This is a genomic window from Pseudoalteromonas sp. A601, from assembly GCF_002165575.1.
Lineage (GTDB): Bacteria > Pseudomonadota > Gammaproteobacteria > Enterobacterales > Alteromonadaceae > Pseudoalteromonas.
The window spans coordinates 115,344-200,572 of the sequence record NZ_MXQF01000009.1; the positions used below are offsets into that span (position 1 = coordinate 115,344).

The 85,229-nt window shown below is 39.1% G+C and carries 73 protein-coding genes and 1 tRNA gene (1 of these 74 only partly in view); 31 read left to right on the top strand and 43 right to left on the bottom strand.

The window, feature by feature from the left end; all coding sequences use genetic code 11:
• The 4 genes in view from B5G52_RS09415 to B5G52_RS09430 are tightly spaced (at most 16 nt apart) and all read right to left on the bottom strand, a layout consistent with a single transcriptional unit that may run on beyond the window.
• On the bottom strand, window positions 1-248 hold the start of the coding sequence (locus B5G52_RS09415) for a hypothetical protein (protein WP_254911180.1). 937 nt of this gene lie to the left of the window's left edge; the window shows 248 of its 1,185 coding nt (coding positions 1-248); its start codon is at window positions 246-248; the stop codon falls past the left edge of the window.
• Window positions 249-264: 16 nt separating this feature from the next.
• Entirely contained in the window at window positions 265-1,071 is an 807-nt protein-coding gene (locus B5G52_RS09420; RefSeq protein WP_087532409.1) for an outer membrane lipoprotein-sorting protein, read from the bottom strand.
• A 2-nt stretch (window positions 1,072-1,073) separates the two neighbouring features.
• Window positions 1,074-3,416 carry an RND family transporter gene (locus B5G52_RS09425; RefSeq protein WP_087532410.1) on the bottom strand — a complete coding sequence of 781 codons (2,343 nt, stop codon included), beginning with the start codon at window positions 3,414-3,416 and terminating at the stop codon, window positions 1,074-1,076.
• 1 nt (window position 3,417) lies between these two features.
• Window positions 3,418-4,821 carry an MATE family efflux transporter gene (locus B5G52_RS09430; RefSeq protein WP_087532411.1) on the bottom strand — a complete coding sequence of 468 codons (1,404 nt, stop codon included), beginning with the start codon at window positions 4,819-4,821 and terminating at the stop codon, window positions 3,418-3,420.
• Window positions 4,822-5,479: 658 nt separating this feature from the next.
• Between B5G52_RS09430 and B5G52_RS09435 the strand changes: the two genes are divergently transcribed.
• The 4 genes from B5G52_RS09435 to B5G52_RS09450 are packed head-to-tail and all read left to right on the top strand — an operon-like array spanning window position 5,480 to window position 11,466.
• On the top strand, window positions 5,480-6,631 hold the full coding sequence (locus tag B5G52_RS09435; protein WP_087532412.1) for a site-specific integrase: 1,152 nt from the start codon (window positions 5,480-5,482) through the stop codon (window positions 6,629-6,631).
• Window positions 6,624-8,867, top strand: a complete 2,244-nt coding sequence (locus B5G52_RS09440) for a hypothetical protein (RefSeq protein WP_087532413.1) — start codon at window positions 6,624-6,626, stop codon at window positions 8,865-8,867. Before B5G52_RS09435 ends, B5G52_RS09440 begins: the two co-directional genes overlap by 8 nt.
• Window positions 8,868-8,875: 8 nt before the next feature.
• The gene (locus B5G52_RS09445) at window positions 8,876-10,876 is read left to right on the top strand and encodes a hypothetical protein (protein WP_087532414.1); all 2,001 of its coding nucleotides are present in this window, start codon (window positions 8,876-8,878) and stop codon (window positions 10,874-10,876) included.
• Between the two features lie 2 nt (window positions 10,877-10,878).
• Window positions 10,879-11,466: a hypothetical protein gene (locus tag B5G52_RS09450; RefSeq protein ID WP_087532415.1), complete on the top strand. Its 588-nt coding sequence runs from the start codon at window positions 10,879-10,881 to the stop codon at window positions 11,464-11,466.
• A 12-nt stretch (window positions 11,467-11,478) separates the two neighbouring features.
• Here the strand turns inward: B5G52_RS09450 and dinB are convergent, their stop codons facing one another.
• The 3 genes from dinB to B5G52_RS09465 form a co-directional block, all read right to left on the bottom strand.
• Window positions 11,479-12,537 carry a DNA polymerase IV gene (gene dinB, locus B5G52_RS09455; RefSeq protein WP_087532416.1) on the bottom strand — a complete coding sequence of 353 codons (1,059 nt, stop codon included), beginning with the start codon at window positions 12,535-12,537 and terminating at the stop codon, window positions 11,479-11,481.
• Between the two features lie 83 nt (window positions 12,538-12,620).
• Entirely contained in the window at window positions 12,621-12,953 is a 333-nt protein-coding gene (locus B5G52_RS09460) for a hypothetical protein (protein ID WP_087532417.1), read from the bottom strand.
• Between the two features lie 13 nt (window positions 12,954-12,966).
• Complete coding sequence (locus B5G52_RS09465) at window positions 12,967-13,221, bottom strand: antitoxin Xre/MbcA/ParS toxin-binding domain-containing protein (RefSeq protein WP_087532418.1); 255 nt, start codon at window positions 13,219-13,221, stop codon at window positions 12,967-12,969.
• Window positions 13,222-13,350: 129 nt separating this feature from the next.
• On the opposite strand from B5G52_RS09465, the gene B5G52_RS09470 reads away from it, so the two are divergent.
• The 5 genes from B5G52_RS09470 to B5G52_RS09490 all read left to right on the top strand — a co-directional run bounded on the left by B5G52_RS09470 (window position 13,351) and on the right by B5G52_RS09490 (window position 21,369).
• A complete protein-coding gene (locus B5G52_RS09470; protein ID WP_087532419.1) occupies window positions 13,351-14,235 on the top strand; it encodes a WYL domain-containing protein in 885 nt (294 codons plus the stop codon).
• 15 nt (window positions 14,236-14,250) lie between these two features.
• Window positions 14,251-16,188, top strand: a complete 1,938-nt coding sequence (locus tag B5G52_RS09475) for an ATP-binding protein (RefSeq protein WP_087532420.1) — start codon at window positions 14,251-14,253, stop codon at window positions 16,186-16,188.
• Between the two features lie 40 nt (window positions 16,189-16,228).
• Window positions 16,229-20,044, top strand: a complete 3,816-nt coding sequence (locus B5G52_RS09480; RefSeq protein WP_087532421.1) for an RNA-directed DNA polymerase — start codon at window positions 16,229-16,231, stop codon at window positions 20,042-20,044.
• Between the two features lie 151 nt (window positions 20,045-20,195).
• Window positions 20,196-20,558, top strand: a complete 363-nt coding sequence (locus B5G52_RS09485; protein WP_087532422.1) for a hypothetical protein — start codon at window positions 20,196-20,198, stop codon at window positions 20,556-20,558.
• Between the two features lie 43 nt (window positions 20,559-20,601).
• Window positions 20,602-21,369 carry a hypothetical protein gene (locus B5G52_RS09490; RefSeq protein ID WP_087532423.1) on the top strand — a complete coding sequence of 256 codons (768 nt, stop codon included), beginning with the start codon at window positions 20,602-20,604 and terminating at the stop codon, window positions 21,367-21,369.
• 254 nt (window positions 21,370-21,623) lie between these two features.
• Here the strand turns inward: B5G52_RS09490 and B5G52_RS09495 are convergent, their stop codons facing one another.
• Window positions 21,624-21,830, bottom strand: coding sequence for a hypothetical protein (locus B5G52_RS09495; protein ID WP_087532424.1), 207 nt, complete (start codon window positions 21,828-21,830; stop codon window positions 21,624-21,626).
• A gap of 159 nt (window positions 21,831-21,989) precedes the next feature.
• Between B5G52_RS09495 and B5G52_RS09500 the strand changes: the two genes are divergently transcribed.
• The 3 genes from B5G52_RS09500 to B5G52_RS09510 all read left to right on the top strand — a co-directional run bounded on the left by B5G52_RS09500 (window position 21,990) and on the right by B5G52_RS09510 (window position 24,534).
• Window positions 21,990-22,418 carry a thioesterase family protein gene (locus tag B5G52_RS09500; protein WP_087532425.1) on the top strand — a complete coding sequence of 143 codons (429 nt, stop codon included), beginning with the start codon at window positions 21,990-21,992 and terminating at the stop codon, window positions 22,416-22,418.
• Window positions 22,419-22,429: 11 nt separating this feature from the next.
• Window positions 22,430-23,482 carry an aldo/keto reductase gene (locus B5G52_RS09505; protein WP_087532426.1) on the top strand — a complete coding sequence of 351 codons (1,053 nt, stop codon included), beginning with the start codon at window positions 22,430-22,432 and terminating at the stop codon, window positions 23,480-23,482.
• A gap of 107 nt (window positions 23,483-23,589) precedes the next feature.
• Entirely contained in the window at window positions 23,590-24,534 is a 945-nt protein-coding gene (locus tag B5G52_RS09510; protein ID WP_087532427.1) for an ABC transporter substrate-binding protein, read from the top strand.
• On the opposite strand, the gene B5G52_RS09515 is transcribed toward B5G52_RS09510, so the two are convergent.
• Complete coding sequence (locus tag B5G52_RS09515; protein WP_087532428.1) at window positions 24,473-25,087, bottom strand: fumarylacetoacetate hydrolase family protein; 615 nt, start codon at window positions 25,085-25,087, stop codon at window positions 24,473-24,475. The genes B5G52_RS09510 and B5G52_RS09515 overlap by 62 nt on opposite strands.
• A 419-nt stretch (window positions 25,088-25,506) precedes the next feature.
• Here B5G52_RS09515 and B5G52_RS09520 point away from each other — a divergent pair, with 419 nt between their 5' ends.
• The 4 genes from B5G52_RS09520 (at window position 25,507) to B5G52_RS09535 (ending at window position 31,851) form a co-directional block, all read left to right on the top strand.
• Window positions 25,507-28,455: a TonB-dependent receptor gene (locus B5G52_RS09520; protein ID WP_254911181.1), complete on the top strand. Its 2,949-nt coding sequence runs from the start codon at window positions 25,507-25,509 to the stop codon at window positions 28,453-28,455.
• A 76-nt stretch (window positions 28,456-28,531) separates the two neighbouring features.
• Window positions 28,532-30,085: a tryptophan halogenase family protein gene (locus tag B5G52_RS09525; RefSeq protein ID WP_087532429.1), complete on the top strand. Its 1,554-nt coding sequence runs from the start codon at window positions 28,532-28,534 to the stop codon at window positions 30,083-30,085.
• Window positions 30,086-30,100: 15 nt separating this feature from the next.
• Window positions 30,101-30,826 carry a SapC family protein gene (locus B5G52_RS09530; RefSeq protein ID WP_087532430.1) on the top strand — a complete coding sequence of 242 codons (726 nt, stop codon included), beginning with the start codon at window positions 30,101-30,103 and terminating at the stop codon, window positions 30,824-30,826.
• The gene (locus tag B5G52_RS09535; protein ID WP_176372533.1) at window positions 30,826-31,851 is read left to right on the top strand and encodes a cupin-like domain-containing protein; all 1,026 of its coding nucleotides are present in this window, start codon (window positions 30,826-30,828) and stop codon (window positions 31,849-31,851) included. Before B5G52_RS09530 ends, B5G52_RS09535 begins: the two co-directional genes overlap by 1 nt.
• 89 nt (window positions 31,852-31,940) lie before the next feature.
• On the opposite strand, the gene B5G52_RS09540 is transcribed toward B5G52_RS09535, so the two are convergent.
• The 3 genes from B5G52_RS09540 to B5G52_RS09550 are packed head-to-tail and all read right to left on the bottom strand — an operon-like array spanning window position 31,941 to window position 36,755.
• On the bottom strand, window positions 31,941-32,972 hold the full coding sequence (locus B5G52_RS09540; protein ID WP_087532432.1) for a family 16 glycosylhydrolase: 1,032 nt from the start codon (window positions 32,970-32,972) through the stop codon (window positions 31,941-31,943).
• Window positions 32,963-35,482, bottom strand: coding sequence for an exo 1,3/1,4-beta-D-glucan glucohydrolase (locus tag B5G52_RS09545; RefSeq protein WP_087532433.1), 2,520 nt, complete (start codon window positions 35,480-35,482; stop codon window positions 32,963-32,965). The genes B5G52_RS09540 and B5G52_RS09545 overlap by 10 nt, the downstream gene beginning before the upstream one ends.
• A gap of 13 nt (window positions 35,483-35,495) precedes the next feature.
• A complete protein-coding gene (locus B5G52_RS09550; protein ID WP_087532434.1) occupies window positions 35,496-36,755 on the bottom strand; it encodes a sugar MFS transporter in 1,260 nt (419 codons plus the stop codon).
• Window positions 36,756-37,025: 270 nt separating this feature from the next.
• Between B5G52_RS09550 and B5G52_RS09555 the strand changes: the two genes are divergently transcribed.
• The 3 genes from B5G52_RS09555 to B5G52_RS09565 are packed head-to-tail and all read left to right on the top strand — an operon-like array spanning window position 37,026 to window position 40,689.
• On the top strand, window positions 37,026-38,318 hold the full coding sequence (locus B5G52_RS09555; RefSeq protein WP_176372535.1) for a GH1 family beta-glucosidase: 1,293 nt from the start codon (window positions 37,026-37,028) through the stop codon (window positions 38,316-38,318).
• Window positions 38,319-38,333: 15 nt separating this feature from the next.
• Window positions 38,334-39,686: a glycoside-pentoside-hexuronide (GPH):cation symporter gene (locus tag B5G52_RS09560; RefSeq protein ID WP_087532436.1), complete on the top strand. Its 1,353-nt coding sequence runs from the start codon at window positions 38,334-38,336 to the stop codon at window positions 39,684-39,686.
• A 1-nt stretch (window position 39,687) separates the two neighbouring features.
• The gene (locus tag B5G52_RS09565) at window positions 39,688-40,689 is read left to right on the top strand and encodes a LacI family DNA-binding transcriptional regulator (RefSeq protein ID WP_087532437.1); all 1,002 of its coding nucleotides are present in this window, start codon (window positions 39,688-39,690) and stop codon (window positions 40,687-40,689) included.
• On the opposite strand, the gene B5G52_RS09570 is transcribed toward B5G52_RS09565, so the two are convergent.
• From B5G52_RS09570 to B5G52_RS09590, 5 genes are read right to left on the bottom strand one after another with little or no spacing between them, the layout of a single operon-like run.
• A complete protein-coding gene (locus tag B5G52_RS09570) occupies window positions 40,676-42,649 on the bottom strand; it encodes a response regulator (RefSeq protein ID WP_087532438.1) in 1,974 nt (657 codons plus the stop codon). The two genes, B5G52_RS09565 and B5G52_RS09570, sit on opposite strands and share 14 nt — an antisense overlap.
• Before the next feature lie 12 nt (window positions 42,650-42,661).
• Entirely contained in the window at window positions 42,662-43,123 is a 462-nt protein-coding gene (locus B5G52_RS09575) for a response regulator (RefSeq protein WP_087532439.1), read from the bottom strand.
• Complete coding sequence (locus tag B5G52_RS09580) at window positions 43,124-44,608, bottom strand: ATP-binding protein (protein WP_087532440.1); 1,485 nt, start codon at window positions 44,606-44,608, stop codon at window positions 43,124-43,126.
• 22 nt (window positions 44,609-44,630) lie between these two features.
• A complete protein-coding gene (locus tag B5G52_RS09585) occupies window positions 44,631-44,840 on the bottom strand; it encodes a histidine kinase dimerization/phospho-acceptor domain-containing protein (protein ID WP_087532441.1) in 210 nt (69 codons plus the stop codon).
• A gap of 17 nt (window positions 44,841-44,857) precedes the next feature.
• Window positions 44,858-46,198: a sigma-54 dependent transcriptional regulator gene (locus tag B5G52_RS09590; protein ID WP_087532442.1), complete on the bottom strand. Its 1,341-nt coding sequence runs from the start codon at window positions 46,196-46,198 to the stop codon at window positions 44,858-44,860.
• A gap of 156 nt (window positions 46,199-46,354) precedes the next feature.
• Here B5G52_RS09590 and B5G52_RS09595 point away from each other — a divergent pair, with 156 nt between their 5' ends.
• Window positions 46,355-46,867, top strand: coding sequence for an NUDIX hydrolase (locus tag B5G52_RS09595; RefSeq protein ID WP_087532443.1), 513 nt, complete (start codon window positions 46,355-46,357; stop codon window positions 46,865-46,867).
• Here the strand turns inward: B5G52_RS09595 and B5G52_RS09600 are convergent.
• From B5G52_RS09600 to B5G52_RS09610, 3 genes are read right to left on the bottom strand one after another with little or no spacing between them, the layout of a single operon-like run.
• Window positions 46,854-47,360, bottom strand: coding sequence for a YgjV family protein (locus B5G52_RS09600; RefSeq protein WP_087532444.1), 507 nt, complete (start codon window positions 47,358-47,360; stop codon window positions 46,854-46,856). The two genes, B5G52_RS09595 and B5G52_RS09600, sit on opposite strands and share 14 nt — an antisense overlap.
• 48 nt (window positions 47,361-47,408) lie before the next feature.
• Window positions 47,409-47,975 (bottom strand): Crp/Fnr family transcriptional regulator, encoded by a 567-nt coding sequence (locus B5G52_RS09605; protein WP_087532445.1) that lies wholly within the window; start codon window positions 47,973-47,975, stop codon window positions 47,409-47,411.
• Entirely contained in the window at window positions 47,968-49,002 is a 1,035-nt protein-coding gene (locus tag B5G52_RS09610; protein WP_087532446.1) for a nitronate monooxygenase family protein, read from the bottom strand. Before B5G52_RS09610 ends, B5G52_RS09605 begins: the two co-directional genes overlap by 8 nt.
• A gap of 195 nt (window positions 49,003-49,197) precedes the next feature.
• Between B5G52_RS09610 and B5G52_RS09615 the strand changes: the two genes are divergently transcribed.
• A complete protein-coding gene (locus tag B5G52_RS09615; protein ID WP_087532447.1) occupies window positions 49,198-50,574 on the top strand; it encodes an NAD-dependent succinate-semialdehyde dehydrogenase in 1,377 nt (458 codons plus the stop codon).
• A gap of 42 nt (window positions 50,575-50,616) precedes the next feature.
• Here B5G52_RS09615 and B5G52_RS09620 read toward each other — a convergent pair whose 3' ends face one another.
• Complete coding sequence (locus tag B5G52_RS09620) at window positions 50,617-51,708, bottom strand: endonuclease/exonuclease/phosphatase family protein (protein WP_087532448.1); 1,092 nt, start codon at window positions 51,706-51,708, stop codon at window positions 50,617-50,619.
• Window positions 51,709-51,801: 93 nt separating this feature from the next.
• Window positions 51,802-52,203, bottom strand: a complete 402-nt coding sequence (locus B5G52_RS09625) for a hypothetical protein (RefSeq protein ID WP_087532449.1) — start codon at window positions 52,201-52,203, stop codon at window positions 51,802-51,804.
• Window positions 52,204-52,382: 179 nt separating this feature from the next.
• Here B5G52_RS09625 and B5G52_RS09630 point away from each other — a divergent pair, with 179 nt between their 5' ends.
• The 3 genes from B5G52_RS09630 to B5G52_RS09640 all read left to right on the top strand — a co-directional run bounded on the left by B5G52_RS09630 (window position 52,383) and on the right by B5G52_RS09640 (window position 56,939).
• Window positions 52,383-53,033, top strand: a complete 651-nt coding sequence (locus tag B5G52_RS09630) for a hypothetical protein (protein ID WP_087532450.1) — start codon at window positions 52,383-52,385, stop codon at window positions 53,031-53,033.
• Window positions 53,034-53,238: 205 nt separating this feature from the next.
• Window positions 53,239-54,822 carry an ATP-binding cassette domain-containing protein gene (locus tag B5G52_RS09635; protein WP_087532451.1) on the top strand — a complete coding sequence of 528 codons (1,584 nt, stop codon included), beginning with the start codon at window positions 53,239-53,241 and terminating at the stop codon, window positions 54,820-54,822.
• A 65-nt stretch (window positions 54,823-54,887) separates the two neighbouring features.
• Window positions 54,888-56,939, top strand: a complete 2,052-nt coding sequence (locus B5G52_RS09640) for a TonB-dependent receptor (RefSeq protein ID WP_087532452.1) — start codon at window positions 54,888-54,890, stop codon at window positions 56,937-56,939.
• A gap of 48 nt (window positions 56,940-56,987) precedes the next feature.
• On the opposite strand, the gene B5G52_RS09645 is transcribed toward B5G52_RS09640, so the two are convergent.
• From B5G52_RS09645 to B5G52_RS09665, 5 genes are all read right to left on the bottom strand, one after another.
• Complete coding sequence (locus B5G52_RS09645; RefSeq protein ID WP_087532453.1) at window positions 56,988-57,425, bottom strand: hypothetical protein; 438 nt, start codon at window positions 57,423-57,425, stop codon at window positions 56,988-56,990.
• A complete protein-coding gene (locus B5G52_RS22060; RefSeq protein WP_087532454.1) occupies window positions 57,398-57,610 on the bottom strand; it encodes a hypothetical protein in 213 nt (70 codons plus the stop codon). The genes B5G52_RS09645 and B5G52_RS22060 overlap by 28 nt, the downstream gene beginning before the upstream one ends.
• A gap of 131 nt (window positions 57,611-57,741) precedes the next feature.
• The gene (locus tag B5G52_RS09655) at window positions 57,742-58,368 is read right to left on the bottom strand and encodes a hypothetical protein (protein ID WP_087532455.1); all 627 of its coding nucleotides are present in this window, start codon (window positions 58,366-58,368) and stop codon (window positions 57,742-57,744) included.
• The gene (locus B5G52_RS09660; RefSeq protein WP_087532456.1) at window positions 58,358-58,939 is read right to left on the bottom strand and encodes a sigma-70 family RNA polymerase sigma factor; all 582 of its coding nucleotides are present in this window, start codon (window positions 58,937-58,939) and stop codon (window positions 58,358-58,360) included. Before B5G52_RS09660 ends, B5G52_RS09655 begins: the two co-directional genes overlap by 11 nt.
• A gap of 37 nt (window positions 58,940-58,976) precedes the next feature.
• Window positions 58,977-60,701 (bottom strand): VWA domain-containing protein, encoded by a 1,725-nt coding sequence (locus B5G52_RS09665; RefSeq protein WP_254911182.1) that lies wholly within the window; start codon window positions 60,699-60,701, stop codon window positions 58,977-58,979.
• Between the two features lie 205 nt (window positions 60,702-60,906).
• On the opposite strand from B5G52_RS09665, the gene B5G52_RS09670 reads away from it, so the two are divergent.
• Complete coding sequence (locus B5G52_RS09670) at window positions 60,907-62,103, top strand: MFS transporter (RefSeq protein ID WP_087532457.1); 1,197 nt, start codon at window positions 60,907-60,909, stop codon at window positions 62,101-62,103.
• Here B5G52_RS09670 and B5G52_RS09675 read toward each other — a convergent pair.
• From B5G52_RS09675 to B5G52_RS09700, 6 genes are all read right to left on the bottom strand, one after another.
• Window positions 62,081-62,308, bottom strand: coding sequence for a hypothetical protein (locus B5G52_RS09675; RefSeq protein ID WP_087532458.1), 228 nt, complete (start codon window positions 62,306-62,308; stop codon window positions 62,081-62,083). The two genes, B5G52_RS09670 and B5G52_RS09675, sit on opposite strands and share 23 nt — an antisense overlap.
• Before the next feature lie 59 nt (window positions 62,309-62,367).
• Entirely contained in the window at window positions 62,368-62,784 is a 417-nt protein-coding gene (locus B5G52_RS09680) for a GFA family protein (protein WP_087532459.1), read from the bottom strand.
• Between the two features lie 104 nt (window positions 62,785-62,888).
• Window positions 62,889-63,140: a TIGR03643 family protein gene (locus B5G52_RS09685; RefSeq protein WP_087532460.1), complete on the bottom strand. Its 252-nt coding sequence runs from the start codon at window positions 63,138-63,140 to the stop codon at window positions 62,889-62,891.
• Between the two features lie 96 nt (window positions 63,141-63,236).
• Window positions 63,237-63,620: a VOC family protein gene (locus tag B5G52_RS09690; protein ID WP_087532461.1), complete on the bottom strand. Its 384-nt coding sequence runs from the start codon at window positions 63,618-63,620 to the stop codon at window positions 63,237-63,239.
• Between the two features lie 83 nt (window positions 63,621-63,703).
• Window positions 63,704-64,699, bottom strand: coding sequence for a fatty acid desaturase (locus tag B5G52_RS09695; RefSeq protein ID WP_087532462.1), 996 nt, complete (start codon window positions 64,697-64,699; stop codon window positions 63,704-63,706).
• Between the two features lie 309 nt (window positions 64,700-65,008).
• Window positions 65,009-65,299 carry a hypothetical protein gene (locus tag B5G52_RS09700; RefSeq protein ID WP_087532463.1) on the bottom strand — a complete coding sequence of 97 codons (291 nt, stop codon included), beginning with the start codon at window positions 65,297-65,299 and terminating at the stop codon, window positions 65,009-65,011.
• A gap of 738 nt (window positions 65,300-66,037) precedes the next feature.
• Here B5G52_RS09700 and B5G52_RS09715 point away from each other — a divergent pair.
• Entirely contained in the window at window positions 66,038-68,719 is a 2,682-nt protein-coding gene (locus B5G52_RS09715; RefSeq protein WP_087532464.1) for a hybrid sensor histidine kinase/response regulator, read from the top strand.
• Here the strand turns inward: B5G52_RS09715 and rimI are convergent.
• From rimI to B5G52_RS09730, 3 genes are all read right to left on the bottom strand, one after another.
• Window positions 68,708-69,169 (bottom strand): ribosomal protein S18-alanine N-acetyltransferase, encoded by a 462-nt coding sequence (gene rimI / locus B5G52_RS09720; protein ID WP_176372534.1) that lies wholly within the window; start codon window positions 69,167-69,169, stop codon window positions 68,708-68,710. The two genes, B5G52_RS09715 and rimI, sit on opposite strands and share 12 nt — an antisense overlap.
• Window positions 69,156-69,494: a hypothetical protein gene (locus tag B5G52_RS09725; RefSeq protein ID WP_087532465.1), complete on the bottom strand. Its 339-nt coding sequence runs from the start codon at window positions 69,492-69,494 to the stop codon at window positions 69,156-69,158. The genes rimI and B5G52_RS09725 overlap by 14 nt, the downstream gene beginning before the upstream one ends.
• A gap of 65 nt (window positions 69,495-69,559) precedes the next feature.
• Window positions 69,560-69,636, bottom strand: a tRNA-Trp gene (locus tag B5G52_RS09730).
• Window positions 69,637-70,029: 393 nt separating this feature from the next.
• On the opposite strand from B5G52_RS09730, the gene B5G52_RS09735 reads away from it, so the two are divergent.
• From B5G52_RS09735 to B5G52_RS09745, 3 genes are all read left to right on the top strand, one after another.
• Window positions 70,030-70,476 (top strand): MarR family winged helix-turn-helix transcriptional regulator, encoded by a 447-nt coding sequence (locus B5G52_RS09735; protein WP_087532466.1) that lies wholly within the window; start codon window positions 70,030-70,032, stop codon window positions 70,474-70,476.
• A gap of 53 nt (window positions 70,477-70,529) precedes the next feature.
• Window positions 70,530-71,783 (top strand): NAD(P)-binding domain-containing protein, encoded by a 1,254-nt coding sequence (locus B5G52_RS09740; RefSeq protein ID WP_087532467.1) that lies wholly within the window; start codon window positions 70,530-70,532, stop codon window positions 71,781-71,783.
• Window positions 71,784-71,868: 85 nt separating this feature from the next.
• Window positions 71,869-73,044, top strand: a complete 1,176-nt coding sequence (locus tag B5G52_RS09745; protein WP_087532468.1) for an MFS transporter — start codon at window positions 71,869-71,871, stop codon at window positions 73,042-73,044.
• A 108-nt stretch (window positions 73,045-73,152) separates the two neighbouring features.
• On the opposite strand, the gene guaA is transcribed toward B5G52_RS09745, so the two are convergent.
• Window positions 73,153-74,730 (bottom strand): glutamine-hydrolyzing GMP synthase, encoded by a 1,578-nt coding sequence (gene guaA, locus B5G52_RS09750; protein ID WP_087532469.1) that lies wholly within the window; start codon window positions 74,728-74,730, stop codon window positions 73,153-73,155.
• Window positions 74,731-74,830: 100 nt separating this feature from the next.
• Complete coding sequence (gene guaB, locus B5G52_RS09755; protein ID WP_087532470.1) at window positions 74,831-76,300, bottom strand: IMP dehydrogenase; 1,470 nt, start codon at window positions 76,298-76,300, stop codon at window positions 74,831-74,833.
• Window positions 76,301-76,435: 135 nt separating this feature from the next.
• Between guaB and xseA the strand changes: the two genes are divergently transcribed.
• A complete protein-coding gene (gene xseA, locus B5G52_RS09760; RefSeq protein WP_087532471.1) occupies window positions 76,436-77,770 on the top strand; it encodes an exodeoxyribonuclease VII large subunit in 1,335 nt (444 codons plus the stop codon).
• Window positions 77,771-77,773: 3 nt separating this feature from the next.
• On the opposite strand, the gene B5G52_RS09765 is transcribed toward xseA, so the two are convergent.
• The 3 genes from B5G52_RS09765 to B5G52_RS09775 all read right to left on the bottom strand — a co-directional run bounded on the left by B5G52_RS09765 (window position 77,774) and on the right by B5G52_RS09775 (window position 82,348).
• Window positions 77,774-78,430 carry a hypothetical protein gene (locus tag B5G52_RS09765; RefSeq protein WP_087532472.1) on the bottom strand — a complete coding sequence of 219 codons (657 nt, stop codon included), beginning with the start codon at window positions 78,428-78,430 and terminating at the stop codon, window positions 77,774-77,776.
• Between the two features lie 41 nt (window positions 78,431-78,471).
• Window positions 78,472-79,287, bottom strand: a complete 816-nt coding sequence (cysE, locus tag B5G52_RS09770; protein ID WP_087532473.1) for a serine O-acetyltransferase — start codon at window positions 79,285-79,287, stop codon at window positions 78,472-78,474.
• Window positions 79,288-79,462: 175 nt separating this feature from the next.
• A complete protein-coding gene (locus B5G52_RS09775) occupies window positions 79,463-82,348 on the bottom strand; it encodes a pitrilysin family protein (protein WP_087532474.1) in 2,886 nt (961 codons plus the stop codon).
• Window positions 82,349-82,596: 248 nt separating this feature from the next.
• Here B5G52_RS09775 and B5G52_RS09780 point away from each other — a divergent pair, with 248 nt between their 5' ends.
• Window positions 82,597-83,553, top strand: a complete 957-nt coding sequence (locus B5G52_RS09780) for a methylenetetrahydrofolate reductase (RefSeq protein WP_087532475.1) — start codon at window positions 82,597-82,599, stop codon at window positions 83,551-83,553.
• 454 nt (window positions 83,554-84,007) lie between these two features.
• Here B5G52_RS09780 and B5G52_RS09790 read toward each other — a convergent pair whose 3' ends face one another.
• Both B5G52_RS09790 and B5G52_RS09795 read right to left on the bottom strand, forming a co-directional pair.
• Complete coding sequence (locus B5G52_RS09790; protein ID WP_087532476.1) at window positions 84,008-84,559, bottom strand: hypothetical protein; 552 nt, start codon at window positions 84,557-84,559, stop codon at window positions 84,008-84,010.
• 274 nt (window positions 84,560-84,833) lie between these two features.
• The coding region (locus B5G52_RS09795) for a GGDEF domain-containing protein (RefSeq protein ID WP_140394314.1) at window positions 84,834-85,229 on the bottom strand (396 nt) is incomplete at its 5' end.

Genomic DNA, 85,229 nt, shown 5'->3' on the forward strand with positions numbered 1-85,229 from the left:
GACCTTTCATCATCTTGATGGTCATAACGATAGAAAGGTTTGAATATCAGGCTATCTGTTGAGTTATTCCATTCCCAATAAAGTTCAGGTTGAATGCTAAACGAAAACTGTTCTTGATAATCTTGGTGTTTATACATTCCTTCGTTTAGGTAATATCTACCTTGCACGTCTAATTTTCCCGAAATTTGAGTATCAACGTTTTGCGCGAAGATACTCATCGAGAATAAAAGAGGTGCAATCATGGTCATTGCGCCCCTTTTCATATTAACGTACTCTCTTTAATGCATTCTTATTGAAGTCTTTCTCTGCTAGTCCAGTTGAAAACTGGATGTTGGATACATCCATAACAGTAGACTTGCCCGTTTGATGATTAGTCATTGTTTGTTTGTGTGCTCGCCAAAACTTATCTAGATATTTTGTATAGTCACTAAAAACAAGACTTTTAAGTAAAGAATCTTTTCTGTCATAAAAATCTATTTTGCTTATACGATATTCATTTGAATCAATCCACACCAGCCTGCGCTTATAGCCTGATTTAGTATCTACAGGATACTGCGCTACAACGAAACAATTCCCTAGCTCACAGCTTTCTTCTTTTACGAATTCATAAGTATATTTTTCGAGTTCGAAGGAACTTAAATCTTCAAATGCAAATTCTGACCCCATAAATGGGCCTGACTTGTTTCTAGAAGATATTCGCTTTACACGTTTAAGCGAGGGCAAATACAACCATTGTTCATCTGGAGTCAATGCATGAGAAAAACTCAAAAATGCCGTTCCCTTTATATCTCTAGGTTGATCAAAAACGGTAAGACTTTTATCGCCATCTCCAGTTACTTCTAAAGATTTTATGCGTATGTCACGGGTGTTTTCATCTCCTTGTTTGTTTTTTAATAACATTCTCATTGAAGCTTGAGAGTCTCCCCAGCCCATATCCCTTTCTTTTGCTTGCTTAGATATCTCATAGCCTTTGTCTTCATTAGATTTCGCTGAAACGTTAGTTGTACCAAAGGTACTTAAGGTAAAAATACTACCTACTAATATGGTTGAAATTATTTTGTTAATAGTCATAACTATTCTCCTAGCGATACTGACTGAGTTGGCTTAACTTGATTCGAAGTGATAACTACTTTTTGATCTTTACCTTGCTTGTCAAATAGCAGTAATAATGGGGGTAATAAAAAGAAATCGACAATCAATGCTATCGAAATTGTAATCGCTGTTAGAAAGCCTAGATCTGCATTCATTTTGAAGGTTGATTGAGCCATCACGATAAATCCGAATACTAGAACAACGGTAGTAACCCATAATGCCTTTCCAACATTTTCAAACGCATAGTGAACTGCATCATTAGTGTTCAAGCCTTTATCGCGCTTGGCATAAAGGTATTTACTTAAGAAATGTACGGTGTAATCAACAACGATACCGAGAGTCATGCCAGCAACTACTGATAAGCCAATACCAACTTGCCCATCAATTAGGAACCATACTCCGAACCCCATTGCGGCAGGTGCTAAGTTAGGTATTAAACTAATTGCAGCATACTTACTTGAACGGAGTGCAAAGCCAATTAATACCGAAATCAGCACCATAGCGATTGAAGTTCCTGACAACATGCTTTTAATATTGTTTTGTCCAATATGAGCAAACATTAAGTCAGGGCCAGTGATCATTACGGTGTAGTTCGGAGCATTTTCTTTAAACCAAGCACTAACTCGCTTTTCAACATCGAGTAAATCTACACTACTCAAATTCTTTAATGTGCCTACAACACGCGTTGATGATTTACTGATGTTGATTTGGTTGTTCAGATCTAAACCATAAGGCAGAGACATTTCATAAAGCAATAAATACTGAGCTGCAAGCTCTTGACTCTCTGGCAGTCGATAAAAGGATTCGTCATCATTATGCATGTTCTTGTTCAAACGTTTGAACGTGTCTGAAACCGAACTTACATGATCAACTTCCTGCTGATTTTTGAACCATTGGCTAAAAGATTCTACATTCTTTAAATACTCAGGATTACTTACACCGCCTTTATGATTACTGTCTATCGCGACTTCCATCAAAATAATGCCTGATAAATTATTTTGTAAAAAATCAGTAGATTGGCGGATTGTCATCGACTCATCAAAGTATTCAATGAAGTTATCATTAAGCTTATTCGAAGGTAATAGGGCTACTAGTGCCAACACCAATATTGTCATCGTACCTAATAACTTGCCTTTATTGGTAATAACAAATTGAGCCAATACCGACATAATCGATGACTTTCCTTTTGTATCAACTTTTACCTTAAGCGGTAATACAGACAGTAATGCAGGAAATAATGTTAGTGATAATACACAAGCCATCATGACACCAATTGCCACGATATTTCCTAAGTCTCTAAAAGGAGGAGAGTCAGAAAAATTCATGCTTAAGAAACCAATGGCTGTTGTCACACTGGTTAAAATGACAGGGTTTAAATTAATCTTCAGGCTTTCTTTGATAGCAGCTCGTTTGTCCGTACCATTTTTCATTTCGAATAAGGTTGAACTAAGTACGTGGATACAGTCTGCCACAGCTAGAGTTAAGATAATGATAGGTGCACTCGCAGAAGGGCCAGATAAATCAATACCTATCCAGCCAGTGAGTCCCATCGCTGCAACTATGCTAGTAATAACAACCACAACTGTTGAGAAAGCGCCTGTAATACTTTTAAGTAAAAACATTAAAAGTACGATAACTACAAAAAACATTAAAGGCACTAAAACACCATTATCATGAATAGCTGCTTCACTAAAACTGGCGTTTTGCATCACCATCCCCGTTAACATAATGTTTAGTTCAGGATGTTTATTTACAAATTTCTCTCTTAATAATCGAGCTTGTTCAACTACTTCTGCTTCAAGCCCTTGTCCACTTTTCATTTGCACCGTCACATTAACTACGGTTACATGACCTGAAGGAGAAATGATTTTATTAACAATTAGCGGCTCATTCGTTGCTATTTGTTTAACATTAGCAATCATTTCAGGCGTAAATGTCGCGTAGTCAGGAACGAGATCCTCAACCGTTAAATCGTCATTCTCTGACCAACTATGTTGGTAGTTTGTTAACGAATCAACGCGTGAAGAATAAGGTAACTGCCAAGATTGCTCGGTTAAGTCTCGAATTGCTTTTAAATGTTTCTCATTAAAAACATCACCTTTCTTTGGAGCGACAATAAAAGCAACATTGTCACTTTTATTAAAAACAGCTTGCACAGTTTCATAGGCAACTAGGTTTGGATTGTCTTTTGAGAAAAATATTTTATAGTCGTCATTAAAGCCTAAGTGTTGAGCACCAAATCCTGCTGACATGACCATGAGAAGTGTTATTGTAATGGCCCATATAGGGCGACCTACAATAAACGCGAATAGTTTATTTTTCATGTTATACCTCGTGTAATTTATTTGTTGTAGTGTTGGAACAGTTAAAACCTTGCGTCATAGACGTTGAGTTGGGTTTTGACGCAAGTGTTGAGTTGAACTTAAAAAGCAATAAAGTGCTTAAAAAGAAGGTAATGATTTCTGCAAATAAAATGCTTGCCCATATTCCCTTTACAGGGAACAAAATCGGCAGTGTAAAAATACCAATGACGACAAAGATAATACCGCGAGAGAGCGAAATAGCTGTTGCTTGTTTGTCAGACTCAATTGACTGGAACAAAGTCGCAGTCATCATATTGATGCCTATAAATATTGGCGCAATGAAATAAATTAACATTGCATCTGATGTGAGTTCGATTAATGAAGAATCATGTTCAATGAAAGATGTAGCTATTTCTGTTGACCATACAAAAACGATTCCCGTTGTTAATAACCCTGCGCCTATTGAATATTTAAGCCCAAGTACGAAGGTTTGCTGGACACGTTTGTAAAGTCCTGCACCATAGTTGAAGCTAATAATAGGTTGGCACGCCTGACCAATGCCAACCATTAGGAAAATAACAACAACACCTAAATTAGCGATAATACTAAATGCAGCTACATGACTATCGGAATAGGTTGCAAGCAATACAAAGTTAAATATTAATATTGTCACCGCAGTTGCAGATTCAGTGAAAAAGATGGGTAAACCTGAGCGTAAAATACTTGGAACCGCATCAAATCGTAGTGTTTGCCATTTTAATTTCAGCTTTCCTTTCTTGTGCAAAAAATGCAGTAAAAGCACACCAAAAATAACCACCTGTGAAATTCCCGTGGCTAAGGCACCACCCTTTATTCCCCAATGAAATTCAAAAATAAACAGGTAATCCAAAACGATATTAAGTACAGCACCAAACATCATGGCGTACATGGCTAATTTGGGGTTAGTGTCATTTCTAATAAAGCAGGATAAAACCCATGCAGGGCCGAATATGTAGAAGAAAAGTAAAATAATACTCATGTAGTCAACCGACATGCTGAGTAGCTCTCCAGAAGCTCCCATCATTATCAAAAGGTCTTCTAAGAAAACCAACGTAAGAGTTACCAAAGTTAAATTAACTAATGTTATGAAAGCCATCGACTGAAAGAAGAGTGATTGTCCGGATTTAAAGTCTCCTTTCCCAAATTGAATAGACATTTTTGCGGCACCGCCAATACCAACCATCATGGCAATTGCAGTGAATAAGGTGAAAAAAGGAAGTGTGATAGCGAGAGCGGCTAATCCTGTAGATCCTACGCCTCTACCGATGAAAATTGAATCAACAATGATAAAAATTGATTTAACTACAAGACCTGAAATGGCAGGAAGTAGGTAATGAAAAAATGCTTTATCAATACTGTCTTTTTTCAGGTCAATTACGTTACTCATCACGCTACTCCAAAAGGGTTACTCTAATGGAGTTAAATTATGAGTTTTTACAGTTTTTTTAGAAGAGGATAAAAGTGATGTTGAACAGGACTATTTGAACATTTTCGTTTTTTTATTTGAAATTAGTACCTAAAGTTATAGTTTATAGTGGTAGGTTAGGAGGTAAAATATTGACAGTTCTAGATGTCGGCTTTTGGCTAAGATCTGACATTTTTATCTTCTTTTTCTGTGACCGCTTTGATGGAAAGCTGAATTTTTAGGATTGAGTTTTATAAATTCGGTGGCAGCAAGATGCAATTAATATCTTACATTTTTCCACCGAATGAGGCTTTTATTATTATTTGTGCTCTACATTCCCCCTTCTTGTGACATGACAGACCACTTTTTTATAAAAAACCACAAAATAAAACACAAGCCATTGAGTAATAATAAAATTAAATTAATAAGTTTATTTTTCATACAAAACTACTTTATTGAAAATAAAACCGACCTTCAACTTACAACTTTAAACAACACATTGAATTCAATAACAAATCACCGCACTTAAACTCTATTGACATAAACTTAAAAGCGGTATAATAAGTCATTGATTATAAAGCACATTTGATCTTTACGCCTGTTTTATATTAGCATCACTTTATTAACTTATGGTGAGCCTATGATTGAATATAAAAAAGTAACTGACACTAAATACAACGAAAAGACTGTTCACTCTTATGTTTTAGTTAATAATGGAGTTCCCCTTCTTCTCCCTTCTGCTTTTCTGCTTCATACAGCAATAGAATATCCTAGCTCAAACACCTCAAAAACATACATGTTCGCTTTAAAAAGCTTCTATGAGCAAGTAGATAGCAAAACAAACCTAACTGACAGCAACATTGAAAACCTCACAGAAAAAGAAATGTCAGGTTATTTAGTGGGAATACTCAAAAAAGAACGAAATGTGAAGCCAAGCACAATAGAGCACCACATCACAATACTTAAAGAGTTCTTTAAGTACCTGTACAATTCTGGATTGATTTCCAAAGAACTCCACTTTTCGTATTCATATCTAGACAAACCAACTGAAGAAGACTTTCTGCCCGGTATTACTACTGAAATGCATGATGCGTATTTTGATGAGAAAACGTTTAAACAATCAATTTTAGGCTATGTCGAAAGTGACTGTCCTTTTATACAAGAAAGAAACGAATTAATACCCAAGCTCGGATATTATGCTGGTTTCAGAGCCGCCGAAGTAATTGACCCTCGCAATCTAAATATCAATGAGTTACGTGAGTTACTGCCAGAATCAGAGACATTTATACCTAAGTCGAAACACATGAACGTTTTCGGCAAAGGCTTAAAATATAGAAGAGTGCCTTTCCCACCCGAGTTAATCCGCTCTATCTATACCTATATTTGGGGAAACGGCCGACAAATAAAAACTGGAAATATTATCTGTCGAAAAAATGGGAGCCCACTTGTTGACACTTCATTTGCAACAAACCTTTTCAGACAGTGTGCTAATGACTACTGCTTAGATAAAGGGCTATCAGAGCTAGAGCATAAAATTTGGAATAAACGAAGCCACCATAAGCTAAGAAAATGTGCAGCAACAAATTGGGTAACCACTTGTTATGAAAATGGTGATGATCCATGGATATACATCCCTCAATGGCTAGGACACAAATCCTTATGGACAACGTTTAAATATATATATTTTGAAGCTCTATTTCACAAACGAGCTGATGTATTAGAAACTCTTTCTCTAGAAAGCACAAAATACGGTAAAAAATTTAAAAAGAAGTTCGAAAAAAGCAATGGATAAGTCATCTAACGAACAATCTGAACTTTCAAAACTTGCTCCCGCTTCGGTTGCTTCAATTAACAAAAGTGAAAACGAAGTTACTGTTTTAGGATCAGATGGCAACGGAAGCCCGGCTAAAGTTATAGTTAGTTTGCCAATAGGTTTAGAAAATGATCCATTACTAAAGCTCTATGTAGGCTACTTAAAATCACCTTTGTTTTTAGCGCTTGCATCATCAACACGTTACACAAAAGCCATCGCGATTAGAAATTTTACTGATTATGTGGCGTCGTCCCAACAATATATAGAACAAGGCCTTCCGTACGATGTTGTGAATCAATACTTTAATAAAATAAAGTTAAACTCAGCCCGAACTAGTTTTTATAATGATGAGTTAACTCTCAAAGTTCCGATAGGTCTGGCATTATCGAGAGAGTCAAAATTAGATTCAAGTTATTACGATAGTAAACTAAACGACTACCTAATACATTTTCCTAATTTCCCACCACCAAAGTCTAACCCTAAAAACTCCATGGCATCAATATTTGGTGAAACGAACTGTCCTTATACCGACACAGAACTCCTCCAGAGTATGAGGCTCTATTGTTGTACTCTGATACTTAAGTTTTTTGAAATAAGGGATTACTTCTTGGCTATCGATTCCATTAAAGATGAATTAGAAAGGTTAAAAAATGAAAAATACCAATCAAAACCACTGCTATGCCACCATCAAGCAAAAAGCTACACCCTTGATAGCGCTCCAACAAGTCAAATTTCAGAAGAGCGTTGGTTAAAATTAAAAACAATCAACCACGATATATTTAATGCTGTTTTAGACTCCAATGACCCATTTATCATCAGTTGGTACAGTTTTAATAGCTTTCCATCTCCAAAAGCTAATACTAGTGAAGAGAACCTAACAAACACAGAGTGGGTAAAACAGTTTTACTTTAACAATCAAATAAAACAATCTTTAAAAATTAAAAAAAATAAATACCGTCTAAGACGCCTCGACAATATTTCACCTAACTTTCTTCTAATACCTACTGACTTTGAAATATTCCTGATTCAATGCCTACTAGCATCTGAGTCAATTCAACGAACGGGGCTTTTAAAACATAAAATTGCTAACTTTTCTGAAATTATTGATTCAGTTCAAGCGGGGTACTCTAAAGGCAGAAGAGGAAAAACATCAGCTACGGCCATTTATACAAGACAAAGCTTACCTTATAAATGCTATACAAAATTCATAAATATTAGAGAGAAAGAGGGTTCATTTAACATAGAGGGTACAGAGCTTACTTTAAACTTCTCAAATAAAGGGACCAGTAAAGGTCACATTGGCTTTACTAACAAATCACTTCATTTTTTTAAGTTACTAATATCAGACTCGGGAGTGAGTGAGTATTTAAATTCAGAATTAGGTGAAGAAGGAGCCCCATTTCGCTGGCTTATTAAAAAGATTTGGAACTACAATCAGTTGGCCTATAAGGAAACCTTACAAAACAATATTAAGAAAAAAAGAACTGATGCTAAACCAGGATATGCTAAACGTAACAATCGAGTAGTGGGCTTAACACCGGACGCAATATCTATGTCGAGAAAGCGTATAGATGACCCAGTGGTCATTAAACCTGATGACTCTGATGAGTCTAATGCATCTGATGACTCTAATGAATCTGATGACTCTAATGAAACTGATATCAACAAGAAGTCTACTACGGACTTTAATGATGTATGTGTAGATTCTGAGTTGACTGCTCACTCCCCTAACACAAAGCAAAATAAATACAAAAACAGGAGTAACTCGAAAGAATCAATTGAATCAGAAAAAGATTTTGGTGCACAGGTCGGAGATAAAATGGTAAATGAGGCGTCAAAATTAAATGACGCATTAAAAGATGTTGAGTTAGTAACACTAGAGAAAGTTAGAGACATTCTCGGGATAAAAGATAACAAATCTAAAGTAGAAGCGCTTTTACAGCAAGTTGATGCGGATTTATGGGGCGGCTTTAATCACGATGGGAAGGTAATTATCATCACCTCAGAAGTAACTGCAATGCTACTAATTGGTTATATTGAGCATATAAAGTCTGAACTGCCAAAGTTATTACTAGATTCCTCACTAAGAGGCCAAGAAGCTCAAAAGAAAATTGCATATTTAGCCGCAATTTTAGATAAGTTTCCTGCTCATCTTCAACGCAAAGGCGAACAACAGCTCCAAGAATATGACATCCCTTACCCTTCTCTCATTTAGGTTAAATTATGAAAACTAACGAAAAGTTTAAAGTATCGAGTAACGAAACTTCAACACAAACAAACCAAAATAGCCTAAGCTCGAAAAAATTTAATATATTAGACAAAAACAATGGAGAGATCTTTGAAGCTAATGTGAGTTTTCAATGGGCTAATGAAAAGTGGGCTACTTGGGGAAGAGAGTATCTTATTGAATGGTGCGGTGGCTATACTCATCCTCAATCACAATCACTTACAGCTAGAAAAACAACATTTGAAGGTAAGCGTAATCAAATAGCCAAATTAGTAACGTGGGCGACAAGTCACAAACCTGACTCATCAATGGGCTGTTGGGACGACCAGGATATATTAAAGCTCTTAAAGGATATAACATTCAATAAAATAGATCTTCCCGACAGAAATATAGATGAATCTGCCCTGAATGTATTAAGTAAAGATACTATCTTGAAAACAATTTGGCATATCGAAAACTCTGGCTCTTTATACCGTATAGGCAAGCTCTCAGATGGATATTTAGGAAAAGCCAGTTTTGAGTACTTTCTTCCAGAACTGGAAGATGAAATAAGAGCATCTGGGCTCAATTATCCAGATTGGCTAAAAGGAGGTACTCATGACTCTGTTCCTTTAGAAATAGCCACTTTAATGCTGATGGAAGCCATAAATACTATTCAATCAAATCAAACTAAAGCCCTACAAGCATATTTTAATACTCAACGTGGCACCTCAAAATTAAACCCTAGCAATACTATTTTCAACAAAAGAAATACGCTCCTAAAACAAATATTAAGCAATCAAACAACTATTAACCATCATAAAAAGAATGTTGAAAGCGTATCTTTGTTTATTGATGAGCTAAATAATAACTTCAATAAACTTGGTGGAGATACATCCTTTAACCCAGTTGAATATATATTGAATTTTAAAGCGCACAAAGAACTAAATGTTGCAGTAAAAGAGGTTTTTGACGCATGTAAAGTTATCTTCTTCTGCCTGACAGGGATAAGAGTTCACGAAATGACACAAACAAATTCCCAAGATTATTATCTTGATATCGATAATGTTTGGCGCTTTAAAGCTACCGAAGACAAAACTCAGGGAGGTACGAAACAACTAAGAGCTCTTGCTGGTAAAGCAGCAGAGGCAGCCACAATTATGTGTGATCTAAGCTACATAAACAAACGTCAACGTAATGATGGGCAAAACACTTACTTATTTGGGATTTACACCGCCATGAAGCCTTTATTTAATAGTGACGACAATGAAAACGAGGTTTATCACGGTGGAGCTTGTATTTCACGAGAAAACTTTGCTGACCGTCTCAATATTTTCTTCAACAAAGTTTTTAATAAATATGGAGAGCAACTTCTAGAAGACTGTAGTGGAGTATCACCACATGGGTTTAGGCACTCGTTTGTAGACTTTGTATTAAGGCGATTTGATGGCAATATTCACGCGGCTATTAGAAATCATTTTCGACACTGTATAAATGGTGAGTTCACTTCCACATACACTGACTCCAAAGCACAAGATCAAATTGAACGAGCAGCTGAAGAAAAGTATATGCAAGAACTTGTAAGAAAGATGGTTGGAGAATACTCACAAAACTTCACAGGTCCAATTGCTCTGTTTATTCAAAGGGAAGTGGATAAATTCAAATTTGTAAACGAAAAAGATCTTGATGGTTATATTGATGAGTTAACGGAAGATCTTGAGCATATAGTTCCTCATGAGTATGGCTATTGTTTGGTTTTCAAAGGACGTGAAAACTTAGCTAAATGCTTAGATAAAAAAACAGGAATACCTAAAATACTAAATGGTTGTTTTGAACTTTGCTCTGGTTGCCCTAACTCTTTTCATCACGAGCCAAGTAACAAAGAAGCAATAATACGCAACGTTATTTCTCACGAAAGTTTTCTAGATAAATTTCCTATCAAGAACACAGCACAAGCAAAGATAAGTGAAACCGTGGTATCTAATGGGCATAAGATCTTGTCGGCTATGGGAGCTTAACTATGAATCAATCAATGCTTAGCTCTTTAAAAAAAGCCAAACCTACGGCAAATAGTGCTTCCCAATACCCTGATTGGGTCTTAGCTTCTCCTCCCGTTACAAAGAAGCTATTTGATGCGATAAACGCACTGTATGAAGAAATAGAATATAAAATTGAAAAGGGTTTTATCGAAGATATAGATTGGTCTTTAGGTCCTATAATCAAATGCAACATTGCAATAAAGGCTGTGGTTAGTCCTTCAAATATCCGAAAAGACAGACAACCAAAACTTTATGACTTTATCATTCTAAAAAACAATGAATTAAAAGAGTTATTACCAAGTAAAGCCCAAAAAAAACAGTCAAAAAGTAAAACTAAGAAAGATTACAAACACGAGATTAAAAGCTTAAAAAACCAGTTAAAACAAAATGAGAATGAAAAATATAAAGAGTTCTTTAATCAAATAATAGAAAATCACCTGACTACAAAGCAAAAAGACTTGGCACTCAAAAATGAAAAGCTTTTACTCGAAGTTAAAAATCATGAGGAAACGATTAGAAACCTTAGAGAAAAATTAAACCAATACATGAAACAACTTAGTAATATATAGCTGAGTTACTATTTACCACTCAAAAGCAATTTGCTCTGTGTCACTTTTTTCAGCCGCTAAACCTAAATGTAAACCTAACAAGCGAACTGGCTTACCATTCCCCCTTTCTAGAGCGGCGAGTAGTAGTTCAGGTAAAACTTCAGCATCTAATTCCAATGTAGAGAAATCTTTTGTTGTTTGCTGAAAATCTGAAAACTTAACTTTTACACCTATTTTACTAATGCCTCTGTGTTGAAGGTGTTTGGCTGATCTTTTTTGTAACTCTGGGAGCAACTTGTTTTGTAAAATTTCATTTAGAACCGATACATCCTCAATATCTTCAGGGAAAGTTCTTTCTACACCCACAGATTTTCTTTCTCTATGTGTTACTACAGAACGATTATCTATACCGTTGCACCTATCCCACAGTAAGGCTCCTAATTTGCCATACCTTGATGTTAAATAAGCTTGAGAGGAACATTTAATATCCCTTCCTAATTTGAAGTTATCATTTGATAGTTTTTCGTTAGTAACTTTGCCGATCCCTGGTATTTTCTTTAGCGGCATATCATCAATAAATTTATCCACCTCATTAGGAGGGATCACAAAAATTCCATTTGGTTTATTCAGATCTGAGGCAACTTTAGCCAGATACTTTATTGATGAAACCCCAGCAGATGCCGTTAAATTGAGTTCCTTATAAATACTTTCGCAAATATCTTTAGCAATAAGCGTTGCGGAACCGCCAAACAGTTCACAATCAGTCACATCTAAATATGCTTCGTCTAAACTTAAAGGCTCTATGAGATCAGTATACCGCTGGAAAATTTCCCTTAAATGAGCACTAACAGATTTATAAACTTCCATCCGACCTGGCACTAAGACTAAATTAGGACACTTATTTAAGGCAACCGAAGTTGGCATTGCACTACTAACACCGTATTCTCTAGCAATATAATTACACGTAGAAAGAACCCCTCTGGTTCCCCTGCTTCCACCTACGGCAACAGGCTTATCAGCAAGCTCAGGATTATCTCTAATTTCAACAGACACATAAAATGCATCCATATCCACGTGAATTATTTTTTTCAAACCTTAGAAACCTCAAAAAAGAAACTGTATAAATATACAGTAAAAACCCTAGAGCATCAAGTTTTATAAAGTGAACGATTTCTTTAGTGAAAAAGCGAGGTTCCTTCAAATAAAAGCAAAACCAGCTCTCTCTGAAAATATTGATAATTATCTGGAATATTTAAGTTGGTTATTTTAGGTAGATACACATCACCGGTATGCTCTTTTATTCGGTCAATGTGTTGCTGTTCAAACACATAAATTCGATCCGCCCATTTCAGCATTTCTTCATTGCAAAGTGTCGAGTTAGCTTTCTGCACGTATTTGGAACTTAAACCAGCTGATTTGTACTGATGTTTTTTATTAGCAGCACGAAACAACTCTTCAGCTGTTTTGCTGCGTTGTATATTCGCGGTACACAAAAATAGAATATTCACTAGCACTTATCCCTCATGAAAAGTCACCAGTTCTCATGCGAACTAGCATATCCATCACTTCATCAGCATTAATTGTTAGCTGTTCAAACGGTGACTTACCCTGCAAGGGACGCTTGGTTTTAGTGAGCCATTCTTGGCACACCCGATCATCAAATTCAAACTGCTTTATCAGCTCTTGATAAATATCAAAATGCTCGGCTTTTAAATGCTCTAGTTCACTAAAATTAGTATGTTTTTTTACAGAAGATTTGGGGGGTTGATTAGACATAATTTTGAGCTTTTAAATAGTGATTATCTGTATCAACACTAAAGCATAAAATCTATTTGCTGTCTAACTCATAATGATACATACTATTTCAACTCGAATAGAAAATGTCAATAGAATCAGATTTATCGAATGGACGAATTCAGTTTTGCACAGAAGCAGCGCCTAGCTTATATCGACTTTAAGCTCTATTTTACTGGGATGGTAACTCGCAGTGAAATAGTCAGTCATTTCGAATTAGGGCTTGCCGCTGCAACCAGAGATTTAAAGTTCTACAAAGGTAATGCACCAGATAATATGGTGTATGACAATGTAGAAAAAAAGTACTTCATCACAACGCAATTCAAGCCCATATTTAAACATGATGCTCGCCGCACGCTTATTAAATTAGCTAATAACATAAGCGATGGCTTTGATTCTATTGGTGATACTTCATTCCCTATTGAATCACCAAGTCCGTTAAACGTACCTGATATTGATATTATCGCTAAGCTCTCTCAAGCGATCATTAATCATAAGCCTATTAGCGTTATATATACGTCATTAAGCAGCGGTTCGGGTGCAAGAGAACTTGTGCCTCATTCAATAGTAGATAACGGCTTACGTTGGCATTTAAGAGCCTATGACCGCAAGTCAAAGTCATTCAGAGACTTTGTATTAACTCGCATTACTAAAGTTACAATTCTGGCACAGACATCATCCCCTGAAGAAGATAAGTTGGAAGATCATCAATGGATGCGTATGGTGCCATTACAAATTATTCCGCACCTAAATAACGTTAAGCATCCAACCGCTATTAAGCTCGACTTTGGTATGGAAAAAGGCATATTAGAAGTTAATGTGCGTGCGGCAATGGCAGGTTATTTACTGAGACGTTGGAACGTGGATTGTTCTGAAAGTGGTTCACTTTCAGGCCCAGAATATCAGCTTTATTTGCAAAACAGTCAAACATTATACGGTGTCGAAAATTTAGCTATAGCACCTGGTTATATAAAAAATTCAGAAAATCATTATTAGAGAGGACAGTACATTATGGATTATGAAGTCACATACGAAGATGGTTTTTTATTAAACGAAATTAGTACTATTGCAACAAAGGCAGATGTAGCAATAACAGAACTAATTGCTAATGCACATGATGCTGGTGCATCAGAGGTTAAAATAATTTTTCCTGACGAAACTGGTGGATTAATATCGGTTGAAGATAATGGTATTGGAATGACTTCTCAAGAGTTTGAGAAGCGGTGGTTAAGGCTCAGATATGATAGACGAAAACATCAAGGGCCTTTTGTTGAACTCCCTACAGATAATGAGCTTAGCAAAAGACGAATAGCTTTTGGTCGAAATGGCGTTGGTCGTCATGCAGGTCTTTGTTTTTGTGACACATACACAGTTGAAACTTGGAAGAATTCTGTTAAAAACAAATATGTATTAAAACTATCTTCTGGAGCACAACCGATAAAAGTAATTGAACATACTGATACTTCTTTTAAAGGGCACGGAACCAAAGTTAGCGTTGTTGCTGAACGACACTTAATTGATCTTGTTGAATTAAAAGAAATAATTTCAGCTCGATTTTTATTTAATCCAGAGTTTAAGGTATATATAAATGGTAAATTGATTACATTGGCTGAGCATCCAGGGATAATTAAAAAAACAGAAATTAACCCTGTTGGTGACATAAACATTAAACTGACTCTTGTTGATTCTTCTTCTGCTTCAAAAACATCTAATCAACATGGTGTAGCATTTTGGCTTGGAGGGCGACTGTTAAGTACTCCAAGCTGGTCAATTCAAGGGAAACAGGTTTTTGATGGACGAAAGACATTCGCAAAAAGATATACTTTAATAGCAGAGTCTGATGATCTTTTTGATTATATAGAAGCAGATTGGTCTGATTTTAAAAGAGATTTTTCTTCCATCGACCTTATAACAGAACAAATCTCTTCGTTTGTAAAGTCGTGCTATTTAGAACTTTCGAAAACTGAAGTTTATACTGCTAAAAGGTTAGTCCTAAATAACCATAAAACAGATTTAAAAGAGTTACCTAAACTGGCTCAACGAGAGTTATATGATTTTGTTGATGCAATGTTATCTGAAAGCCCCGATATTAAAATAGAGCTATTAGAGCTTGCATTTAAAGCGGCTTTAAATTTAGAAAAGTCTCGTTCGGGAATCTCACTTTTACATAAATTGACAACTATACAAGCTAATGATGCAGATGCATTAAATCAATTTTTAGACGAATGGAATGTGTCAGACGCAATGATTATTCTTGCTGAAATAGATGCTCGGATTAAAGTTACTGAGGCTATTCAAAGATTAAGTAACGACCATAGCGTAGATGAATTACATACACTTCACCCCTTAATAGAAAGAGCTCGATGGGTTTTTGGCCCTGAATTTGATACCCCTGAATATGCTAGTAATCGAGGCTTAAGAAAAACAATGGAAATTGTTTTTAAGAAAAGTTTCAAGAAAGAACAATTTTTAAATTCAGCTAAAAGGCCAGATATTGTTGTTGGTGAAAACTCTTCTGTGAGCTTGGTTGGTCTTGAACACTTTGTAGGTGAATTGAAAAAAACACAAAAAGTACTTCTTATTGAGCTTAAAAAAGGGGGGTTTGAGATTGGCCGGGATGAAACAGACCAAGCTAAACGTTATGTTGAAGACATTTGGCATGCAGGTGTCGACTCATCACATCCTTATATCAAAGCCTATGTAGTTGGAGACTCTATTTGCCCTAAAGCAAGTAAATTTCAGAAAATAGGTGCTTCAGAAACACAACAATATGGAGAAGTACATGCTATTACATTCAATGAGATGGTACGTACAGCAGAAGCTCGTTTATTTTTATTAAAAGAAAATATTGAGAGTAGGTACGATAATATCGATGACAATGAGTTACTTAATGAGCTATTAAATGAGCCTACACAAAATAAATTGAATTTGGCATCAGGACAGAATTAATAGTTCGTTTTGAAACAGTTGACTAACATTTTGAGGTTATATGGGACTATTAGATAAAAAGTACCGAGTATTGAAGCCTACAGACTCGTATTTAAGCGACAAAATTGTTTTGGCGCAGGCATGGAAGAAAGCTCAAAGTTATATTCGTTCTACAAACTGGTATGCAAATAATTTTGAGTTAGATCAATCTACCTTATCACTTTCCTCTAACTTGGAACGCTGGAAAAAGGAACTAGAGTCGATAAGTTATAATTTGACCCCTTTAAGGCTAGTGCCAGCACCAAAATCTACAAAATGGGAGTTTGTTGAATCAATACTTTTTCCACCAGTTAATGAACCTAAAAAAACATTAGGGCAAGCAGAGGCTTTAGAAGGGTTAAATCAAACTTGGCAACCGGTAAAAATTATAGAAGAAGGTACTGAAACTAAAGAGAGAACGGTTCCTCCTTTGAGACCTCTTGCACACGTGCCAATCAAAGAGCAAACATTGTTCACAGCATTAATGATGTGTTTAGCGAATCATGTCGAAACAATGCAAGGCGATACTTCAACGAAATTAGATGATGTTCATGAAAGAAAAATAGTTAATTATGGTAATCGGTTATTTTGTCGTTTTATAAATGAACAAGCGGTGTTTCCATGGGGAAATAGCACCATATATAGTAAGTATTTTACTGATTATCAGAGGTTCTTAGAGCGCCCTTACTACTTCGCAAAGCAGGCTATCGAATCAAAAATAGATAAAGAAAACGTTTTTGAAGTTCATTTAGATCTAAAAAGCTTTTATGACTACATTGATCGTGAAAAGCTGACAGAGAGAATAACTAAACTTATAGAGGATTTCGATAAGGAAAAATCTCCAATACTAAGTTATTTACTTAGCTCTTTTGAAAGTTGGTCATGGGATTCAAACTCTTCAAAGTTATATGAAGATGTTTGCCAAAAAGGTCAAGAGACCATTCCAATGGGTATTCCACAAGGATTAGTGCCCGGTGGGTTCTTTGCCAATGTTTATTTATTAGACTTTGATGAAAAGTTTGCAGACTTAATTGGTAGTACAATTGCCGATAAATACCGATTAGTTGATTACAGTCGCTACGTTGATGATATGCGTTTGGTAATAGTTTCTGAAACCAATGAAAGCCAGCCAATTAAAGACGAACTAGAGTCTTTTATTGATAATGAGCTAAAAGAACTAGGTTTGAAGCTAAATAAAAAGAAAACTAAAGTTGAACCCTTTCAATTAAAAAGAACAGGTATATCCCAAAAGTTAAAAACCATTCAAGGGAAAGTAAGCGGTCCAATTTCTAACAGTGAAGTAGATGAACAGTTAGGTCACTTAGAAGGATTAATTAATTTAGCTGATTATATTCGTGCTGTGCCAACCAACTTATTAAGTACAAACCCTCTCGCTCTTATTGAAGCTCCAAATCATGATGTAAGAGAAGACACATTAGTTAGGTTTGCTGCTAATAAAATTCATAATTTACTGAAGCAGAAACGAAGCTTTTATACTCAAGAGTTAAATGAAAAAAGTGAATTGGTTCCTGGTAGTTGGGATTTTTTACAAGAAAGAATGGCACGAAAGTTCATTGCTTGTTGGACTAAAGATCCATCTTTAGTTCTATTACTCAAAAAAGGTATAGAGCTTTTTCCTGATGTTAAAATCATCAAGGCTTTGATTTCACAGTTTAATTTCGTAAGGAATAGAAAGGATTTTAGGCAGTCTTTTGTCATAGAGTATTGTTTAGGCGAAGTGTTTAGGCATAGTGCTACAGTTATCCATAGTAAATCAAAATGGTCCTTTCCTGCTCACTCAAATCACCAGGACTTTTTCGAATATCTCCAGTGCTTAGCCGTTGATATTCTCCAAGGGGTTGGAAATTATTCTGAAGGAGTAAAGGAACAGGCTCGTTTCTTACTACTAGTCAGAAACGATAGTTTACTATCATATGAAGATAAGGATGACCAGGACTTCAATATTGTATCTAAGATGATCAAAGGTCATAGAACTATTGCGAATGACATGAACCATGAAGAGTTTATTTCGAATGCTCTTATTGCGCATCAACTTTCAAAGAGTAATGAAAATGTTATTAGATCTCTATCAAACTTCTTAGAAAAAATCGGTAAAAAAGGAGCTATTAAAAAAGGTGTTAAACAATTAAATAATCGAAATATTACAGACTTAATGACTGAAATTGCTAGGGAGTCACCATCCTTATTTTCAGACTTAATCGAGTATAGTAATAAAAATGACTTTAGTTGGCATAAGGCTGATAACTCAATCTGCAAGCAAGCAGGCCTATACCAAAAAGAAGTTCTAGTTAGTAACAAAAACCCTGAAAGGCTATACCCAATAATGGGGGTGATTAAGCACAACTCTAACCCATTTAAGCATGAAAACGCTGTTCTGTTACTAATCCATGAATGCCTAAAAGGTTTTGATTTTGAAAAGCCGATAGACTTAATTAACTCTCAGATAAAATGTACAAACTGGTCCTCAATTCAAAGCCTAGCGTCAGAAATACGGCTAGAAGTGAATATTATCAGTGATGAATTTCCACTATTTGAAGCTCCTGATTGGGTCTCAAAAGAGCATAAACCTTTATATCATATCGGTATGTTTATTCGTAATTGTCTAACAGGCTCATTAGATTGGTCACTGGGTAATTCATATAGCCATAAGCAAGGGCAATATAGTGGTATTAGATCAGGGTATTTAAAACGCCAGTTCGGAATGATGCATTCTCCTGAAAGTATTAATGGTGAAGTCGCACCTATGAGCAGCTGGTTATCTGGTTTATTGTTTAACTTACTTCAGTGGCCAGGCTTAGAGGTATTTGACAAAGAGCGTATGTGGCCGACTAATTGGGACTTAACTTCCCTTAAAAAGTTGATTGAAGCTAGAATTGAGCAACAAAAAGGTATGTTCTGCCAACTATCAGGCATCCCAGGTTACGTAGAAAAAATAAACTTAGGATGGGACAAGAACAAACAAGATCTTGATGTTGTGATGGTGCAGTCGCTTTTGCCTAAGAAGTCCGATTTTGTTGAACACGGTTTACAGCTAGATACAGAGGAGTATCGTGTTAAGCATAGACGCCATGTAGCATCGGTCGCAGAGTTAATTTTGCACAAAAAATATAGCCATGAATCTCTAAATAATGATACTTCAGGAAAAATAGACTTAATTGTTTGGCCTGAACTAGCAGTAAATACTGAAGATATTGATATTTTGAAAAGACTCTCTGATAAAACAGGGGCAATAATATTTACAGGATTAAATTTTACTAATATTCCTAATGTAGACGGGCCGAATAACGTAGCTAAATGGATAATTCCTAATAAACTAGCCAGTGGTAGATCTTTTATAGAAAGGCTTCAAGGGAAGTATCATATGATGAAGGACGAGGTAAAACATATAAAACCTTGGAGACCTTATCAGCTATTTATTGAATTACTTCACCCTGCATTTGAAAATGAAGATGGGTTCCGGTTAACAGGCTCTATTTGCTTTGATTCAACTGACATTGCAATGAGTGCTGATTTGAAGAATAAGTCTAACGCTTATTTAATTCCAGCATTAAACATGGATGTTAGTACCTTTGATTCTATGGTAGATGCTCTTTTTTATCATATGTACCAACATGTGGTTTTGGTTAACACAGGTGAATTTGGTGGTTCTGTCGCTAAAGCACCATATAAAGAGAGACATGAAAAGCTAATTACTCATGTCCACGGAGCTCAGCAAGTTTCTATTTCAAGCTTTAAAATGAATATGTTTGATTTTAGAAAGGGGGGAGCTTCGCTTAAAAGTGGGAAGAAAGTTAAAACTAAACCTGCTGGAATATGAAGAAGTATATTAAACTACTTCTTCATATGCTTATAAGGCTGTAATGGCAGCCTGTGACCACAAAAACAAAGCGAAAGCCCATTAAAAAATTAGCTAAGACTTCTTAAGTAACGAATATGCTGTGGATGCTTCGGTACTTATGGAGACTTTAGTGCCTGAAGAAAAATCACAATATGAAAAAATACTTAAACGCCAAGCTCGCCGTTTAGCTAATTTTACTGAATGTAAATTGAATCAGGCACAGAGAACCATTGCGATTGATTTTTATGGGTATAAGTCTTTAAAGGACTTAAAACTGAGCTTGGAGAATGGCGTAACTCAACAAGATACAATTAACCTATTAGAATTCTCCCCATCCCCTGAATGTATAATTAGCCTTCAGCGTCATTGGGAAAAAATTAATGCCGCCTTTGATGAAGTAGAGTACCTTACAAGCTTTGACCGAATAGAGGTCATAGCTTGTATTTTAAATATGTCTAAAGATGAATTTGAAAGAATCATCAATCAACATTAAATATTAAAAAGTATTTTCTTAAGAAAAGTTATAGAATCGAAGCTTGGCTGTCGGGCAGCCTGCGCCTACTTTAAAAAGCGGCAAAGTCGATGCACCCGAACAATTTGTAATATTTAAAACGAGTAAGCGTTTAGTAGGCCTTATTTGTTGGAGAATTATTATGAATTGCCCTGCCTGCAATAGCAGTAAACTATATACATTTATTTTAAAAAACTTTGAAAATACATTTAATTCATATTTTAATTTAGATGATACAGATCTCTGTGATAACACGCTAAATTATCATTCGATAGCAATCAGTATAGGAAGGGTTTTACACCACTTAACTTTTTCCTACCGCAACCAATCCCTTGAAGATATTGCCGAGGAAACAGATACTTGTGTATGCTCTGTGATAGCTGCTTTTTCTGCGTTAGAAAGCAACTCTTATCAACTAAACCAACAACTGATAAATAATAAATCCTTACATCGAAAACCGATTTCTGATACTCCTCTTACCTTTATTCAAAGCGATAAATTAAACCAATTAAAAGCTAATGCCATTTTTGAATCATATGATTTTGCCGGCTGCCTAAATTTAAGAGACTTGCTATCTGAAGCTGAACTTAGTTTTGACGACTTTATAGTACTTCTAAAAACCCACTTCGAAATAGATCTTGATATAATAACTTCTGAAGACGAGGATGACTATTTTAAGGTTTTAATTGAAGAGATGATGAACTCAGAAAGCCGATGTAAATACGAAGAACAAAGGCGCTTTTACTATAGTTACGATGAGTTAATAGATGCTGAAAAAAGGTTTTACCCTTAATAATTATTAGACCATATTTCATTAAAACTATATTAATTTGAAATCGCAAAAACGCTGTCAATATTGACAAGCCGTTTTTGTGATAACTTAAAAATTAATACTTTATAATTTAATACCTTAGAATAAAATAATGAGTATTTGTCAATATTCAAACTCTAGATAATAGATCGATATGAATAAACTTTTTCATGTCTCAAACCAAACAACTGTATATATGAACAGCTATTATTAATTATGTTTGAGTGATTAGCAAGCTAGGAAGTTTGTGATTGAGAACTATCTGATTTTTTACGGCTAAATAATTTGTGACCAAATAACCAAAATGCACCTTCAAATACAAAGCCAAGGATAACTAAAGCGATTGCTCCTGAGGCATTCCCCATTGCATAGCAAGTAAACGCTAAGCATATCACTACAAGCAAGGCTAACCATTTGATGACTTTTGCTGCAACCGGATTCATAATTTTCTCCTTATAATCATTAAAGTATCAGACTAAAGTTGTCATTTACGTAAACAGGAACCTAAAAATATAGCATGTTTTTATGATTACTCTAATTTTCTTGAGCTAACAGCGCCTTATTGCTAACCTGAGTATTCTTTAGATTAACCGAGCTTTGATATGCAATCGTTTATAGAACAACACCCTATCCACACAAAAATAAATGTCGCTTGGGGTGAAATGGATGCCCTTCAACACGTTAATAACGTGGTGTATTTTCGTTACTTTGAAACGGCTCGCATCGACTTTTTTAATCAAATAAATTTACTCGAAGATTTACAAACAACAGGCATCGGTCCGGTGATCAGTGAAAACAACGCACGTTACAAGCGCCCTGTCACCTTTCCTGATACTGTATTGGTTGGTGTGACCATTAGCGATATTCAAGCTGACCGCTTCATGATGCATTACAACGTGTTTAGCCAACAACAAAATGCGCTTACAACAATTGGCTCATCTCAAGTGGTGATGTTTAATTTCAAAACGGGTAAAAAAGCCAACCTAAGCGAGCCTCTTTTAGCAGCCCTTAAAACCTATTCACAAGATTAAAAGGAATAACCATGTTATACAGCCCGTTAGGCAAAAGTGGAATCGATGTTTCCCGCATCTGCTTAGGAAGCATGACTTGGGGTTTGCAAAACACTCAAGCTGATGCTGATGAGCAAATAGCCTATGCCTTAGCAAACGGTGTTAACTTTATTGATACTGCTGAAATGTACGCAGTACCGCCTACAGCAGATACCTACGGCAAAACAGAAGCTATTATTGGTGATTGGCTATCACGCAATAAACAGAAGCGTGATGATATAGTACTGGCTACTAAAATTGCGGGTAACGGATTACCTTGGGTAAGAAATGGTGAAGATATAACTCGCCAAGCTGTGATTGATGCAGTCGAGAGCTCACTAAAACGCTTACAAACTGATGTTATAGATTTATACCAATTACATTGGCCCAATCGTACTACGCCGCATTTTGGCAAGCACTTCCCTGGTAATGTGCGCTTTAGTGAAGCCGATACACAGCAACATACTGCAAGTATGCTCGATATATTAGAAGGCTTAAATGATTGTGTAAAAGCCGGAAAAATCAAACACTGTGGTTTATCAGACGATACCCCTTGGGGCATTAGTCAATTTTTACGTTTAAGTGAAGAACATAATTTACCGCGCATGGTGTCAATTCAGAATGAGTTTAGCCTTATTCATGGTAAAGACTGGCCATACCTTATAGAGCAATGTATTCATGAGAACATTGCCTATCTGCCTTGGTCACCTCTTGCAGGGGGTATGTTAAGTGGTAAATACCAAAATGGAGCCCGCCCTGAAGGCAGCCGCTGGACATTAACACAACGCAATGGCTTATTTCGTAATACACCCGCATCAATGCAAGCTATTAGCCAATATATGGAAATAGCCAACCAATTGAGGATCACGCCAGCGCAACTTGCTTTAGCCTGGTGTAATCAAGTGGATGGTGTTTCATCTACCATTATTGGTGCCACCAATATGGCACAGTTAAAAGAAAACATTGACGCGTTTAATATTCAATTAAGCGAGCAAGCACTTAATGATATCGCTCAGGTGTATCAGCAGTTTCCAGTGCCTTTTTAAATTTAATTTAATAAATGCCCTCGTAGAAGGGCATTATTTTTACAAGAAAATACACGAAAGTTCTCTATACTTTAACTATGTCTTCTCAGGGATATTTCGATAGACGAATGATTAAGTTGCCTAATATTATTAAAATAATACTCTGCTCTACTATCTCTTTAGCTTCTTTTGCATGCTCATCGAACAATATTGATGAAATTACATGGCTATATAGTAACACCGCCCCATTTCATTTAGCTAAGCACGAGCAATCTCCAAATGGAGGACTATGCGATTATTTAACGGAGCAATTGATAAAAGAGTTACCACAAATAAAACACTCTCGCCTGCAATTACCCAACCAACGCATCACAAAATACCTAACGGAAGGCCACGCGGCTTGCCACCCTTGTATGATCTACAGAAAAACAAGTACAGTCAGAGCCATATATTCAATTCCGACAACTGTTTATCCGCCATTCAGCATTATCACGACAAAAAATAACGCTAAGACAATAAGCCGACAACATGGCTCTCCAGTTCGGCTAATCAACTTACTTATAGACAACAGCTTTATTTTTGGTCAAACGGCTGCTCGTCAATTTACAAATGAAATAAATACCATTGCAAAAAATACTGGTGCAAAAGAAAAAGGCTCTTTAAGTTGGGGAAGTGAAAATGAAAGTTATGCGGTGATTTCAAGGTTGAATCATGGCTATATCGACTACTCAATTGATTACCCTTTTGTAGCCGATTACTACAATCGTTTTACTAAGCAAGATAATGTTATAGCCCTGCCAATTGAAGCACCTAAAAACACATTTGTACTCGGTGCGGTTGGCTGCTCTGCTACAGCACCTAATAACTTTGCAGAAAAAGCCCTGAAGATTATTAACGAAAAGCTCAAACAAAGCATCCTACCTTCAGAAAAATACCAAGAGAGTCAACGTAAATGGCTTAAAAACACATTTACAGACTTTGATGAGTATTATCAGCAACTAATATTACAGCCTATTGCGCAACCCAGCTCTGTTGTACAAGAAGCTGATCAGCCAAGTGAAGCTGGGCGTTAAATGTATCTCCTGCATGTATTTGGCCAACCCCTGCGGGTGTACCTGTCATGATAATATCGCCATCATTTAAAGTCATAAATTCATTTATTTGTGCTAAAATCACATCTGGTTTATAGAGCATTAAATCAACATTACCTTGCTGTTGTAACTTATTATTTAGTTGTAAAGAGACTTGTAGTTTTGCGATATCAGCTTGCTTTATAGCAACAAAATCACTAAATAATGCTGCGCCATCAAATGCTTTGGCGCGTTCCCACGGCAGGCCTTTATTTTTTAATTCTGTTTGTAGATCACGTTTGGTTAAATCTAAACCAACTGCAACTTCAGCTAGTTGCCCCCCCTGCACTTTAAAACATATTTCGGTTTCGAAATGCAAATTTTCTGCGCAGTGCTGGCTTAAAAGCACCTCACTAATAGCGCTACTGGGTTTTAAAAACACCACCATTTGCTGCGCAACTTGGTTACCTAACTCTTCAATATGTGCAACATAATTACGCCCAACACAAACAATTTTTGCAGGAGGTATATTTGCTTTAGTTTGCTCACTTGGCATTATCTATTACCCTATAAAACATATGGCTAAATTGAAGTTACAGCATAGCAAATGTGCTTAAGTCTCTGCTAGATTTTATATTCTATTTTAAGATTTGATTGCTCAAACCACTGCAGTTGTTAACTTTAAGCAGGAGAAGTTAACAACATAACTCAGCCTTTTAATCGAGTTTTGCCACATATTTACCATAATACGAAGCATTTAATTAAATCATCCAGATAAATAACTCTCATAAATACAGATAGATAACCTTTAATACCTAATTTAAAAACTGATTTTAATTGACGTGAGTTTTACTTTCTACTAACTTATTGTAAGCGCTTACATTAACAAAGTCGGGTTCGGCGATTTTTTTAAATATAAATGTAAGCGCTTACAAGACAACAACCATAAAAGATAAAACAAATCTGGAGATTTGCATGAACCACACATTCTTTAAGAAAAAACAGCTTGCCGTTAGCCTATCAATGGCGATGGGCTTAAGTGCACTGTCATCTCATAACGCTATCGCCGAAGAAGAACCCGCAACAACAAATGAAATGGAAGTAATACAAGTTTCAGGTATTCGCGGTAGCTTGGTTAAATCAATGGACATCAAGCGCCAGTCAGCTGGTGTTGTAGATGCTATTACTTCTGAAGATATTGGTAAATTCCCTGATACTAACCTTGCTGAGTCGCTGCAACGAATCACTGGTGTATCAATTGATCGCAGTAATGGTGAAGGTAGTAAAATCACGGTGCGTGGTTTTGGCCCTGAGTTTAACCTCGTAACACTCAATGACCGCCAAATGCCAACAACCGGTGGGCGCTCATTTGATTTTGGCAATATCGCAACAGAAAGTGTCAGTGGTGTTGAAGTTTATAAAACAGCACGTGCTGATGCTTCTAGTGGTGGCATTGGTGCAACTGTAAACATCACAACCGCAAAACCACTATCAAATCCAGGTATGCATGCATCAATTGGTGCAAAAGCAGTTATGGATACTTCAAATGAAACTGGTAGTGATGTTACGCCTGAGCTTTCTGGAATTTATAGCAATACATTTAATGATAATAAATTTGGTATTTTAATTTCAGGTTCGGTGCAAGAGCGTGATAACCGCGAGCAATCAATGGCGGTTGATAACTGGATCCCAGATGTAGATTTATCAACATCACCAAACCTTGCCCTAACTGATAACAATCAACGTGCTGATGGTTCAACATGGTATCCGCAAAACGCTGGGTATGCATTTTCAGACAATAGCCGTAAACGTACCAATGGCCAACTAGTTCTACAATATGCACCTACAGATAATATTACCGCGACTGTTGATTACACTTACTCAAAACTTGAGTTTGAAAAAGACGGTCGTAGCTTTGGCGTATGGTTTAATAATGGTGGTAGTGTAAATGCTGCTACCATCAATGAAAATGGTACTTATACACAAGTAACAGAAGTCGGTGGGGATTACTCTACCAACTTAAACCAAGGCCAAACTGAAAACGAAAACAAATCTCTTGGTTTTAATATTGATTGGCAAGTTACTGACACACTTAATATTGAATTTGACGCACACAATTCATCTGCAACAAGTGCAGGTGTTGGTATTGGCCAAGATGCATTCATGATTATCGGTAATACGTCATGTGACTGGTGTGAAAACCCAACGGTTAATATTGATGAGAAAATGGCTTACTTTGGCCAAGGCGAAATCCCACTTATTGATATGACTTTAACTAATGGTCAAGCTGAAATATTACCAAGTGACATGGGTAGCCTATTTGCCGGTGCAAGTAAAGATGAAAACACTAATGACCTAGACCAGTATCAGTTAAAAGGTACTTGGTATAATGAAGACAGCGGCGCATTAGCCAGTATCAACTTTGGTGTTTCACATACTAAAATTGATTTTCGTACAACGTCAGCTTATTCAGGTCAATTAGCTGCTGGTTGGTGGACTAAGTCAGCTGATTGGTATGATGATGGCTTATTCTCTCGTGTAGATAGCACTGGTTTACTTGATGGTTTTTCAGGTGGTGGTAGCGACAAATTATTAAACTACTACTACGATGCTGACTTTGACAAAATTGTCTCAATTGCAGAGAGTATCGACTGTGATCACCCTGATGCTGGCTTAGGTGCATGCACTTGGCCTGCGGATGTTAATGGCCAAGTTCAATCAGGCCCAATTGATGACGATCACCGTGTAAGTGAAAAAACCTTAGCATTTTACATGCAAGCTAACTTTGAAACTGAATTTAACGGCATGCCAGTAAACATTACAACTGGCCTACGTTATGAGCAAACAGATGTGTCATCTAGCAGCCTTGAACGCCCTGCTACAAACATGGAATGGGTAAACGGCAGTGAGTGGTCATATATCTATGCAGATGAACGCACTTTCTCTACAGGTGAAGGCACAAATAAAGAGTTTTTACCTAGTTTTGATATGAACGTTGAAGTAGTTGAAGATGTGATTGCACGTTTTTCTTACAGCAGAAGTTTAGCACGTCCACCTGTAAGTGCACTGCGCTCAACCACCTCATTTTTAGGTAACCCTAAAGTGGGTCAACGTAAAGTGGCTGTAGGTAACCCCGCACTAAAACCTTACACTGCTGACAACGTTGACTTATCACTTGAATATTACTACGGTCAAGGAAGCTATGTATCTGCAGGCTATTACCGTAAGCAAGTTGAAAACTTCTTAGTTAATGTAACAACTGAAGAAACCATCGGCGACATCACTGATGCGTTTATTGGCGAACGTGCTGAGCAAGCGCGCGCTGATTTAGCTGAAGCAGGTATTCAACCTACGGATCAAGCAATCCACGACCAAATAAATACAAACCTAGGTAACGAGTCTGGCACACCTATTTTAGGTGACTCTACAGACCCATTAGCAACCTTCTATGTATCACGTGATACCAATGTTGAAACAGCCAACTTATGGGGTTGGGAACTTGCTTCACAGCACATGTTTGGTGATACAGGGTTTGGTATTGCAGCTAATGCAACATTTGTATTTGGTGATGTTGAGGCTGACCGCGATACTATTGGTTATCAGTTTGCACTGCCTGGCTTAAGTGACTCAGCTAACTTTTCAGCAATTTATGATTTAGATGGTTTATCAGCACGTGTTTCTTATAACTGGCGTGATGAGTTTTTAACAGGTTTTGACCAACATTCTGCTCCTATTTTCACTGAAGCCTATGGCCAGTGGGATGTGAATGTAAACTACGCAGTTAACGAGCAATTTACCGTGTTTATCGAAGGTTTAAATTTAACCGACGAAACACAACGTACATACGTTCGTTACTCTGAGCAGTTACTACGTGCTAACCAGTACGGCGCCCGATACAACATCGGCTTCCGTTACGCTTTCTAGCATTTTGTTGTCAAAAAGCCGCTTTATGCGGCTTTTTTTTGCTACGATGTTTATAGCTCAAACTTGGTAATTACTAATGGCCACATCCACTATAAATCATATTGTTATTATTGGCGGCGGGAGTGCCGGTTGGTTAAGTGCAGGCTTGATAGCTGCTCAACCACACTTAACTCATAACGCGAAAGTCACTTTAATTGAATCTCCCAATGTCCCAACTCTTGGTGTTGGAGAAGGCACATGGCCTACGATGCGCCAAACCTTAAAGACTATTGGTATAAGCGAAACACAGTTTATTCGCCAATGTGACGCGTCGTTTAAACAAGGTTCACGTTTTGATGGTTGGTGCCATGATGCAAAAAATGGCGAAAGTAATGAATATTACTACCACCCATTTAGCTTACCGGTGGCCTATCAAAGCTTGAATATAGCACCTTATTGGTTTGCTCAACATAATGCGGTGAGCTTTAGTCATGCGGTCTCGAGTCAAACTTACTTTTGCGATCAGAACAAAGCCCCAAAAACTCACATGCACGCTGACTATCAAACACATGCAAATTATGGCTATCACTTAGATGCTGGTAAATTTGCACAGTTGTTGCAACAACATTGTGTTGATAAGCTCAGGGTTAATCACATTATTAGTCACGTTGATGAAGTAATTAGCGATGAAGATGATTATATCAGCGCAGTGCAAACCTCTGATCACGGGTTAATAACTGGCGACTTATTTATTGATTGTTCTGGTCATCATGGCCGCTTAATTGATAAATACTACAAAGTGCCACTGCAAACACAAGACCATATTTTGTTTAATGACAGTGCCGTTGCTGTACAAGTGCCATATGCAGATGATGAACAAGAAATACTCTCTTATACCAAAGCCACAGCGCAAGATACTGGCTGGGTTTGGGATATAGGCTTACAAAGTCGCCGTGGCGTCGGTATGGTGTATTCAAGTAAATTTGAGTCAACCCAAGGTGCTAAAGATAAATTAATTAATTATTTAAACACAACGCAAAGTGATTTAGATCTAAGTAAATTAACGATTCGCGAACTTAAATTTACCCCTGGTTATCGTGAGCAGTTTTGGCATAAAAACTGTATTGCAATTGGCATGTCTGCGGGCTTTATTGAACCACTTGAGGCCTCTGCTTTGGTGATGGTTGAACTGAGTTTAAATACCCTATTAGCTAATTTTCCAACTAATAGAAAAGCAATGCCGCAACTTGCAAAACGCTTTGATCAACAAACTCATTATCGCTGGCAACGCATTATTGAATTTTTAAAATTACACTACGTATTATCAACTCGTACAAGTGAATATTGGCAAGCACATAAAGCACCTAGATCAATACCCAGTGCATTGATAGATAACCTAGCTCTGTGGCGATATCAAAGTCCATGGTTAAATGATTTTGACCGGGCGCAGGAGGTGTTTTCAGCAGCCAGTTATCAATACATTTTATATGGTATGAAGCAACTACCGCAGTTTCCTCAAATGAAAATGCCCGCAGCCATTATTGAGCACTTTACTAATAGCCAACAAGATGCAAAACAAGGTTTAGCTAAACTGCCCACTAACCGCCAATTACTTAATCATATTAAAAAATTTGGTCTACAACCGATTTAACAAGCAGGAGGCCACATGGCCAATCACGTTTTACTTGATAACATTAGCCATAAAGACTTAAAAGTAATAACAGAGCGCGGTGCTAAATGGGGTGACACTATTAGCTGCACGGCTATTTTCCCAAATGAATTTACTAAGGTGCAAGCACAGCAACCAATCGTATTTCGTAAACACCCAAACACAGGGCAATTTGAAGCCCTCGCATTATTTGGCTTTGAGAATAATGAAAACTTATTGCTAGATGAGCAAGGTAATTTATCACTTAACTACCTGCCACTGAGTATGCAGCGCCAGCCGTTTTTAATCGGCCAACAAACGCAGTATAACCAAGGTATACCAGAGCAGTCTTTAGTCGTTCATCTAGATTTAGACAGCCCACGTTTAAACCAAGAACAAGGCGAAGCGATATTTTTAGAACATGGCGGAAATAGCGACTATTTAAACCATATTGCACAAGTTCTCAATACGCTGCATATCGAAAACCAAGCCCTACCCGCTTTTTTTGAGCAGCTATTAGCACTTAATTTAATTGAAGCGTTTTCAATTGAATACCAACAAAAAAATGGAGAAAAAGTAACTGTGGGTGGCTTTTATACTATAAACCAACAAGTGTTAAATACACTTAATGGCGAACAACTACAAAAGCTACAACAAGGCGGCTACCTAAATGCTATTTATATGGCCATTGCGTCACTTGAACAAATTCCTACATTACTTAAAAACAAATGGGCTGCGCAGTAATGCAAAGTGCAGCTCAACAAATAAAGCAGCAAGTAAAGCAATGCCATATTAATGATATTAACGACTTGCCTGCGTTTTTAGCCGAGCAAACAGCTCCTATCGTAATCAAGGGAATATGCGCGCATTGGCCTATGGTCCAAAACGCACAACTCGGTGATACTCACGCACTAAAGTATTTAAAAAGCATTGCCAGTAACTCGCCTGTGCGTGCTTTTACAGCAAAAGAAAAAGAGCAAGGTCGTTATTTCTATAATGCAGATATGACCGACCTAAACTTCACGCAATACGCCAGTACCTTAGTTGAGTTAATCACTACACTGGAGCAATCTCTCACAACTGACAATTCAGACTCATACTATATGGGGTCGACTGCATGTGATTATTGCGCACCCGAATTTACAATTAAAAACCCATTAGAGGTAACCACGCATAGCTGCTTAAAAAGCCTCTGGGTAGGTAATCACAGCCGTATTGCAGCCCATTATGATAATGCTGATAATTTGGCTTGTGTTGGTGCAGGTAGCCGTGAGTTTATTTTATTCTCACCTGAGCAGGTCAATAACTTGTACATTGGCCCATTAGAGTTTACGCCTGCAGGGCAAGCTGTCAGCCTAGTTGACTTTACCGCTCCCGATCTTAATCGCTTTCCACGATTTCAAAATGCACTTAACAGCGCTCAAATAGCCAAATTAGAACCAGGCGATGGGATATTCATTCCTGCGCTTTGGTGGCACCACGTAAGCGCTCACAGCCAATTTAACGTGCTCGTTAATTACTGGTGGCGTCAAGCGCCCGATTACCTAGCCAACCCGTTTGATGCCATGCTACACAGCATGTTAGCAATAAAAGACTTACCACAGTCACAGCAAACTCATTGGCAGCAATTTTTTGATCATTATGTATTTAGTAATAACAAAGATATAGGCGATCAAATAGCACCGCATGCTAAGGGTATTTTGGGGGATATTGATGAGCAAACTGCTCGTAGAATTCGTCAACTATTGCTGCAAAAACTAAATCGTTAAACCACTGTTTAGTCTATAGAGAGTGAGTCAAAAGCCTATCAATGTAACGAGTTCGGCGATACAAAAACGGGCTTAAGACTCAAAGTTTGTTACTTGCGATTACCTGGAATCAACTTTGCGCTTGGTTGAATCGTGGCGCAACCTTCACCCGTTTGAGGATTGACAGAGCATTGAAAAACGCGGACATAATCCACCAGCATTTGTTTCTCAAAACCGCTTTTATCAACCCCTTTGTCATTAACATTTGCAGGCCAATTACCGCCAATAGCAAAATTAATTAACAGGTGAAAACGCTTATCAAAGGGGGCAAAGCCCGTATTCTCTACGAATGTTCCATCTGCTTGTTTTGACTTTGAATACCACTGCTTATTGTTAAAAGTGGCAAAGTGGAGATCATCAACATACCAACGAATTTCATCTTGCTGCCACTCAATAGCATAAGTATGAAATACATCAGCAGGATTTTGATCAGCTGTAAATGTGTAAGGCAAGCCACTATAAACATTTTCAGGCGCTGGGCCACCATAATGCAAAGTGCCATGTATTCGGCTTTCAAGGGTACCTACAGGGGCTGTTTTATCATCTGTTAGGGTCTTTAAGTTTACCGCTTCCATGATGTCTATTTCGCCCGATGATGCCCATGTGCCATATTCCCAATCGGTGGGTAACATCCAAATTGCAGGCCATGTCCCTTGCCCAGCTGGTAGTTTTGCACGAACCTCAATACGGCCATAACGCCAATCGCCTTGCCCTTTAGTGCGCAGACGTGCTGAGGTAAATGGCTGTGTGCCTTGTAATTTAGCTTTTGCGGCACTGGTTACTTCATCTGCGTTATATAAAGGTCCGGTGTAATCTTCTTTTATCGCGACAATATGCAATAAACCGTCTTGCAGGTAACTATTTTGCTCGCGTGCTGTATAGCACTGCTGCTCATCGTTACCACCACCTCGGCAGTTAACTTCGTGCTGCCACTTATTTAAATCAAGAGTGGCCGCATTAAATTCATCTTGCCAGACAAGCTGCCAACCCTGACCAATACTGGCCTGAGTTGGCGGCTGTGAGGTTTGGCAGGCGCTAAGCGCACCTGCCAAAACTATGAGAAATAGCGATTTTACTGACATGAAATAACGTTCTCGTTAGCTTGCTTACTGGTAATACTAAGCTTAGCAATAGAAACCTGCCATGGTGCTGAAGTACTTAACTGCCAAGGTGAGAACACCTGCGATAAATTGACACCTTGCTCAGTAAAGCAAGCCAAGTCTATATTGACTGTTTGCCACTGATTTGTACTTTGCAGTTGTTTAGCAATATCAAATTTACCTTGGCAATCTTCACCACACTGCATACCAAGCCAAAGTGGCGCATCAGCACTTTGCTCTACTTTAACTTGCATTTGTAGCTGGCCTGATTTTTCAACGTATGAGCGTAAATCTGACGGAAACGAAGCCATTAAACGTACAGCAGCAAGCTCATTACCAGTAAAGGTTATGGCACGCGCATCTTCTTGCACATCTTTATCAAAGGTTTTAACACTGACAGCACCCACAGATTCACGGCTACTCGCCATTGTTTTTTGTTGTTCGCCACTTTGTAGTACTAAGCCCCACGGCGCTTTCACTGCTCGGTCAAATAACACTAAATCTTCAAGCTGTTGTGTTACATTACTTGTCTCAGCTAAATCATCAGCAAGAGTGTTTTTATCTGCATACGTTAAGCCAAAGCCATAAGGTAATAACGGCGCGTAGTTAGCATCGCCTCTATTTTCGTTATCAATTGGATTATTAGGCCACGAAAATGATAACTTCCCCTTAAAGTCATGGTTAACTGAACCATCGGCATCAGCAAATAGTACATCACTTATTGCATCTCCTTCGCTGCCTGGTAACCAAGTCGCAACAAAGGCATCGCTGGCATTAAGTTCAGCGTTTACCCACATTGGACGACCACTAATAAACAGCGATACAACGGGGATCCCTGCTGCTTTAAACTTACGCAGCAATGCCAAATCTGCTTTATTACCACGTTGATACTCAAGGTTATCTAAGTCACCATTACCTTCAGCGTATGGTTGCTCGCCAAAAACGACAATTGCAACATCTGGACGAGTATTGAACTCACCGTTTAAGTCATACTGAACTTGCCCGCCTGCTTGCTTAACAGTGGATTCAATACCATCCAAAATCGATGTGCCACCAGGGAAATCGCTATTTTCGTTACCAGTACCTTGCCATGTAATACTCCAACCACCCGATTGCATACCAATGTTATCGGCACCTAAACCAGCGACCAATACGTTTGCTTTAGGTGAAAGAGGTAACAACTGTGCTTTATTTTTAAGTAATACTAATGACTCACGTACAGCCTGCTTAGCAATTTCGCGATGTTCAGCACTGCCTATTACCTCTGTTTTTCCTGATAATGGCCGTTGTGCTGGGCTTGGCTTATCAAATAACCCTGCGCGCATTTTCACTCGTAGAATACGTGTTACCGCATCATCAATGCGTGACTGCGCAATCGCACCGTCCTTAACCTGGGTTATTAAGTTTTCATATAATGGCTTCCACGCATCAGTCGGCACCATGTATACGTCAAGGCCTGCATTTGCAGCTTGTGCACAATTACCATTTGTACAGCCTGGGATTTGTCCGTGGCCGTTCCAATCACCAACAACAAAACCATCAAATCCCATTTTGCCTTTTAGCACATCAGTAAGCAGGTACTTACTGCCATGTATTTTCTCGCCATTCCAACTGTTAAAAGACGCCATCACAGTTTGCGCCCCTGCGCCTAAACCGCCTACATAGCCTTGAGCATGAATATTAAATAAATCAGCTTCGCTATCAACGTTATTTCCTTGATCGTCACCACCTTGCGTACCGCCATCACCTAAGAAGTGTTTTACTGTGCTGATCACACGCTTATCAGATAAGAAGTCTTGCTCCACAGCGCCCTGTAAGCCTTTTACTATGGCAGCAGAATACTCTTTTACTATTTCAGGGTCTTCTGAGTAACCTTCGTAAGTGCGACCCCAACGGTCATCACGCACAACAGCAACGGTAGGTGCGAATACCCAATCAATCCCCGTCACCATAACTTCTTGTGCTGTAGCAGCTGCAATTTTTTCAATTAAGGCAGGATTATTGGTCGCACCTAGACCGATATTATGCGGGAATAAGGTTGCGCCAATAACGTTATTATGACCATGTACGGCATCTGTGCCCCACATAGTCGGAATACGACTGCCATCTAATGAATCATCGATTGATGCTTGGTACATTTTTTCAGCTAGATCTATCCAATCAGCAGCACTGGCATGTTTGTTATTATTTGGAAAAGCGCCACCACCATTTAGGTAAGAGCCAAACCCATATTTACGCATATCTTCTACTGTAATATCGCGTATTTCTGGCTGTATCATTTGCGCTATTTTTTGCTCAAGTGTCATGCTTGATAACAACTCTGCTATTTTAGCTTCCATCGCAGCATCATCTTGAATACCTGTAGTGATCATTGGCCAAATTTCTTGCTCAACCGTATCTTTAGTTTGCACCTGATCAGATCCAGTACAGCCGTTCATCGCTATTGTCGCAATCATCAGCGCCGAAAGTGTGAATGGTTTTTTTAATGTCATGTTTTGCACCTAATTATAAATGACGAGTTGAAGATACTTTTGAGCCAAAAAGCGCAAAGTAAGTGATATAAATATAACAACCAATTGGTAATAACAGCGCTAACTGCACGCCAATACTATCGGCTAGCATGCCCTGTAATAGTGGTATGATTGCACCACCAACAATGGCTAAACATAAAATGCCTGACCCTTGCGAGGTGTATTTCCCCAAACCCTGTAGTGCTAGGCTAAAAATAGTTGGGAACATAATTGAATTACATAAACCCACTAATAAAATGGCCCACATTGCTAGTGTGCCTTGCCCTGTCATAGCAACTAAAATGAGCACTACGGCTAAAACAGCATGGCAAGCTAGTACTGTATGAGCGTTAATTTTTTGCATAATGACGGCACCAGCAAAACGACCTATCATTGCGCCTGCAAAGTAATAACTAATATAATGAGCTGCTTGTTGTTCGCTCAACGCTGCAATGTGGTCAAGTGTTAAGAAGCCCACTAAAAAACTACCAATTGCGACTTCAGCACCTACATAAACAAAAATACCTAAAGCACCAAAAATAAGATGGCGATATTGCCAAACACTGCCTAAATCAACAAAATTCTCATCTACTTGAACGGCCTCATTTGACTCGGCTTTACCAAGTTTAGGTAGCTTTAAAAATATAAAGATTACTGCCAACATCAATAAGCTTGCAGATAAAATTAAATAAGGAAGTTTAACTTGTTCAGCCGTTGCTTGGCTTACTTCGCTGAGGATTAACCAACCACCAAAAATTGGGGCTACAGCTGTACCTAGCGAATTGAATGCTTGGGTCATTGTTAATCGCGAAGATGCTGTTTTTGCAGAGCCTAAAACACTAACATAAGGATTCGCAGAGACTTGTAAAATTGTGATACCACTTGCTAATACGAATAAAGCAAACAAAAATAGTTCATACACGTGTGCATCTGCTGCTGGGTAAAATAGTGCACAACCTATTGCTGCAACAACTAAACCAACGACAATACCGTACTGATAACCTATTTTGCTTACCAACTTCCCTGCAGGGATTGACATCACAAAGTAGGCTCCAAAAAAGCAAAATTGAACTAGCATTGCTTGGGTATAATTGAGCGAGAACATTCCTTTTAAATAAGGAATTAAAATATCGTTTAAACAGGTAATAAAGCCCCACATAAAAAACAATGTGGTCAGTGACGCTAAAGCAAATGTTTGCTTAGGCATCCCCTGTACTTGGCTGTGGTGATTTGTTGTCAAAGGCGCTTGTGCCATAATATATCTCTAATTAATTATTAATTATCAGTTCATTACACCTATTAGGATACTTTAAGTATAATTTTTAAAAGCAAATAATAGTTGCAACATAAAATGTAAGCGCTTACATTTATATCATATAAATCGAATTTAGCAATTTATTTACAACAATATTGTAAGCGCTTACATAAACCAGCTATATTGTATTCAACCTTATACAAATTGCTATTATAAGTTACAGGACACCCAATCGTGTTTAAAACAATTTCTTTACCCAGCCATTCGCCAATGCTAAAACCATCATTTACATTTGGAGTGGCTACAGCGTCTTTTCAAATAGAGGGGGCGAGAGACACACGCCTAGCATGCATTTGGGACACATTCTGTAAACAGCCTAATGCAATTGCAGATAAAAGTGACGGCGACACTGCATGTGATCACGTTAATTTATGGCAACAAGATGTAGAGATGATTGCTGATTTAGCTGTTGATGCCTATCGACTTTCTATTTCATGGCCTCGTGCAATGAACCAAGATGGTACTGCTAATCAACAAGGTATGGGCTTTTACCGCGATTTACTAGCGGCATTAAAAGCACGAAATATTAAAACCTATGTCACTTTGTATCACTGGGATTTGCCTCAGTATTTAGAAGATGATGGTGGCTGGGTAAACCGCGATACCGCTTATGCTTTTGCAGCCTATGCCGATATTGTCAGTAAAGAGCTTGCTGGGTTGGTTGACTCCTATGCAACATTAAACGAACCATTTTGTAGCGCTTACTTAGGCTATGAAATTGGCGTACATGCACCAGGCATAAAAAGCCAAAAAGCAGGACGTCAAGCTGCACATCACTTGTTACTTGGACATGGTCTTGCCATGCAAGTATTGCGCAAGAATAGCCCTGAAACAGAAGCCGGCATTGTTCTTAATTTTAGCCCAACCTACCCACTTACAACTAATGACAAATTAGCTGCATTTCAAGCTGATCAATATCATAACCAGTGGTATATAAAAGCGATAATAGAAGGCGAGTACCCGTCACTACTCAATGAACTACCAGAGCAAGTACAGCCAGACATTCAACCACAAGATATGGCAATAATAAGCCAACCTATCGATTATTTAGGGGTCAATTATTACACCCGCATCCATTATAAATGTACTGCTGATAACTGGTTCGAAGAAGCCAACCTAACTAATGTGCCGATTACAGATATGGGTTGGGAAGTATACCCACAAGGCTTAACTGAACTGCTGGTATCATTAAATGAGCTTTATACTTTACCAAAAATTTATATTACGGAAAACGGTGCCGCAATGGCCGACAGCGTTCATGACAATCAAGTACTCGATTATGAGCGTGTAAGCTATTATCATACCCACTTAAATGCTGTTAACGATGCCATAAACCAAGGTGTAAACGTACAAGGGTATTTTGCCTGGAGTTTAATGGATAATTTTGAATGGGCCTACGGCTATGAAAAGCGTTTTGGCCTCGTTTATATTAATTACCAAACTCAGCAACGTATACTTAAAGAAAGCGCTAAACAATATTGTGCACTATTAAAACAACGCTAATAATGAGTACCTACCATGCTAACTAAAAAAGAAAAAATAGCCTACGGTTTAGGTGATACTGCAAGCAACATTATCTTTCAAACGGTAATGCTATTTTTAACTTTTTTCTACACTGATATTTTTGGTATATCACCGGCGGTGGTAGGCACATTATTTTTAGTGGTACGAATTGTTGACGCAGTAACAGATCCACTAATGGGCTCGCTTACTGATTCAACTCGTACTCGTTATGGCAGTTATCGCCCGTATTTACTGTGGCTAGCAGTGCCATTTGGGGTGATCAGTATTATCACCTTTACCACACCAGAGTTATCGCCAACGGGGAAAGTGATTTATGCGTTTATTACTTACACCCTGTTAATGTTAGTTTATACCGCAATCAATATTCCCTACTCCGCTCTAGGCGGCGTACTGAGTAAAGATCCAAATGAGCGAGTATCTATTCAATCATATCGCTTTGTATTTGGCATGCTTGGCGGCCTAATCGTCAGTAGCTGCACATTGCCACTTGTGGATTGGCTCGGTAAAGGCGATAACGCGTTAGGCTACCAGCTAACCATGGTGCTGATGAGCTGCTTCGGTGTTGCATTATTTCTTATTTGTTTTAAGTTCACTAAAGAGCGCGTGAGTGCAGCACAAAATAGTCAATTAAAACTTAAAAAACAGATGGCTGTACTTTGGCGGAACGGCCCATTTAGAGTGCTTTGTGGTGCATCATTGATGCTACTAACCAGTATGGTACTACGTACAACTCTGGCTATTTACTACGTTAAATACGTACTTGGTGAAGCAGATCTAGTCACACAATTTGTAACATTAGGCATGCTTGGAAATATTTTAGGTTGTGCGTGCGCCCAACCTCTTAGTAAATATGTTGATAAAAAAACGGCTTATATTTACCTACAATACATCTCCGCTGCCATTAGCTGTATCGCATTTTGGCTCCCTGGTGAAAATCTGTTCCTTGCGTTTTTAGTGTACTTTTTATGGTGTTTCTTTACTCAAATGGCAACACCATTATTATGGGCAAAAATGGCCGATACAATTGAGTTTGGGCAATGGCAAGACGGCCAACGTTTAACCGGCTTGGTCTACGCTAGCGTAGTATTTTTTATTAAACTTGGCCTAGCTCTTGGTGGCGCAGGTGCTGGGTGGTTACTAGCCTATTATGGTTATCAAGCAGATACTGAGCTTTCACAAGCAACTAAACATGGCATATTAACCTCATTCACTTTATACCCCGCTATCGGCAGCGTGCTTGTCGCCGTGATCATGAAAAGGTATATTCTGGATAATAAAACCGTAGCGCAAATAAATACTGATTTAACAGCTCGAAATAAAGCATCGTCTGATACGAAAAAGGATTAACATGGCCACCATTTATGAGGTGTCAAAGCTTGCGGGAGTATCGCTGGCAACTGTCTCAAGAGTTATGAATAACAATGCTAATGTCACTGATGTAACTCGAAAAAAAGTCATGTCTGCGATGGCGGAGCTTGGCTACCGACCAAATTCAATTGCTCAATCACTTGCATCAAACTGTTCGAACAGTGTTGGCTTATTGGTGTCGGAACTATCTGGGCCATTTTACGGGCCTATGATGGGCGGTATTGAGACTGTTTTTCGCGCTCAGGGCAAACACGTTATTATCGCTGCGGGTCACAGTGATCAAAAGCAAGAAGAGCAAGCTATTGAATTTTTAATTAGCCGTAATTGTGATGGTTTAATACTTCATGTTGAAGCTGTGACAGATGAGTACTTAATTGAACTGAGCAAAGGAAAAACCCCGTTTGTCGTACTAAATCGATATATTAATGAGCTGGCTGATCGGTGTATTATTTTAGATAACGTACATGGTGGTTATTTAGCAACTAAATATGTATTAGAACAAGGCCACAAAGAACTAGCCTATATCAGCGGGCCTCTGTGGAAAAAAGACGCCCAAGACCGTCTCGCAGGCCATAAACAAGCTTTACGTGAACATAACTTAGATTTTAATGAGCAATTATCGTACGAAGGTAACTTCATGGAAGACAGTGGAGCACATGGCTTCACACACCTATATCGTAGTGCTCATAATTTCACTGCACTCGTTTGTGCAAATGATGAAATGGCGACCGGTGCAATGGCCAGTGCCAGAGAGCATCATATCAATATGCCAAGTCAACTTTCTATTATCGGTTTTGATAACGTCTTTTTCACCCGCCACATTTCTCCTGCACTCTCTACCATTAATTACCCTATCGATGATATGGGCAAAATGGCAGCAAATTGGATATTAAGTAAAGTTTATAAAAAAACGACACCCAAATTACAAACGCTCTTTGAACCTGAACTTGTAATTCGTCAGTCTATTATCAGGCATCAATAAGGCCTGATAATAAAGACAAATTAATTGGTTTTAATAGCACTTGTTCAATTTTCAACTGCTCTATTTGTATAGGATCTGGCTCAACACCGCTGACAATCACGCGTTTTAGATGTGGATAGTGTTGTTTAACATATTTAGCGAGTTCAAGGCCACTGCCGTCCGGCAAATGCATATCTAGCAATATTTTATCGTAGTTTGCATCCGATTTAAGCATTGTTGTACATTGCTCAAAACTGTCTGCAATAGCGGTTTCTACCCCTAAACTTTCCAGTAAGAGTTGGGTAATTTGAGCAGCGTCGGCATCGTCCTCAACCAATAAATACCGTATTGTTGATGCGGATGTGTCGGGCTCTTTATCTACATTGGCTATTTTAGCGGCTGGCTTGTGGCTGTTAGTTAAATAACTTTGTAAGCATTGATAAAGTAAACTCGCATCGACGGGCTTTCCTATTACATCATTGAACCCTAAGGCTGTAAGTTCGCTATGGATCCCTTTCATCGTCGCTGCAGTGAGTGCAATAATCGCACCTGAAAAGCCCATTTTTCTAAGCTCGATTGTGGCCTCTTTGCCGCCCATTACTGGCATATGGATATCTAAAAATACAATATCGTAAGGTTCTCCTCTTTGCTCTGCTTTCTTCACTTTATCGAGAGCTTGCTTACCATGTTCAGCATAATCTACTCTAGCGCCTGCCGATGAAAGCATATGCCCTACAAGTACGCGTAAATCTCGCAAATCATCAACCACCAATACACGGCCAGATACTTTACAAGGCGCTGTTTTTTGCTGCATATTGGGTGTTAAATCAAGTTTCAGCACGTGTCGTTCAACATTTTCAATATTACCTGGGTACAGAGAAATAGTGAACTCAGAGCCTTCTCCTATTTCAGACTCTAAAGATATACCACCTTGCATTCGGCTTAATAATTCAGAGCAAATAGCCAGCCCAAGCCCTGCTCCACCAACAGAGCGAGATTCTACATCTGCAATTTGCTCAAATGGCTTAAATATTAATGCCTGTTTCTCTGGAGCAATACCTAAACCTGAGTCTTTAATACTAAAAAACAGCATTTCTCTGTTATCAACAACCATAGTCCAAGCACGAACTATAATCTCACCTTGTTCGGTAAACTTAATCGCATTATTGATAATATTGATCAGTATTTGACGAAAGCGTGTAGCATCAATGCTAACAATCAATGGTAAAGGGTGTAATGATTCAAATCGTAGTGATAAGCCCTTATCAAGCGCTGAGACCCGCATTAATGTAAACACATCTGCCATTAAGCTATCTAAGTTTACATCTGTACAGGTTAATTCAAGTTTGTCAGCAGCTATTTTTGATAAATCGAGCACATCATTTAACAAGCTGAGTAAGTGTTTTCCGTTACGATAAATAACACCGAGCTCATTACCTGCGCTATCATTAACTTCACTTTGCATGAGTAATTCAGTATATCCTAAGATGGAAGACAACGGCGTACGTAACTCATGACTTAAATGCGCTAAAAAGCGATCCTTAGAGCGATTTTCAGCCTCAGCTTTAAGCCTTTCTATACGCTCATCTTCAACATCTCGTCGTGCTAATGCATAACGAATTGAACGGGCAAAACGACTGCTGCTCATTTCATTTTTAACAAGGTAATCTACAGCTCCGGCATCAAGAGCCGCTGAATCCAGCTCCTCATCTGATTGCCCTGTAAGCATTATTATTGGCCCGTTAAAGCCATTTTCAACAGCTTGCTTTAATACCGCTAAGCCATCAGATGCACCTAAACGGTAGTCAAGCAGGCAAATATCATGCTGATTTTTACTCAGTACACTAACCGCCTGCTTCGGTTCGCTTATCCACTCTATGTCAAATGTATGAGAACTTAACTGCTCTAAATAGTCACAGGTCAGAATATAATCATCTTCATCATCTTCAACTAGTAACAGTTTAGTAGGCTTATCTAACATAGCGTCTCCACTTTAATCGTTAAAAGTACTAGGTAACTCAACGAATTCAACCCAGTATTTACCTAGTGCTTTCATTAAATCGACTAAGCCATCGAAAGTAACGGGTTTAGTGATATATGAAGCAGCGCCTAAATCATAACCTTTAACCATGTCTTCCTCTTGCTTTGAGGTCGTTAAGATCACAACCGGTATCCCTTTTAAATTTGGATTAGCTTTAATTGCTTGTAGTGCTTCGCGGCCATCCATTCTTGGCATATTCAAATCTAACAGAATTAACCCAGGGCGCGGTGAAGCATCTTTGTTTTCAAATTTGCCTTTGCGTTCTAAGTATTCAAGTAACTCGACACCGTCTTCAACAAAGTGTAACTCGTTTAATACACGACTTTCAGCCAATGCATCTTGCGTTAATAAACGATCATCTTCGTCATCATCAGCCATTAAAATGGTGATAGGTTTTACTTTAGTGAATGGCATTTAAGCCTCTCCTTGCAATGTGAAAAGCTCAGCTTCCACAGGTAGTTTGATGATGAAAGTAGCTCCTTCACCGATTTTACTTTGTGCCGTTATCGTTCCACCGTGACGTTCAACAATACGTCGACACACGGATAAACCAATTCCTGTGCCTTTATATTCTGAGCGTCCATGTAGGCGTTGAAACGGTACAAAAATTTTGTCTGTATATTCTTGTGAAAAACCAATGCCATTATCTTTAACAGTGATAACTTGCCATTCGATCTCTGTATTATGGTCATCACTAAATTCGCTGTGATGTTGATAATCTACAGTGATAATGGGTGCCACACCTTCTCGTCTAAATTTAACGGCATTAGATACTAAGTTTAAAAATAACTGCTGCATTTGGCTTGGATCAGCCTGAATAACAGGCATATCTGAGATACTAACTTGCGCTTTTGATTCTTTAATCGCGATTTCTAAATCACTTACAATTTCATTAAGCACTTGTTTTAAATCAGTATCAACAAAGTCTTTTCCTCGCGTTGTCACACGGGAAAACTCTAATAAATCATTTATCAAATTCGACATACGTTGCGCCGCATTTTTCATTCGTGCAATATAGTCAATGCCTTTTTCGCCTAGTTCATCTTTGAACATGGTTTCTAATCGGTCACTAAACGCTTGTATTTTACGTAACGGTTCTTGCAAATCATGGCTTGCGACAAATGCAAACTCTTCAAGCTCCCGGTTGCTTCGACTAAGCTCATCAGAGTATAGCGTCAATTCTTGAGTGCGTTCAGTCACCTTTGAAGCCAAGGTTTCGTTTTGATGTTCTAGCTCTAGCCTGTATTTTGCTGATTCTCGTAAATTAATTCGAATCAGTATAAACATACCTATTATTAATAAAGCACTCGTCACCGCAGTAATCGCAAAAGTAATTTTAGCTTCTTTTTTAATTTGTCCTAATTTTTTAAACTGCACCAGCTTAAAAGTAGACTCAGCATCCTGAATTTCATCGGCTAAAACGCGTATTTCACGATACAAATTGCGTCCTTCGTGCGTTTCCAATAAATAATGAGCTCTGCGCTCTTTGTCTGCTAAAGCGAGTTGAGCTGTACGTGTTAGTACCGCAACCTTTTCATCGACTAAATGAAGCAATTGCGCGACTTTACCTGCTTGTCCATCAATTTCAGAGCGTAAACCTTTAACTAATGCGGCCTGCGAGTTTAATTGTTGCAAGGCATCGTAATATGGCGCTAAATAATCATCTTCGCCGGTAAGTAAATAACCACGTTGACCCGACTCAGCTTGAACAATTGATAAATGTAGTTTTTCTATTGCGCTATTGAGCATGCCGGTATCATCTAAGCGCTGTTGTGTTTGGCTTAAACTTTGAATCGTGTTGCTAGCTAAAAATGCATTTCCCACAATAATACACAGTACAACGGCGATAAAACTTGCCCAAACGATATTAGTTTTACCTTGTTGCTTTTGCAGCTTCATTTACTTTCCTTTATCATGAAATTTACTCAGTTGAGTTTAAGTCTGAAATATTTTGTAAGCTCTCACTACACTGCTGACAATTTGCAATAATTTTATCAAGTGCTGCCAATGCTTTGTCTTTTGGCATGTCATTTTCAAGTACTAATTTTATCAACTCTGCATTCATTGAAATTCGATTCAAAGGTGCTCGAGCATCATGAACCAGTGTTCTTAATGTTTCGTTATTACTCATGAATCTCCCAGATTTTATTAACTATATTCACCAATGCCACCATAGGCATTTAAACGGTTATACAAGGTTTTTGTACTGATCCCGAGCATTTGTGCAGCTAGCGTTTTATTGCCTTGCACTTTATCTAACGTGGCATGGATCAATTCTTTCTCAACTTCTTCAATCGTTTGACCCGCACTGACTTGGTTAGTTTGAGTTTGCTTATTAACCCGAGAAAAAGGAGACTCTAAATTTTGCGGTAAAGTAATATTTTTTCCTTTAGGGTCGCTCATAATAAATGCTCGGTGAATTGCATGACGAAGCTCACGTACATTTCCTGGCCAATCGTAGCTTTCTAGCTCTTTCAATTGGTTTGCTTGCCATTTAAAATCGGTTCCATTCTCTTCGTTAAGCTGCTCTAAAAATGCTTTGGCTAACAGCGGAATATCTTCTTTGCGATCACGTAATGCAGGTATATCAATAGGGAAAACGGCTAAACGGAAATATATATCCTCACGAATAATGTTATTTTGGGCTAAATCGGTCAAAGAACGATTTGTTGCAGATATTACCCTACAGTCGACCGGTAACTCTTTATTACCACCCACGCGGGTTACTTTTTTGCTCTCTAACACGCGTAATAAATTAGGTTGCATGTCGATAGGCATTTCAGTTACTTCATCTAAAAATAAAGTCCCTGTGGCTGCTTGCTCAAACACACCTTCTTTACGGGCAATAGCGCCTGTAAAAGCACCTTTTTCATGGCCGAATAATTCACTGCCAATTAATTCTTTTGATAAGGCACCGCAGTTAGTCGCGACCAATGGTCCTTGGCACTGGCTCGCATTATGAATCGCTTGCGCCACGACCTCTTTACCCGCACCACTTTCACCCATTAGCATCACGTTTGCGTTGGTATTCGCGACGCGTTCAATCATGGTGTAAAGTTGCTGCATTACAGCTGACTCGCCAATTAATGTACCAAAATGCTTATCAATACTTGGTTTTAACTTTTTCTTTTCAGTGTTTTTCTTAGGGTTTAAAACACGTTCAATGTCTTCACGTTGTAATGGTTTAACTAAGTGACCGACATTAGGTGCACACATTTCAGCTAATTTGCCTTTTACTGATGGGTGCCCTGAAATTAACGTGATTTTAGGCGTTCGCCCAATACTTTCTAAATGCTCAACTAAATGCAAACCACTGCCATCAGGCAGCATAAAATCTAAAAACACATGATCAAAAGTATTATTCACAAACCACTCTTGAGCTTCTGCCAGATTAGCTGCAGTGTCTATATTGTGGCCTAAGAATTCGACGATATGACATACAACATCACTAAACTCGCTGTCATCATCGACTAAAAGAATGTTTAACATGATAAATCCCTATGCTTTTTATTATCGACCAGCCTAACATATTAAATACATGCTTATTCTATGAAATCGATTATTAACTCAAGATTTACGAAAGCTAAGTTAATTTAGATCATTTTTACGGTATAATTTTATAAATTTATTTTTGCTTATAAAGATATGCGCCTTCTCAAAACCTATATTCATCCTAGTATTAACGCCGATAATCAGAGTCAATTTACACGCATTACAAGCCGTGCTATCGCTTTGAAAGGCGACAAAATTTTACTTATGTATACGCAGCGCTATGAAGACTACAGCCTACCTGGCGGTGGGGTTGATAAAGGTGAAAGCATTGAACAAGGTTTACTTCGTGAACTGCAAGAAGAAACCGGTGCGCAAAATATAAAAGTTACGGGTGAGTTTGGCCTTTATGAAGAATACCGCCCTTGGTATAAAGGTGACTTTGCCGTCATTCACATCAAGTCATACTGCTATTTTTGTGATATTGATGAACAGCTAGGCCAAGCACAGTTAGAGCATTACGAACAGCAAAATGGTATGCAAGCCAAATGGGTAAACATACATGATGCCATTGCTCATAATGAACGCACAATAGCCAATAGTGACAAACAAGGACTATCTATCATTAGGGAAACTTACCTGCTAAAAGAAATAGCTAAGCAGCTTTAGTAAGGAATGGTTTATCACGATAAAATCGATATAAACCAACTATATTACTGGTTAAAAATAAGCATTCCATTACTACGGCTATCGGCGATACAACCATTATATTGTGCGCAATCCACATGCTCGTACCTACGAGCATCATGGAACGTAGTTTAAGATCATGGGATTGAAATGACGCCACAGTTTGAATAAGTGTAGCGGCTAAAGCAATTCCACTTAACCAACTATGCCACGTTAACGAAACCGCAGTTACACTTAATAAAATAAAACACAACATCATCAAAAGTCGTCTTGCAAAAACACAATATAAGTACCGTGCGGCTGCAATGAGCATTAGCCAACCAGCACTTTGTTGCCCCAATAAAAAAAAGTGCCAAGCAGTCAATAAAACCGAGCAAAACAAACACAGTAAAATGAATCGCCTAGATTTAAATTGAAATGACGCTAAATCTAGCAGCGTAGCAACACTGACCAAACATTGTGATAGTAAAAACATACTGACTCCTGAAAAACAGCAGTCTAATTTACTGAATCAAGTGTTGCCTTAACTTAAGTTAAGACGTTTACGAATTCGCGATAAAGAAATAGGTGAAACACCGATATACATAGCTACTTCAGTTAGGGTTAGCTGCGCCAGCCAGTGTGGCTTTTGTGCCAACAAATAACGATAACGCTGCTCTGGTGTATTTAATAGCAAAAATGCTTCTTTCGCTTCTTTAAATAATAATTGCTGTGATACCAATTGCAGCTTTAGCTCATACCAGTCTGGTTGTGCAATTTTAGTTAATGGCACAGCAATAAGCCGCGCAGACTTTATCACTTTAATTTGATATAGCGCAGGCGTTTTAGTGAGCCAGTTACCAAATAGCAGTACAAATTCATCTTTAAAATAGAACTCCTTGCACTTTTTTTCGCCGCTATCTGAGTTATGAAATGCAGCTAACACCCCATCCAAGACTAAATAGCCAAACTGCTGTTTTTGACCTTGCTGAAGTAAAACCTCACCTCGTTCAAATGTGGTCACCGCAAACTGCTTGTTACACTGTGCAAGGATAGCCTTTGCCAAGGTGGCATAGCTATCGCCTAACTGAAGTTTAGATAAATCATGCATCGATTGCCATTAACTCCTTAGTAATGTCTTCTGCGCTAACTGCATCTCTTGTAATGTATTTTTGCCCGCACCATAACGGCGAAAAGTCACTTACCCCTAGCGCTTCAGAGCGTGTTCGTAATGCTCCTGATGCAATACTCGCAAATGGAAATGCTGGGGCTTGAGGGGGTAAAGCGCCCAGTTCACGCATAATACGGTTTTCAATTCCCCTAGCCGCTCGTCCAGAAAAAATAGTCGTGAGCGCGGTACTATTTACATTTTTATTTAAAATAGCCTGCCTATGCAGCGCTGAAGCTGTCGCCTCTTGGCATAATAAATACGCACTTCCCACTTGTACTGCACAAGCACCCAGATCAAGCATTTGCTTAACATCTTCTGCAGTTGCAATGCCGCCTGCGGCGATGACTGGTATATTCAACTCACCAATACATTGCTCAACGAGTAGCGCCGTTGATTGTTGCAAGTTTAAATCCATTGATAAAAAGTGACCTCTATGGCCGCCCGCCTCAAGGCCTTGGGCAATAACTGCATCAGCACCGTTAGCTTCAAGCCATTTAGCCTCATCCACAGTAGTTGCACTGGAAATAACCTGACCACCCCAGTTTTTAATTTTTTCTACAATGTCAGTCGTTGGTAGACCAAAATGAAAACTTACCACTGGCGGCTTAAATGGCGCAATAAGCTCAACTATCTCGTTATTAATTGGCTGGCGTGTTGCCGTCATACCCAAGCTAGATTCGTCGATTCCTAGCTCTGTAAAATAAGGGGCGAGTAGTGTATGCCATTGGCGCTTTTGTTGTTGAGTATAAGATGTTGGTTTATGGCAAAAAAAATTTAAGTTGTAAGGTTTACCTGTGGCCTGGGATAGTTTTGTAATTTCACTTAGTAGCTGCTCTTTTAACAACATGGCGCAAGGTAATGAACCTAAACCACCACTATTACAAACTGCCGCAGCTAAGCGATAGTTTTGTACACCCGCCATTGGCGCTTGAATAAGTGATAACTCAGTATTAAAAAGTGTTTGCATGTGAGAATCCTTGTAAGTTTTTCATCCATTTGCATTAATTACTTGCACTAACCTAAAACCACAACAAAATTAAAGCTATTTATTTTATAAAAAATCAATGCACAGCAATATGTTAAAACCTAATTTATTGCCTGGCCAAGAGTTGGTGTTAGCCTTGCAAACTCCTTACTTATTATTATTTGTAAGGAGATAAAGATGACAAGCACAGTAACGACAATCAACCCTGCGACAGAGCAAGCTATCGAAGACTATACCTTGCTTGACTTAGAACAGGCAAAAAATGAGATAGATAAAAGCCATGAGGCTTTTTTACAGTGGCGCCACGTTTCATTAACTGAGCGAGCAAAACACTTAAACCAACTTGCTCATGTTTTTGAACAACAAAAAAAATCCCTTGCCACTTTAATGACCCAAGAGATGGGCAAACTGTATGAGCAAGGTCTGCAAGAAGTAGAGTTGTGTGCAGCAATATGCCGTTACAGTGCCGAACATGGGCAGACACAACTCGCTGATGAAGAGCGTCCAATGCAAAATGGTCGGGCACTCATTAGTTATCAGCCTACGGGTGTATTACTGGGTATTCAACCTTGGAATTTCCCGCTTTATCAAGTTATTCGTTATGCCGTGACCAATGTAATGGCAGGCAACACTGCTGTACTCAAACATGCCGGCAATGTATTTGGTATGGCTGAAAAAATAGAAGCAATGTTTATTGAAGCTGGCTTCCCAAGTCATGTGTTTAAAAACTTACTTATTGACGGTAAAACCGCTAGCGAGCTTATCAGCCATAAGGCAATTCGCGGTGTAACATTTACAGGTAGCGATGGCACAGGTAAAAAAGTTGCTGAAGCAGCAGGTAAGCATGTGAAAAAAACAGTACTTGAACTAGGTAGTAATGATGCTTACTTAGTACTCGATGATGCAGATTTAGAACTTGCGATTGAAACATGTGTGCAAGGTCGTATGATTAATAACGGTCAAACGTGTGTATCGGCAAAACGTTTTGTTGTGGTCGACTCGCTATATGATGACTTTAAAGCTGGCATTGCTGAGCAGTTTAAAGGCTTACAACTTGGCGATCCAATGGATGAAAGCACTGACCTAGGCCCAATGGCTCGAGAAGATTTAAGAGACAAAATACATCAGCAAGTTCAAGAGTCTGTTAGTGCTGGCGCTAACATAGTCCTTGGTGGCGAAATCCCAGATAAAACTGGTTTTTATTATCCTGCGACACTGCTTGAAAACTTATCACCAGGCATGCCTGCTTATGATGATGAATTATTTGGCCCGGTGGCTTCATTGATAAAAGCAAAAGACAATGAAGATGCGATGCGCATAGCGAATGACTCTCGCTATGGCTTAGGTGGCGGCATTTTTTCAAAAGATGAAAAGAAAGCCATAGAGCTTGCCAAAAAACACTTTGATACAGGCATGATAAATATCAATGGGTATGGCTTAGCGCAACCAAACTTACCTTTTGGTGGTGTAAAAGACAGTGGCTACGGCCGTGAGCACGGTGGCTTTGGTATTCGTGAATTTGTGAATATCAAAACAATTATGATCAACAGCTAATTTTATATTTATTCTAGAAACCTTTTAAAAATCTAAGGGCCTTTATTGGCCCTTTTTATTTTTGAAGGTAGGCACTTGATGTTTATCTACTTCCTCCATTTTTAGCTTTTCAGCAACCTCTAATGTATTTTCATCTTTATCTAACTGCGACTCTTGATCAGCATTTTGATACACCAACTCGGTTAATAGCGCAAAATGATCTGATCCATATTTAGCTAAGCGCTTAATACGCTTTACGGTAAAGCCAGTACTGTGAAACAAATGATCCAGTGGCCAACGCATAAAGAAGTAATCGGCATGAAAAGTATTAAAAAAGCCCCTTCCTTTGCGCGGATCTAAAAAGCCACTAAGTTTCATAAATAATTGAGTCGTGCGCGACCATGCAACATCATTTAAATCACCTGCAACAATCACTGGTCTCATGGGCTCTTTAACAGCTTTAGCCACCATAATTAGTTCACTATCACGCGTGCGAGACGTTTCCTTTTCCGTGGGACTTGGCGGCTCAGGGTGAATAAAGTGACCTTGTATGATTAGGCCATCTGCATTTTCAAAGAGAATATGAATCGACGGAATATCTGGCGACACTAATTCACACACTTTATGTTGAATGATCTTATATTTACTAAAAATATGCATGCCATAGCGATTGTCTTTTGGGCATGCAATTCGATAAGGGTAATCATCGTGCAGCTCAGCTAATTGCTCTTGCCACCAGCTATCACTTTCTAAGGTAACGAGTAAGTCAGGTTTATGCTGTTTAACCAAAGCTATTAAATCTTCACTATTGTGGTTAGACATCAAAACATTGGCACTCATTATTCGCACACTATGAGCTACGTCCTCGTCACTACTTTTAACTTCTTTGTTAGCAAGCCAAGTATATGGGAAAATCCACCACCCTTGCATCACTATAACGAGCGAGCTTACCCCGACGACAATAAAAAAAGTAGTTGGCATTTCTTTATAAATTATTGCAGTAATACAAGCGCACACAAGGCTAATGACAGCCCCGAAAAATACCTGTAACCGAATAAAGTCTGCGCCTCTCACAGCAAAGTGTTGACTATATGAAAGCGGTAAAATACTCGCGATAAACAATATAACCGTAATGCCAGCTAATAATATGAACACACATCAATCCTTGTAGTTTTATAAATTAAAAACAAACGCTTTTAGCATAGCAACTACAGATGAATCAGCAATGAAATCTTTTGACTGAAAGTATTAACGCATTATTATTGCGAGTATTTTACGGCTATCGTGCATTAGGTGATAGATTCGTCTGTCTATTTCAAGCACCACAACACCATTGCGTTTATCGAGCTTTAACACCCTGCCACGGCGGTACATTTCCTTGTTTAACTTATCACCTTTACGATACTTCTTCGGCTTTGCCGCTGGAGAGTGATGAGAATACGTAACTTTCTTATATAATCCCGAAGGTAACTTATAAAAGACATCAGTAGACTTATCATTTTTTTTCGCTTTTTTATGCTTTATAAATTGATGCTTCTTGTCGTACTTGTGTTCATATTTGTCTCTGTCATGTTTATTACTTGCTTTACTTTCAAGAGGTAGCAATACCAACCCTAATACCATCACGCAAAATACTATTGTTCTTTTCATAATTTTAATCTCTGTGTTTTACTTTCTTTTAAGCTTAGCGAGTTAAGCTGAATAAAAAATTAACTCAAATGTAAAGAATGTAAGCATAATGGAAATAGTGAACACTCACATATTAAGTTACTTGGCACTTTTCAGTGATTTTAGGGTCATATAAAATCATCTTATAAGGAACGTTCATTGTGGCAAAATGGTGTTGGCCTCTGATAATTTCAGTGATTATCCATGTGATCATCTTCACGGTATTAATAAACCGTAAAACAGTCACTGTGCCTAATGCCCAAAAAACAGCAATGAAAGTCTATGTAGTAAGCCAGCCCAATCAAGTAGAACCTGCTTCCAAACTGACTAAAAACACAGTAACAAAACAAAGCAGTCCGGCTATTGCAGCCTCAATACCAGCAAATAAAAAACCTTTAAAAAATAAAGTAAAAATTAAGGCTACCGCTCCCAAACAAAAAACAATAAATACTGCTAAAGAGTTCAAAAAAATAGACCTCAATAAAGGTTTAAAAAACATCAAAATGCAGTATCAAGATTCGTACTCATCATCACATTTGACATCATTAAACCCAAAAGCTCCCGACAGAATCAGCGTTCCTGAAGATCACGTGAAGCCTGGGCAACCTATTTTAAAGATTGAGCAACAAAACATGCAATTCACCACGTATCGTATTGGTGGTAAATGCTTTAAAAAGGTATTTATTGGCGGTGGCTCAATGCCTCAAAATGATTTGCCCGATAGTTACATCACGGGCAGTAAAGATTGCCCTAAAACTAAAATAACCCAAGCATATGATATCGCCATGGACAAATGGCTAAATAAAAAGTAAGTGACAAACACTTTGAGGTTCGTTTAAAATAGCAGCACTTACCTAATGGAGTTTGCGCATTAATGAATAACTAACACCTGCTGAAATTCGTTTTATTTATTTGAATTTACAGGGTTAGTGAGCGCAAAATTCGTCATAGTTCTAGCTATCAGATTACCTAATTTACTACTTTTGCGCGCCATGCCCTGCTGACTCCAGAGGCATTATGCATACTTTACACGTTCATAATTTAAGCTATCAGCACCCTGATGGTTATGTACAATTTAAACATCTTAACTTTTCAATTCACGAAAAGCTCACCGCGATTATCGGCGCTAATGGCAGCGGAAAATCAATATTGGTGAGTATATTAGCAAACCAACAACAACCTAGTACGGGACATGTTGAGTTTAGCGGCAAGCGGTTAGTGGTGACGCAACAGCAGTTAAGTGATCGCAACTTGCAAGGCTCTTCAAATACCATTGCCCAATTGTTAGGAATCGATCAAAAGTTGGCGGCCATTGCACGTATAACCTTAGGGAGTATTGCTGAGGCTGATTTTGCTCTGGTAGGCGACGATTGGCTATGTGAGCAAAACTATCAACAACAGCTGTTAACCTTGGGTATTGAAGCACCACTGACTACTCCAACAAGTCATTTGAGCCCAGGCCAACAACGGTGTTTAACACTTTATTGTGCCCTACAAGCACAGCCTGACTTACTGGTTTTAGATGAGCCAAGCAACCATTTAGACCAAACAGCAAAACAATGGTTAATAAAACAATTACATGCGTTTAAAGGGCTAGTCGTTATTGTTAGCCATGATCGTCAATTGCTGAATCATTGCAGTGCTATCATTGAGCTGAACAGCCTTGGCATTCATTACGAAACTGGTAACTATCAGCATTTTTGCCAGCAAAAATTACTGCAACAAACCGCGCTTACGAAACAAATAAATCACTTAGCAAAAGAGCAAAAAAAACATCAACAGCAAACTCAAGTTAACCATGAAAAGGCTCAACAACGCGCTGCACAAGGCAATAAGCACCGCCGCAGTGCCAGCCAACCTAAAGTCATGCTAGATTTTAACAAAAACAGTGCGCAAGCAAGTAAAGGCGCAAATGAGCGTTCAGCTTCAGCAAAGCTTGATGCGTTAGCCAAAAAACAACAACTGCTAAAACAGCAGCTACCAGACAGTATTGAACGAAAGTTAAAGTTCAGCCAATCCACCAGCAATAAACGCTTACTGTTTATTGATAAACTTGGCCTACCTTGTGGTTGTAGTAAAAACCCTGTGACTTTACAAATTAACAGTGGCGATAAATTACATATTGCAGGACCAAATGGCTCGGGGAAATCAACGCTACTGGGAATGATAAGCGAATCTACAAAATCACCTACAGCAACGGCAATTCAACTTAACAGCAAGGTGCTTTATATTGACCAGCACTGCTCGCTGCTAGCAACGAATCATAGCCTAAAAGAAGCCGTTGAACATTACTGCCCTGAACTTGACTCACAGCAAATACGATACTCATTAGCTGCTATTAGCTTTAAAGGCGACAATATTCACCGTGAAGTACAACGATTAAGCGGCGGAGAAAAAATGCAATTAGCCATGCTTATTGCCGGGCATAATGCAGGGCAATACTTATTACTACTGGACGAACCCGATAATCACTTAGACCTCAATAACAAGCAATTATTGGCACAAAATTTAGCGCATTTTTCTGGCAGCTTTATATTAGTCAGCCACGATGAGGAATTTATCAAGCAAAGCAAAATTACTGATACATTCATCTTATCGTAATTGCTAGTTACTACTTTAGTTGTTATTTTAGATTTGAGTTAACAACTAAATTTATAAGGAAAACAATGCGTTTATTTATTGTCACCACTGCCTTACTTGCCTCACCTATAAGTATTGCTAGCGAGAAAAACAATATTGAACGCATAACCACCACAGCCTCGCGGGCTGAAGTAAGTGCAGATCCACTCCCTTTAGTGATCAGCAGTATTACCCAAGCCCAGCTGGATTTAATCGCCCCAACCCATATTGAACAAGTTTTAAAGAAAATTGCGGGAGCCAATGTTCAACACGGTAATGGCCAAGAATATTTACCCGCACTGCGATCTCCAGTACTTTCGGGCGCGGGTGCGTGCGGCGGTATTTTAACCGCAGAAGATGGTATACCACTGCGCGCTGCAGGTTTTTGTAATATCAACGAGCTATTTGAAGCGCATGCAGAAATGGCACAACGCGTTGAAGTGTTAAAAGGCCCAGGCTCTGCACTTTATGGCTCAAATGCCGTACATGGGGTTATTAATGCTATCACCCCAGATACCACCTATGATGAGCACTTGCTCGGTCTTGATTTAGGCTCGTACGGCTATAGCCGATTTAAATTGCGCAGCGGGAAAGACTTGGACAATCAAGGAATTGGTATTAATGCCAGTGTCACTCATGATACGGGTTATCGTGATGATGAAAGCGTCGACCAAGAAAAACTAAACCTACGTCATCGTTATACCAACGACGAACTCTCAATTACAACAGGGCTAAGCTATACCAACCTTGATCAAAAAACCGCAGGGTTTATCGAAGGCTTTGAAAGCTATAAAGATGATGAAATAGCCCAACAAAACTTTGACCCCGATGCCTTTAGAGAGGCGAGTTCATTTAGGTTATGGTCTAAAGCCCAGTGGCAAACCGAGCAAGATATGCTGACTATAACGCCCTATGTTCGCAACCAAAGTATGACCTTTTTTAAACACTTTTTACCCGGCACACCACTTGAAGAAAACAGCCAAAGTGGTGTTGGTATACAATCTCTTTGGCAACATGCTTACTCAAACACTTTTACCTTAAATCTAGGTCTAGACAGCGAATACACCCGTGCTGACTTTTTGCAATACCAAGACCAGCCAACACAAGGTTCTGACTTTTTAATCGCCACAGTGCCGCAAGGTAAGCATTACGACTACGATGTTACCAGCACCCTACTCGCGCCATTTATAAGCCTTGATTGGCAATGGCAAGCGCTTAGTATCAGCCTTGGCGGCCGATTTGAACGACTCAATTACGACTATACCAACAATATGTTGGCAGGTCGCACTGACGAGAAAGGCAATGAATGTGGGTTTGGCGGCTGTCGCTACTCGCGCCCACCAAGTAGCGAAAATACCTTTACCAACACTTCACCAAAGCTTGGTCTTAGTTATCAATTAACGGCCAATAATTACCTATACGCAAACTTATCCAAAGGTTACCGTGCACCGCAAGCAGCCGAGTTATATCAATTGCAACGCGATCAGCAAGTGGCAGATCTAGAATCTGAAACTGCCGATAATTTAGAATTTGGCTTTAAAGGTCAATACCAACAACTACACTATGTGTTCTCAGCATACGCGATGAACAAAGAAAACGTCATCTTTCGTGACAGCGACTTTTTTACAGTCAATGACGGGCAAACGCAACACCGTGGTATTGAGCTTGAGCTTGATTATCAGCTAACGAATACATTACAGCTTGCCCTTGCAGCAAGCCATGCCAAGCATACTTATAGCTATGACCAAACCTTGTCAGGTATAAATATTAACAGTAACGAGATAGACACCGCACCGCGTAACGTGGCAAATTTACAGGCAAACTGGCAGATAACTAACAACACGCTTGTTGCTTTAGAATGGCATCACGTTAGTGACTATTTTACCGACCCTGAAAACCTACACAGCTACGCAGGTCATAATTTAATTAACTTACGTGGCGCTTGGCAAATCACGGAGCAACTTAAGTTAACGGCTCGCATTAATAATCTATTTGATGCCGCTTATGCCGAGCGCGCTGATTACACCAGCTTTACTGGCGACCGTTACTTCCCTGGGGATCCTAGAAATATAATGATCTCAGCCAGCTTTAATTGGTAACTACAGTAAAAAACGACCACGCTTTAAGGCTAGAAGCGATACGAAAACCTAAGACCGAAGTATTTCTAAGCAATCATAGCGCTGCTTAAATATCTCAGCAAACAGCACTGGATTATATTTTATACCTACAGTGCTATCATCACTGTAATGCAAAACACATACTGGGTTTAATAAATACCACTTTGCGCACATTCCCATATACAGGGTTACTTGCGCCTCTTCGTACACGGTTACATGGCCTCGGTAATAATGACTTTTTAATTCACCAATAACGATTCTAAGCTTCAGTGGATTAAAAAATATAGCATCAGGCGCGCCTACCATTTCGTTTTTCTTTAACAAAATTGGTTTTTTATTATGAAAGTTACCCCCTAGATAAATACAATACAGAGGCACTCTAAATAATCGCTTAACCTTATAACCTTTAAGTGTTATTAACAGTAAAACAATCGAAGCAACTAGTAAAAACTGTAAAATAAATTGCATAACCCTAAAAAACCTATGATGAGTAATAAACGAATGATGGTTGATGACTGACTTTTATCATCGAGTAAATCATAATTTATTTTTACATTTTTAGTCTCTTTTAAAACTCCTTTGTGTTTGATAAACCGATCTTTGTTACTGTAATAATGTGCCAAGCTTGATACTGTCAGTGATAATCTTTCCATAGTTTCCTATTCCTAAGATTGCAATACATCAATATTGTATAAATAATTATATTGATTGTTCATAAAAATGAAATAGCAATTCTAATATTATGATAAATAATAAAAATCTAAATTGGTTTAAATTACTCTTCCTAATCTCCACTATCCTGCTGCAACTTTTTATATTCATCAGTTAAATGCGCTTTTAATTCAGGGTGCTCTGTTAAAAGCATTTTTAGCTGTGCTTTTGCTACTTTTGTTTTACCCTCAATCATAAGTTGATCAATAACTTTAAAATCATTAGCAACGCTTTTGGTGATCGCTGCAAGTTTTAAAAACTCACTGTCAGTATCCATACTTTGCAGCTTTAATTGAGGTGCAGCCATCTGCGATGCACTACGCTTTAGTGTGTGTTTTAACTTAACCTCAGCGTGCTCGCTCGCTTGTGTTTCCATCACTTCAAATACCGCCTCAGGTGCAACTTGAGACTGTTGATCATTTAAAATTTGTGGTTTATTTATAAGCTCTGAAGGTTGATGATACTGTTCGGTATTTTGCACATATAAAACGGCGACTAATACCAGTGATGCCGCAGTCGATAATTGCCCATGCCAGGTTTGATAAAAGCGCTTAGGTTTATTGATTGGAGTTACTTTATTAGCTGTAACGTCATCTGCTGCGCGTTTTAGTATTTGCTCATCAAGTTGTGAACTTGGCTGCTCCGTTGCAGCCCGTTTATAAAGTGAAGCAATATCATGACGGGTTAACTTATCGCTCATTGCTAGTCTCCAATTTATACTTGATACAATGCTTTAGCTTGGCTACAGCGTAACGGATGCGGCTTTTGATATTTTCAGTTGTTTCTACCACTAATTCGGCAATTTCTTTGAGGGTAAAGTCAGCTTCGTGTTTGAGTAAAAATGCTTCTTTTTGCTCACGAGGTAATTGCGCTAAACACTCCTTTAGCTGCTTAGCTTGCTGGGCCTGATCAAGTTTTTCAGTATCTGATTTACTGTTATGATCAGCAAATTCGGCAGTTTCAAGATCTTGATTATCGGCGTCTAACCATTTACTTTGCGTACCAGTGCGGCGGTAATAATCAATCAATTCATTATGCGCAATACGATACAACCAGGTAGTAAATTTGGCGCTCACTTGATACTGCGAGCGCGCTTTTATTAGCTTATTCCATACTTCTTGATAAAGCTCTTCAGCCACTTGCGGGTTAGCGCATTGGCGTAAAAAATAACGATATAAGCTATTTTTATGGCGCAGGTACAGCTGGGTAAAAGCCTTTACATCGCCTTGTCCGTAACTCAACATTAATTGCTCATCAACTAGCTCTGTCATAATGTCCTTTACTTAAATCACCGTTCCGCCACTTAAATCACAATGCCGCAGCATTATTAACGAGTTGCACAAACTCACTGCGATAACTAAATGTGTCTATGCCTTTGTTAGCGGTTGCCAATTTAGCGCAATCTTCATACTGCCAGTCCCTCGTATATTTTGCACCTTTTAATAACTGCGCAAACCCAGCAACTGCAGCGGCAAATTTAAAGTCAGAACTGGCCTGCGATAACGGCTGTATTTTATCGCTACTAATTGCTTGAGTAAGCAACTCACTTTGCTCTGTGTCAGGCTGTTTGTAGCGCACTTTTACAAAGGCAAGTTCATTGCTGGCAAGCGGTTTTTTATCTTGATTAGATTGATAACGCAGCTCATCGATTTGTTTATGCTCGGAGTTTGCTAGCGTAATCTCATACAGCGCCGTCACTGTGTGGCCCGCACCAAGCTCTGCGGCATCAACCTTATCATTATTAAAGTCTTCACTGGCAAGCATGCGGTTTTGATACCCAATTAAACGATATTCTGCGACCTGCTGAGGGTTAAACTCCACCTGAATTTTTACATCTTTGGCAATAATTTGCATGCTACTACTAAGCTCATCAACCAGCACTTTACGTGCTTCGTTAATGTTATCAATATAGGCATGTTGACCGTTGCCAATATTAGCGATTTGCTCCATTAAGCCATCATTATAATTACCTTGGCCAAAACCAAGCGTGGTCAAAGCAACGCCCGTTTTACGTTTTGCTGCCACCAACTCTTTGAGTTTATCAACCGATTGCATCCCAACATTAAAATCGCCGTCAGTGGCTAAAATCACCCGATTGATACCACCTTTTTTAAAGTTTTGCTGTGCTATTTGATAAGCCAGCTCAATGCCTTGCTCGCCATTTGTTGAACCGCCCGCAGCCAGTTTATCTAACGCAGCACTGATAACGTGTTGATCATTGCCTTTAGTTGCTGGTAACACCACGCCAGCGGCACCAGAATACACAACAATAGCAACGGAATCATTTTCATCTAATTGTTTAGTTAACATGGTCAAGCTGGTTTTTAATAAAGGGAGTTTATTTGGCGCATTCATAGAGCCAGATACATCCAGTAAAAGCACTAAATTCGCCGCTTTTAAATCTGCTTTTTCAATTTCAAATCCTTTAATGCCAATTTTTACTAATTGCCGATGCTCATTCCAAGGCGCCGTTGCCACCTCAGTATGCACCTTAAAGGGTGAGTTAATAGTCTCGGGCGCACTGTAGTCATAATCAAAATAGTTTATAAAGGCTTCTTCGCGCAGGGCATCGCTTGGCGGTAGCTTACCCATATTCAACATCCTACGGGTATTACTGTAACTGCCAGTGTCAACATCAATCGAGAAAGTCGATACAGGCTCAGTGGCTGTTTGCTTAACAGGATTCTGCTGGGATTTTAAATAGTTTTCACGATCTTGCTCTGACACAAATATGACATCATCAACTGGATTCGGTGGCAAAACTGGGCGCTGCATAGCAACACTTGCATGCATCATCCCTTGCGGCATTGCTGCATAGCTTATAACATTTTGCTTCTGCCTTTTTTGCACTTTTTGCACTGATTTTTGTTCATCGCTTAATATAGCTTGCGCCGCGCTATTTACTTGGTTTTCTTGCTTCTCAACAGCGTTTTTTGAGCGCTGTTCGCAGCCTGTTAAACTCATTATTACCGCGAGACTCAGCATAGTCAAAGGTAAGTTAATCTGCTGGGTATTACTAATCTTGTTATTCATAAAGTCACCTTATTATCCATCAATAAGGCTATAAACGGATGACTTGAAAAAGTGGGGTTAATTATTTTTAAAGGCGCTAGTTTTTATTTAAATTGTTAAGAATAAGTTATTAAAAATTAAAGGCTAATGAGTAGTCAATTTAATATCAACGCTATTACCCTTCGGGTATAATTAAATCACTTTCCATCAATTTGGTGATTTAGTTTTGTATTCTCCCCCAACTAAGCGGACTGCTTTTTCTTCTATTATTCTCATTCTCGGCGTTTTCTTTATTGCTATTAATTTACGTGCACCAGTGACTGGTATCGCTCCTGTACTCGAGGAGATTATTGCCTCTTTTAGCTTGTCTCCTTCTCAGGCTGGAATGTTGACTACCTTACCTTTAATAGCTTTTGCATTAGCTTCACCGCTGGCTAATTTACTTGCTAAAAAGCTCGGGCTTGAAGTCGCCCTTTTTATTGCCCTAATACTTATTGGTGCGGGGCTGGCTTCTCGACCCATCACCAGCGTGCCTTTGTTGTATTTAGGCACCGCTGTTATTGGTGTGGGTATCGCTATTGGTAACGTCCTACTTCCGAGCTTAATAAAGCGCGACTTCCCGCATAAAATCGCTGTGATGACCTCTGCCTATGTATTGGCGATGGCTATTTTTGGCGGTGCTTACTCTGCTATCGTACTACCACTCAGTGAGTGGCATAATTTGGGCTGGCAGCTAGCACTTGCAAGTTATGGTTTATTTACTTTACTCAGTATTACTCTTTGGTTGCCACAACTTAAATACCACACAATGCCAGTGAAAGAGTTAACCCCACCTCCCGCACAAGCTAATGTATGGAAACAATCTCTCGCATGGCAAATTACTCTGCTATTGGGGCTTAATTCATTTTTCACTTATATTATGGTCGCATGGCTACCCAGTATTTTAATTGAAGGTGGCGTATCGCCCGTTAAAGCAGGCGCTATGCAAGGGGCATTTCAGGCGGCCTCAGCAATCCCTGGCATTGTATTGATCCCGTTATTAGCGAGATTAAAAGACCAACGAGTTTTAACCAGCTCACTTGCCCTAATTGGCGCACTGTGTTCATTTGGTTTGCTATTTATGCCTGAGTTAGCTTTGTTTTGGTCAATTACCTTAGGCTTTTGCTCAGGTGCCTGTTTTATTTTAGGTTTGTCGTTTGTGAGCTTACGCACACATAACAGCCGTCAAGCAGCATCGCTTTCAGCCATGGCACAATGTATTGGTTATTTAATTGCAGCAACAGGGCCAATGCTAGCAGGTGCATTGCATGCTTACTTTAATAGCTGGGCATCTACTTTGTGGTTATGTGCCATAGCAAGTTTAGGTTGTGCGCTATTCGGCTATCTAGGTGGTCGCAATATTACTTTAAAAGAAGGTGCTTAAGCCAACTTAGTAAAGTCTGCTTTTTGGGTTGCTGAACATGTTGCTTAGCAGCCCACCTCTTTCTAGCCTCTTCTCTTTCCTCAAGGCGTGCTTGCGCTAAATTTGCTTTAGCAGCAAAACGTAAACGTTGTTCTGCGCTCAACTCATTATCGAATGTAAATTGTGACTTCTTAACCGCCCGGTTTGATTTTACTGAACTACACATTAGCTGCCTCCCAAAATATCTCTTTTAAGTAGACAGCGAAACGACTAGTTTTCTTTCAATTATTTATTTGGTGGGACTGTTTCAAAACCCTTAATTGCATTTAGCTCTTTCAACCAAGAGGGACTCGAACGACACCATATTTGCGCATTAGGAATTAGCTGTTCACGCTGCTCAACTGCGCCCATACGTAGGCCATACACTTTATCCCCTTCACCTACTGAAGTTGCATATAACGACGTACCACAGTTGCCACAAAAACCCTGTGCACGTTTATTGCCGCTCTGTGCAGTTTTTATATATTCTTTAGGTGCAGCTGCGGTAAAAGTTACTCCGTTAGGCTTCGACATCACTACCGTACGAAAAGGCGCACTAGCCATGACTTGGCAATCTGTACAATGACAGTTTATAACTTTAGTTTCATCTACCTCTGCCGTGTAAGTGACTTCTCCACAATGACAACACCCGGTGATCTGCATAATAATCCTTAAAATAATTTATTTTTTAATGTTTAAAACTCTACGTTAAAAATTGCCAAAAACACAGTAATACTGAGTTTTTGCAACGAATAAATTAGGCCGGATTAACGATTTTTATATTGCGTCTTACAGTGACTTCGCCCAACGGCGGGATCACGTAATTTAAGATGCTTAGTTACTCGACCAACATGGCGTTTGCGCCAAACTTTAAATGAGCCTACAGATACATTATTTCGCATAAAATTAACTAGCTGAGAGTAGTTTAAACCATAAAGGTGTTCAATGGCCTCAAAAGGAGTACGGTCTTCCCATGCCATTTCAATAATTCTTGATGTATCACCACTATTAAATTGCATAATTCACCCAAAATATTGCTATACGTAATGGTTGTTTATTTAGGTCATTAGGGTCTGTTTATCTTTCAAGGTTAAATCCGCAAAGGTCAACAGACCCTAAACATCAAAGTTTATATTTACTCGCCATGGCGGGTTTAAGCGGTTATCTCCCGCCCAATACAACTTAATTTGATTTCCTGATGGGTCTGTTAGTTTAGCTTCATGCCATAAATAGCGCTGTTCAATAATCTCAGTATCAAATTCAATACCTTTGGCTTTTAGTGATTCAACCCACCGTTTTAAATCATCGCTTTCAAAATATATAACGGCACCATTAGTAAACTCATCATCTGTAAGTAGCAATGAAAACGTAGCTTTATTTGCACATTCGAAACGTGAATAGTGAGGACTTTTAACAATTTGTGTAAAGCCTAAAGTAAGATAAAAGTGATTGGCTTTTTCGATATCACAGACAGGTAAAGTGATTTGATTAAGGTTCATAGTCGCTACCTAAATATTAAGTTAGATAACGACCTTAAAACCTTAACCAAACTTGAGGTCAATTAATAATTATTACATAGGTATTAAGAAGCTTGATAGCGGTTTGCCTGTTTGATACTAGCAAAATCATTAAAGCGAACTCCGTGCTTTTTCATTACCTCAAGTGCTTTTTTACTGATCATCTGGCGCAAATAAAATGGCTGGTTCGGCACAAAGTGATGAATTGTATGGGTATGGCCAAAGTTAAAGCAAAATAAATTAAACGGCGCAAATAAGCGGCTGGTTATTACATGGGTTTGCTCCAGCATATTGTTCACGCCACCGTAGTAATGCATTGATGAAGTCACAAAATTTAGCGAGCTTGAGCGCACAATATTGGGCACAATTAACACCACCATTAAAAACTCAAACACCGTCATCACATCTAATAGTAAAACCGGTGAGTTTGCTTCAAGTGGTACAAATAGATTAACTAAGTGAAAAATAATAACGGAGTATAAAACTGCAAAATATGCAGTAGTTACTGGGAACCCGGCATTAAATACTTTAAAAAAGCTAAAGCCTTTAATTTCTTTACTAAAACGCTTTGTGTTAATGAGTAAACCAAGCAAGCCATCAACAATCACTAATGCGCGTAAAAAAGGATTTTTAATGCCGTTGCCGACTAAACGCTCTTCAAGGTCTTGTTCGGTGCCCGAGGTTTTATGATGATGTAAATGCATCTTGCGGCGATACCATGGGCTAATAGTGTTTGGTCGCATCAACCACACGGTGAGCATCATAAAGTTATGTAAAAAAAGCTGATTACTAAAATATTGTTTATGAATAAGATCGTGTTCTAATTCATGGGAAATTGACGCAGCAATGGCCGCTAAAATAATACACAACCAACCGGGAATAATAGCAAAGTAATAAAGCGTACCAACGCCAATTAACGCTGCGAGAGAAAGTAAAAGAATCGCCATTCCTAAGGTATTTTGATGGACTAACAGCGGGTGTTTTTGGCGAAGCCTTGCTTCTTCCGCTTTAATCGTCTTCACAATAGCTTGAATATTTTCTTTGGCACTTAACGTGTTCATAAATAGCAACTGATAATCAAAGTTGCGCAGATCATACCCGAATAATTAAAAAGCTGCTATAGCGAGAGCAACGAGCAAATAAAAGTGTGGTTAGTTTAAGTCAAGGTGTTTCTTATGAATATTAGCTTTCAAGTTCGTCCTCATTTGCTTCTCTTTGTGCAAAAAATTAAGTGAATTATTCACAAAGAGGTTGAGAGGCGCTGCGCTTTAGAGGGATACATTTACTGATTGATTTAAATTTGACCGCCACTGAATGAAACGGTCAAAAAGAATACTAGTGCCTATAGGCAGAGTTAAGGCTCATATGTGTTATGTGAAAATTAATTTAATAATGGCACCACTATAAAGGAATGTGATTAACAGCCCCGTTATTAAAATGACTTTATCTTTTATAGTTTGTTTTGGTTTCTGTGTAAATACAAAAAGAGCCCTATACAGTGAACTAGGAACTATAAGCAAAATACCAAGTAACGCTGGAAACACACCAAAAATAAAACCAAACCCTGAACTTTCTACTTGGGAAGACAAAGATAAAACCCCAAACCAGGCGATAGATATTAAAAAGAAAGCGGCTCCTAGTGAAATCGAAAAAAGTGCCATTCTTAAAAACTCCTTTTCACATAATGAGCCTGCGGATTAACTCGTTTTTAATTTATTTTTATTGATGCATTAACCATAGCCGAGTTCCTATTTTGATTCAATCGGTTACTTAGACTTTACGTAAAATATAAAAAGAGGATTTACTGTTGCTTTAATTGGAGTTATAGCGTGGATTACAGGTGTTTAAGTGGCTTATTTAAAGTGATAAAGGCTCCCTTATTAATAAATCCATAAAAAAGCGTTTGCGAATTTTGTATATCAGTAAGTGTCGCGGTAAAGGCGGAAAGTTAAGCGCACCTATTAACTCGGCTTCTATTTTATAAGAACGCTGAAACGTGGTGTAAATATGCTTTGCGAGTACCTTATTTGATTGGTAGCTATCAGTCACCTTTTACGGCAAGTTTTGCAGTAGATAATAATTGGGGTGGTAAAGGCAGTTTTTCTGTTGGTGCTAACACCTATCAGTACCATGTAAGCCTAATCGACTAACCAATCCTATTATAGATTAGTATCGGTACTGCCTTCCCCTAGTACCGATAACCTCCATTAACAGCCTCTATATCTAAAACCTTCAAGCAGGAAGTTATTTGCGTTAGTTTTCGTTAACGGTTAAAACTAACAAGTGACAAAAGTGACTTCTAGTGGTCTCTATGTGTATTATAGTAAAAAATTCATTAACTCGAATTTGCAAATAACCATAATAATTATGAATAGATTGCAAAGGATCCTGCCTACAAAATGAAAACTAGTAAGCTAAGTATCAGATTATTATGGTATATCACTCCTTTAGTGATTTTACCGCTATTATTTTTAGGTGGTTTTACGCTTACCAATGTAACAAGCTCTACACAAAAACAAGCTGAATTAATTGTTAGTCGCTTTGTAGAGCAACAACAACAAAAAGTATTTAATTACATTGACTCATTTCACTCTACTACCAAGCTTTTATCCACCTCGCCGGTATTAAGTGATTTTTTAGCAGACGATCTTCGTGATAGTGGAAATTATACTCGTCGACTTGGTGCTTTAATGGATGTATTTGCCAGTTACTCCGAAGCTTACCCAGATATTATTAGTGTCAACTTAGTCTCTCCAAGCGGCAGAAGCAATGCTTACTACTCGAGTAACTTAAACACGGCGCCTACTCAATACCCTTTCTTTTCTCGCGTATTGCAAAGTAATTTACGTCAGCAACAATTCATGGTGCAAAAAAGTGACGGCACCACCAGCCTTTACTTTATACAACGAATTTATAGCGCTGATTATTATTTAAAGCGCCCGCAGCAGCTTGGCTTTATTATATTGCATGTTGAGCCATCAATTTTAAACACCAGTATTTTAGAATCACCCTATAACAATACGCTGAACCTGCTACTAACCGAAGACGGAAAGATTTTATTTAGTTCAGATTACGATAAACGAGGCCAATACATTAGTGAATATGAGCTCAAACAAATTCACAACTTGGCTGATTTAGGCAAACTTTCAACCATTGAGCTATCCAGCATAGACAAGATTGAACGGATGATTTACGCCATTCAAATGAGCGGCGGCTATTATTATGTTTCAACTATTCCTAAAGCCTTGTTATATCAATCAGGTAAAGCAATAAGTTTAATTACCGCCCTGATAGTTATCATTTCTGTGATCACCCTGCCGATGCTGATTTTTATTGTTGTGCGTAACTTATTATTGAACCCAATTGAACTTTTAGGTGCTGCAAGTCATCGCGTTGGCGATGGTGATTTATCGGTATATTTACCTGCCCATAATAATGATGAAGTTGGCGTTTTATTTAATGACTTTAATCACATGGTGAACCAAATACGGCACTACCAAGATGAATTAGAGGAATATAAGCATCACCTTGAAGATAAAGTAGAAAGTCGGACAAAAGCTCTCGAAACCATGAATAGCCAGCTAGAGTCAGCTATTGCCCAAGCAGAGCAAGCAAATCAGTTAAAAAGCCGCTTTTTAGCGAATATGAGCCATGAAATTCGCACTCCGCTCACTGCTATCATGGGCTTTACCGAGCAGTTAATACACAATAAAAAAGCAGCGAGTGATGAGCTACACTTAACCACTATTTTGCGTAACTCCAAGCACTTATTAGAACTTATTAATAATATTTTAGATTTATCAAAAATTGAAGCCGAAAAGTTAGCCATTGAAAAGGAACCTCTTGATATAGTACAACTAGTGCATGATATTGATTCGATCATTCGCCCTTTATCACAAGAAAAAAATCTAAAATGCGATATTAACTTTCATTTACCGTTACCAAAAATAATCAACTCAGATGCGACTCGGTTAAAACAAATTCTCATTAATATTGCCAGTAATGCCGTTAAATTTACTGAGCGAGGTTTACTCTCGTTAGATATAACCTTTGATACTGAATCGCAGCTCATGGAGTTTGCTATCCAAGATAGCGGCATTGGCATGTCTGAGCACGAAATTGAACGAGTCTTCAAACCATTTGAACAAGCCGATACAACAACCACTCGACGTTTTGGCGGTACTGGGCTGGGGCTATGTATTTCAAAAAACCTAGCGCAATTACTTGGCGGTGATGTATACGTAAAAAGTGCCCCCGGTGAAGGTAGCTGCTTTAGGGTAAAAATAGCCTCTAATTTAGAGACTGAGAACAATGAACCCACTCTGATGCTTACCGAGTTAAGTCAGTTAACCCCAGTAAAAGACGAGCAACTTTCATTTGCAGCCAATAGTTTTGATGCCAATATCTTAGTTGCTGAAGATAACCCTGATAACCAAGTACTAATTACGTTACTACTCCAAACATGGGGCCTTGAACCTGATATTGCCAATAACGGGGCTGAAGCGGTAGAAATGGCTTTAGTGAACGATTATCAGGTCATTATCATGGACATGCAAATGCCGGTTATGGGTGGCTTAGAGGCAACACAAATGCTTCGCCATGCTGCCTACGATGGCCCTATCATTGCACTTACTGCCAATGTTATGAAACATGATGTAGACACATACCTTAATGCAGGGTGTAACGAGGCTTTAGCTAAACCCATTGATAAAGATGCCCTTGAAAACGTTTTAGTGAGATATCTTCATATAGAAAAAGACAGCCAAAACAAATGGGATACATTACTTAATAGTGAAAAATTCCAGCAAATAAATGAAAACTATCGCTCCAAGTTACCTGAACACTTAGCGCAAGTTAATGAGTTATACCATACCGGCGAATGGGAAGAGTTAAGAGCACTGGCACACAATTTAAAAGGCAGTGCAGGATGCTTTGGTTTTACCAATATTCATCAAGCAGCTGGGGCGCTTGAAGATAATTTACGCGGCCGAACAAACGATAAAAACCGTCGAGATTACTTAGCCTTGAGTTTGATTGAAGCAATAAAATACACCCAAAGCCAAGAGCCATTACCCAAATAATAAAGTCATGCCCATCAAAATGGCGTCTTCAAAGCCGTTTTTATTAGGGCAGTCACTGGGGTAGTAATTCTTGCGCACTGACATTTCGCTAAAGCCAGCAAGCTCATACAGCTTAATTGCACGTACGTTGGTTTCACGTACTTCTAAAAAGAGGTTTTCTGCATTATGTTGTTCACCAAAAGCAATAAACTGAGCGAGTAGCTGCTTTGCGATACCTTGCCCCTGAAAATCTGGCGCAACGCAAATATCCATTAACGTAAAGTCAGGGCCTGCTTTTTCACCAATATAAAACCCCACCATTTGCTCATCGTTAAATGCAGCCAGATTAAAATACCGTCCTGCCAAACAAGATTGCATTGTGTTAACTGTCCACGGATGACTGTGACAGGCATTTTCAATGCCCATTAATGCGTCAATTGAAGACTCAGTAACAGTTTTAAAGGTTATCACGTGTTTTACTCATCAGCGCCCACAGTGCGCGTTTATGCTCAGGTTTAAGTTGCGCTGAGGGTAAGCTCAACGTGTCGTTATGCCAGCTTATAGCATCAGCTTGAATCACATGATTAATTGTATGTGGCGCAACGGCTCGGTTTAGATCGGCTAACAACACAGCATTAAGTTCAAGTATGTGACTTTGCGACTCTATAATAGGCTTTTTTTCGGCTGACGGTTCTAGATGAATATCCGCGCTATCATATTGAGCAGTATCACTGCGAAAGTGCTGGTTTAGTTCGAGGTTTTCTATACCAAAAATAGCTGCGTAACGTGGATGCATAACAACTCAGTAAATTTAAACTCTGGAACAATATAAGAAGTAATAAAAACGATGTAAAGAAGAAATGGCAGGGGCGGAGAGATTCGAACTCCCAACCGTCGGTTTTGGAGACCGCTGTTCTACCAATTGGAACTACGCCCCTGCAATGACGACGAATTATAGAGACCTTTCGCTAAAGGTAAAGAAAAAAATCACTTTTTTAATTTGTTTGCTTTTTTAATAATCAAAACGGTGAATTATCATGCTAGAACGTGATTTTAAAGTTAATTTGAAAAACCGCATACAGGTTACCCTTCTCTAACATGTAATCAAAAAAGGGGCATATATAACAAAACCTTATGAAAGTATTAATAGTTGATACCAGTTTTCGTTATCAACCGACTTTATATGATATTACTATTGCACAGTATGGCTGTGATAACAGTCCTAGTAACCATTTTAGATTCATTTACAATTGAGCTATCCCTTTGGCTTGCGGAAAATTAACCTTTAGAATATAGTTGTCAGTAACAACCTAAATCAGTGTACCCTATAGATGAACTCGAAACCTAAACGCGCAGAAGCGCTTTACGAAGCAGTTAACCAACTTATCCGCGTACATCAGTTCCGAGATCGTGAAAGTATATGCTGTCACAATGTATCGGTCGCTCAGTGCTACGCACTGGAAACGCTTGTAAAACTTGGCCCTCTGAGGCTTAAAAGTTTAGCAGATGAGATGTGTCTCGATAAAAGCACGACAAGTCGTGTAGTTGATGCATTAATTCGCAAGGGCTATGCGTTAAAAACATTGGATCCACTTGACCAACGTGCTGTTCAAATTTCACTGAGTTCTGAAGGTCATGAGTTATATACAACCATACGTAAAACCTTGATCGACGAAGAGGCCTCAATGATAGCGGATATCTCTCCTGAAGTTGTTGATGCAGCTCTTGTTTTACTAGGAAAACTTACCGCAGCGGCACGAGCCCGACTAGGCCCGTAAGCTATTTTTTAACCAAATTGTTGTTAGTAACAACAAAATTCAGAGGCTTATCTATGACATATAATGTTAAAAATTTACCCATTGCCATCATTGGCGCTGGCCCCGTTGGCTTAAGTGCAGCAGTTAACTTAATTGATATGGGGCTCACTCCTATTGTTTTTGAATCAGGCAGTAGTGTTGGCTCTAACTTAGCAAAATGGGGTCATGTGCGTATGTTCTCACCCTGGTCATACAATATGGATCCTATTGCTATTTCTCTTCTCAAAAAAACGGACTGGATCGAGCCAGTTCTAAGCGAATTCCCAACTGGACAAGAATTACTTGAGCGCTATGTAATCCCTTTAGCGTCCCACGAAGCGATTACTCCACACCTGCATTTAAATACTCGCGTTGAAAACGTCAGCCGTCAATATCACGATATTCTTCGAAATGAAGGCCGGAAAAACGCGCCTTTCGTAGTACGTACCTCCAACTCTGAAGGTCAAAGCGATATTCTTGTTCAAGCTGTAATCGATGCGTCTGGCACCTATCAAACACCGAACTGGCTGGGCGCTCACGGTATTCCCGCTCTTGGTGAACTTGCGGCTTCGCAATCTATTATCTACGGCGTGCCTGATATTTTAGGCCCTGCCCGTAAACAATACGCCGGCCGGACTGTACTTGTCGTAGGTGGCGGCCATTCAGCATTTAATGCATTGCAGGATTTAGTCAAACTTTCTGAACAATCTGATGGTATGCGTGTTTTATGGGGGATACGTGGTTCTTCCGTCAACAACATCGTTCGTTCACCTGAAAATGATGAGTTACAAGAACGCAGACGACTTGAAATGCACATTCAAAAGCTACTAGATGAAGGGAAGATCGAAGTATTTACCAATATAGCCATTGAAAGTATTAATTATGAAAACGGTAAATTGATCTTACAAAACCGTTCAGGTCAATTGCCTCCTGTAGATCAGATAATTGCAGCAACAGGGTTCAGGCCAGATCTAGATGTAATGTCTGAGTTGCGCACTTCTCTAGATTCTGCGACCCAAAGTCCAGCAGCTCTTGGGCCACTCATTGATCCAAACCTTCATACTTGTGGTTCGGTCCCTGAACATGGTGCTACTGAGCTTTCACACCCTGAGAGCGGTCTATATATAGTGGGAATTAAAAGCTACGGACGTGCCCCGACGTTTTTGTTAAGAACAGGCTATAAACAGGTTAAATCTGTCGCGTCTGCTCTTGCAGGAAAAACAGAAAGTGATGTTCAGACTGCCAATGCTTGTGATCTTTTATCAGTCAATCGAAATTGCTCACAATAGCCCCTCTTCCCTCTGAACGCGTTATTTTACTAAAAATAGCTTTAATCAGAGGGTTGATCAATTATATTGAACAAAGTGGAGTGAAATGCAAAATTTAATTCAACGTCACCCTCTATTTATTATTGTCCTTGCACAATTATGTGGCACTTCACTTTGGTTCTCCATAAATGGGGCTGGCTTAGCTCTTATTAACGATATCGGATTAAGCGAAACTGACCTTGGATGGTTAACTCTAACCGTTCAGATGGGTTTTATCACTGGCACGTTAATTATTGCCACAACAGGTCTAGCAGATAAATTACCTGCCAATCATATTTTTGCGGTTTCCTGTCTAGTTGGCGCGATGGTTAATGCTAGTTTTGTTCTAGTAGCTGCTTATCAGCCATACGCTTTACTCTTAAGGTTTCTCACAGGTTTGTGTCTAGCTGGTATATACCCTTTAGGTATGAAGCTAGTAATTGGCTGGATACCTAACTATGTAGGATCAGCTCTAGCCTGGCTAGTAGGTATGTTAACGATGGGCACTGCTCTGCCTCATTTACTGCGTGGCGCAACGCTCGAATTTCCTTGGGAGTGGACAATTCTGAGCGCTTCTGGGTTAGCATTGCTGGGCGGCACAGCTATATTCATTTTAGGTGATGGACCGCACCTGCCGCCTTCAAGCGGCAAAGCAAAGCTACGTGACGGTTTTGCAGCCATACGTGAACGGCGCCTACGCGCAGTTGCATTCGGCTATTTTGGGCACAGTTGGGAGCTTTATGCGCTATGGACACTTATTCCATTTATGGTGACCCGCGAAATAATGCGCCTAGATGCTCAGAGTTATTCTGTTCCCTTAATGTCATTTACCATCGTCGCGCTTGGCTTATTGGGTTGTATCGGTGGAGGAGCGCTTAGTCGACGCATAGGCAGTCTAGCAGTAGCGCGTTTGGCTCTGGCGTCCTCCGGACTGATCTGCCTAATCTATCCCTTGGTTGCCTTTTGGCCGCCCGAAGTTATGCTTTTATTACTTGCAATCTGGGGGGTTACTGTAATCGCAGATTCCCCTCAGTTATCAGCTCTAATTGCCGAAACAGCCCCAAAAGAGCGAGTCGGTTCAATATTGGCCATTATAAATAGCATAGGTTTTGCTTTGACTATTCCGTCAATTGCATTGACAACAACCTTATGGCAATCTCAAGGAGTTTGGGTAACATGGTGGCTACTCCCTGGGCCTGTTATAGGCCTTTGGGCAATGTATAGCCTACGTCGGCAAGGGTAATATTCAAACCTACCCTAGCTCACAAACAAAAGCCCAGCGGAGAACGCTGGGCTTTAAGACTTATTCAGTTATTAATATATATTACCTGACGTTAGGTGTTAGCACCTATCATTCCCACTCAATCGTTGCCGGTGGTTTACCTGAAATATCGTAAACAACACGAGAAATACCGTCGATTTCATTGATAATACGGTTTGAAACCACACCTAAGAACTCATACGGTAAATGCGACCAACGTGCGGTCATAAAGTCGATAGTTTCTACACAACGTAAGCTTACAACCCAATCGTACTTACGCGCATCGCCCATTACACCAACCGACTTAACCGGTAGGAATACAGTAAACGCTTGGCTCACTTTATGATAAAGCTCTGCTTTGTGTAGTTCTTCAATGAAGATTGCATCAGCACGGCGAAGTAAATCACAGTATTCTTTTTTGATTTCACCTAGTACACGCACACCTAAACCAGGCCCAGGGAACGGGTGACGGTAAAGCATGTCGTACGGTAAACCTAGCTCTAAACCAATTTTACGTACTTCATCTTTAAATAATTCACGTAGAGGTTCAACTAAGCCCATCTTCATGTCATCTGGTAAGCCACCCACATTGTGGTGAGACTTGATCACATGTGCTTTACCTGTCGCTGATGCCGCTGATTCAATTACATCTGGGTAGATAGTACCTTGACCTAACCACTTCGCATTTTTAAGCTTTTTAGATTGCTCATCAAATACGTTAATAAACGTGTGACCAATTGCTTTACGCTTATCTTCAGGGTCAGATTTACCAGCAAGATCCGCTAAGAACTGATCTTCTGCATCAACTTTAACAATGTTAAGGCCAAACTTGTTGCCGAACATATCCATAACTTGTTGACCTTCGTTTAATCGAAGTAAACCATTATCAACAAATACACACGTTAAACGCTCGCCAATTGCGCGGTGAATAAGCATAGCCACAACCGATGAATCAACACCGCCTGATAAGCCTAAGATAACTTCGTCATCACCAACAGTTTCTTTGATACGCTCGATGGCGTCATCAATGATTTTTGCTGGCGTCCACAGTTTTTCACAGCCACAAATATCAATTGCAAAACGTTCTAATAAACGCTGACCTTGATGCGTGTGTGTTACTTCTGGATGGAACTGAACGCCGTAAAAACGCTTTTCTTCGTTAGACATTGCCGCATGCGGGCAAGTAGATGTTTTAGCTGTGGTGGTGAACGTATCTGGAATTTCCATTACTTTATCACCATGGCTCATCCAAACGTCGAGTACGCCATTACCGCCATCAGTAATGTGATCTTCAATGGCATCAAATAATGCACAATCACCTACTTTTTCAACTTGGGCGTAGCCAAACTCTTTTTTGTCAGAGCTGTGTACACGACCACCCAGTTGTGTTGCCATGGTTTGCATACCGTAGCAAATACCTAGTACTGGCACACCAGCATTAAATACATACTCAGGAGCTCGCGGGCTGTTTTCTAGGGTTGTTGACTCAGGGCCACCAGAAAGAATAATACCTTGAGGGTTGAATTCACGGATTTGCTCTTCCGTAACATCCCATGCCCACAGTTCACAGTAAACACCAATTTCTCGCACACGGCGGGCGATCAATTGCGTGTATTGCGAACCAAAGTCTAAAATAAGAATTCGTGAATCGTGAATGTCTTTGCTCATTGAGGGTCTCGTTAGTCAAGAACTGGCATTCAGGTAACCTGAATGACTATAAATAAAGGCCAGCAAATGCTGGCCCAGTAATTTCAATACGTTAGCTAGATTAACCTAAGCGGTAGTTAGGCGCTTCTTTAGTGATCTGCACATCATGAACGTGCGACTCACCCATACCCGCTGAAGTAACGCGTACAAACTGTGGTTTCGTGTTTAGCTCATTTATTGTGGCACAACCGGTTAATCCCATTGCACTGCGCAGGCCGCCCACTTGTTGGTGAATGATGGTTGCGATTGGGCCTTTATAAGCCACTCGACCTTCAATCCCTTCAGGAACTAACTTGTCAGCTTGATTTGATTTTTGGAAATAACGATCTGATGAACCTTCTTTTTGGTCCATCGCCCCTAAGCTGCCCATACCACGGTATGATTTGTAGTAACGACCTTGGTAAAGTTCAACTTCACCAGGTGCTTCTTCAGTACCCGCAAGCATAGAACCAACCATGACACATGATGCACCAGCGACTAATGCTTTTACGATATCGCCTGAGAAACGAATACCACCATCGGCAATAACTGGAATGTCGCGACCTTTAAGGCCTTCAACAGCATCAGAAATAGCCGTAATTTGTGGTACACCACAACCAGTTACAATACGTGTAGTACAGATTGAACCTGGGCCGATACCTACTTTAACTGCATCAACACCAGCATCAGCAAGGGCGATTGCACCTTCAGCTGTTGCTACGTTACCTGCAACAATTTGCAAATCAGGGAATGCTTGACGTGTAGCCGCTACGCGGTCGATAACACCTTGAGAGTGGCCGTGTGAAGTATCAATAAGTAATACATCTACGCCTGCTTCAACTAATGCAGTAATACGCTCATCAGTACCCGCACCAACACCAACAGCAGCACCTACACGTAGGCGGCCTTGCTCGTCTTTACATGCATCTGGCTTGTCTTGTGCTTTTTGGTAATCTTTAACTGTGATCATGCCTTTTAGCTTAAAAGCGTCATCAACAACAAGAATTTTTTCGATACGGTGTTCGTGCATTAAGCCTAAAATTTCTTCGCGTGCTGCGCCTTCTTTAACGGTAACAAGCTTGTCTTTTTTAGTCATAACAGTTGAAACTGGTTGCTCAAGTTTCGTTTCAAAACGCATGTCACGGCTGGTTACGATACCAACAAGGACATTATCAGCGTCCGTTACCGGAAAGCCTGAAAAACCTTTTTCTTCAGAAAGTGCAACTGCATCCGCAATGGTTAAATCCGCTGTAACGGTAACAGGGTAAGAAACAATGCCCGCTTCGTACGTTTTAACTTTACGTACGTTTTTAGCTTGTTCTTCAATTGTCATGTTTTTGTGGATAAAACCTAAACCGCCCTCTTGCGCTAGCGCAATCGCTAAGCGAGCTTCTGTAACAGTATCCATAGATGCTGAAACTAGCGGCAAGTTAAGATTGATACCACGCGTTAAGCGAGTTGAAATATTTGCCGTGTGTGGCAAAACAGTAGAATGACCTGGTACTAAAAGTACGTCATCAAAGGTAAGAGCTTCTTTAGCAATTCTAAGCATTTTGGCAACTTCTCACATGTGGATCTTGTATAAGGAATTGCGGCCAAATTTTATCAGCGTTATTGGCATGAGTAAATAAGATTTAGCAAATATTTATGATAAAATGCCTCTATCAACGTTTTTAAGAGTCGTTTTATGGCCATAACTTCAAAGCAGCAAACGATTTATACCGTATCTAGGCTAAATCGAGAAATAAGAACAGTGCTCGAGCAAGGATTTGCGTCGTTAATTTTAACGGGGGAGATCTCAAATTTTATAACTCCCGCATCAGGTCATTGGTATTTCACTCTAAAAGATGACCGCGCTCAAGTAAAAGCCGCGATGTGGCGCGGTAATAATCGTGGCCAACGCTATCGTCCAGAAAATGGCGCGCAAGTGACTGTACGAGCGCGGGTCTCTTTGTACGAACCCCGTGGCGACTACCAATTAATTATTGAGCATATGGAGGCCGCTGGTGAAGGCCTGTTAAAGCAAGAGTTTGACGAATTAAAAATGCGCCTTGCAGCGCAAGGGCTGTTTAGCTCTGTACATAAAAAACCTTTACCCAATGTTGTGCATCGAGTGGGAGTGGTAACCTCCGCCACTGGGGCTGCAATAAAAGATATATTAACGGTACTCAAGCGCCGCGCTCCACAACTTGAAGTCGTTATTTACCCTGCCATAGTGCAAGGTAAAGACGCGCATTTACAGTTAATTGATAAAATAACCCTGGCCAATATTCGAAACGAAGTCGATGTACTCATAGTTGGCCGAGGCGGCGGCTCATTAGAAGATTTATGGTGCTTTAATCACGAGCAGCTTGCGCACGCTATTTTTGCAAGCGAACTGCCAATTATTAGTGCCGTCGGCCATGAAATCGACACCACAATCAGTGATTACGTTGCCGATATACGTGCAGCAACCCCCAGTGCAGCCGCAGAGCTTGTCAGCCCAAACAGTGCTGAGTTAACAAATCAAGTTCAGCAAATGCTTAATCGCTTAGCGAATGCATTTAAACACCAAGTGGCAGATAAACGAAGGCTCGCAGTACAGTTAGAGCACAAGCTCACACTTTGCCACCCTCGCAACCAACTGACTCAGCAAGCGCAACGCTTAGATGAGCTCACTCTTGCACTGCAAAATGCCATGCAGCAACGCCTTTATCAGCAAGAGCGCCGGTTAGCTAACTTAAAGCCTCGTTTGTTACAGCGCTCGCCCGATAGGAAGCTTTCGCAAGCGGACCATCAATTGCAACAGCTACAAGCGCGATTACAACAAGCAATGCAACAGCAGCTGGGGAGTGCTAAAAATAACCTTGCGATGCAAGCAGGTCGATTAGACTCAGTCAGCCCGCTAAATGTATTAGCCCGTGGTTATAGCATCACTAAATCAAAACAAGGTAAGGTGATTAAGTCGGTAGCACAGGTCAACTCTGGTGATATTTTAATTACAGAGCTGGCCGATGGCACCATTGAGTCTCAGGCTAACTAAAAATTACTGCTCTGTGCTGAGCAACAATTTAAAACTTTCGTCACTCGATGTAGAGGTACTGGTTTTAAATTGTTGCCAAAATTCTTGCTTTACTAACTTATCGTTTAATTCTCGCCATTGAGTATGATCAAACGCGTCGTTATCCTCTGGTGCGACTAATTCAAACTTACACACTGATGTTTTACACTGTGCGCTAACAAGCTCTGGCGCAACGGTTAAATCAGCGGTTAATAAGAAATCTTTTAAAGCTGTTTCTGTACGATAAGCCCACTCTTCATTACGTGTTTGTTCTTCAAACTTATCAAGCAGTACTTGTTCAAAATCAGAAGGAGCTCGCAGTTGCTTTTGATAGTTTTTAACAGTCGCCTTTTGCACTGCTAGCGCTTGCTTTAGCTCTTTTACTTGTTGCTGTAACTGCTCTTTAGAGTGTTCTGAGCCAAGGTCGCTATCTACAGGCTGTTTTTCTACTTTCACGCTGGGTAAAGCGTCTATTTGAGCTACTTCAACAGGTTCTCTAGATACTTTAGGGTGTGTTTGAATAGCCCCTACATCAGTGTGTTGTTGAGTAGGTCTCGGGGCAGTTAGAAAAAAATAGCCTGAGGCTAATGTTACGCCCGCTATAAAAGCGAGCAATAAAGACCATAGACTATTTTTTACCATTTCGTTGTAATCCCTTTACTACGCTTTATAACATGACACTTTTACAGCATAGCACTGGTGTGCGATTCGTTCTCTGGCTCTGCTTCTAAAAAGTTTTGATTCATGCTTTCTGCCGGACACGGGCAATTTGGTTTACCAACTATTTTAGCAGGAACCCCTACAGCTGTTGTATGCGGAGGTACAGGGCTAAGTACAACTGAACCAGCGCCAATTCTAGCGCCCTCGCCGACTTCTATATTACCGAGTACTTTTGCCCCAGCACCAATTAAAACGCCTGCGCGAATTTTAGGATGGCGATCGCCTTTTTCATTACCTGTACCACCTAAGGTAACTGACTGTAGAATAGATACATTGTCTTCGATTACTGCGGTTTCACCAATCACTATGCCAGTTGCATGGTCAAACATAATACCATGGCCGACTTTACAAGCAGGATGGATATCAACGCCAAATACTTCTGAGGTACGGCTTTGAATAAATCGAGCGAGCTCTTTACGGTTTTGACGCCAAAGGCAATGGGCAAGTCTATGAGCTTGAATCGCATGAAAACCCTTTAAATTTAAAATAACAGTAAGGTATGTATCGGCAGCAGGGTCTCTGTCTTTAACCGCTTTTATATCATGGGCAACATGAGTGAGCATTCGGTCACAGTCAACAAAAGCTTGATCAAACAATTCGCGAATTGTAAAAGCAGATACAACTGCATCAGACAATTTGTTTGCAACAATAAAGCTCAATGCTGAACCTAAACACTCATGGTTCAAAATGCATGAATAAACATGGCTTGCCAAGAGGGGTTCGCGAGTTACAACTTCATTTGCTTCAGTGCGAAGCTGTTGCCAAATTTCATGACGCATAGGACGACCTTAAATTAATACAAAATATGCTTTGTGCCAGTTTAACGGATTTCATCGCAAATGTGTTAACCCTGTAATTATTTGTTCTAGTTATTAGTTATAACTAATCGCAAACAAAAATGCCCCTACTTTAAGGGGCATTTAGTTAATGTGTATTTAGTTATCTGAATTTCGTTTATTGAAACACTTTATCTACAGCAAGTACTTCAATGTTTTTCGCAGGAATTGCTAGTTTGTAATCAGCAATTACCTTATCTTCAGCCACCAGCTCTGCTGGCTTTTCTGCGTTATACACCATAGGGGATGTTTGCTCAGACGCTAAGCGCTTTTGCATATCTTTGCCATCACCGGTGATAAATACATACTGGATATCATCTGTTTGTAAGTTTTCTTTTATAACACGATTTACGTCAGCAAGGCTTAACTTTTCAAGCTGGCTCGTTACATACTTTACAAACGTGTCAGTGTTATAAAACTCGCTATCAAGTGCGTAACCTAATTGACGGTTTTGACTGGCGACCATTTGCGGCACAAAGTTGATTAAGAAGTTACGCGTTGCGTCAAAGTCTTTTTCTGTCATGCCATTTTTGATCAACTTATCAAGTTCAAATAGAGCCGTACGTGTTGCAAAGTGCGCGTCATTATTTGAACGCAGTGGGCGCAACCACACTTGGAATATTTGCTCAGAACGACCAAGGTTTGCATCAGGTTTTGTTTGGAACATACCACGCGGGAAATACTCAATATAAGCATAATCGCCGTAGTTCATACCACGCGTTTGACGAATACGATTATAAAGATAAGCGTTAGAACTACGGTGCTCACCAAAGTATGAACGTACTAGCCAAAGTGCAGTCCAGTCTTCGCTACTACGAATTGTATCAATCGGGAAGCCAAATGAGACTGCGGTAGATTGTGCAGACTTTTCAACAATGGTTGCATGATGCCCTTTAAGTTCTGGCGCATCAGGGATTGATAGGCGGCTTTGATCACCTTTTGGTAAATCACTTAAATCTCTCAGCATAGTTGCTTTAAGTGACTGTGGCACCGCGCCAATTAAACCAAGAGTAAGCTTAGCTTGGGTAAACTCTTTAGCATAAAATGCTTTTACATCATCAAGCGTGAGCGCTTCAAGATCAGATAAATCACCATAGTTATAGCTTTCATATGGGTGCCCTTGATAGAGCTTATGATAAAGCACCTCTTTACCTAACTCTTCATCATTTGATGCTTTAAGACCCGATTTAATACCATCAATCAGCTCTTTCTTCAAACGATTAAAGTCATCTTCTCTAAAACCCGGATTAAGTAACTGCTCACTAACTAGCGCATACCACTGAGCTGCATTATCTTTATGCACACGCCCTTGTAGCGAGATCATTTCTTTATCTAACTGATAACCAAAGCTGCCCGCTAATGGGTAAAGAGCTTGTTTAATATCATTGTAGCTCTTGGATTCTGAGCCACCTTGAGCCAGCATTGCAGCTGTAAGTGCTGCTACGCCCTTTTGACCTTTAGGATCAGCGGATGCACCGGTATGGAATAACCAATTAACATCAATTAGCGGTGAGTTATTGGTTTTATCTAGTACCTTAAAGTGGCGCTCTTTAACCGTTTGTTTACTAGCTACAAGCGTATTTAAATCAGCCTCTTGCTCAAAGCCAGCTACTTTATCAAGCGACGACATAGTCACCGTAGTACGACTACTATCAACAAAATACTTGTTCGCAATGTCTTGAATATCTTTTGCGGTGATGCTGTCTGCCGTTGCGTATAATTGATTGACAACTTCTGGATCACGTTCAAAATGCATATAACTTGCAAGGGTTGAAGCAATCGCTTGAGATGAATCTAGACCATTTATAAAGCTATATTTAAGATTAGACTTTAAATCAGCAAGCTTTTGGCTATCTACAAGCTCTGTACGCGCTTTTGCATAAGTACTATTGATTGCATCACGTGCTTTAACTAAATCTTCTTCATTCTCAACTTTTACAAATACATGCAATAAACCAGGATCTTTAGTGTCTGGGTTATAGGTAAACATTTGGCTGGCAATTTGTTTATCAACCACTAGTTCTTGATACAACTCAGAGTTATTTGAAAAATAAAGCTGCGACAGCAAATCAAGGGCTGCACGGTCTTTTTTCTCAGGCTCCCAAGCCGCGCCTTTATACGACACTAGCAACCAATGTCCTGGTAAACCTTCATTTTTTTCATGCACATACTTTGCTGCTTGTTGTTTTGGCTCAGTTGGAATGTCAGCAACATAATCGCCTTTTTGCCAGTTACCCCAATGCTTTTTCACCATAGCCATGGTTTCTTGTGGATCGACATCACCGACAATCACAAGCGATACATATTCAGGCTTATAAAATTTATCAAAAAACTCTTTACCGTAGGCCATTTGATCTGGCATGGCTTCAATGTCTTCAAAAAAGCCCATTGTGGTATGTTTATACGTGTGCTTTTCAAAAGCTTCATTGCGCACAGCTGAAAGCAACTTGCGAACTGGGCTAGCATTATTCTTAAGATATTCACCTTTTACAGTTAATGCTTCGGTACGAAATTGCTCTTCTGAATATTTTAAGTTTTGAAAAATATCAGCTTCAATTTCAAGTACTTTATCAAGGTGCTGCTTGGAAAAGTTTAGGTGGTAATTTGTATAATCATTCGTTGTATAGGCGCGGTTATCTACACCTGAATTTTTTAAAATATCAGAATAAACATCTTGCGGAAATTTTTCAGAACCTTTAAACATCATGTGTTCAAAAAAGTGTGCAAAGCCGGTTTTACCCGCTTCAACTTCGTTGCGTGAACCCACAGATACCGGGATTTGCAATGAAACGACATCTGGGTAATCAGTTTTCACCACCATGACCCGCAAACCGTTATCAAGCTCTTCGAGCACATAATCTTGTGAGAACACACGGCTATCGGCGCTTGCTACTGAGTTTTGTTCTATCTCAACTTCTTTAACCATCGTTGCGCTTTCATTACTTGCGCAACCACTCAGCGCCAGCGTTACCGCTAAGCTTGTTGCTAATAATTTAAATTTCATTGTTATCCCTTGTTAGTTGAATAAATTTATTGTTGTTAGATATTCGATTATGCAACAAACCGACCGAATATAAGAGCCCTTGGCCAATGATTTATGTAAACAGTTGTGTATTTACTGTACCCAAAAACAACTTCAACATGAGCTAAATTCATATTCATTGAGAAAGTTTCATTAAAAAAATCTATCTAGACGTCTAAATGGCTGCTATATTACCAAGCATAGAACGTTAATTGGCTGGAATGAGGATTATGGCTTTATCATTACAAGAGAAAATTGAAGATACCAATCAGGGTGTTTACTTAATTGGCACAACACCACCACGTATTGGTACCGATAAAGCCCAGCTTGAAACCATTGCACAAAAGCTGTTAGGCCGCTTACACGAAATTGAATATGATGGCGTTGTAATTTATGACATTCAAGACGAAAGTAGCCGTACAGCAAAACCTCGCCCTTTCCCATTTAAGCAAACCGTTGACCCTCGTGAGTACAGCCGCTTGTTACGTCAATTATCACAACAAGATGTGATCACCTATAAGAGTGTTGCCCAGCGTGGTGAAGCCGAATTTAACCAGTGGCTTGACGAAACTAAAAATGACTTTGATTTAAAAAACTTGGTACTCGTTGGTAGCCCGTCATCTAATGGCGATATAAAGTTAAGCTTACCTAACGCTTATAAAGCACTCGCAGAGCAAGCTGATGATTTCTTTCTAGGCGGTGTAACCATTGCTGAGCGTCATGCAAGTAAACGTAACGAGCATGAGCGTTTACTTGAAAAAACGGCACAAGGTTGTCAGTTTTTTATCTCGCAAGCGGTTTACAACGCACAAGACACCATTGATTTGATCACCAGCTATGCTCGCAATTGTAAAGCGCAAGGTATTAAGCCAAACCGTATCATTTTGACTTTCACACCGTGCGGTAGTGAAAAAACCTTAGACTTTATGCAGTGGCTAGGTATTTCAGTGCCTGAAGCGACCAAATGGCGCATGCTAGATGCAGAAAACCCATTAAGCGAATCAGTACGCATTTGCCGCGAGAACCTAGATTCAATTCTAAAAAGTTGTGCCCATTTAGATGTGCCACTAGGTCTAAATATTGAAAGTTTAACCAACCGTAAAGAAGAGATTGATGCATCTATCAACCTTTATCGTTTATTAAAAGCGACAATGGAATTGAATCTAGCTGAGAAGCAAATAGCTTAGCTTCGGGCTTCGGGCTTCGGGCTTCGGGCTTCGGGCTTCGGGCTTCGGGCTTCGGGCAATGATGATAAGCGACATAGAATAAGCCAGCTAAAGTATTTAGTTTCGTTTCCTTCTCTTTGTGCAAAAACTTAGTGAATTATTCACAAAGAGGTTAAGAGACGCTGCGCTTTAAAGTAATACAGATTCTAGCCCGACTAGCCATAGCCTGTGGTATCACCAGCCCCAAAGTAGCCGCTTGGAAGCGAAGATCCTTGTAGAAGCTCAAAAACAAAAGGAATTAACATTGCACTAGGCAATGACTATTTAGCGTCACAAGGTTTAGTGTCATTGAGAGATATTTGGATCAATATTCATTACGAGAGATGAACCGCCCATTGCACTTCCTGTTAATAAAAGCGCATGATGGGTGGTGTGGGGCTAGAGGTTAGAGACCTCCGGCTACCCGATTAGATTTTTAAAGCTGACTAACTACATAATAAATATTATTAAATATCGTAGGGAGCAATAACAGTAAGCCAATAGAATATAAAGTAAAGCATATAACTCTTGAAAATTTACCTGTTGTATTTTCTTGATCTGATATTTTCCAAAACAAGTCTTTCATGTAGCCATCTCTCTGAGCATGACCACTATTTTCAAGTACATTTTCAATGCTTTTATCTACTTTATGTTGAATTCTCTTTGCGTAACTTTGCAAATACTGGCTACTTAAGCCTGCTTCTTTAAAATCAGAATAATCAGGATAATCTTTTATAATTTCAGGACAACAAAAGTTATACACAAGGTTTCCTAAAACTACAAACACGGCACTTATGTAAAATAACTTCCAGGAAAATGGAAGAGTTAAACTTAAAATTAACCCAGGAACTACACTCGAAAAATCCAAAGTATCCTCAGCCAGAGAAAATAATTTTGCAACGATAGGTACAATTACTAACCAAATATAAGATGTTGCTAGTAACTTATTTTTCCCAAGTTTATTAATTGTTTTCCAATTTGTATACATTGCACTCTCAGTAAAATATAACAGCTTATTGAACACCGTTTTGGTGGTTTATAACACACCAAAACCGCGTATATTACATACCCTGATAATTTCACCAATAATTACCTTTGTAAACAAATAATGAAAACAGCTAGGAATCAAGCGTGTTATTTTGCCCCAAAACGGCGTTTAATAGTGTTATTGGACAAAATTAGTTTTCTACTCAAAACACAGGAATAAATTTAATTTTTTCAGTGTTTGGTTATCGCTCTTAGCTGGCTGTCCGGTGAGGTATTTAAGGTTTTTTGGCTACCTTAAACGCTTGCTTTACTCTATACATATCTTTATCTGCAATATCTAGTAATGCTTCGAACGACTCTTTTTCTGAAGAGCTAAAACTACGTCCTATACTCAAGGTTAAATTTGGTAGGTTTTTATTTGCAAGCTCTGCGTGGTAAGCATTTATTATTTTATCTATCACATTATTAATTAATAACCTGTCAGAAATCTGAATCAGCGCAACAAATTCATCCCCGCCTAAACGACCAATAATATCAGCATCACGCAAACGCGATTTTAGTGTTTTGGCGAGTGCTATTAAGGCTTGATCACCTATTTCGTGGCCATAGTTGTCGTTTAATTTTTTAAAATCATTTATATCAATCCTAGATTCGGATAATAAGTGCAATTT

Coding starts and splice junctions, on each gene's coding strand:
- B5G52_RS09420 (WP_087532409.1), bottom strand. CDS start 1,071: ATGACTATTAACAAAATAATTTCAACCATATTAGTAGGTAGTATTTTT.
- B5G52_RS09425 (WP_087532410.1), bottom strand. CDS start 3,416: ATGAAAAATAAACTATTCGCGTTTATTGTAGGTCGCCCTATATGGGCC.
- B5G52_RS09430 (WP_087532411.1), bottom strand. CDS start 4,821: ATGAGTAACGTAATTGACCTGAAAAAAGACAGTATTGATAAAGCATTT.
- B5G52_RS09435 (WP_087532412.1), top strand. CDS start 5,480: ATGATTGAATATAAAAAAGTAACTGACACTAAATACAACGAAAAGACT.
- B5G52_RS09440 (WP_087532413.1), top strand. CDS start 6,624: ATGGATAAGTCATCTAACGAACAATCTGAACTTTCAAAACTTGCTCCC.
- B5G52_RS09445 (WP_087532414.1), top strand. CDS start 8,876: ATGAAAACTAACGAAAAGTTTAAAGTATCGAGTAACGAAACTTCAACA.
- B5G52_RS09450 (WP_087532415.1), top strand. CDS start 10,879: ATGAATCAATCAATGCTTAGCTCTTTAAAAAAAGCCAAACCTACGGCA.
- B5G52_RS09465 (WP_087532418.1), bottom strand. CDS start 13,221: ATGTCTAATCAACCCCCCAAATCTTCTGTAAAAAAACATACTAATTTT.
- B5G52_RS09470 (WP_087532419.1), top strand. CDS start 13,351: ATGGACGAATTCAGTTTTGCACAGAAGCAGCGCCTAGCTTATATCGAC.
- B5G52_RS09475 (WP_087532420.1), top strand. CDS start 14,251: ATGGATTATGAAGTCACATACGAAGATGGTTTTTTATTAAACGAAATT.
- B5G52_RS09480 (WP_087532421.1), top strand. CDS start 16,229: ATGGGACTATTAGATAAAAAGTACCGAGTATTGAAGCCTACAGACTCG.
- B5G52_RS09495 (WP_087532424.1), bottom strand. CDS start 21,830: ATGAATCCGGTTGCAGCAAAAGTCATCAAATGGTTAGCCTTGCTTGTA.
- B5G52_RS09500 (WP_087532425.1), top strand. CDS start 21,990: ATGCAATCGTTTATAGAACAACACCCTATCCACACAAAAATAAATGTC.
- B5G52_RS09505 (WP_087532426.1), top strand. CDS start 22,430: ATGTTATACAGCCCGTTAGGCAAAAGTGGAATCGATGTTTCCCGCATC.
- B5G52_RS09510 (WP_087532427.1), top strand. CDS start 23,590: ATGATTAAGTTGCCTAATATTATTAAAATAATACTCTGCTCTACTATC.
- B5G52_RS09515 (WP_087532428.1), bottom strand. CDS start 25,087: ATGCCAAGTGAGCAAACTAAAGCAAATATACCTCCTGCAAAAATTGTT.
- B5G52_RS09520 (WP_254911181.1), top strand. CDS start 25,507: ATGAACCACACATTCTTTAAGAAAAAACAGCTTGCCGTTAGCCTATCA.
- B5G52_RS09525 (WP_087532429.1), top strand. CDS start 28,532: ATGGCCACATCCACTATAAATCATATTGTTATTATTGGCGGCGGGAGT.
- B5G52_RS09530 (WP_087532430.1), top strand. CDS start 30,101: ATGGCCAATCACGTTTTACTTGATAACATTAGCCATAAAGACTTAAAA.
- B5G52_RS09535 (WP_176372533.1), top strand. CDS start 30,826: ATGCAAAGTGCAGCTCAACAAATAAAGCAGCAAGTAAAGCAATGCCAT.
- B5G52_RS09540 (WP_087532432.1), bottom strand. CDS start 32,972: ATGTCAGTAAAATCGCTATTTCTCATAGTTTTGGCAGGTGCGCTTAGC.
- B5G52_RS09545 (WP_087532433.1), bottom strand. CDS start 35,482: ATGACATTAAAAAAACCATTCACACTTTCGGCGCTGATGATTGCGACA.
- B5G52_RS09550 (WP_087532434.1), bottom strand. CDS start 36,755: ATGGCACAAGCGCCTTTGACAACAAATCACCACAGCCAAGTACAGGGG.
- B5G52_RS09555 (WP_176372535.1), top strand. CDS start 37,026: ATGCTAAAACCATCATTTACATTTGGAGTGGCTACAGCGTCTTTTCAA.
- B5G52_RS09560 (WP_087532436.1), top strand. CDS start 38,334: ATGCTAACTAAAAAAGAAAAAATAGCCTACGGTTTAGGTGATACTGCA.
- B5G52_RS09565 (WP_087532437.1), top strand. CDS start 39,688: ATGGCCACCATTTATGAGGTGTCAAAGCTTGCGGGAGTATCGCTGGCA.
- B5G52_RS09570 (WP_087532438.1), bottom strand. CDS start 42,649: ATGTTAGATAAGCCTACTAAACTGTTACTAGTTGAAGATGATGAAGAT.
- B5G52_RS09575 (WP_087532439.1), bottom strand. CDS start 43,123: ATGCCATTCACTAAAGTAAAACCTATCACCATTTTAATGGCTGATGAT.
- B5G52_RS09580 (WP_087532440.1), bottom strand. CDS start 44,608: ATGAAGCTGCAAAAGCAACAAGGTAAAACTAATATCGTTTGGGCAAGT.
- B5G52_RS09585 (WP_087532441.1), bottom strand. CDS start 44,840: ATGAGTAATAACGAAACATTAAGAACACTGGTTCATGATGCTCGAGCA.
- B5G52_RS09590 (WP_087532442.1), bottom strand. CDS start 46,198: ATGTTAAACATTCTTTTAGTCGATGATGACAGCGAGTTTAGTGATGTT.
- B5G52_RS09595 (WP_087532443.1), top strand. CDS start 46,355: ATGCGCCTTCTCAAAACCTATATTCATCCTAGTATTAACGCCGATAAT.
- B5G52_RS09600 (WP_087532444.1), bottom strand. CDS start 47,360: ATGTTTTTACTATCACAATGTTTGGTCAGTGTTGCTACGCTGCTAGAT.
- B5G52_RS09605 (WP_087532445.1), bottom strand. CDS start 47,975: ATGCATGATTTATCTAAACTTCAGTTAGGCGATAGCTATGCCACCTTG.
- B5G52_RS09610 (WP_087532446.1), bottom strand. CDS start 49,002: ATGCAAACACTTTTTAATACTGAGTTATCACTTATTCAAGCGCCAATG.
- B5G52_RS09615 (WP_087532447.1), top strand. CDS start 49,198: ATGACAAGCACAGTAACGACAATCAACCCTGCGACAGAGCAAGCTATC.
- B5G52_RS09625 (WP_087532449.1), bottom strand. CDS start 52,203: ATGAAAAGAACAATAGTATTTTGCGTGATGGTATTAGGGTTGGTATTG.
- B5G52_RS09635 (WP_087532451.1), top strand. CDS start 53,239: ATGCATACTTTACACGTTCATAATTTAAGCTATCAGCACCCTGATGGT.
- B5G52_RS09640 (WP_087532452.1), top strand. CDS start 54,888: ATGCGTTTATTTATTGTCACCACTGCCTTACTTGCCTCACCTATAAGT.
- B5G52_RS09645 (WP_087532453.1), bottom strand. CDS start 57,425: ATGCAATTTATTTTACAGTTTTTACTAGTTGCTTCGATTGTTTTACTG.
- B5G52_RS22060 (WP_087532454.1), bottom strand. CDS start 57,610: ATGGAAAGATTATCACTGACAGTATCAAGCTTGGCACATTATTACAGT.
- B5G52_RS09655 (WP_087532455.1), bottom strand. CDS start 58,368: ATGAGCGATAAGTTAACCCGTCATGATATTGCTTCACTTTATAAACGG.
- B5G52_RS09660 (WP_087532456.1), bottom strand. CDS start 58,939: ATGACAGAGCTAGTTGATGAGCAATTAATGTTGAGTTACGGACAAGGC.
- B5G52_RS09665 (WP_254911182.1), bottom strand. CDS start 60,701: ATGAATAACAAGATTAGTAATACCCAGCAGATTAACTTACCTTTGACT.
- B5G52_RS09675 (WP_087532458.1), bottom strand. CDS start 62,308: ATGTGTAGTTCAGTAAAATCAAACCGGGCGGTTAAGAAGTCACAATTT.
- B5G52_RS09680 (WP_087532459.1), bottom strand. CDS start 62,784: ATGCAGATCACCGGGTGTTGTCATTGTGGAGAAGTCACTTACACGGCA.
- B5G52_RS09685 (WP_087532460.1), bottom strand. CDS start 63,140: ATGCAATTTAATAGTGGTGATACATCAAGAATTATTGAAATGGCATGG.
- B5G52_RS09690 (WP_087532461.1), bottom strand. CDS start 63,620: ATGAACCTTAATCAAATCACTTTACCTGTCTGTGATATCGAAAAAGCC.
- B5G52_RS09695 (WP_087532462.1), bottom strand. CDS start 64,699: ATGAACACGTTAAGTGCCAAAGAAAATATTCAAGCTATTGTGAAGACG.
- B5G52_RS09700 (WP_087532463.1), bottom strand. CDS start 65,299: ATGGCACTTTTTTCGATTTCACTAGGAGCCGCTTTCTTTTTAATATCT.
- B5G52_RS09715 (WP_087532464.1), top strand. CDS start 66,038: ATGAAAACTAGTAAGCTAAGTATCAGATTATTATGGTATATCACTCCT.
- B5G52_RS09725 (WP_087532465.1), bottom strand. CDS start 69,494: ATGCATCCACGTTACGCAGCTATTTTTGGTATAGAAAACCTCGAACTA.
- B5G52_RS09735 (WP_087532466.1), top strand. CDS start 70,030: ATGAACTCGAAACCTAAACGCGCAGAAGCGCTTTACGAAGCAGTTAAC.
- B5G52_RS09740 (WP_087532467.1), top strand. CDS start 70,530: ATGACATATAATGTTAAAAATTTACCCATTGCCATCATTGGCGCTGGC.
- B5G52_RS09745 (WP_087532468.1), top strand. CDS start 71,869: ATGCAAAATTTAATTCAACGTCACCCTCTATTTATTATTGTCCTTGCA.
- guaA (WP_087532469.1), bottom strand. CDS start 74,730: ATGAGCAAAGACATTCACGATTCACGAATTCTTATTTTAGACTTTGGT.
- guaB (WP_087532470.1), bottom strand. CDS start 76,300: ATGCTTAGAATTGCTAAAGAAGCTCTTACCTTTGATGACGTACTTTTA.
- xseA (WP_087532471.1), top strand. CDS start 76,436: ATGGCCATAACTTCAAAGCAGCAAACGATTTATACCGTATCTAGGCTA.
- B5G52_RS09765 (WP_087532472.1), bottom strand. CDS start 78,430: ATGGTAAAAAATAGTCTATGGTCTTTATTGCTCGCTTTTATAGCGGGC.
- cysE (WP_087532473.1), bottom strand. CDS start 79,287: ATGCGTCATGAAATTTGGCAACAGCTTCGCACTGAAGCAAATGAAGTT.
- B5G52_RS09775 (WP_087532474.1), bottom strand. CDS start 82,348: ATGAAATTTAAATTATTAGCAACAAGCTTAGCGGTAACGCTGGCGCTG.
- B5G52_RS09780 (WP_087532475.1), top strand. CDS start 82,597: ATGGCTTTATCATTACAAGAGAAAATTGAAGATACCAATCAGGGTGTT.
- B5G52_RS09790 (WP_087532476.1), bottom strand. CDS start 84,559: ATGTATACAAATTGGAAAACAATTAATAAACTTGGGAAAAATAAGTTA.